This is a genomic window from Pseudomonas sp. DD1 (genome assembly GCF_044510355.1).
GTDB classification, from domain to species: Bacteria; Pseudomonadota; Gammaproteobacteria; order Pseudomonadales; family Pseudomonadaceae; genus Aquipseudomonas; species Aquipseudomonas shahriarae.
This window is the reverse complement of sequence record NZ_MSAJ01000007.1, coordinates 1-115,343: the sequence shown is the minus strand read 5'-3', so window position 1 is coordinate 115,343 and position 115,343 is coordinate 1. Positions and strand designations below refer to the sequence as shown.

95 protein-coding genes, 2 tRNA genes, 1 rRNA gene, 1 other RNA gene and 1 pseudogene (1 of these 100 running past the window's edge) are annotated in these 115,343 nt (G+C 60.4%); 35 read left to right on the top strand and 65 right to left on the bottom strand.

Going from position 1 to position 115,343, the window contains the following annotated elements:
* From pnp to rlmE, 15 genes are all read right to left on the bottom strand, one after another.
* A protein-coding gene (gene pnp, locus PSFL_RS06130) for a polyribonucleotide nucleotidyltransferase (protein ID WP_057960656.1) crosses the window boundary here: on the bottom strand, positions 1 to 1,395 show its 5' portion. The gene continues 711 nt to the left of window position 1, outside the view; only the first 1,395 of its 2,106 coding nucleotides appear in the window; the start codon lies at positions 1,393 to 1,395; its stop codon lies beyond the left edge, outside the window.
* Positions 1,396 to 1,589: 194 nt separating this feature from the next.
* Positions 1,590 to 1,859, bottom strand: coding sequence for a 30S ribosomal protein S15 (gene rpsO, locus PSFL_RS06125; protein WP_003176135.1), 270 nt, complete (start codon positions 1,857 to 1,859; stop codon positions 1,590 to 1,592).
* A gap of 115 nt (positions 1,860 to 1,974) precedes the next feature.
* On the bottom strand, positions 1,975 to 2,892 hold the full coding sequence (gene truB / locus PSFL_RS06120) for a tRNA pseudouridine(55) synthase TruB (protein WP_003176136.1): 918 nt from the start codon (positions 2,890 to 2,892) through the stop codon (positions 1,975 to 1,977).
* 3 nt (positions 2,893 to 2,895) lie between these two features.
* On the bottom strand, positions 2,896 to 3,291 hold the full coding sequence (gene rbfA / locus PSFL_RS06115) for a 30S ribosome-binding factor RbfA (RefSeq protein ID WP_029298974.1): 396 nt from the start codon (positions 3,289 to 3,291) through the stop codon (positions 2,896 to 2,898).
* 159 nt (positions 3,292 to 3,450) lie between these two features.
* Positions 3,451 to 5,976 (bottom strand): translation initiation factor IF-2, encoded by a 2,526-nt coding sequence (gene infB / locus PSFL_RS06110; protein WP_057440169.1) that lies wholly within the window; start codon positions 5,974 to 5,976, stop codon positions 3,451 to 3,453.
* Positions 5,977 to 6,003: 27 nt separating this feature from the next.
* Positions 6,004 to 7,485, bottom strand: a complete 1,482-nt coding sequence (gene nusA / locus PSFL_RS06105) for a transcription termination factor NusA (protein ID WP_038445977.1) — start codon at positions 7,483 to 7,485, stop codon at positions 6,004 to 6,006.
* Positions 7,486 to 7,544: 59 nt separating this feature from the next.
* On the bottom strand, positions 7,545 to 8,003 hold the full coding sequence (gene rimP, locus PSFL_RS06100; RefSeq protein ID WP_032862957.1) for a ribosome maturation factor RimP: 459 nt from the start codon (positions 8,001 to 8,003) through the stop codon (positions 7,545 to 7,547).
* A gap of 140 nt (positions 8,004 to 8,143) precedes the next feature.
* A tRNA-Met gene (locus PSFL_RS06095) sits at positions 8,144 to 8,220 on the bottom strand.
* Between the two features lie 96 nt (positions 8,221 to 8,316).
* A tRNA-Leu gene (locus PSFL_RS06090) sits at positions 8,317 to 8,402 on the bottom strand.
* Positions 8,403 to 8,423: 21 nt separating this feature from the next.
* Positions 8,424 to 8,807: a preprotein translocase subunit SecG gene (secG, locus tag PSFL_RS06085; RefSeq protein WP_029298979.1), complete on the bottom strand. Its 384-nt coding sequence runs from the start codon at positions 8,805 to 8,807 to the stop codon at positions 8,424 to 8,426.
* Between the two features lie 4 nt (positions 8,808 to 8,811).
* Positions 8,812 to 9,567 carry a triose-phosphate isomerase gene (gene tpiA / locus PSFL_RS06080; RefSeq protein ID WP_057960657.1) on the bottom strand — a complete coding sequence of 252 codons (756 nt, stop codon included), beginning with the start codon at positions 9,565 to 9,567 and terminating at the stop codon, positions 8,812 to 8,814.
* 66 nt (positions 9,568 to 9,633) lie between these two features.
* Positions 9,634 to 10,971, bottom strand: a complete 1,338-nt coding sequence (gene glmM, locus PSFL_RS06075) for a phosphoglucosamine mutase (RefSeq protein ID WP_057440170.1) — start codon at positions 10,969 to 10,971, stop codon at positions 9,634 to 9,636.
* Positions 10,972 to 10,987: 16 nt separating this feature from the next.
* Positions 10,988 to 11,839: a dihydropteroate synthase gene (gene folP / locus PSFL_RS06070; protein WP_397469814.1), complete on the bottom strand. Its 852-nt coding sequence runs from the start codon at positions 11,837 to 11,839 to the stop codon at positions 10,988 to 10,990.
* Positions 11,840 to 11,847: 8 nt separating this feature from the next.
* Positions 11,848 to 13,758, bottom strand: coding sequence for an ATP-dependent zinc metalloprotease FtsH (gene ftsH / locus PSFL_RS06065; protein WP_029298988.1), 1,911 nt, complete (start codon positions 13,756 to 13,758; stop codon positions 11,848 to 11,850).
* A gap of 200 nt (positions 13,759 to 13,958) precedes the next feature.
* Positions 13,959 to 14,609, bottom strand: a complete 651-nt coding sequence (rlmE, locus tag PSFL_RS06060) for a 23S rRNA (uridine(2552)-2'-O)-methyltransferase RlmE (RefSeq protein WP_038445965.1) — start codon at positions 14,607 to 14,609, stop codon at positions 13,959 to 13,961.
* 105 nt (positions 14,610 to 14,714) lie between these two features.
* On the opposite strand from rlmE, the gene PSFL_RS06055 reads away from it, so the two are divergent.
* A complete protein-coding gene (locus PSFL_RS06055; protein WP_029298992.1) occupies positions 14,715 to 15,023 on the top strand; it encodes a YhbY family RNA-binding protein in 309 nt (102 codons plus the stop codon).
* Positions 15,024 to 15,031: 8 nt separating this feature from the next.
* On the opposite strand, the gene PSFL_RS06050 is transcribed toward PSFL_RS06055, so the two are convergent.
* The 8 genes from PSFL_RS06050 to grpE all read right to left on the bottom strand — a co-directional run bounded on the left by PSFL_RS06050 (position 15,032) and on the right by grpE (position 25,514).
* Positions 15,032 to 15,436, bottom strand: a complete 405-nt coding sequence (locus PSFL_RS06050) for a hypothetical protein (RefSeq protein WP_057444151.1) — start codon at positions 15,434 to 15,436, stop codon at positions 15,032 to 15,034.
* 28 nt (positions 15,437 to 15,464) lie between these two features.
* On the bottom strand, positions 15,465 to 15,941 hold the full coding sequence (gene greA, locus PSFL_RS06045) for a transcription elongation factor GreA (protein WP_032862903.1): 477 nt from the start codon (positions 15,939 to 15,941) through the stop codon (positions 15,465 to 15,467).
* Positions 15,938 to 19,159, bottom strand: coding sequence for a carbamoyl-phosphate synthase large subunit (gene carB, locus PSFL_RS06040; RefSeq protein ID WP_057960660.1), 3,222 nt, complete (start codon positions 19,157 to 19,159; stop codon positions 15,938 to 15,940). The genes greA and carB overlap by 4 nt, the downstream gene beginning before the upstream one ends.
* Before the next feature lie 105 nt (positions 19,160 to 19,264).
* The gene (gene carA / locus PSFL_RS06035) at positions 19,265 to 20,401 is read right to left on the bottom strand and encodes a glutamine-hydrolyzing carbamoyl-phosphate synthase small subunit (protein ID WP_057440173.1); all 1,137 of its coding nucleotides are present in this window, start codon (positions 20,399 to 20,401) and stop codon (positions 19,265 to 19,267) included.
* A 259-nt stretch (positions 20,402 to 20,660) separates the two neighbouring features.
* Positions 20,661 to 21,467 carry a 4-hydroxy-tetrahydrodipicolinate reductase gene (gene dapB, locus PSFL_RS06030; protein WP_057440174.1) on the bottom strand — a complete coding sequence of 269 codons (807 nt, stop codon included), beginning with the start codon at positions 21,465 to 21,467 and terminating at the stop codon, positions 20,661 to 20,663.
* A 10-nt stretch (positions 21,468 to 21,477) separates the two neighbouring features.
* Complete coding sequence (dnaJ, locus tag PSFL_RS06025; RefSeq protein ID WP_057440175.1) at positions 21,478 to 22,602, bottom strand: molecular chaperone DnaJ; 1,125 nt, start codon at positions 22,600 to 22,602, stop codon at positions 21,478 to 21,480.
* A 316-nt stretch (positions 22,603 to 22,918) separates the two neighbouring features.
* Complete coding sequence (dnaK, locus tag PSFL_RS06020; RefSeq protein WP_057960662.1) at positions 22,919 to 24,841, bottom strand: molecular chaperone DnaK; 1,923 nt, start codon at positions 24,839 to 24,841, stop codon at positions 22,919 to 22,921.
* 103 nt (positions 24,842 to 24,944) lie between these two features.
* Positions 24,945 to 25,514 (bottom strand): nucleotide exchange factor GrpE, encoded by a 570-nt coding sequence (gene grpE, locus PSFL_RS06015; protein WP_038445951.1) that lies wholly within the window; start codon positions 25,512 to 25,514, stop codon positions 24,945 to 24,947.
* A gap of 232 nt (positions 25,515 to 25,746) precedes the next feature.
* On the opposite strand from grpE, the gene recN reads away from it, so the two are divergent.
* Positions 25,747 to 27,420 carry a DNA repair protein RecN gene (recN, locus tag PSFL_RS06010; RefSeq protein WP_057440176.1) on the top strand — a complete coding sequence of 558 codons (1,674 nt, stop codon included), beginning with the start codon at positions 25,747 to 25,749 and terminating at the stop codon, positions 27,418 to 27,420.
* 96 nt (positions 27,421 to 27,516) lie between these two features.
* On the opposite strand, the gene fur is transcribed toward recN, so the two are convergent.
* The gene (gene fur / locus PSFL_RS06005; RefSeq protein ID WP_010562662.1) at positions 27,517 to 27,921 is read right to left on the bottom strand and encodes a ferric iron uptake transcriptional regulator; all 405 of its coding nucleotides are present in this window, start codon (positions 27,919 to 27,921) and stop codon (positions 27,517 to 27,519) included.
* 98 nt (positions 27,922 to 28,019) lie between these two features.
* Between fur and PSFL_RS06000 the strand changes: the two genes are divergently transcribed.
* A complete protein-coding gene (locus PSFL_RS06000; protein WP_057960664.1) occupies positions 28,020 to 28,547 on the top strand; it encodes an outer membrane protein assembly factor BamE in 528 nt (175 codons plus the stop codon).
* A 61-nt stretch (positions 28,548 to 28,608) separates the two neighbouring features.
* Here the strand turns inward: PSFL_RS06000 and PSFL_RS05995 are convergent, their stop codons facing one another.
* On the bottom strand, positions 28,609 to 28,923 hold the full coding sequence (locus PSFL_RS05995) for an RnfH family protein (protein ID WP_057440178.1): 315 nt from the start codon (positions 28,921 to 28,923) through the stop codon (positions 28,609 to 28,611).
* On the bottom strand, positions 28,916 to 29,350 hold the full coding sequence (locus PSFL_RS05990; protein ID WP_057440179.1) for a type II toxin-antitoxin system RatA family toxin: 435 nt from the start codon (positions 29,348 to 29,350) through the stop codon (positions 28,916 to 28,918). Before PSFL_RS05990 ends, PSFL_RS05995 begins: the two co-directional genes overlap by 8 nt.
* Positions 29,351 to 29,518: 168 nt before the next feature.
* Here PSFL_RS05990 and smpB point away from each other — a divergent pair, with 168 nt between their 5' ends.
* The gene (gene smpB, locus PSFL_RS05985) at positions 29,519 to 30,001 is read left to right on the top strand and encodes an SsrA-binding protein SmpB (protein WP_029299012.1); all 483 of its coding nucleotides are present in this window, start codon (positions 29,519 to 29,521) and stop codon (positions 29,999 to 30,001) included.
* Positions 30,002 to 30,067: 66 nt separating this feature from the next.
* Here the strand turns inward: smpB and PSFL_RS05980 are convergent, their stop codons facing one another.
* Entirely contained in the window at positions 30,068 to 30,835 is a 768-nt protein-coding gene (locus PSFL_RS05980) for an FCD domain-containing protein (protein ID WP_057440180.1), read from the bottom strand.
* Between the two features lie 259 nt (positions 30,836 to 31,094).
* Here PSFL_RS05980 and PSFL_RS05975 point away from each other — a divergent pair, with 259 nt between their 5' ends.
* The 4 genes from PSFL_RS05975 (at position 31,095) to ssrA (ending at position 36,632) form a co-directional block, all read left to right on the top strand.
* Positions 31,095 to 32,789, top strand: a complete 1,695-nt coding sequence (locus PSFL_RS05975; protein WP_057440181.1) for a lactate permease LctP family transporter — start codon at positions 31,095 to 31,097, stop codon at positions 32,787 to 32,789.
* Between the two features lie 126 nt (positions 32,790 to 32,915).
* The gene (locus PSFL_RS05970) at positions 32,916 to 35,750 is read left to right on the top strand and encodes an FAD-binding and (Fe-S)-binding domain-containing protein (protein ID WP_057440182.1); all 2,835 of its coding nucleotides are present in this window, start codon (positions 32,916 to 32,918) and stop codon (positions 35,748 to 35,750) included.
* A gap of 101 nt (positions 35,751 to 35,851) precedes the next feature.
* The gene (locus PSFL_RS05965; protein WP_057440183.1) at positions 35,852 to 36,136 is read left to right on the top strand and encodes a hypothetical protein; all 285 of its coding nucleotides are present in this window, start codon (positions 35,852 to 35,854) and stop codon (positions 36,134 to 36,136) included.
* 102 nt (positions 36,137 to 36,238) lie between these two features.
* Positions 36,239 to 36,632: a transfer-messenger RNA gene (ssrA, locus tag PSFL_RS05960) on the top strand.
* A 127-nt stretch (positions 36,633 to 36,759) separates the two neighbouring features.
* On the opposite strand, the gene PSFL_RS05955 is transcribed toward ssrA, so the two are convergent.
* The 4 genes from PSFL_RS05955 to PSFL_RS05940 are packed head-to-tail and all read right to left on the bottom strand — an operon-like array spanning position 36,760 to position 44,234.
* Positions 36,760 to 37,671, bottom strand: coding sequence for a restriction endonuclease (locus PSFL_RS05955; RefSeq protein WP_397469813.1), 912 nt, complete (start codon positions 37,669 to 37,671; stop codon positions 36,760 to 36,762).
* A gap of 27 nt (positions 37,672 to 37,698) precedes the next feature.
* Entirely contained in the window at positions 37,699 to 40,899 is a 3,201-nt protein-coding gene (locus PSFL_RS05950; protein WP_397469812.1) for a type I restriction endonuclease subunit R, read from the bottom strand.
* Positions 40,900 to 42,261, bottom strand: coding sequence for a restriction endonuclease subunit S (locus PSFL_RS05945; RefSeq protein WP_397469811.1), 1,362 nt, complete (start codon positions 42,259 to 42,261; stop codon positions 40,900 to 40,902).
* Positions 42,258 to 44,234, bottom strand: coding sequence for an N-6 DNA methylase (locus PSFL_RS05940; protein WP_397469810.1), 1,977 nt, complete (start codon positions 44,232 to 44,234; stop codon positions 42,258 to 42,260). The genes PSFL_RS05945 and PSFL_RS05940 overlap by 4 nt, the downstream gene beginning before the upstream one ends.
* 472 nt (positions 44,235 to 44,706) lie before the next feature.
* On the opposite strand from PSFL_RS05940, the gene PSFL_RS05935 reads away from it, so the two are divergent.
* A protein-coding gene (locus PSFL_RS05935) for an IS3 family transposase (RefSeq protein WP_397469809.1) occupies positions 44,707 to 45,842 on the top strand; the annotation gives its coding sequence in 2 pieces (ribosomal slippage) (positions 44,707 to 44,959 and positions 44,959 to 45,842; 1,137 coding nt in all).
* A gap of 133 nt (positions 45,843 to 45,975) precedes the next feature.
* Here the strand turns inward: PSFL_RS05935 and PSFL_RS05930 are convergent.
* Positions 45,976 to 46,830 (bottom strand): AraC family transcriptional regulator, encoded by an 855-nt coding sequence (locus PSFL_RS05930; protein WP_198800004.1) that lies wholly within the window; start codon positions 46,828 to 46,830, stop codon positions 45,976 to 45,978.
* 157 nt (positions 46,831 to 46,987) lie between these two features.
* Here PSFL_RS05930 and PSFL_RS05925 point away from each other — a divergent pair, with 157 nt between their 5' ends.
* The 9 genes from PSFL_RS05925 (at position 46,988) to dapF (ending at position 56,579) form a co-directional block, all read left to right on the top strand.
* Positions 46,988 to 47,599 (top strand): GNAT family N-acetyltransferase, encoded by a 612-nt coding sequence (locus PSFL_RS05925; RefSeq protein WP_397469808.1) that lies wholly within the window; start codon positions 46,988 to 46,990, stop codon positions 47,597 to 47,599.
* A 148-nt stretch (positions 47,600 to 47,747) separates the two neighbouring features.
* Positions 47,748 to 48,797, top strand: a complete 1,050-nt coding sequence (selD, locus tag PSFL_RS05920; RefSeq protein ID WP_170045348.1) for a selenide, water dikinase SelD — start codon at positions 47,748 to 47,750, stop codon at positions 48,795 to 48,797.
* A 1-nt stretch (position 48,798) separates the two neighbouring features.
* Positions 48,799 to 49,569: a sulfite exporter TauE/SafE family protein gene (locus tag PSFL_RS05915; protein WP_057440193.1), complete on the top strand. Its 771-nt coding sequence runs from the start codon at positions 48,799 to 48,801 to the stop codon at positions 49,567 to 49,569.
* 73 nt (positions 49,570 to 49,642) lie between these two features.
* Positions 49,643 to 50,839, top strand: coding sequence for a cysteine desulfurase family protein (locus PSFL_RS05910; protein ID WP_057960600.1), 1,197 nt, complete (start codon positions 49,643 to 49,645; stop codon positions 50,837 to 50,839).
* Entirely contained in the window at positions 50,836 to 51,777 is a 942-nt protein-coding gene (locus PSFL_RS05905) for a bifunctional oligoribonuclease/PAP phosphatase NrnA (protein WP_057440195.1), read from the top strand. Before PSFL_RS05910 ends, PSFL_RS05905 begins: the two co-directional genes overlap by 4 nt.
* Before the next feature lie 262 nt (positions 51,778 to 52,039).
* Positions 52,040 to 53,383 carry a gluconate:H+ symporter gene (locus tag PSFL_RS05900; protein WP_397469807.1) on the top strand — a complete coding sequence of 448 codons (1,344 nt, stop codon included), beginning with the start codon at positions 52,040 to 52,042 and terminating at the stop codon, positions 53,381 to 53,383.
* Positions 53,384 to 53,409: 26 nt separating this feature from the next.
* Positions 53,410 to 54,765: a D-serine ammonia-lyase gene (locus PSFL_RS05895; RefSeq protein WP_397469806.1), complete on the top strand. Its 1,356-nt coding sequence runs from the start codon at positions 53,410 to 53,412 to the stop codon at positions 54,763 to 54,765.
* A gap of 33 nt (positions 54,766 to 54,798) precedes the next feature.
* Positions 54,799 to 55,734: a DNA-binding transcriptional regulator DsdC gene (dsdC, locus tag PSFL_RS05890; protein WP_120731537.1), complete on the top strand. Its 936-nt coding sequence runs from the start codon at positions 54,799 to 54,801 to the stop codon at positions 55,732 to 55,734.
* 44 nt (positions 55,735 to 55,778) lie between these two features.
* Positions 55,779 to 56,579 carry a diaminopimelate epimerase gene (dapF, locus tag PSFL_RS05885; RefSeq protein ID WP_397469805.1) on the top strand — a complete coding sequence of 267 codons (801 nt, stop codon included), beginning with the start codon at positions 55,779 to 55,781 and terminating at the stop codon, positions 56,577 to 56,579.
* On the opposite strand, the gene PSFL_RS05880 is transcribed toward dapF, so the two are convergent.
* From PSFL_RS05880 to PSFL_RS05870, 3 genes are all read right to left on the bottom strand, one after another.
* The gene (locus PSFL_RS05880; protein ID WP_397469804.1) at positions 56,576 to 58,984 is read right to left on the bottom strand and encodes a TonB-dependent siderophore receptor; all 2,409 of its coding nucleotides are present in this window, start codon (positions 58,982 to 58,984) and stop codon (positions 56,576 to 56,578) included. The genes dapF and PSFL_RS05880 overlap by 4 nt on opposite strands.
* A 104-nt stretch (positions 58,985 to 59,088) precedes the next feature.
* A complete protein-coding gene (locus tag PSFL_RS05875; protein WP_397469803.1) occupies positions 59,089 to 60,057 on the bottom strand; it encodes a DUF4880 domain-containing protein in 969 nt (322 codons plus the stop codon).
* A complete protein-coding gene (locus PSFL_RS05870; RefSeq protein WP_057440199.1) occupies positions 60,054 to 60,563 on the bottom strand; it encodes a sigma-70 family RNA polymerase sigma factor in 510 nt (169 codons plus the stop codon). The genes PSFL_RS05875 and PSFL_RS05870 overlap by 4 nt, the downstream gene beginning before the upstream one ends.
* A gap of 157 nt (positions 60,564 to 60,720) precedes the next feature.
* Between PSFL_RS05870 and PSFL_RS05865 the strand changes: the two genes are divergently transcribed.
* Positions 60,721 to 61,224, top strand: a complete 504-nt coding sequence (locus PSFL_RS05865; RefSeq protein WP_057440200.1) for a hypothetical protein — start codon at positions 60,721 to 60,723, stop codon at positions 61,222 to 61,224.
* Here PSFL_RS05865 and PSFL_RS05860 read toward each other — a convergent pair.
* From PSFL_RS05860 to PSFL_RS05850, 3 genes are all read right to left on the bottom strand, one after another.
* Positions 61,221 to 62,423 (bottom strand): benzoate/H(+) symporter BenE family transporter, encoded by a 1,203-nt coding sequence (locus tag PSFL_RS05860; RefSeq protein ID WP_397469802.1) that lies wholly within the window; start codon positions 62,421 to 62,423, stop codon positions 61,221 to 61,223. The genes PSFL_RS05865 and PSFL_RS05860 overlap by 4 nt on opposite strands.
* 53 nt (positions 62,424 to 62,476) lie before the next feature.
* Positions 62,477 to 63,979 carry a PLP-dependent aminotransferase family protein gene (locus PSFL_RS05855; RefSeq protein WP_169989856.1) on the bottom strand — a complete coding sequence of 501 codons (1,503 nt, stop codon included), beginning with the start codon at positions 63,977 to 63,979 and terminating at the stop codon, positions 62,477 to 62,479.
* A gap of 90 nt (positions 63,980 to 64,069) precedes the next feature.
* Entirely contained in the window at positions 64,070 to 64,528 is a 459-nt protein-coding gene (locus tag PSFL_RS05850) for a GNAT family N-acetyltransferase (protein ID WP_057440203.1), read from the bottom strand.
* 193 nt (positions 64,529 to 64,721) lie between these two features.
* On the opposite strand from PSFL_RS05850, the gene PSFL_RS05845 reads away from it, so the two are divergent.
* Positions 64,722 to 66,137 (top strand): glycosyltransferase family 39 protein, encoded by a 1,416-nt coding sequence (locus PSFL_RS05845; protein WP_273879864.1) that lies wholly within the window; start codon positions 64,722 to 64,724, stop codon positions 66,135 to 66,137.
* Between the two features lie 3 nt (positions 66,138 to 66,140).
* Here the strand turns inward: PSFL_RS05845 and PSFL_RS05840 are convergent, their stop codons facing one another.
* Positions 66,141 to 67,364 (bottom strand): OprD family porin, encoded by a 1,224-nt coding sequence (locus tag PSFL_RS05840; RefSeq protein ID WP_198849270.1) that lies wholly within the window; start codon positions 67,362 to 67,364, stop codon positions 66,141 to 66,143.
* Between the two features lie 172 nt (positions 67,365 to 67,536).
* On the opposite strand from PSFL_RS05840, the gene PSFL_RS05835 reads away from it, so the two are divergent.
* From PSFL_RS05835 to PSFL_RS05815, 5 genes and pseudogenes are all read left to right on the top strand, one after another.
* Positions 67,537 to 68,439: a LysR family transcriptional regulator gene (locus PSFL_RS05835; protein ID WP_128593727.1), complete on the top strand. Its 903-nt coding sequence runs from the start codon at positions 67,537 to 67,539 to the stop codon at positions 68,437 to 68,439.
* A gap of 197 nt (positions 68,440 to 68,636) precedes the next feature.
* Positions 68,637 to 70,076: a YfcC family protein gene (locus tag PSFL_RS05830; protein ID WP_397469801.1), complete on the top strand. Its 1,440-nt coding sequence runs from the start codon at positions 68,637 to 68,639 to the stop codon at positions 70,074 to 70,076.
* 19 nt (positions 70,077 to 70,095) lie between these two features.
* On the top strand, positions 70,096 to 71,916 hold the full coding sequence (locus tag PSFL_RS05825; RefSeq protein ID WP_397469817.1) for a CocE/NonD family hydrolase: 1,821 nt from the start codon (positions 70,096 to 70,098) through the stop codon (positions 71,914 to 71,916).
* A gap of 307 nt (positions 71,917 to 72,223) precedes the next feature.
* Positions 72,224 to 73,240: pseudogene (locus PSFL_RS05820) on the top strand (methyl-accepting chemotaxis protein); the annotation flags it as partial.
* A 39-nt stretch (positions 73,241 to 73,279) separates the two neighbouring features.
* Complete coding sequence (locus tag PSFL_RS05815) at positions 73,280 to 74,143, top strand: methyl-accepting chemotaxis protein (RefSeq protein ID WP_370694600.1); 864 nt, start codon at positions 73,280 to 73,282, stop codon at positions 74,141 to 74,143.
* 155 nt (positions 74,144 to 74,298) lie between these two features.
* Here PSFL_RS05815 and PSFL_RS05810 read toward each other — a convergent pair whose 3' ends face one another.
* The 5 genes from PSFL_RS05810 to PSFL_RS05790 form a co-directional block, all read right to left on the bottom strand.
* Positions 74,299 to 74,667: a glyoxalase superfamily protein gene (locus PSFL_RS05810; RefSeq protein WP_057960612.1), complete on the bottom strand. Its 369-nt coding sequence runs from the start codon at positions 74,665 to 74,667 to the stop codon at positions 74,299 to 74,301.
* Positions 74,668 to 74,756: 89 nt separating this feature from the next.
* Entirely contained in the window at positions 74,757 to 75,035 is a 279-nt protein-coding gene (locus PSFL_RS05805; RefSeq protein WP_397469800.1) for a dermonecrotic toxin domain-containing protein, read from the bottom strand.
* A 199-nt stretch (positions 75,036 to 75,234) separates the two neighbouring features.
* Positions 75,235 to 76,698 (bottom strand): amidohydrolase family protein, encoded by a 1,464-nt coding sequence (locus tag PSFL_RS05800; protein ID WP_397469799.1) that lies wholly within the window; start codon positions 76,696 to 76,698, stop codon positions 75,235 to 75,237.
* Between the two features lies 1 nt (position 76,699).
* Positions 76,700 to 77,560 carry a MurR/RpiR family transcriptional regulator gene (locus PSFL_RS05795; protein WP_057960615.1) on the bottom strand — a complete coding sequence of 287 codons (861 nt, stop codon included), beginning with the start codon at positions 77,558 to 77,560 and terminating at the stop codon, positions 76,700 to 76,702.
* Positions 77,561 to 77,586: 26 nt separating this feature from the next.
* Entirely contained in the window at positions 77,587 to 78,990 is a 1,404-nt protein-coding gene (locus tag PSFL_RS05790; RefSeq protein WP_057440211.1) for a gluconate:H+ symporter, read from the bottom strand.
* 195 nt (positions 78,991 to 79,185) lie between these two features.
* On the opposite strand from PSFL_RS05790, the gene PSFL_RS05785 reads away from it, so the two are divergent.
* Positions 79,186 to 79,569 (top strand): lysozyme inhibitor LprI family protein, encoded by a 384-nt coding sequence (locus tag PSFL_RS05785; RefSeq protein ID WP_273865170.1) that lies wholly within the window; start codon positions 79,186 to 79,188, stop codon positions 79,567 to 79,569.
* Between the two features lie 23 nt (positions 79,570 to 79,592).
* On the opposite strand, the gene PSFL_RS05780 is transcribed toward PSFL_RS05785, so the two are convergent.
* The 4 genes from PSFL_RS05780 to PSFL_RS05765 form a co-directional block, all read right to left on the bottom strand.
* Positions 79,593 to 81,038, bottom strand: a complete 1,446-nt coding sequence (locus tag PSFL_RS05780) for a SulP family inorganic anion transporter (RefSeq protein ID WP_057960617.1) — start codon at positions 81,036 to 81,038, stop codon at positions 79,593 to 79,595.
* Positions 81,039 to 81,114: 76 nt separating this feature from the next.
* Positions 81,115 to 82,011, bottom strand: coding sequence for a LysR family transcriptional regulator (locus tag PSFL_RS05775; protein ID WP_169960991.1), 897 nt, complete (start codon positions 82,009 to 82,011; stop codon positions 81,115 to 81,117).
* 41 nt (positions 82,012 to 82,052) lie between these two features.
* A complete protein-coding gene (locus PSFL_RS05770) occupies positions 82,053 to 82,643 on the bottom strand; it encodes an NAD(P)H-dependent oxidoreductase (RefSeq protein ID WP_115127335.1) in 591 nt (196 codons plus the stop codon).
* Positions 82,644 to 82,766: 123 nt separating this feature from the next.
* On the bottom strand, positions 82,767 to 83,531 hold the full coding sequence (locus PSFL_RS05765) for a sulfite exporter TauE/SafE family protein (RefSeq protein ID WP_397469798.1): 765 nt from the start codon (positions 83,529 to 83,531) through the stop codon (positions 82,767 to 82,769).
* Between the two features lie 191 nt (positions 83,532 to 83,722).
* Between PSFL_RS05765 and PSFL_RS05760 the strand changes: the two genes are divergently transcribed.
* Entirely contained in the window at positions 83,723 to 84,619 is an 897-nt protein-coding gene (locus PSFL_RS05760) for a LysR substrate-binding domain-containing protein (protein WP_057960621.1), read from the top strand.
* Here the strand turns inward: PSFL_RS05760 and PSFL_RS05755 are convergent.
* Positions 84,565 to 85,971, bottom strand: a complete 1,407-nt coding sequence (locus tag PSFL_RS05755; protein ID WP_057439312.1) for an amino acid permease — start codon at positions 85,969 to 85,971, stop codon at positions 84,565 to 84,567. The two genes, PSFL_RS05760 and PSFL_RS05755, sit on opposite strands and share 55 nt — an antisense overlap.
* Before the next feature lie 178 nt (positions 85,972 to 86,149).
* Positions 86,150 to 87,400, bottom strand: a complete 1,251-nt coding sequence (kynU, locus tag PSFL_RS05750) for a kynureninase (protein ID WP_397469797.1) — start codon at positions 87,398 to 87,400, stop codon at positions 86,150 to 86,152.
* Positions 87,401 to 87,543: 143 nt separating this feature from the next.
* Here kynU and PSFL_RS05745 point away from each other — a divergent pair, with 143 nt between their 5' ends.
* Positions 87,544 to 88,017, top strand: a complete 474-nt coding sequence (locus PSFL_RS05745; protein ID WP_029299899.1) for an Lrp/AsnC family transcriptional regulator — start codon at positions 87,544 to 87,546, stop codon at positions 88,015 to 88,017.
* A gap of 153 nt (positions 88,018 to 88,170) precedes the next feature.
* Here the strand turns inward: PSFL_RS05745 and catA are convergent, their stop codons facing one another.
* From catA to PSFL_RS05730, 3 genes are read right to left on the bottom strand one after another with little or no spacing between them, the layout of a single operon-like run.
* Positions 88,171 to 89,100: a catechol 1,2-dioxygenase gene (gene catA / locus PSFL_RS05740; protein ID WP_057439314.1), complete on the bottom strand. Its 930-nt coding sequence runs from the start codon at positions 89,098 to 89,100 to the stop codon at positions 88,171 to 88,173.
* A gap of 42 nt (positions 89,101 to 89,142) precedes the next feature.
* On the bottom strand, positions 89,143 to 89,433 hold the full coding sequence (gene catC / locus PSFL_RS05735; protein WP_029299901.1) for a muconolactone Delta-isomerase: 291 nt from the start codon (positions 89,431 to 89,433) through the stop codon (positions 89,143 to 89,145).
* A gap of 13 nt (positions 89,434 to 89,446) precedes the next feature.
* Positions 89,447 to 90,574 (bottom strand): muconate cycloisomerase family protein, encoded by a 1,128-nt coding sequence (locus tag PSFL_RS05730; protein ID WP_397469796.1) that lies wholly within the window; start codon positions 90,572 to 90,574, stop codon positions 89,447 to 89,449.
* Positions 90,575 to 90,688: 114 nt separating this feature from the next.
* Between PSFL_RS05730 and PSFL_RS05725 the strand changes: the two genes are divergently transcribed.
* Positions 90,689 to 91,564 (top strand): LysR family transcriptional regulator, encoded by an 876-nt coding sequence (locus PSFL_RS05725; RefSeq protein ID WP_057960624.1) that lies wholly within the window; start codon positions 90,689 to 90,691, stop codon positions 91,562 to 91,564.
* Positions 91,565 to 91,608: 44 nt separating this feature from the next.
* Here the strand turns inward: PSFL_RS05725 and PSFL_RS05720 are convergent, their stop codons facing one another.
* Positions 91,609 to 92,610, bottom strand: coding sequence for a helix-turn-helix domain-containing protein (locus PSFL_RS05720; protein ID WP_057439316.1), 1,002 nt, complete (start codon positions 92,608 to 92,610; stop codon positions 91,609 to 91,611).
* A gap of 309 nt (positions 92,611 to 92,919) precedes the next feature.
* Between PSFL_RS05720 and antA the strand changes: the two genes are divergently transcribed.
* From antA to PSFL_RS05700, 4 genes are all read left to right on the top strand, one after another.
* A complete protein-coding gene (antA, locus tag PSFL_RS05715; protein ID WP_057960625.1) occupies positions 92,920 to 94,311 on the top strand; it encodes an anthranilate 1,2-dioxygenase large subunit in 1,392 nt (463 codons plus the stop codon).
* A complete protein-coding gene (gene antB / locus PSFL_RS05710) occupies positions 94,311 to 94,802 on the top strand; it encodes an anthranilate 1,2-dioxygenase small subunit (RefSeq protein ID WP_057439317.1) in 492 nt (163 codons plus the stop codon). The genes antA and antB overlap by 1 nt, the downstream gene beginning before the upstream one ends.
* Before the next feature lie 63 nt (positions 94,803 to 94,865).
* Entirely contained in the window at positions 94,866 to 95,873 is a 1,008-nt protein-coding gene (gene antC / locus PSFL_RS05705; RefSeq protein WP_169989845.1) for an anthranilate 1,2-dioxygenase electron transfer component AntC, read from the top strand.
* A gap of 71 nt (positions 95,874 to 95,944) precedes the next feature.
* The gene (locus tag PSFL_RS05700) at positions 95,945 to 97,348 is read left to right on the top strand and encodes an amino acid permease (RefSeq protein WP_057439319.1); all 1,404 of its coding nucleotides are present in this window, start codon (positions 95,945 to 95,947) and stop codon (positions 97,346 to 97,348) included.
* A 206-nt stretch (positions 97,349 to 97,554) separates the two neighbouring features.
* Here PSFL_RS05700 and kynA read toward each other — a convergent pair whose 3' ends face one another.
* Both kynA and kynB read right to left on the bottom strand, forming a co-directional pair.
* Positions 97,555 to 98,412, bottom strand: a complete 858-nt coding sequence (gene kynA / locus PSFL_RS05695) for a tryptophan 2,3-dioxygenase (protein WP_057960627.1) — start codon at positions 98,410 to 98,412, stop codon at positions 97,555 to 97,557.
* On the bottom strand, positions 98,409 to 99,059 hold the full coding sequence (gene kynB, locus PSFL_RS05690) for an arylformamidase (protein ID WP_057439320.1): 651 nt from the start codon (positions 99,057 to 99,059) through the stop codon (positions 98,409 to 98,411). The genes kynA and kynB overlap by 4 nt, the downstream gene beginning before the upstream one ends.
* A 362-nt stretch (positions 99,060 to 99,421) precedes the next feature.
* On the opposite strand from kynB, the gene PSFL_RS05685 reads away from it, so the two are divergent.
* Entirely contained in the window at positions 99,422 to 99,766 is a 345-nt protein-coding gene (locus tag PSFL_RS05685) for a cupin domain-containing protein (RefSeq protein WP_057439321.1), read from the top strand.
* Between the two features lie 48 nt (positions 99,767 to 99,814).
* On the opposite strand, the gene mmsB is transcribed toward PSFL_RS05685, so the two are convergent.
* Both mmsB and PSFL_RS05675 read right to left on the bottom strand, forming a co-directional pair.
* Positions 99,815 to 100,702 carry a 3-hydroxyisobutyrate dehydrogenase gene (mmsB, locus tag PSFL_RS05680; RefSeq protein ID WP_198830972.1) on the bottom strand — a complete coding sequence of 296 codons (888 nt, stop codon included), beginning with the start codon at positions 100,700 to 100,702 and terminating at the stop codon, positions 99,815 to 99,817.
* 14 nt (positions 100,703 to 100,716) lie between these two features.
* Positions 100,717 to 102,243, bottom strand: coding sequence for a CoA-acylating methylmalonate-semialdehyde dehydrogenase (locus PSFL_RS05675; RefSeq protein WP_057439323.1), 1,527 nt, complete (start codon positions 102,241 to 102,243; stop codon positions 100,717 to 100,719).
* Between the two features lie 131 nt (positions 102,244 to 102,374).
* Here PSFL_RS05675 and PSFL_RS05670 point away from each other — a divergent pair, with 131 nt between their 5' ends.
* Entirely contained in the window at positions 102,375 to 103,322 is a 948-nt protein-coding gene (locus tag PSFL_RS05670) for a LysR family transcriptional regulator (protein WP_057439324.1), read from the top strand.
* 106 nt (positions 103,323 to 103,428) lie between these two features.
* Here PSFL_RS05670 and PSFL_RS05665 read toward each other — a convergent pair whose 3' ends face one another.
* The 7 genes from PSFL_RS05665 to rrf form a co-directional block, all read right to left on the bottom strand.
* Entirely contained in the window at positions 103,429 to 103,944 is a 516-nt protein-coding gene (locus tag PSFL_RS05665) for an OmpA family protein (RefSeq protein ID WP_397469795.1), read from the bottom strand.
* Positions 103,925 to 105,193 (bottom strand): diguanylate cyclase domain-containing protein, encoded by a 1,269-nt coding sequence (locus tag PSFL_RS05660; protein ID WP_057439326.1) that lies wholly within the window; start codon positions 105,191 to 105,193, stop codon positions 103,925 to 103,927. The genes PSFL_RS05665 and PSFL_RS05660 overlap by 20 nt, the downstream gene beginning before the upstream one ends.
* A complete protein-coding gene (locus PSFL_RS05655; RefSeq protein ID WP_057439327.1) occupies positions 105,190 to 105,762 on the bottom strand; it encodes a YfiR family protein in 573 nt (190 codons plus the stop codon). The genes PSFL_RS05660 and PSFL_RS05655 overlap by 4 nt, the downstream gene beginning before the upstream one ends.
* A 139-nt stretch (positions 105,763 to 105,901) precedes the next feature.
* Entirely contained in the window at positions 105,902 to 107,950 is a 2,049-nt protein-coding gene (gene recD, locus PSFL_RS05650) for an exodeoxyribonuclease V subunit alpha (protein ID WP_397469794.1), read from the bottom strand.
* Positions 107,947 to 111,624 carry an exodeoxyribonuclease V subunit beta gene (gene recB, locus PSFL_RS05645; RefSeq protein ID WP_397469793.1) on the bottom strand — a complete coding sequence of 1,226 codons (3,678 nt, stop codon included), beginning with the start codon at positions 111,622 to 111,624 and terminating at the stop codon, positions 107,947 to 107,949. The genes recD and recB overlap by 4 nt, the downstream gene beginning before the upstream one ends.
* Entirely contained in the window at positions 111,621 to 115,070 is a 3,450-nt protein-coding gene (gene recC, locus PSFL_RS05640; RefSeq protein WP_397469792.1) for an exodeoxyribonuclease V subunit gamma, read from the bottom strand. The genes recB and recC overlap by 4 nt, the downstream gene beginning before the upstream one ends.
* 155 nt (positions 115,071 to 115,225) lie before the next feature.
* Positions 115,226 to 115,341: ribosomal RNA gene (gene rrf / locus PSFL_RS05635) — 5S ribosomal RNA — on the bottom strand.
* Between the last annotated feature and the right edge of the window lie 2 nt (positions 115,342 to 115,343).

Genomic DNA, 115,343 nt, shown 5'->3' with positions numbered 1-115,343 from the left:
GATACCGGCAACTGGCGCCTTCATCGGCACACCAGCGTCCATCAATGCCAGGGAAGCACCGCAAACGGAAGCCATGGAGCTGGAACCGTTGGACTCGGTGATTTCCGACACAACACGAATGGTGTACGGGAACACGTCGGCGGCAGGCAGCATGGCTGCAATCGAACGACGGGCCAGGCGGCCGTGACCGATTTCGCGGCGACCAGCACCACCCATGCGACCACACTCACCTACCGAGAACGGAGGGAAGTTGTAGTGAAGCATGAACGGGTCTTTTTTCTCGCCTTCCAGGGTGTCCAGCAGTTGTGCGTCACGGGCAGTACCCAGAGTCGCGACTACCAGGGCCTGGGTTTCACCACGGGTGAACAGGGCCGAACCGTGGGTCTTCGGCAGAACGCCAACTTCAATATTCAGCGGACGTACGGTGCGGGTGTCGCGACCGTCAATACGTGGCTTGCCGTTAACGATATTTTCGCGAACGGTGCGGTATTCGATTTCGCCGAAGGCTGCTTTGACTTCGCTGGAAGAAGGCTGGCCTTCTTCACCGGACAGCTTGGCAACAACCTGGTCCTTCAGTTCACCCAGGCGAGCGTAACGGTCGGCCTTGATGGTGATGGTGTAGGCGTCGGAGATCGCAGCACCGAACTCGGAGCGGATAGCGCCCAGCAGCTCAGTGGCTTCTGGCTGAGGAGCCCAGGTCCAGGTCGGCTTGGCGGCTTCGGCAGCCAGTTCTTTAACAGCGTTGATCACAACCTGGAACTCGTCGTGAGCAAACAGTACAGCGCCCAGCATCTGGTCTTCGGTCAGCTCTTTGGCTTCCGATTCAACCATCAACACGGCTTCCGAAGTACCGGCAACGACCATGTCCAGGCTCGAAGCTTTCTGTTGTTCGTAAGTTGGGTTCAGCAGGTAGCCGGTGCTTTCGTGGAAAGCAACGCGAGCTGCGCCGATCGGGCCATCGAAAGGAATACCGGAGATGGCCAGGGCAGCCGAGGTGCCGATCATCGCAGCGATGTCCGGATCGGTCTTCTTGCTGGTGGAAACGACGGTGCAGACAACCTGCACTTCGTTCATGAAGCCTTCTGGGAACAGCGGACGGATCGGACGGTCGATCAGTCGGGAAGTCAGGGTTTCTTTCTCGGAAGGACGGCCTTCGCGCTTGAAGAAACCACCAGGGATCTTACCGGCAGCGTAAGTCTTTTCCTGGTAGTGAACGGAAAGAGGGAAGAAGCCTTTGCTTGGGTCAGCGGTCTTGGCGCCCACAACGGTTACCAATACGGTAACGTCGTCGTCAACGGTGACCAGCACTGCGCCGGAGGCTTGACGGGCAATACGGCCTGTCTCGAGGGTAACGGTCGACTGACCGAACTGGAATTTTTTGATTACCGGGTTCACGGTGTCCTACCTTCTTTGTGGCTCTTGGGGAACTTGTCTTCTTGCGAAATTCTTGGGCAATGTCGGGAATCGGCCCAACCCTTGTCCAGGGTAAAACGTGTATCCAGATAAAACTTGAGGCTGGGAGCCTGCCATGGGCCAGCGGGAAACCCACTGACACACGGCAAACAACCAACCTCTAGCGCAATCGCTGATTAGCGACGCAGACCCAGGCGACCGATCAGAGCCTGGTAACGGCCCAGATCCTTGCCTTTCAGGTAGTCCAGCAGCTTACGGCGCTGGTTTACCATGCGGATCAGACCACGACGGGAGTGGTGATCTTTACCGTTGGCCTTGAAGTGACCCTGCAGCTTGTTGATGTTGTGGGTCAGCAGTGCAACTTGCACTTCTGGCGAACCAGTGTCACCAACAGCTTGCTGATAGTCAGCTACGATTTGTGCTTTTTCTTGAACGTCGAGAGCCATGAGGCAATCCTTTTTTCAGGAAACCACCCAAAGGGCAGTTTCAACAGGCCAGGGACAAATCCCTGTATCTAAAAATGAGTGTTGACCGTGCCTGTTAACAGCCACACTCGTTCGGTCATTCTGACCGAATCAGCCGACGCGGCGCGATGCGCCCGTCTTCGCTCACTTCACCGATACCGATAAAGCGACCGTTATGATCTTGTACCCGCACCATGCCGAACTTCGGAGCATCCGGTGCGCGGACCGGCTGGCCGTTGAGCCAGTAGAACGCGCTGTGTTCCGAGAAGTGCAGCAATGGCCAATCCAGCAAACCGCTGTCCGATGGCATCAGGAAGCGATCAACTGCTTCATTGCCGCCTTCGGCATGTACAGCTTCCAACTCTTCCAGCGTGACCGTCTGGGCCAGGGTGAAAGGGCCAGCCTGGGTGCGTCGCAGTTCTGCAACGTACGCGCCGCAACCGAGCTGTTCACCAATATCTTCCACCAGGGTACGGATATAGGTGCCTTTGCTGCAGTCCACGGCCAAGCGGGCGGTGTCGCCTTCACAGGCGAGCAATTCCAAGCGCGCAATAGTAACAGAACGCGGTTCACGCTCCACTACTTCGCCCGCACGTGCCAGCTTGTAAAGAGGCTGGCCATCACGCTTGAGAGCCGAGTACATCGGCGGTATCTGACTGATTTGCCCACGAAAAGCGGGTAAGGCAGCCTCGATATCTGCACGACCAACGGTCACGTCGCGAACCTGCAGAACATCACCTTCGGCGTCTGCCGTGGTGGTGGTCTTGCCCAGTTGCATAAGGGTTTCGTAACCCTTGTCCGAATCGAGCAGGTATTGCGAGAACTTGGTGGCCTCGCCAAAGCACAATGGCAACACGCCAGTAGCCAGGGGGTCGAGGCTACCAGTGTGCCCGGCCTTTTCGGCATTGAGCAGCCAGCGGACCTTCTGCAACGCCGCATTGGAGGTAAAACCAATGGGCTTGTCGAGCAGGATGATGCCGCTGACGTTACGACGGATACGTTTGACCTGAGCCACCGCTTACTCCTTGGCGTCTTCAGGTGTGGACGGATGCTGATTGTCTTCAGCCACGGCGCGCTCGATCAGGGCCGACAGGTGCGCACCACGCACGACGCTTTCGTCGTAGTGGAAGTGCAACTGGGGCACGCTGCGCAGCTTCATCTCACGGGCCAACTGCATACGCAGGAAACCTGCAGCGGAGTTGAGCACCTTGATGCTTTGCGCGATTTCTTCGCTGTTGTCCTGACCCATCACGGTGATGAAGATCTTGGCGTGACCGACGTCACGGCTCACTTCAACAGCGGTGATGGTGACCAGGCCAACGCGCGGGTCTTTGACTTCGCGACGGATCAGTTGGGCCAGCTCGCGCTGCATCTGATCGCCGATACGTTGGGTACGGCTGTATTCTTTTGCCATGTCTTGTTACCTGTTACTGCCACACGGTGAAACCCGTGGGGTCTGAAAGCGGCAAACGCCCGGCCTGACAAAAGCCAGACCGGGCGTTGCGTTTAGAGTCCGGACACTGCGCGGGGCATTTGCATGCCCACACGCGGCGTGGCTCCTGAAGTGCGCGAGTTAGAGGCTGCGAGCAACCTGAACCTTCTCGTAGACTTCGATCTTGTCGCCAGGCTTGACGTCGTTGTAGCTCTTGACGCCAATACCGCATTCCATGCCGGCACGCACTTCGGAAGCGTCATCCTTGAAGCGGCGCAGGGATTCCAGCTCGCCTTCGAAGATAACGATGTCTTCACGCAGTACACGGATTGGACGGTTACGGTGCACAGTACCTTCGATAACCATGCAACCGGCGATCGCGCCAAACTTCGGCGAACGGAACACGTCACGGACTTCGGCGACACCCAGGATATTTTCCCGAACGTCACTGCCAAGCATGCCGGTGAGGGCTTTCTTGACGTCTTCGATGATGTCGTAGATGACGTTGTAGTAACGCATGTCCAGGCCTTCCTGCTCGACGATCTTCCGTGCGCCAGCATCGGCACGCACGTTGAAGCCGAACAGTACAGCGTTGGAAGCCAGTGCCAGGTTGGCGTCGGATTCGGTGATACCACCGACACCGCCACCGACAACACGCACTTGCACTTCGTCGTTACCCAGGCCGTTCAAGGCGCCGTTCAACGCTTCGAGGGAACCACGGACGTCAGATTTGAGGACGATGTTAAGCGTCTTCTTCTCTTCCTGGCCCATGTTCTCGAAGATGTTTTCCAGCTTGCCGGCGTGAGCACGGGCCAGCTTGACTTCGCGGAACTTGCCTTGACGGAACAGAGCCACTTCACGGGCTTTCTTCTCGTCGGCAACTACGCTCATCTCGTCGCCAGCGTCCGGGGTACCGTCCAGGCCGAGAATCTCGACAGGGATGGCTGGACCGGCTTCCTTGATTGGCTTGCCGTTCTCGTCGAGCATGGCACGTACACGGCCGTAGTTCGAACCGACCAGCACCATGTCGCCTTGGCGCAGGGTACCGTCTTGAACCAGAACGGTCGCAACCGGGCCACGGCCCTTGTCGAGGCGGGATTCAACCACAACACCACGGCCAGGAGCCGATGGGGTAGCGGTCAGTTCCAGGACCTCGGCTTGCAACAGGACTGCTTCGAGCAGTTCGTCAACGCCGGTACCCATCTTCGCCGAGACCGGTACGAATGGAGTATCGCCACCCCACTCTTCGGAAGTCACGCCATGAACCGACAGTTCGCTACGGATGCGATCGAGATCAGCGCCCGGCTTGTCGATTTTGTTCACGGCAACCACCAGCGGCACGCCAGCTGCTTTAGCATGCTGAACGGCTTCGATGGTTTGCGGCATCACGCCGTCGTCCGCTGCAACCACCAGGATCACGATGTCGGTCGCCTTGGCACCACGGGCACGCATGGCGGTAAACGCGGCGTGACCAGGGGTGTCGAGGAACGTCACCATGCCACGGTCGGTTTCAACGTGGTAGGCACCGATGTGCTGGGTAATGCCGCCGGCTTCGCCCGCTGCAACCTTGGCACGACGGATGTAGTCGAGCAGGGAAGTCTTACCGTGGTCAACGTGGCCCATGACGGTCACGACTGGAGCACGGGAAACCGCTTCACCTTCAAACTTCAGGGACTCGGCCAGGGAATCTTCCAGGGCGGTGTCGCTGACCAGGGTCACTTTGTGGCCCAGCTCTTCAGCAACCAGTTGGGCAGTTTCCTGGTCCAGTACCTGGTTGATGGTGGCTGGAGTACCCAGCTTGAACATGAACTTGATGATTTCAGCAGCCTTGACCGACATCTGCTGAGCGAGATCGCCAACAGTGATGGTCTCGCCGATCTTCACTTCACGCACGACAGGGCCGGTTGGGCTCTGGAAACCGTGGGCGTTGCGTTTCTTCAGCTTGGCCTTGCCGCGACCACCACGACGGAAGCCATCGCTTTCTTCGTCGGTAGTACGTGGGGCAACGCGCGGAGCAGGCGCTTTCTCTTTGACCGAAGCACGATGTGGAGCGTTTTTACGCTCGCCATCGCCACCGCCGCTACGACGATTGTTATCGTCGGCACGTGGTTTGTCCGGACGACGAGGTTCGTCGCGCTTGCGAGCGTCAGCAGCAGGCGCTGGTGCAGCGGCAACCGGAGCGGCCTCACGCACAGCTTCTACAGGCGCGCTAGGCGCAGCGACTGCGTCAGTACCAGCAGGTTGCGCAGCAGCAGGCTGGCGACGCGCTTCTTCTTCGGCGCGACGCTTGGCTTCTTCTTCAGCCTTCTGACGTGCAGCATTTTCTACTGCGCGACGTTCGTCCATCTCGCGTTTGCGCTCGGCTTCGATTTCTTCCGGGCTGCGCTGTACGAAGACTTTCTTCTTACGCACTTCAACGCTGATGCTCTTGCTACCAGCCACCCGCAGGGTGCTGGTTGTTTTGCGCTGCAATGTAATCTTGCGCGGTTCTTCCACTTTCGCCTTGTGGCTGCTTTTCAAGTGAGTCAGCAACGATTGCTTCTCACTGTCGCTCACATGTTCCTCGGCGGCGGTGTGCGGCAGACCTGCCTCACGCATCTGCTGCAACAGGCGCTCTACCGGTGTTTTGACCTCATCGGCCAGTTGTTTCACCGTGACTTGCGTCATGCACTTCTCTCCTCAGGCCGCGCCTAATTACTCGAACCAATGGGCTCGGGCGGCCATGATCAACTTGCCGGCACGATCATCGTCAATGCCGTCGATGTCGAGCAGGTCGTCAATAGACTGCTCGGCCAGGTCTTCGCGGGTAATTACGCCGCGCACCGCCAGTTCCATCGCCAAATCCTTGTCCATACCCTCAAGCGAGAGCAGGTCTTCGGCCGGATGGGCGTCTGCCAGCTTTTCCTCAGTAGCGATGGCTTTAGTCAACAAGCGATCCTTGGCCCGAGCGCGAAGCTCGTTGACGGTGTCTTCGTCAAAGCCGTCGATGTTGAGCATTTCCTCCACCGGTACGTAGGCAATCTCTTCCAGGCTGGTAAAGCCTTCATCTACCAGCACCTGTGCCAGATCTTCGTCGACTTCCAGCTCGTCGATGAAGTTGCGCAGGATGTCGCCGGTTTCTGCTTGCTGCTTAGCCTGGATGTCCGATTCGGTCATGACGTTCAGGGTCCAGCCAGTCAACTGGCTGGCCAGACGCACGTTCTGACCACCACGACCGATGGCCTGGGCCAGATTGTCTGCGCCAACGGCGATGTCCATTGCATGGGCATCCTCGTCAACAATAATTGCCGCGACTTCAGCCGGGGACATGGCGTTGATCACGAACTGCGCCGGGTTATCGTCCCACAGCACGATATCCACACGCTCACCGCCCAATTCGCCCGACACTGCCTGGACGCGCGAACCGCGCATACCAATGCAAGCACCCTGCGGGTCGATGCGTTTGTCCTTGGAGCGGACCGCGATCTTGGCGCGCGAACCCGGGTCGCGGGACGCAGCCATGACTTCGATCAGGCCTTCGGCAATTTCCGGCACTTCGATACGGAACAGCTCGATCAACATTTCCGGCGCGGTACGCGACAGGATCAGTTGAGGGCCACGGTTCTCAGTGCGGATTTCCTTGAGCAGCGCACGCAAACGCACGCCGACACGGAAGGTTTCGCGGGAAATGATGTCTTCACGGGCCAGCAACGCTTCAGCATTGTTACCCAGATCGACGATCACGTTGTCGCGGGTCACTTTCTTCACGGTGCCGGAGATGATTTCCCCCAGGCGCTCGCGATAGGCGTCAACGACTTGAGCGCGCTCGGCTTCACGGACCTTTTGCACAATGACTTGCTTGGCAGTCTGTGCAGCGATGCGGCCGAACTCGATGGACTCGATCTTTTCCTCGACGACGTCACCCACCTGGGCGCCCGGATGCGTTTGCGCAACCTTGCTTGGCCAGGTTTCGATGGCCGGATCATCAAGATCGGCTTCTTCAACGACTGTCCAGCGACGGAAAGTCTCATAAGCTCCGGTGTGGCGATTGATTTCCACACGCAGATCAACTTCGTCTTCAAAACGCTTTTTGGTAGCAGTGGCCAGGGCCAACTCCAGCGCTTCAAAAATCACGTTAGCCGGTACGCCCTTTTCATTGGATACCGACTCAACAACCAGCAGTACTTCTTTGCTCATCGTACGCCTCGCCTTTCGCAAGCCATTGGATCCGCGGGATCCGCAGTTTCTGGCACGTCTCAGTCAAAACTGGGAATAATGTTGGCCTTGTCGATCATATCGATCGGCAACAGGAACTCGTGGTCTTCTACCTGCACCACTACATCCTGTTCTTCTACACCGCGCAGAAGGCCCTGAAAGTTGCGTCGCCCTTCGAAAGGGGATCGCAGCTTGATCTTCACTTGTTCACCGACATATTTAGCAAACTGCTCAATAGTGAACAGTGGGCGTTCCATGCCTGGCGAGGAAACTTCGAGGGTGTATTCAACGGCGATCGGATCTTCAACATCCAGGACACCGCTGATCTGACGGCTGACGATGGCACAATCGTCCACCAGCACACCGCCCTCTTTATCGATATAAACGCGCAACATTGAGTGGCGACCTTGAGCCGAAAACTCAATACCCCAGCATTCATAGCCTAGGGCCACGACCACCGGGGCCAGCAAGGCCTGCAACTCTTCTAGCTTGCTCGACACCTGAACCCCCTCGTGCATGTATGTGCATGCTGTGCAAAATAAAAAAATGGGCGAAACGCCCATCCTTGAAACGCCGTCGAACAGCGGCGTTGAAAGTGTCCAGCTAACAAAAAGCCCCTTAAAAGGGGCTCCGCTAAAACTGGTTGCGGGGGCCGGATTTGAACCGACGACCTTCGGGTTATGAGCCCGACGAGCTACCAGACTGCTCCACCCCGCGACAAAGCTGGGGCGGAAGTATACGACCGATCCCTTACAGGGTCAATGTAACCTTCCACCTACAAGAAAGCCCGCAACAGCGGGCTCTCCTGATAATTGGTACCGAGAAGGGGACTCGAACCCCTACACCCTATGGGCACAACCACCTCAAGGTTGCGTGTCTACCAATTCCACCACCTCGGCAATACAGCGTTTACAACCTTCTTACTTCTGCTCTTGAGCTGGAGGCACGTCAGTCGCTGGAGTAGCCGACTTTTGCTCTTGAAGCACCGGGACATCATCAGAAGCCGGTTTTGCTTTTGGAACTTCCAACACTGCTGGATCTGGCAAACCTGCTTGAGTCAGCACATGAGCTTTCTCTTTAGCAAAGTAACCTAACCCCAGGCTGGTTATGAAGAAACCGGCGGCAAGTATAGCAGTAAACTTACTAAGAAAGGTAGAGGAACCTTGGCTTCCGAACACAGTATTTGAAGCACCTGCCCCGAAAGACGCACCAGCGTCCGCACCTTTACCCTGTTGCAGCAATACCAGGGCAACAACGCCCAGTGCACCCAACAGATGAAAAACGACTACGACTGTTTCCAGCATTTTCTCAGTTTCCCGCGGCGCGACAAATCGCACCGAACTCATCTGCATTCAGGGAAGCTCCACCAATGAGCCCCCCATCGATATCCGGCATGCCGAACAGTTCGACCGCATTGGCCGCCTTCACGCTGCCGCCGTATAGAAGCCGCACACCTTGTGCGACCTCAGAATTCTCTGCCGCCAACTGCGCGCGGATGGCTGCGTGCACATCCTGCGCCTGTTGCGGTGTAGCAGTCAGCCCGGTGCCAATGGCCCAGACCGGCTCGTAAGCAATCACTGCCTTTGCAAACGCACCAACACCCAGTTCCTCGATGATGCTGCCCAGCTGACGCGAGACAACTTCAAGAGTCTTGCCCGATTCACGCTGCTCAAGGGTCTCCCCTATGCACAACACCGGAATCAAGCCACAAGCCTGTGCTGCTGCGAACTTGCGATTGAGTATCCCATCACGTTCGCCCATCATCTGACGGCGCTCGGAGTGCCCAACAAGCACATAGGAACAACCCGCATCCACCAGCTGACTCGGTGCAATCTCACCGGTCAACGCACCCTGCATGGCTTCCACCGCAGAATTCTGCGCGCCGACCTGGATCGACTTGCCTTTCAAGCCATCAACCACTTGGTTGATATGCAAGCAAGGCGGGAATACCGCGATATCAACACCGCTCGGCAGGGCCAGGTGACGAAGGCCATTGACCAGCTCAGCGACACTGGCGCGGGTACCGTGCATCTTCCAGTTACCAGCTACCATAGTGCGACGCATGCTGTACCTCGTCGGTCAAAGTGGGCGCAGATGTTACCCAACCACATCAACACTGGCAAGCCGAATTCAGGCGCAAACTTCAGTTACCAGTTTTGCCAGCTCTTCGGCGTAGCCGCGAACCTGTGTTTCATCATCGCCTTCGACCATCACACGCACCAAAGGCTCGGTCCCCGACTTGCGCAACAAGACCCGACCACGCCCCGCCATAGCGACGGTTACGCGCTCACAGGCTTCCTTGATCGCCGGGTGCTCGATAGGGTTTTCGCCGCCCGAAAAGCGCACATTGAGCAGCACCTGCGGGCACTTGCGCAGTGCCTGGCGCGCCAGGGCCAGGCTTTCGTCACGCCGACGCAGAGCCAACAGCACCTGCAGCGCCGCAATGATCGCATCCCCGGTCGTGGTGTGCTGGAAGCACACGACATGCCCCGAATTCTCGCCACCTACCAGCCAGTTGCGTTCCAGCAGCTCGGCAATCACGTAGCGGTCGCCCACATTGGCCCGCACGAACGGGATCCCCAGGTCTGCCAGGGCCAGCTCCAGCCCCAGATTACTCATCAGGGTACCGACCACACCACCTTGCAGCTTGTTACGCTCATGCAGGTCGCGGGCAATGATGAACAGCAGGTCGTCACCGTCGACGATGGCGCCGGTATGATCGACCATCAACACGCGGTCACCGTCGCCATCGAAGGCAATACCCAGGTCCGCGTGCTCGGCCAATACCGCTGCCTGCAATTGACCCATATGGGTCGAACCACAGTTATCGTTGATGTTCAGGCCGTTGGGCTGGGCCGACAGCACTGTAACCTCGGCACCCAACTCCTTGAATACACTGGGAGCAACCTTGTAGGTTGCACCATGGGCACAGTCGATGACCACCTTGAGCCCGGCAAAATTGGTGCTGGTAGGCACGCTGCTTTTGCAAAACTCGATATAACGGCCAGACGCATCGTTAATCCGTGAAACCTTGCCCAGCTTGCTCGATTCGACGACGGTCATCGGCGCATCCAGCAACTCTTCAATCATGTGCTCGATCGCGTCCGGCAGCTTGGTGCCCTGGCCCGAGAAGAATTTGATGCCATTGTCATCATGGGGATTGTGCGAGGCACTGATCACAATACCGGCTTCAGCGTGAAAGGTACGCGTCAGGTAAGCGATCGCCGGCGTAGGCATCGGCCCCAGCAACATCACATCTGCCCCGGCGGCAGACAGGCCCGCCTCCAGCGCAGACTCGAACATATAGCCAGAAATCCGCGTGTCCTTACCCACCAGGATGCGGCATGCCCCCATGCTGCGGAAGGCCATCCCGGCCGCCCAGCCCAGCTTGAGCATAAAGTCCGGAGTGATCGGGAATTCGCCGACCCGACCACGAATACCGTCGGTGCCAAAATATTTCTTTGTCATAAGTGCTCCATCATTCTTATTCGGCTGATTCTACTGCTTCGATCATCCGTACAACGTCAACTGTCTCGGCCACATCGTGCACCCGCAGAATACGCGCGCCCTTGGCCACGGCAAGCGCCGCCAGGGCCAGGCCGCCATACAGACGCTCACCCACAGGGCGATTCAAGGCCATGCCTATCATGCTCTTGCGCGACACCCCAACCAACAGGGGACGACCAAGGGCATGCAGCGATTCCATATGTTTGAACAGGCTCAGGTTGTGCTGCAGGGTTTTGGCAAAACCAAACCCGGGATCGAGAATGATCCGCTCAGGGGCAATTCCCACAGCGGCGCATTGGGCAATGCGATCGCCAAGAAATTCCGTCACTTCTTCGACCAGGTGATCATAATGCGGCGCGTCCTGCATCGTCCCGGGCTCGCCGAGCATATGCATCAGACAGACAGGCAACCCGGTGGCCGCCGCCGCATCCAGCGCGCCGTCGCGCTGCAGCGAGCGCACGTCATTGATCAGTCCGGCCCCAAGCCGCGCGGTTTCGCGCATGACCGCCGGGGTCGAGGTATCTACCGAAATAATGACATCCAGTTCGCGGTGAATACGCTCGACAATCGGCGCAACACGCTCCATTTCCTCCACAGGGGAAACAGCACGCGCGCCAGGCCGGGTTGATTCGCCCCCCACATCAATAATGGTCGCACCCGCAGCTACCATTGCCGCTGCATGGCGCAAAGCCGCGTCCAGCTGGCTGAAGCGACCACCATCGGAAAAGGAATCAGGGGTTACATTAAGAATGCCCATTACATGCGTATGGGCCAAATCAAGAACCCGGTTGCCGCAAGGCAACCGGGTGGAGGACAACACAGAAGTCATTTCAAGCCTTAAAGGTCGGCAGCCGGGCCGCCGATTGGGTTTTCCGGGCGTTCGTTCTGTACCACTGGCGGCGTGCCTGAAGTACCCGAACCACCTTCCCAATCACGAGGCTCGCGAGGCGTGCGACCAGCCATGATGTCGTCGATCTGCTCGGCATCAATGGTCTCGTACTTCATCAGGGCATCTGCCATGGCGTCGAGCTTGTCACGGTTATCGGTGAGGATCTGCTTGGCCGTGCCGTAGCACTGGTCAATGATGCTGCGCACTTCAGAGTCGATCAGCTTGGCAGTCTCGCCGGAGAAGCTGGCACTTTGACCGCCACCACCACGGCCCAGGAACACTTCGCCTTCTTCCTCGGCATACATCAGCGGGCCGAGTTTTTCGGACAGGCCCCACTTGGTAACCATATTCCGGGCAATCTGGCTGGCACGCATGATGTCGTTGGAAGCGCCGGTGGTCACACCGTCAAAGCCCAAGGTCATCTCTTCAGCGATACGACCGCCGTACAGCGAGCAGATCTGACTGATCAGAGCGCGCTTGGAGAGGCTGTAACGATCCTCTTCCGGCAGGAACATGGTGACACCCAGTGCCCGGCCGCGAGGAATGATCGACACTTTGTAGACCGGGTCGTGCTCAGGCACAACGCGACCGACAATGGCGTGACCAGCCTCGTGATAAGCGGTGTTCTGCTTCTCTTTCTCGGACATGACCATGGATTTGCGCTCGGCACCCATCATGATCTTATCTTTGGCCAGCTCGAATTCTTTCATCTCGACAATGCGCTTGCCGGTACGGGCAGCGAACAGCGAGGCCTCGTTCACCAGGTTGGCCAGGTCGGCACCGGAGAAACCAGGGGTACCGCGGGCAATCACGCCTGGAGCGACGTCGTCGCCCATTGGCACTTTGCGCATGTGGACCTTGAGAATCTGCTCGCGGCCACGGATATCCGGCAAGCCAACCACAACCTGACGGTCGAAACGGCCCGGACGCAGCAGCGCCGGGTCAAGTACGTCAGGACGGTTGGTGGCGGCAATCACGATGATGCCGTCATTCATTTCAAAGCCGTCCATCTCGACCAGCAACTGGTTGAGGGTCTGCTCACGCTCGTCATGACCACCGCCCATGCCAGCACCACGATGGCGACCGACAGCGTCGATTTCGTCGATGAAGATGATGCATGGCGCGTGCTTCTTGGCCTGCTCGAACATGTCACGCACACGGCTCGCGCCCACACCGACGAACATCTCGACGAAGTCGGAACCGGAAATGGTGAAGAACGGCACCTTGGCTTCGCCGGCAATCGCCTTGGCGAGCAGGGTTTTACCGGTACCCGGAGGACCGACCATCAGTACACCGCGAGGAATACGGCCACCCAGGCGCTGGAATTTGCCCGGATCGCGCAGGAACTCGACCAACTCGCCAACTTCTTCCTTGGCTTCGTCGCAACCGGCAACGTCAGCCAGGGTGGTTTTTACCTGGTCTTCGGAAAGCAGGCGGGCCTTGCTCTTGCCGAAGCTCATCGGTCCGCCCTTGCCCCCTGCGCCGCCTTGCATCTGGCGCATGAAGAACATGAAGACGGCGATAATCACCAGGATCGGGAAGCTGGCCACCAGGAGCTGGGTCCAGATGCTCTGCTGCTCAGGCTGCTTGCCCTCAACGACCACCTTGTTGTCCACCAGGTCGCCGATCAGACCATTGTCCTGGATCGCCGGACGGATGGTCTTGAAGCTGTCGCCATCGTTGCGCTTGCCAGTGATCACGTAGCCATCAACCGCTACGCGCTCGACCTTGCCATCCTTAACTTGCTGGATGAAGTCGGAATAGTTGAGGGTCTGCGGCTCGTTAGGGCTGGAGAAGTTGTTCATCACCGTCACCAGGACAGCCGCGATGATCAACCACAGGATCAGATTCTTTGCCATATCGTTCAATTAACTACCCTCTGAAGCAAGCTCCGCTACTGGCGCGCGCTTCGCATGATATTCACCGGCCTAACTTACTACATTACCTACAACTCTGGCAGGCGCCGTCTGTAACCCTTTGTGAAACTTTGACTACACAATATTCGTAAAGCTTCGTGACGAAAGCGATATAAAAAAACCTATCGACTCCCTTAAAACCTTTAAAGACGCTCATCACTGGCAGCGCCTTCGACACCGCGATAGCCGCGGCCCAGCAAATACTGCTCGCGAGACCTGTCCCTCGAGGAGTCAGGCTTGCGGGTCTGCACCTTGTCGAACAGCTTGCGCATGTTCTTGTGGTACTCGTCAAAACCTTCCCCAAGGAAGACCTTGACCAGAAAATCACCACCCGGACGCAGAACCCTTCCTGCCAGATCCAGTGCCAATTCGCACAGGAACATGGCGCGTGGCATATCCACGGCTGGTAATCCACTCATATTGGGGGCCATATCCGAAATCACAAGGTCTACCTGCGAATTTCCGACAGCCTCGAGGATCTGTGCCAGTACATCATCACGGGTAAAGTCGCCATGCACGAAGGTCACATCAGGGATGCTATCCATTTCCAGGATATCGGAAGCGATCAAACGGCCTTGCCCACCAATCAGACGACTGGTCACCTGGGACCAGCCACCGGGGGCTGCGCCGAGATCAATTACGCTCATGCCGGGACGGATCAACCGGTCCTTTTCCTGGATCTCCAGCAGCTTGTAGCTGGCCCGGGAACGGTAGCCATCCTTTTGCGCCTTTTTGACGTAAGGATCGTTGAAATGCTCTTTAAGCCAGTTAAGGCTAGTTTTGGAACGGGCCACGGGCCACCTCGAAAATAAAACGGGTCGTGATTAACTGGGCGGTCCCGGACTCGCTCGGGTAAACTGGCCGCCGCTTTTTACAAGATCAGACGCAGGGGTCAGATTATGCCGCTCACTCAAGAGCAGAAGAAACAGTACAAATCCATTGGCCACCATCTGAAACCAGTTTTGATTGTGGCCGACAACGGTTTGACTGAAGGTGTGTTAGCCGAACTTGAACGCGCATTAGGCGATCACGAGCTGATCAAGATCAAGGTCAACATCCTTGATCGCGAAGCGCGCCTGGCCGCCATTGCAGAACTGTGCAAGGTGGGCAAAGCGGACCTGGTTCAGGTCATCGGCAAGATGGCGCTGCTGTATCGCAAGAATTTCAGCGCCAACAAGCAACTGTCGAACGTTCATCGCTTCAAATGATGCAAGGGTCACGGGCGCGCTTCGCGCGCCCTGCCACTCCATCCCGGCGCAGGCTGCACCACCAGCACCAAGCCAGAAAACCCTAGCACAAGATAGCTGAACAGCTGCCAGCGCAACGCTTCCGGCAGCAATATGCGCACCACGCAATACATTGCGCACGCATACAGCGCCATCAACAGCAGTTGCCCGCGCATATCCCGCCACAAACTCCCCAAGCCCTCGGCCTTGACCAGCACCAATGCCTGGAGAATCACGCACGCCGCCGCAAATCCCACCAGCAGCGCACTCAATAATCCGCCGATCTCATCGATCAGCAACGGCGCCAGGCCAATCATGCCCAGCACCGGCAATACACCAAGATGCAACAGCCATAGCCCGCCAACCCAAAGCATCTGGGCCAACTGCCAAAGCATGGCGCCCGCTCGAAGCGGGCGCCGTTTTTCAGATGTGACGAACTTCGACAATCTCGTACTCGATCACGCCACCGGGCGTCTTGACGGCCACCACATCACCCTCTTCCTTGGCAATCAAGGCGCGGGCCAGGGGCGAACCGACGGAGATCTTGCCGAGCTTGAAGTCAGCCTCGTCCTCACCCACGATGTGGTAAGTCACGCTTTCATCCGTCTCGACGTTGGCGATTTCTACAGTCGTGCCGAAAATCACCTTGCCGGTCTTGGGAATAGTCGTGACATCAATGATGACCGCATTCTGCATGCGCCCTTCGATATCACGGATCCGCGCCTCGACCATCCCCTGCTGCTCACGGGCAGCATGGTATTCGGCGTTTTCCTTCAAGTCGCCCAGCTCACGGGCCGTACCGATGTCCTGGCTCAGCTTTGGACGTACGACCTTGGTCAGATGGGCGTGCTCCTCTTCCAGGGCCTTGGCGCCCTGGACAGTCATTGGGTATTTGATCATGCCTTCAATCCTGCGTGTAAATCCTGCAAGCGACGCACGGTCTTTTCCGGACCGAACTTGAGCGCTTCACAGATGGCTTCGCCAGCAGCAATGGTGGTGGTGCAGTAGATCTTGTGCTGCAAGGCGTTACGACGAATGGAGTAGGAATCCGCGATCGACTGGCGACCTTCGGTGGTGTTGATGATCAGGGTGACTTCGTCATTCTTGATCATATCGACCACGTGCGGACGACCTTCCGTTACCTTGTTCACGCGACGCACTTTCAGGCCAGCGGCTTCAATCAGCTTGGCGGTCCCGGCGGTGGCCACGACTTCGAAGCCCAAGTTGATCAGATCACGGGCCACGCCTGCAACCAGCGGCTTGTCATCATCACGCACGCTGATAAACGCAGTACCGCCGGTCGGCAGCACTTCGCTGGCGCCCATCTGGGCCTTGGCGAATGCTTCGCCGAAGGTATCGCCCACGCCCATCACTTCACCGGTGGACTTCATCTCTGGGCCCAGGATCGGGTCCACACCAGGGAATTTGGCGAATGGGAATACCGCCTCTTTCACGCTGTAGAAGTTCGGAATGATTTCCTTGGTGAAGCCGATTTCCTTCAAGGTCTTACCGGCCATGACACGGGCGGCAATCATCGCCAGGGACACACCGATGCACTTGGAAACAAACGGCACGGTACGCGAAGCACGCGGGTTGACTTCGATGACGTAGATGTCTTCGCCTTGCAGCGCCAACTGTACGTTCATCAGGCCGACCACGCCCAGTTCCAGGGCCATTTTCTTGACCTGCTCGCGCATCTCGTCCTGGATGTGCAGCGGCAGCGAGTACGGCGGCAGGGAGCACGCGGAGTCACCGGAGTGAACACCCGCCTGCTCGATGTGCTGCATGATCGCGCCGATCACCACGTCGGTACCGTCGCAGACCGCATCCACGTCCATCTCGATGGCGCAGTTGAGGAAGTGGTCCAGCAGCACCGGGCTGTCGTTGGACACTTTCACCGCATCACGCAGGTAACGCTTGAGTTCTTCTTCTTCGTAGACGATTTCCATCGCCCGGCCGCCCAGCACGTAGGACGGACGCACCACCAACGGGTAGCCGATCTTACTGGCTGCACGGATGGCTTCGTCTTCGCTGCGCACGGTCGCGTTTGGCGGCTGGCGCAGGTTCAGGCGCTCGACCATTTGCTGGAAGCGCTCACGGTCTTCGGCACGGTCGATGGCGTCAGGGCTGGTACCGATGATCGGCACGCCAGCCGCTTCCAGGGCACGCGCCAGTTTCAGCGGGGTTTGCCCGCCGTACTGCACGATCACGCCTTTTGGCTTCTCGACGCGACAGATTTCCAGCACGTCTTCCAGCGTTACCGGCTCGAAGTACAGGCGGTCGGAAGTGTCGTAGTCAGTGGAAACAGTTTCCGGGTTGCAGTTGACCATGATGGTCTCGTACCCGTCTTCGCGCAGGGCGAGGGCGGCGTGTACGCAGCAGTAGTCGAACTCGATGCCCTGACCGATACGGTTTGGACCGCCGCCCAGGATGATGATCTTGTCGCGGCCCGACGGCGCGGCTTCGCACTCTTCCTCGTAGGTGGAGTACAGGTACGCGGTGTCGGTGGCGAACTCTGCGGCGCACGTGTCAACACGCTTGTAGACCGGGAAGATGTCCAGTTTGTGGCGGTGGGTGCGCAGGTTTTTCTCGGTCACGCCCAGCAGTTTGGCCAGACGCTGGTCGGAGAAGCCTTTGCGCTTGAGACGGAACATCAGGTCGCGGTCGATAGAGGAAAGACCCAGGGTCTTGACCTTCTCTTCTTCCTTGATCAGATCTTCGATCTGCACCAGGAACCACGGATCAATCATGTTCATGCCGAAGATGTCTTCGACGGTCATGCCCGCGCGGAAGGCGTCAGCCACGTACCAGATACGCTCGGCGCCCGGCACGGTCAGCTCGCGCTTGAGGATGCTCATGCTTTCCGGGTTGCTCAGGTCGAGCTTCTCGTCCAGACCGCAAACGCCCACTTCCAGGCCACGCAGGGCTTTCTGCAGGGACTCCTGGAATGTCCGGCCAATGGCCATGACTTCACCGACCGACTTCATCTGAGTGGTCAGGCGGGCGTCGGCTTTCGGGAACTTCTCGAAAGCGAAGCGTGGCAGCTTAGTGACTACGTAGTCGATCGACGGCTCGAAGGACGCCGGCGTAGCGCCGCCAGTGATTTCGTTTTGCAGCTCGTCCAAGGTGTAACCGATCGCCAGCTTGGCAGCGATGCGCGCAATCGGGAAGCCGGTAGCTTTTGATGCCAGCGCCGAAGAGCGCGACACACGTGGGTTCATCTCGATCACGACCATACGGCCTGTGTTCGGGCAAATACCGAACTGAACGTTGGAACCGCCGGTTTCAACGCCGATCTCACGCAGTACCGCCAACGAGGCGTTACGCATGATCTGGTATTCCTTGTCCGTCAGGGTTTGCGCAGGAGCAACGGTGATCGAGTCACCGGTGTGCACACCCATCGGGTCGAAGTTTTCGATCGAGCAGACGATGATGCAGTTGTCCTTTTTATCGCGGACAACTTCCATCTCGTACTCTTTCCAGCCGATCAGGGATTCGTCGATCAGCAGCTCTTTGGTCGGTGACAGATCCAGGCCGCGGGCGCAGATTTCTTCGAACTCTTCACGGTTGTAAGCGATACCGCCGCCGGTGCCGCCCATGGTGAAGGACGGCCGGATAATGCACGGGAAGCCGAGCTTTTCGAGAACCGCGTTGGCCTCTTCCATGCTGTGGGCGATACCCGAGCGCGGGCAATCAAGACCGATAGACTTCATGGCCTTGTCGAAACGCGAACGGTCTTCAGCCTTGTCGATGGTGTCGGCATTGGCGCCGATCATCTCTACGCCGAACTTTTCCAGGACGCCTTCGCGCTCCAGGTCCAGGGCGCAGTTCAGTGCAGTCTGGCCACCCATGGTCGGCAGCAGTGCGTCCGGACGCTCTTTCTCGATGATCTTGGCAACGGTCTGCCACTTGATCGGCTCGATGTAGGTGGCGTCGGCCATGTCCGGGTCGGTCATGATGGTGGCCGGGTTGGAGTTCACCAGGATGACGCGGTAACCCTCTTCGCGCAGGGCCTTGCAGGCCTGGGCGCCGGAGTAGTCGAATTCGCAGGCCTGGCCGATCACGATCGGGCCAGCGCCGAGAATCAGGATGCTTTTTATGTCTGTACGTTTTGGCATGGGTTTGTCACTCAAATCCGCAGGTCAGTCGGCAAGCCGTCTTGAACAATCTTTGAAGAGCCTGCGGGGGCCACCGAGAGTCGGGGCCGCCCGCAAGCCACTCAGTCAGCGTCGCTTGGCCATCTCATTGATGAAACGGTCGAACAGCGGCGCTACGTCGTTCGGGCCCGGGCTCGCTTCAGGGTGGCCCTGGAAGCTGAACGCGCTCTTGTCGGTGCGCTCGATACCCTGCAGGGAACCGTCGAACAGCGACTTGTGAATGGCACGCACGTTGGCCGGCAAGGTGGCTTCATCCACCGCAAAACCGTGGTTCTGGCTGGTGATCATCACGACACCGGTGTCCAGGTCTTGTACCGGGTGGTTGGCACCGTGATGGCCATGGCCCATTTTCAGGGTCTTGGCGCCGGAGGCCAGGGCCAGCAACTGGTGGCCGAGGCAGATACCGAATACCGGGATCTCGGTGTCCAGCACTTCCTTGATGGCCTTGATCGCGTAGTCGCATGGCTCAGGGTCACCCGGGCCGTTGGACAGGAACACGCCATCCGGTTGCAGGGCCAACACATCGCTGGCCGGGGTCTGGGCCGGGACCACGGTCACACGGCAACCGCGCTCGACCAGCATGCGCAGAATGTTGTACTTGATGCCGTAGTCGTAGGCCACGACGTGATACGGCAGCTCAGCCGCTTCGATGGTCGCGTGGCTGTCGGTCTTCAAGTCCCAGACAGTGGAGCGCCACTCGTACTTCTCTTTGGTGCTGACGACTTTCGCCAGGTCCATGCCTTTGAGGCCAGGGAAGCCCTGCGCTGCAGCGATTGCCGCCTCTTCGGAAATATTGTCACCGGCCATGATGCAGCCGTTCTGCGAGCCTTTTTCACGCAGGATGCGTGTCAGGCGGCGCGTATCGATACCGGCGATCGCCACAACATTGTTGGCTTTCAGGTAATCGGACAGCGACATCGTGTTACGCCAGTTGCTCGCAACCAGTGGCAGGTCACGAATCACCAGACCGGCCGACCAGACACGATCAGACTCGACGTCTTCCGGTGTAGTACCGGTGTTGCCGATATGTGGATAAGTCAGGGTAACGATCTGTTGGGCGTAGGAAGGATCGGTAAGGATTTCCTGATAGCCGGTCATGGCGGTGTTGAACACCACCTCTCCAACGGTCTGACCGTCGGCTCCAATGGCTTCGCCGCGAAAAATGCTGCCATCAGCAAGGGCGAGTATGGCTGGCTTAGTCAAGAAGACCTCCCGTAAATAAAGCCTGAAAGGGCGATCGCAGGTTGCAAAAAAGCGGAGTGACGTATGGACACGTCACCCCGCTTCTTCACTGAATTATTCTGCGCGCTTTTAGTGGACACACTAAAGCTGTAGCTTACAGAAAAAGGCTTTTTGGGTCCACCGCTAATGAGCCGAAAAGGCAGGAGAATGCGACAGGACGTCGCTTAGCGGGTAAAAACGGGCCCCTAGAGTAATCCTCCGGGCCCGTTTTTGCTACTGATTAACGCAGATCCAGCACGTCTTGCATGTCGTAGAGACCCGCTTCGCGACCCTCCAGCCACAATGCGGCACGCACCGCGCCCTTGGCGAAGGTCATGCGACTGGAAGCCTTATGGGTAATCTCCAGGCGTTCACCTTCGGCAGCAAACAGCACCGTATGGTCACCCACCACATCACCACCGCGCACGGTGGCAAAGCCAATGGTTTCACGCTCGCGCGCCCCGGTATGACCTTCGCGACCATATACCGCGACCTTCGACAGATCACGCCCCAAGGCATCGGCAATCACTTCGCCCATGCGCATGGCAGTGCCCGATGGCGCATCGACCTTGTGCCGGTGATGCGCCTCGATGATCTCGATATCCGCGTCATCACCCAACACCCTTGCCGCCATGTCGAGCAACTTCAGCGACAGGTTGACGCCCACACTGAAGTTGGCGGCAAACACAATAGGAATGTCCTTGCCTGCCGCGACGAGCAATTGCTTTTGCTCGGCATTCAGGCCCGTGGTACCGATAACCATGGCTTTGCCCGCCTTGCGGCAGAACGCCAGGTTTTTCAGCATCACTTCGGGCAGGGTGAAGTCGATCAATACATCGAACTCATCAGCCACCTGCTCCAGGCTGCCGGACAATGACACACCGATCCGCCCCAGGGAGGCCAGCTCGCCAACATCGGCGCCGATCAGCGTACTGCCCGGGCGCACGATCGCCGCAGTCAGCCCCGACAGAGGCGAGCGCTGCTGCACCGCCTCCACCAGGTTCTTGCCCATGCGCCCGGCGGCGCCCATCACTGCTATACGTCGCATATCCACGTCCTTACAGGTCGCCGAAGAAGCGCTTCACGCCTTCGAACCAGCCAGCGGTCTTGGGCGAATGGGAGCCATCACCGGCCAGCGAACCGCGCAGCTCTTCGAGCAACTCACGCTGACGACGATCCAGGTTGACCGGCGTCTCGACAGCCACACGGCACATCAAGTCGCCCGCACCACCACCGCGCACCGGCGCTACACCTTTGCCACGGATCCGGAACTGCTTGCCGGTCTGAGTCCCCTCGGGGATCTTCAGCTTGACCCGCCCTTCGAGGGTCGGAATCTCCAGCTCGCCACCCAGGGCCGCGTCGACAAAACTGATCGGCACTTCGCAGAACAGGTGCTTGCCGTCACGCTGGAAGATCGCGTGCTCGCGCACATTGATCACCACGTACAGATCGCCCGTCGGACCACCCTGCGCACCCGCCTCGCCCTCGCCCGACAACCGGATACGGTCGCCAGTATCAACACCGGCCGGCACTTTCACCGACAGGGTCTTGTACTCTTCGACGCGCCCTTCGCCGTGGCAAGAATCGCACGGATCGGAAATGATCTTGCCCTGGCCATGGCAGCGCGGGCAGGTTTGCTGCACCGAGAAGAAACCCTGCTGCATGCGCACCTGGCCAATACCGCCACAGGTCGGGCAGGTGATCGGCGAGGAGCCTTTCTTGGCGCCCGAACCGTCACACGGCTTGCAATTGACCAGCGTCGGCACGCGGATATTGACGCTGGTGCCGCGTACGGCCTCTTCCAGATTCAGTTCCAGGGTGTAGCGCAAGTCGCTGCCACGCTGGGCACCGCCACGCTGACCACCACGACCGCCGCCGAAGAAGTCGCTGAATACATCGCCGAAGATATCGGAGAAGTTCTGCCCGCCAAAGCCAGCCCCGCCGCCGCCCATGCTTGGATCGACACCGGCATGGCCATACTGGTCGTAGGCTGCACGCTTGTTCGGATCACACAGGCATTCGTAGGCCTCATTGGCCTCTTTAAACAATTCTTCGGATTCTTTGTTATCCGGATTACGGTCCGGGTGGTGCTTCATCGCCAGGCGACGGTAAGCCTTCTTCAGGTCCGCCTCGCTGGAACCGCGCTCCACACCCAATACTTCGTAATAGTCACGCTTTGCCATAAGTCTTTGCACTCTTAAGGACGTCCGGCAAAACCCTCCTGAGCCTGCCAAACTCGTTGAGCCCCAATACAGGCCCGGACCCAACTCACGTCAAATTCAACGATCCTGGTCTTTACTGCTTTCAGCCGAGACCCAGCCAAAAACGCGGTGCCTGTCGATCGCAAAGCAGGAGCATTCCCGATCACACCGCCAACATCCGAACCTTGTCGCATGCTGTAAAAATTCGCGTACCCCAGACACGCCAACGCGGGAGCAAGCTCCCGCGCGGCGACATCCTACCAGTCACCGCTTGATAGCGGTCAACCGGGCGACCAAGTTACTTCTTCTGGTCTTCTTTTACTTCTTCGAACTCGGCATCGACAACGTCGTCGTGCTTGGCTTCAGGTTCTGCCTGTTGCGCAGCACCGTCACCTTGCGGAGCCTGCTCGGCGTACATCTTCTGAGCGACCGGCGCGGAGACTTTCGACAGTTCCTCAACCTTGGCTTCGATGGTGGCCTTGTCGTCGCCTTTAACAGCGGCTTCCAGGGCAACCACGGCGGCTTCGATTGCGGTCTTCTCTTCAGCAGTCACTTTGTCGCCAGCATCCGCGATCATTTTGCGAGTCGAGTGAACCAGTGCATCACCCTGGTTGCGGGCAGCGGCCAGCTCTTCGAACTTGCGATCTTCCTCGGCGTTCTTTTCAGCATCGTTGATCATCTGCTGAATTTCTTCCTCGGACAGACCGGAGTTGGCCTTGATCACGATCGACTGAGTCTTGCCAGTAGCCTTGTCCTTGGCGCCTACGTGCAGAATGCCGTTGGCGTCGATGTCGAAGGTCACTTCAATTTGTGGCACGCCACGTGGAGCGGGTGGAATCTCGGCCAGGTCGAACTTGCCCAGGGACTTGTTCTGTGCAGCCTGCTTACGCTCACCTTGCAGCACGTGAATGGTCACGGCGCCCTGGTTGTCATCGGCAGTCGAGAACACTTGAGATTTCTTGGTAGGAATCGTGGTGTTTTTCTCGATCAGCGCGGTCATCACGCCACCCATGGTTTCGATACCCAGAGTCAGCGGGCTGACGTCCAGCAGCAGCACGTCTTTCACGTCGCCGGCCAGTACCGCACCCTGGATGGCAGCACCCATGGCAACGGCTTCGTCCGGGTTCACGTCTTTACGTGCTTCTTTACCGAAGAACTCGGTGACCTTCTGCTGTACCAGCGGCATACGGGTCTGACCGCCAACCAGGATCACGTCGTTGATCGAGCCAACGTCGATACCCGAATCTTTCAGGGCGATGCGGCAAGGCTCGATAGTGCGCTGAACCAGGTCTTCAACCAGCGATTCCAGCTTGGCGCGCGAGATCTTCACGTTCAAGTGCTTAGGACCGGTGGCGTCTGCAGTGATGTACGGCAGGTTCACGTCGGTCGAATTGCTCGAAGACAGTTCGATCTTGGCTTTTTCAGCAGCTTCTTTCAGGCGCTGCATCGCCAGCGGGTCACCTTTGAGGTTCATGCCGCTTTCTTTCTTGAATTCGTCAACGAGGTAGTCGATCAGACGAATGTCAAAGTCTTCACCACCCAGGAACGTGTCACCGTTGGTCGCCAACACTTCGAACTGGTGCTCGCCATCGACTTCAGCGATTTCGATCACGGAAACGTCGAAAGTACCGCCACCCAGGTCATAAACGATCACGGTGTGGTCGCCCTTGGCCTTGTCCATGCCGTAGGCCAGAGCGGCCGCGGTAGGTTCGTTGATGATACGTTTTACGTCCAGGCCCGCGATGCGGCCGGCGTCTTTGGTCGCCTGGCGCTGGCTGTCGTTGAAGTAGGCCGGAACGGTGATCACCGCTTCAGTCACTGCTTCACCGAGGTAGTCTTCGGCAGTCTTCTTCATCTTTTTCAAGATTTCAGCCGAGATTTGCGGTGGCGACATTTTCTGGCCGTTCACTTCAACCCAGGCGTCACCGTTGTCAGCCTTGGCGATTTTGTACGGCACCATCTTGATGTCTTTCTGTACGACTTCTTCGTCGAACTTACGACCGATCAAACGCTTCACCGCGTACAGGGTGTTATGCGGATTGGTCACAGCCTGACGCTTGGCGGACTGGCCTACCAGGATCTCGCCGTCGTTGGCGTAAGCCACGATGGACGGAGTGGTACGCGCGCCTTCTGCGTTTTCAATAACCTTGGATACGCCGTTTTCCAGCACGGAGACGCAGGAGTTGGTAGTCCCCAGGTCGATACCGATAATTTTGCCCATGATTCACTCTCCCGAAACTTTGGATTTGGTTGCCGCAGCAGTGGTGGCTAACTGCGGTAGCACTTAAACGCTTGACTTATAAATGGGGTCGTTACGAACGATTTCAAGCCTGCTCGTCAATCGACGGCGAAACCGGTGCGGGAGCCTTGCTCACCACCACCATCGCCGGGCGCAACAGGCGACCATTGAGCTGGTAGCCCTTCTGGAACACCTTCAACACGCTATTAGGCTCAAGGTCAGCATTTTCCTGCATGGCCATGGCCTGGTGATGCTCCGCGTTGAACGGCTCGCCGCCTTGCGGATCGATTGCTTCCAGCTGATAACGCTTCAGGGTGTCCTGGAACATTTTCAGGGTCAGTTCGATCCCTTCGCGCATGGCACGGATGTTTTCGTCGTCCGGACTGGACAGCTCCAGGCCACGCTCCAGGCTGTCGATGATCGGCAACAGATCACCGGCAAACTTCTCCAGCGCAAACTTGTGGGCTTTCTCTACATCCTGCTCGGCGCGGCGGCGGACGTTCTGCAGATCGGCAGCAACACGCAAAGCCTGATCCTGAGCGCCTGCCAGTTGCTCTTCGAGCACTTGCACACGAGCCGCCAGGTCTTCACCCGCTGCCTGCGAGGCCTGGTTGGCGTCTGGGTTTTGCGTATCCAGCGTCTGTTCGTCAGCCATAGTTTTCTCCTTTCGAAATCCTGCGCGAACTCAACTCGCGCTTCTGTTCCGGTATATGGGGCCACAATTTCCAGGTTCAAGGGCGGACATACCCCGACTCACACTTTCCCGCACATTCCACATAGAGCTAAAAAAACCCTTTATCCAAGCAAATTGAGCTAAGTCGCAGGATTGTCAGCGCCAAACAAAACACTGTATAAATAACCAGACCTAAAGCCTGGGAGCGGCCACTATGCTGGTTCACCTGTCCGTACATAACTACGCCATCGTTGAGCATCTGGATCTTGAACTGGATCGCGGGATGAGCGTAATCACAGGCGAAACCGGCGCCGGCAAGTCGATCATGCTCGACGCCCTGGGCCTGACCCTGGGTGATCGCGCCGACAGCGGCGTGGTTCGCCCCGGTGCAGACAAGGCCGATATTCTGGCGACCTTTGACCTGGCAGATATTCCGGAAGCCAGCGCCTGGCTCGCCGAGCGCGACCTTGACAGCGATAGCCCGTGCATTCTGCGCCGGGTGATTACCGCCGAAGGCCGCTCGCGGGGCTACATCAATGGCACGCCCTGCCCCCTCGGCGACCTGAAGGCCCTCGGCGAGTTGCTGATCGACATCCACAGCCAGCACGAACATCAATCCCTGCTGAAAACCGATACCCATCGCCGACTGCTGGATGAATACGCCGGCGCCACCGATCTCGCCCGCCAGGTGCAATTGGCCGCACAACGCTGGCGCCAGACCCGCCTGGAACTGGAGCGCCTGTCCAATTCCGGCGACGAGCAACGCGCCCGCCACCAACTCCTCAGCTATCAGCTGGAAGAACTGGAAAGCCTGGGCCTGGGCGAAACCGAGCTGGAGCAGCTGGAGCAGGAGCACAAGAACCTGACCAATGCCGAAACCCTGCTGGGCATCTGCCGCCAGGTTGTCGAGCAATGCAGCGAAAGTGACTCCGGCAATGTACTGAACGCACTGACGGCAAGCCTTAACCGCCTGTCGAGCGTAAACAGTGGCTCTGGCTCCCTGAATGAAGCCACCACCCTGCTGACCAGTGCGCAGATCCAGGTCGAAGAGGCCGTTGGTGAACTGAACCGCTTCCTTGACCACTTCGATGCTGACCCGGCACGCCTGCAAGAGATCGAAGAGCGCCTCGACACTATTTATACCCTGGCGCGCAAACATCGGATCCAGCCGACCGAGGTGGCGGCCATGCAGCAAAAGCTGCTGGACGAGATCGAAACCCTGAATGCAAATGATGAATCCATCGAGCGCCTGGGCGATGAACTGGCTTCCTTTGCCCGTCATTATCAGGAAAAGGCTCGGGAACTGAGCGACCTGCGGCACCAGGCCGCAACCGGACTGGCCTGTGCCGTTGAGCAGGAGATCCAACGCCTGGGCATGCCGGGTGGACGCTTCACCATCGAGTTGCACGCCAACAGTGGCAACGAACTACAGCCCAATGGCCTGGAACAGGTCGAATTGCTGGTAAGTGCCAACCCGGGCCAACCCCTGAAGGCTCTGGCCAAAGTCGCCTCCGGCGGTGAACTGTCACGGATCAGCCTGGCAATCCAAGTTATTACCGCCCAGACCTCGCGCGTACCGACCCTGGTCTTCGACGAAGTGGATGTGGGGATTGGCGGGCCGACCGCTGAAATTGTCGGCCAATTGTTGCGCCGCCTGGGTGAGCGCGGACAAGTGCTGACCGTTACCCACTTGCCACAAGTTGCAGCCCAAGGGCATCAGCATCTATTTGTGCACAAGGTAAGGGGCAGCGACGCGACACATACCGCCGTGTCCAAGCTGAACAAGACCGAACGGGTGGAAGAAGTCGCGCGCATGCTTGGCGGCATCGACCTGACCAAGGAGTCCCTGGCCCACGCGAAGAAAATGGTGGTAACGGCGAAGGCTTGAATCCTTTTTTGTCGGATTTTCTCTGGCGGCAGATAGCATGAAGGCGACCCTAGGGTCGCCTTCGATCGTTGCGCAGAGCGAATCTGCAGCGCTTTTTTACTTTTTCTTACGGATGTACAACACAAGATTGTGGTCAACCAAATCGAATCCATGCTCCTCAGCGATTTCGTGCTGAAGCTTTTCGATTGCCGGGCTGGTGAACTCAATAACCTCATTGGTATCCAGGTCAACCATGTGGTCGTGATGACCACCGTCAGCCAATTCAAACACCGCATGACCGCCGTCGAAATTATGACGAACCACCAGCCCTGCGGCTTCGAACTGGGTCAGTACACGGTAAACCGTGGCCAGGCCGACGTCCTCGTTAGACTCCATCAGCGCCTTGTAAACATCCTCGGCACTCATGTGGCGCTGCTCGGCGGAATCGAGCATTTGTAGAATCTTGACTCGTGGCAGAGTCACTTTAAGACCGGCTTTGCGTAGTTCGCTATTTTCAACCATGGTTAGCTTTCTCGCGGATGCTGCTTCGCAGCTTCTCTTAATACGGGTATGATCGGCGTTTACGTTGTCCCAGCCAAGATAGTGGAAGTCGCCCACCGATGCAAAACACCAAGCTCTTGCTAACCAGTTTCACCCTTGTGGGACTGCTCGCACTCGCCGGTTGTTCATTCCCCGGGGTTTACAAAATCGACATCCAGCAGGGCAATGTCGTCACGCAGGACATGATAGACCAGTTACGCCCGGGAATGACCCGACGGCAAGTACGGTTTATTATGGGCAATCCCCTGCTGACCGACACATTCCATGCCGATCGCTGGGATTATCTCTATAGCCTGCAGCCTGGAGGCGGAGAGCGCCAACAGGAGCGCGTCAGTGTCATCTTTAATGGCAACGACCAACTGGTCAGCCTTTCCGGTGACTTCATGCCCGGCGTAAGCCGTGATGAAGCCCTGTTGGGCAAGGACAGCGGGACCAGCGTCACTGCGCCAGCGCAGAATGCTGAAAAACCCAAGTCCGAGGTGCCGGCCAAGCCTGGCTCCTTGCTGGATACCATCCAGAAAGACATCGACAGCGTGGAAACTGTTCCGGTGCCAACGCCAGAACCTCTGGATACAGCCCCGCAATAATTTGTATCGCTCAACAAAAAGCCCGGCATGCCGGGCTTTTTGTTGCCTGCTGTTTCACAGACTATGGATTTTGCCGCCGGGCTTCAGCCGCTTTAGCTGCTCGCAAGCGCCTGACCTCTTTGGGATCCGCCAGCAAGGGGCGATAAATCTCGATGCGATCGCCGACCTGGACATTACGGGTTTCAGCGTCCGCCACAACCTTGCCGAAAATCCCCAAGGGGCAAGCGGCGATATCCAGCTCGGGAAACTGTGCCGCAATGCCCGACGCCAGCACCGCAGCCCTCAGGCTCGTACCCGGCGCAACCGCCAGGCTCAACAACCGTTGCCGGTCTACCGCAGCGTAGACCACCTCAATTTCGATCAACGACTCAGCCATGCAGTTGCTTGGCCCGCTGGCAAAACGCATCCACCAGGGTATTCGCCGCCTGATTGAACAGCGGCCCCAAGGTCGCGCGCACAATGGAGCCTGCGTAATCAAACGTCAGGTCCAGGCTGATCTTGCAGGCCTTCTCCCCCAGCGGCTTGAACACCCAGACGCCGTGCAGTTGAGTGAACGGCCCTTCTTCCAGATTCATCTCAATCGACTGACCGGGAACCAGCACATTACTCGTCACAAACTTCTGACCAAGCCCGCCCTTGGATACCTCCAGGCTCGCGCGCATATGCTCATCGCTGCTCTCCAGCACCGTGGATGAGGAGCACCAGGGCAGGAAATCCGGGTAGCTCGCCACGTCATTGACCAGGTCATAGAGCGCTTGCGCCGGGTAAGGCAGCAGGGCCGAGCGTTGAATATGCGTCGTCATGGGAGCGTTATTTCCGAAGCTGAGCGGCAAACATCGCGAAAAGACTGCCCGATTCGCGAGAGAAAAAAACCAGAAAACTGGCGGTATTGTCCGGGATTCATCCAACACGCTCAAGCACGCAGGTTGACCGTAGCCGACACGCTCGCAACTGCCTATAATGCCGCCCCTATGGCTAAACAAAAGAAACACCCAACAGGGACCATCGCGCAGAACAAAAAGGCGCGACACGATTACTTCATCGAACATCGGTTCGAGGCTGGTCTGGTCCTGGCCGGCTGGGAAGTAAAAAGTCTGCGCGCCAGCAAGTTGCAACTGGTCGACAGTTACGTGCTGCTCAAGGATGGCGAGGCCTGGCTGCTCGGCAGTCATATCACGCCGTTGATGACCGCCAGTACCCACGTTATTGCCGACCCGGTGCGCACACGCAAGCTGCTGCTCAATGCCCGCGAACTGGAAAAGCTCGCTGCTGCTGTCCAGCAGAAGGGTTATGCCTGCGTCTGCCTGTCGTGGTACTGGAGCAAGCACCTGGTCAAGTGCGAGATCGCACTGGGCAAGGGCAAGAAGGAATACGACAAGCGTGATACCGAGCGCGAACGCGACTCCAATCGGGAATTGCAGCGCGCCGTACGCAACAAGGGCAAGGAAGACTGATCTTCCCCGCCTCTTGAAGCGAGCCGATGTGGCCAGGGAGCCTGCTCCCTGCGCCGCAATTGCAGGCTATATCCCCTTGCGCCGCTCTGCCCGAGCCATGCGCTGCACTTCCTGACGCACCTCTTCCAACACTTCCTGCACATACAGCAGGTGACGTGTTGAGACCTCGCGCGCCTGTTCCGCCCGCCCCTCGATAATCGCCAGATACAAATCCCGATGCTGGTTGATCAGCATATCCCGGGTTTCGGTGCGTTGCTGGTACATGCCGCCGATATTGGTCACCACGTTACGCTTGAGCAAATCAAACAAGCCCCGGATGGTGTGCAGCAATACCGCGTTATGGCTGGCTTCGGCGATAGCCAAGTGAAACCTGGCGTCGGCCGCGCCTTCTTCAATGCGACTCACCTCATCATCCCGCGCATAGCAATCCTGCAAGGCGTCAAAGGCGGCAGTCAGCCGTTCGCGATCCACTTCCGTGGCACGCAAGGCGGCGTAATAAGCGCAAGACGCTTCAAGCGTCTGACGAAATTCCAACAGATCACGCTGGGCTTCGGGGTTACTTTCCAGCAGATGCAACAATGGATCGCTGAAGGTTGAACCCAGCGTCTCCACCACATAATTGCCGCCGCCCTGGCGACTGACCAGCAGCCCCTTGGCCGCCAGCTTCTGGATCGCCTCGCGCAATGACGGACGCGACACACCGAACTGTTCAGCCAGTGCGCGCTCGGCTGGCAATCGCTCACCCGACTTCAACGTGCCCTCAAGGATCATCCCCTCAAGCTGCTCGACAATATCGTCGGACAAACGGCGCTGACGCACCTGATCAAACGCCATAACTGACTCTCCACGATCCCGGCCACTCGCCGGGCCCTCTATTCTGGCCTATTGCGCCGGCGTCGGCACCTATCAGAACCCCTTTGATTGCACCGATCAGACCCCGCCCCGCTGACATACGACCAAAGTTTCTCAAGCGGCAAATTGACACGCCACCCCGAAGGCTCTTAACCTAGCCCACAGCGATTGTAAATTGGTCTTACCAATTATCCAAATCAGCTGAGCATGCATGACCAACAACAATTAGGGGCCACCCCATATGCAAACCTGGCAACAGCTCTACAGCCCACTCGGCAGCCTTGGCCTGTCCGCACTGGCCGCCGTTATCCCGATCATATTTTTCTTCCTGGCCCTGGCGGTGTTTCGCCTTAAAGGCCATGTTGCCGGGAGCATCACCCTGGCGCTGTCGATCCTGGTGGCGATATTTGCCTTCCAGATGCCGGTCGATATGGCATTCGCCGCTGCCGGCTATGGCTTTGCCTACGGCCTGTGGCCAATCGCCTGGATCATCGTCGCCGCGGTATTCCTCTACAAACTGACGGTCAAGAGTGGCCAGTTCGAAGTGATCCGCAGCTCGGTGCTGTCGATTACCGATGACCAGCGCCTGCAAGTACTGCTGATCGGCTTCTGCTTCGGCGCATTCCTGGAAGGTGCCGCCGGTTTCGGCGCACCCGTGGCGATTACTGCCGCGCTGCTGGTCGGCCTGGGGTTCAACCCACTGTACGCCGCCGGCCTGTGCCTGATTGCCAACACCGCGCCAGTGGCGTTCGGCGCCCTGGGGATCCCGATCATCGTGGCCGGCCAGGTCACCGGCATCGACGCCTTCAAGATCGGCGCCATGACCGGCCGCCAGCTGCCGCTGCTGTCGCTGTTCGTGCCGTTCTGGCTGGTGTTCATGATGGACGGCCTGCGCGGCGTCAAGGAAACCTGGCCTGCGGCACTGGTGGCCGGCTTGAGCTTTGCCATCACCCAGTACTTCACCTCCAACTTCATCGGCCCGGAACTGCCGGATATCACCTCGGCCCTGGCCAGCCTGATCTCCCTGACCCTGTTCCTGAAAGTCTGGCAGCCCAAGCGTACAGCGGGCGCACAGATTGCTGGCGCCACCTCCAGCGTTTCGGTTACCGGCAGCGTCGGCGGTTTCGGCCAGCCGCGCACTTCCGTGGCTTCGCCTTACAGCCTGATGGAGATTTTCAAAGCCTGGTCGCCGTTCCTGATCCTGACCGTGCTGGTGACCATCTGGACCCTCAAGCCGTTCAAGGCGATGTTCGCCGCCGGCGGCTCGATGTACAGCTGGGTGTTCAACTTTGCGATTCCGCACCTGGACCAGATGGTGATCAAGGTTGCACCCATCGTCACCAACGCGACGGCTATTCCAGCAGTGTTCAAGCTGGACCCGATTTCCGCCACCGGCACGGCGATTTTCTTCTCCGCACTGATCTCCATGCTGGTGCTGAAGATCAATTTCAAAACTGGTCTGACCACTTTGAAAGAGACCTTCTACGAGTTGCGCTGGCCGATCCTGTCCATCGGCATGGTGCTGGCGTTCGCATTCGTGACCAACTACTCCGGCATGTCTTCGACCATGGCTCTGGTACTGGCCGGCACCGGCGCGGCATTCCCGTTCTTCTCGCCGTTCCTCGGCTGGCTGGGTGTGTTCCTCACGGGTTCCGATACCTCGTCCAACGCCCTGTTCAGCTCCCTGCAAGCCACCACCGCACACCAGATCGGCGTCAGCGACACCCTGCTGGTAGCGGCAAACACCAGTGGCGGCGTAACCGGCAAGATGATCTCGCCACAGTCGATCGCCGTGGCCTGCGCCGCGACCGGCCTGGTCGGCAAGGAATCCGACCTGTTCCGCTTTACCCTCAAGCACAGCCTGTTTTTCGCCACGATTGTCGGCCTGATCACCTACGCCCAGGCGTACTGGTTCACCGGCATGCTGGTGCATTAAGACCACAGGCAATACCGTAAGAACCGACGCCGCAACCGCTTTGCGGCGTCAGCTATTCACAACCCAGTCTGCAGGACCGTGGCGCCAAGGCTCCCCAGACTGGGTGCTGCTGATTCTGGAGGCCCCATGAGTCTGCCCATCGCGTTCCTGGATGCTGTCGCACGACTGATCCCGAAAGATCGACGCTTCGACGATCCTCTTTCCACCCTGGCTTTCGGCACCGACGCCAGTTTTTACCGACTGATCCCACAACTGGTGGTGCGCGTCGAATCGGAAGATGAAGTGGTCGAGTTGCTGCAACTGGCGCAACGTGACCGCGTGCCAGTGACCTTTCGCGCAGCCGGCACCAGCCTCTCCGGCCAGGCCATCAGCGATTCGGTGCTGATCGTGCTCGGCGATAACTGGAACGGGCGTGAGATTCGTGGCCAAGGTACGCAAATCCGCCTGCAGCCCGGCGTCATTGGGGCCCAGGCCAACGCTTGGCTTGCGCCGTTCGGGCGTAAGATCGGTCCGGATCCGGCGTCAATCAACGCCTGCAAGATCGGTGGGATTGTCGCCAACAATGCCAGCGGCATGTGCTGCGGCACCGCCCAGAACACCTACCACACCCTGGCCGGGATTCGCCTGGTGCTGGCCGACGGCAGCCGCCTCGATACCGAGGACGCCACCAGCGTCGCGGCGTTCCGCCAACAACACAGCCAGTTGCTTGAGCGCCTGGCCACCCTGGGCCGCGAGACCCGGGCCAACCCTGAATTGGCGGCAAAAATTCGCCATAAATACCGTCTGAAAAACACCACCGGGCTGTCACTCAATGCCCTGGTGGATTTCGACGAGCCACTGGATATTCTCAGCCACCTGCTGGTGGGTTCCGAAGGCACTCTGGGCTTTATCAGCGCAGTGACCTACGACACCGTCATTGATCACCCGAACAAAGCTTCGGCGCTGATCGTATTCCCGGATGTAGAAACCTGCTGCAATGCCGTAACCGTGCTGAAAACCCAGCCGGTGTCAGCGGTTGAGCTGCTGGACCGACGCAGCATGCGCTCGGTGCAGGACAAACCCGGCATGCCCGCTTTCGTACAACAACTATCGGAAAGTGCCTGCGCGCTATTGATCGAATCCCGCGCCGCCTCGTCCACATTGCTCCATGAGCAACTGGCGCTGATCATGGCCTCGCTGGCCGACTTCCCGGTCGAGAAGCAAGTCGACTTCACCGAAGACCCGCTGGAAAACGCGCGCCTGTGGGCGATCCGCAAGGACACCTTCCCCGCCGTCGGCGCCGTACGCAAGACCGGCACCACGGTAATCATCGAAGACGTGACCTTCCCGGTGGAGCAACTGGCCATTGGTGTGAACCGCTTGATCGAGCTGTTCGACAAACATCACTACGACGAAGCCATCCTTTTCGGACACGCCCTGGAAGGCAATCTGCACTTTGTGTTCACCCAAGGCTTCAACAGCGCCGAAGAAGTCACACGCTATCAAGCGTTCATGGATGATGTGGCACAACTGGTGGCCGTGGAGTTCGGCGGCTCGCTGAAAGCCGAGCACGGCACCGGTCGTAACATGGCGCCCTTCGTCGAACTGGAATGGGGCAGCGATGCCTATCAGTTGATGTGGCAACTCAAGCGCCTGCTCGACCCCAACGGCATTCTCAACCCGGACGTGGTGCTCAGCGAAGATCCGCAAATCCACCTTAAAAACCTCAAGCCCCTGCCCGCCGCCGACGAGATTGTGGATAAGTGCATCGAGTGCGGTTTCTGCGAGCCGGTATGCCCCTCCAAGGGCCTGACCCTGAGCCCGCGCCAACGCATCGTGATCTGGCGTGATATCCAGGCGCGTAAACGCGCCGGCATCGACACCACCGAGCTGGAAGCGGCGTATCACTATCAGGGCATCGACACCTGTGCCGCCACCGGGCTGTGTGCCCAGCGCTGCCCGGTAGGCATCAATACCGGCGACCTGGTGAAAAAACTGCGCAGCCGTGAAGCAGGCAGTACGAAAACCGCCGAGTGGCTGGCCAGCCACTTCTCTACCGCACTGCAAGGCGCACGCTTCACCCTGCATGTGGCCAACGGCGCCCGCATGCTACTGGGCGCGCCACGCCTGGCGAAACTTTCGGCCTCCATGACCAAGCTGTCCAAGGGGCAAATCCCGCAGTGGACCAGCGCCATGCCACAGCCGGAAAAAGCCATCCGCTTCAGCCCCGCCGTCAACGATGAACGCCCACGGGTGGTCTACCTCGCGGCCTGTGTATCGCGGGCAATGGGTCCGGCGGCCGGGGACAAAGAGCAAATGTCGCTGTACGACAAAACCCGTGGCCTGCTGGAAAAAGCCGGTTACCAGGTGGTCATCCCAGACAACCCGGACAGCCTCTGCTGCGGCCAGCCCTTCGCCTCCAAAGGCTACGCCGAACAGGCCGAACACAAACGCCAGGAGCTGATCGGCGCCCTGCTCCACGCCAGCCGTGGCGGTCTCGACCCGATCTACTGCGACACCAGCCCCTGCACCCTGCGCCTGGTCCAGGACCTGGGGCAAACGCGCCTGGACCTCTACGACCCGGTCCGGTTTATCCGCACCCACCTGATGGACCGCCTGGACTTCACCCCCCAGGATGCACCGATTGCCGTGCATGTGACCTGCAGCACCCAGCACCTGGGCGAAAGCCAGGCCCTGATCGACCTGGCGCGGCGTTGCAGCAACAACGTGGTAATCCCCGAAGGCATCCACTGCTGCGGGTTTGCCGGCGATAAAGGCTTCACCACGCCGGAACTCAACGCCCACTCCCTGCGCTCCCTCAAGGACGCCGTGCAGTACTGCAGCGAAGGCATCTCCACCAGCCGCACCTGTGAGATCGGTCTGACCCAGCACGGTGGGATTGATTACCACGGCCTGGTCTACCTGGTTGACCGGGTGACCCAGGCCCGCGCAATAAAAACGAACCCCTGCGAACTGGCGTAGTCACTTGCTTAAGCCCCGGGCAACCGGGGCTGCCCCATGACCTCGCCGGCTGCCCGCACGTACCGCGCAGCATCGAGACCTCTTTGCACAAGAAGATACCCATGAAGCGTTCCGTACTGGCTGGTGTATTCGTTACAGCTGCGATGCTGGCCTCCCCCGTGTTTGCCGCAGGCAACGAAGCAGATCTTTGTCAGATCAACCTGGATAAAATCAACAACGGCAAAGCACTGCTCGCCACGGACACCAGTGGCAAAAGCGGCGAGATCGACACGGCCGTCTCCCAAGCCAAAGCAGCCCACGCGGCCGGTGATGAGAAGAAGTGTATCGAGATCACCTCCAAAGCCCTGCAAGACCTGCAGAACCTGGACAAAGGCGGCAACCCATAACCCGCCAACCGCTCAAGGCCAACCTTTCGGGTTGGCCTTCTGTGACCGTTTGACGTACACTGCGCAGGCTTGTCGCTCACGATCACATCGAGCAACAAGCACGGGGCCGTTTAGGATTCGACGCCGGTTGCGAACCTTTAGGTGCATGCCGAGTTGGTAACAGAACTCGTAAATCCACTGTTGCAACTTTCTATAGTTGCCAATGACGAAACCTACGGGGAATACGCTCTCGCTGCGTAAGCAGCCTTAGCCCTTCCCTCCTGGTACCTTCGGGTCCAGCAATCACCAGGGGATGTCTGTAAACCCAAAGTGATTGTCATATAGAACAGAATCGCCGTGCAGTACGTTGTGGACGAAGCGGCTAAAACTTACACAACTCGCCCAAAGCACCCTGCCCTTCGGGTCGCTGAGGGTTAACTTAATAGAAACGGCTACGCATGTAGTACCGACAGCAGAGTACTGGCGGACGGGGGTTCAAATCCCCCCGGCTCCACCAAATAAGCCATACAAATCAGGCACTTAGCGCTTATCGCAAGTGCCTTTTTTGTGCCCGTCAGATTTTTTATTAGCTGGCTAAAACCCGTTTATGACAGCCCCTTCTCCGCGGCTAGCAACATTGCTGATTACTCGCCCGCAAAGTAATCACTGTCCAACTGCTTCACCTCATACACCTGCTTAACGCTCACGCCCAGGTTGTTTTCCACCATCAGTCGCGCCAGCTCGACACCATCAATCAGCACTACTTTGATATCCAGCCCCAACGCGGCAGTGCGGGCACCATCGGAGAACTCTGAAGTGGTGATAAACACACCCTTGCGCGCACGCTGGCGGGTAAGTGCACCGATAAATTTGTCAATTTCCGGACGATGTACCGTGTTACTCCAGCGCTTAGCCTGCAGATAAATGACATCCAGGCCGAGTTTGTCCTCTTTGATGATGCCGTCGATACCATCATCATTGGTCGCCTGGGTCGCTTTACCGGCCTCCTTGCGCGAGCCGCCATAACCCATGGCGATCATCAGATCGACCACCAACTGTTCAAAAAAGCTGGGAGAGGCTGCCAAAACTTGTGTCAGCAGCTCGTCTGCTAGGGATTGCACCAGTGCCTGATGCGCCTCCGACAACTGTTCGTCAGGCGTGGTTTCGGCAATATCAACGTTCGGCACGGCAGGCGCATCAACAGATTGCGGCTTGGCCGTATGAAAGTCCGCAAACTCAGGAAACTGCTTCAACCAGCTCACCGTGATGCGCTGCGGACCATCGGCCAAGGCATCGAGTCCGCGCGGAGTAATCTGCACCAGTCCCTTGGCAGGAATGCATAACAGCCCCGCCTTATTCAGATAGGTGCGAGCCCAGCCCACACGGTTGTTGATCACCGTCTGGTGGCCGGAGGGCAAACGCTCTTTACGTTCGTCCTCGGTCAGTCGGAACTGATCAGCCACTCGCTCGCGCAACTCATTAAGAGGCAGCGGCGCACCGCTCTGCACAGTAGCCAGCACCGGCCGCATAACACTTTGAAAGTCCGGAATTGCCATCTTCACTCCTATCCCTGCTAGCTACTTTCAGGCACCGTGTACGCCGCCATCATCGAGGGCAGCCGCAGTTTTGAGCATCTTCAAAATCACCAGCGCAAATGCCCGGCTCTTCGTCTCGTTATCCAGCACTTCCAACGACAGCTTTTCGTGATCGGTCATGGCGTCAAGCACCGTGTCGAGCACACGCTTGGGGAACAAACCGTGCATCACTTGATCGACCGAGTGGTTGTTTACCTGAGCCATCACATCCTCCTGGCGGCTAATGCGCTGGGCAATGCCCGTGAGGAACTGCAATTGGTCATCATCGCTCACTTCGGCACCGAAGATATCATTCAGCGCCTCGATGATTTCTGACAGGCGCTTCTTCTCCGGATCATGAGGCTTACCACTACCTACGTCGCTACCAGGCTTGAGGTTGTATTCGCCGGTTTCGTCGCTGAGGCGTAACTGGTGTGCGGCACGCTTGCTCAGACGATAGTGGCTCAGTTGCAGCTCGCCGACGTCCACATCGTCTTGTAGTAGACGATCTACCCGTAGTAGCGGGTGCAGGTGCTTGGCGTACACGCACAGTTGCTCTAGTTCGCGATCTTCGTAAGGCACGATCTGCGACAGAAACTCGTACAGACGCACAAAGCTTTGCAGGTTCTTGCAGAACAGGTCGAGCTGATCGACCTGCTCGCCAGCTTCTTTCAATGCGTGCTCGGCTTTTTTCAGTCCGGCGCTGTCGCCATTGGCCTCAGCAGTGCGCTTGTAATCCAGTGCCTGCTGACGCGATTCCAGCGAGAAGGCGTAACGCTTGGCAAAACGCTCTTTGGCCGGCGCACAGTAATAACTAAGTTTGCTGGCTTGCGCCTTGGGGTCGAAGAAGGCCAAGGCAAACGCTTCAACCTCCTGCCAGTGGTAGATGCCCTCGGCATCCAGTTTTTTCTGCAGGTCATAGATGATCTGCGGGTCGGTCACGTCGGTCAGCTCGGCTTTGGTGTAGTACGGCAAGAAGGCATCGAGAATATCCTGCGGCTCGTTGAAGAAGTCGAGGATGAAGGTTTCCTTGCTGTCACCAAAAGTGCGGTTCAATCGCGACAAGGTCTGCACGCAGTCCACGCCTTGCAGCTTCTTATCCACGTACATGGCGCACAGCTTGGGCTGATCGAAGCCAGTCTGATACTTGTTGGCCGCGATCATCACGTTGAAGTCTTGGGTGTCGAAGGCGTCCGCCAGATCGCGGCCATTGAGGCCAGCGTTGAGAAGATTGCTGTTTTCCGTCACCTCTTCGGGAATCACGTCATCCGGCAACACGCTGCCGGAAAATGCCACCAGCGGGTGTACATCGCTGTAACCCATCTGCTGCACATACGCCTTCACCGCCACCTGGTAGCGCACCGCTTCCTGGCGGCTGCTGGTCACCACCATGGCCTTGGCCTGGCCATTCAGCAGGCCACGGATATTGGCGCGGAAATGCTCGACGATCACCTCGACCTTCTGGCTGATGTTGTACGGGTGCAGACGCACCCAACGGGCCAGCTTGATGCGCGCTTTCTTGCTGTCCACCTCGTCGTCTTCGCCATCCGGGTGGGCGATCTTCCAGGCGGTGCTGTAGGTGGTGTAGTTACGCAGAACGTCGAGGATAAAACCCTCCTCGATGGCCTGACGCATGGAATACAGGTGGAACGCCTCGGGCTTGTTGCTGGAGCTGGCTGGCAGCGTCGGGTCGGCCGGGCGCCCGAACAGCTCCAGGGTCTTGGCCTTGGGCGTAGCGGTAAAGGCGTAGTAGCTGATGCGCTCATTCGGTTGACGCGCCTGCACGGCGGCGTCAAGCAGCTCTTCGGCGCTCACCTCTTCGGCCTCCAGCGCATCACTGCCAAGTATCTGTTTCAGCTTGCTGGCCGATGAGCCGGTTTGCGAGGAATGCGCCTCGTCGGCGATTACCGCATATCGCCCGCTGGCCAGCTTGGGGTATTTGTCCAGGGCATCGAACAGCGCCGGGAAAGTCTGGATGGTGACGATGATGATGCGCGTCTGCTCGGCCAGCGCTTCGGCCAACTGTTCGGACTTGCTCTGGTTGCCGACATCACGGCTGATCGGTTTGACTACACCCTGAGCGTGCTCGAACTGGTAGATGGTGTTCTGCAGCTGGCTATCCAGAACCGTACGGTCGGTGACCACGATCACCGAGTTGAACAGGCGCTGACCGGCATCGTCGTACAGCGAAGCGAGCTGATGCGCGGTCCAGGCGATGGAATTGGACTTGCCTGAGCCGGCGCTGTGCTGGATCAAGTAACGCTTGCCCGGTCCTTCGGCCCGGGTGGTCTTGATTAGCTGGTTGACCACTTCCCACTGGTGATAACGCGGGAAGATCATCGTTTCCTTGGTTACCGGTGTGCCGTCGAAGCCTTCGCTGGTTTTCTTGTCCAGGTGCAGAAAGCGCCCCAGCACCTTGAGCCAGGCATCCGGCTGCATCAGGCGTTGCCACAGGTAGCTGGTGGCATACTGGCTGTCGTCCTCGGGCATCGGGTTGCCCGCACCGCCTTCCGCGCTGCCAAGGTTGAACGGCAAGAAGAAGGTGTCTTTACCCGCCAGCTTGGTGGTCATCGCCACCTCGTTTTGGCCCACGGCAAAGTGCACCAGCGCGCCGCGCTTGAAGGTCAGCAGCGGCTCGGGTTTGCGCGTCAGCGGGTCTTTTACCGGGCGGTCGTAACGGTACTGGCGCTTGGCGTTTTCCACCGACTGCTTGAACTCGCTTTTCAGCTCCAGCGTGGCGGTGGGGATGCCGTTGACGAACAGCACCAGATCCAGCCGTGGGTTGTAGCTCTGCTCGCTGCTGCCGGCCTCGCGCGCATGCGGCGAGTAGGACACCTCCGGCACCACACGCAGACGGTTGCACTGGTAACGTTTGAGGGTGTCCGGGTTCATGCCGTGGTCGGGCTGGAAGCTACACAGCTCCACCTTCACTGCCGGCAGCTTGAAGCCATGGCGCAGCACATCCAGGGTGCCGCTCTGCTCAAGCTCGCGGACCAGCTTTTGCACCAGCACATCATCCGGGTTATTGGGGTTGGCCTTGGCGAACTTGTCCCAACGCTCCGGCCAGGCCTCCTTGAAGTAGCCCAGCACATCTTCGGTATACAACGCCGTGCGCCGATCAAAACCGCTGGCCGTGCCGACTAGCCAGCCTTGGGCGGCCAGGGCGTCGATAATGTCGCGTTGAAACTGAGCTTCCTTGCTGTCCGCCATTTATACGGCCTCTACTTCTAGTGACTCAGGAGCTTGCGCGCGGGTCGGTGGCTGCCAGCCGCGCACGTCGATTTTGCCGGTGACAGCGACGGAGATTAGGGCGGAGCGGCGCTCCTGCAGAAGGTCTACTGCCGAAGTGGCTTGGCTCACTAACTCGTTAAAATTGGAATCGTAATTTTTAACAAAAGCGACTATCGAGTATTGGGTATCTAACGGTGGTGACACCAAAGGCAAGTCACCAAGGATGGCCATATTCAACCCTTCCATTGTAGAACCTTGCGACTCCTCCCTCAGCCTACTTTGATATCGCAAACTCATAAGCAATATCTTTACAAATTCCGGAACCACCTTGCTTGATGCAAATTTATAACGCACAAGCCTGGGATTAATTATTCCAACTTCAACCCCAACAGGTACTACAGACACCCTCCCGATTGTGCCCATCACGGAGACAAGCACATCTCCTGGGAACACAACGTAACGCTGCATCTCACTGAATTTTTCCTCGGAAATGTAATAGTCACCTATGGCGAAGTCATCCGATATGATTTGCTGCTGGCCGTAAACTCTATAGCCAGAGTCGGTGTACATGGATTTAGTTAGCGAAGCACCGTACGGCCCGGCAACCTTCTCCTCGACGAGAAATTTCAGAGGTGATACCGCCCAATGCGCCGGCACCTCGCCTAGCCACTCCACGCCGGAGTCTTTCATCGGCACCGTGGGGTCGAGGCCTTTGGTGACGGCGTGGGAGATAACGGCCTGACGCTTTTCCTTGAGCAGTTCGATCAGGCGCCGTTGCTCTTCGATCAGCGCGTCGATGCGAGCGGTTTCGTGGTCGAGGAAACTAACGATCTTCCTCTGCTCAGTCTCGGATGGAACTGGCAGAAAAATCTCACCAGCATCTGCCCAACGAAAATCAGTTGAGCGCTCTCGAATTCCCTTTGCCAAAGATGACACAAAGCCTGCAACCGCCATGTTTCGTAGGAGTCGTGCGTAATAATTTGAAGAAACACTCGGCGATACCGGAGTGCAAACTGAGTAAACAGGTGTGGATTTTCCGTCAGAGTCAGAAACGCCGATTGCTCCAGCAAAAGCGTCCATTGCGTGAATGACTAAGTCTCCGACGCGAATACCTTGATAGCCAATTTCTTTGACAGCATTTGTAAATCCATCAGTCCGCCGATTATCTCGAAGAGTTACCGCGCCATCGCGAAAGCAAGTGACGATCCTGTCTTCCTCTCGAATCTCGCGTTTAACAAGATCAAAAAGAAATTTCAGGCGCTTGCTATCCCAGTGTTCGGGAACAGTTCCCAGCCAATCAACACCAGAATCCTTGTATCCCGGATAAGTTGGCAAGCTCATGCCGACAGCCCCTCAATCATCTGCTTGATGCGGTCGGTACAGGCTTTTAGGTCGCGGTCGATCTCGGCAAGCGGGCGCGGCGGCTGGAACACATAGAAGTGGCGGTTAAAGGGAATCTCGAAGCCGACAATGCCGACTTCGCCGTCCAGCGCATCGGTTTTGCTTTCGTCGATCCAGGCATCTGGCACATGGGGGATGACTTCGCGCGCAAAGTACTCGTGCACCGATTCGCCCAACGGCACGTTCTCGTTATCGCGCAGGCCGGCGTCGGCTTCCGGCTGGCCTTTGGTCATGCAGATATCCGCCTCGGGGTCGCGCTCGCTCAGGGCGCTCATCAGGGCTTTGAGTTCCGGCGTACTTAGGCTGACGCTGTGCGCGCTGAGGGCTTTTTTCAGCAGCTTGCTGAACTGCTCGCGGTTGCGATGCAACTGGCTTGCGTCCATCGCTTGCAGGGCGGCCAGTAGCTGCTGCTGAGCGGCGCTGTCGTGTTTCTGCAGGGCTTTTTCTTCCAGCACTTTAGCGATGCGTTCGGCGCTGGTTTGGAAGTTCAGGCGCAGCGGGCGTTCGACGGTGATACGCCGGTAGCCGAAGGCGTCGATGTGGAAGGTTTTGCTCTGTGCGGTTTGCTCGAAGCTGCCATACAGACGCACCAGTTCACTGATTTGATCCTCGGTGATGTACTGGCGCTTGCTGCCCAGCCCTCTGCGCATTTTGGCGTAGTGCTGGCTGCCGTCGATCAGTTGCACCTTGCCCTGACGCTCGGCGGCCTTGTGGTTGCTGAGTATCCACACATAGGTGGCGATGCCGGTGTTGTAGAACATGTCCGTCGGCAACGCGACGATGGCTTCGACAAGATCGTTCTGCAGCAGGTAGCGGCGAATCTCCGACTCACCCGAACCCGCGCCGCCGGTAAACAGCGGCGAGCCGTTGAGGATGATGCCGATGCGCGAGCCACCGTCGCGCGGGTCACGCATCTTGCTGACCAGGTGCAGGAGGAACAGCAGCGAACCGTCGGACACGCGCGGCAGGCCGGGGCCGAAGCGGCCGTCGAAGCCCTTGTGGCTGTGCTCATCGGTGATCTGCTTCTGCACCTTCTTCCATTCCACGCCGAACGGCGGGTTGCTGAGCATAAAGTCGAAGCGCTTGTCGGCCAACTGGTCGTTGGACAGGGTGTTGCCGAGCTTGATGCTGGCCACGTCCTGGCCCTTGATCAGCATGTCCGCCTTGCAGATGGCATAGGACTCGGGGTTGAGCTCCTGGCCGTGCAGCGACACGCTGACCTTCTCGCTGATGGACTGGATGTACTCATCACCCTCAGACAGAAAGCCGCCGGTGCCAGCGGTTGGGTCATAGATCGTGACGATGCTGTTGGGCGCGAGCTTGTGGTCCTGATCGGTGATCACCAGCGAGGTGGTGAGGTGCACGATATCGCGCGGGGTGAAGTGCTCCCCGGCGGTTTCGTTGGAGCTTTCCGCAAACTTGCGGATCAGCTCTTCGAATATAATGCCCATGCCGAAGTTGCTGATGAACTCGGGGCTCAGATCGGTGGCGGCGAAGCGCTGCACCAGCTGATACAGCAGGTTGGCGGTTTCCAGCTGCTGAACGAAATCTTCAAAGTGAAAGTGCTCGAAGATCTCGCGGGCATCCTTGCTGAACGCCTGCACGTAGCTCATCAGGTCGGCGGCGGTTTGGGTGTCTGACAGCGTGCCAAGGGTCAGTGGCGAGCCGTTGAAGAACTGCTGGCCGGCAGCGCGCAGCAGAATCATCTCACGCACTTGGTCCGGACGGCCTTCCTGAGCGAAGGTTTGTTTGATCACCTCACCCTTGGTCGGTGCGAGCACGCACTCCATGCGCCGTAACAGGGTGAATGGCAGGATGATGCGACCGTATTGCGATTGTTTGAAGTCACCGCGCAGCAGATCGGCAATGGACCATAGAAACGCGGCCGTCTGGGAATGATTTTCCGTGTTCACGCAATAACTCCTTGGAGTACGGGCAAAAACGCAAGTTTACCCCTTAGAGCTGGCGCCCTGTCACAGAACCGACGGCCTATTTTCACTCCGCTCCGAATACTCAACGGTGCTAAGGCCGCACTCGAACGTTAGCCAGCAACGATATGTCTGCTGCAATGTGTTCTCGAAACGGGGTTTTAGCAGTCTATGCAGTGGTTCCCCGGCAAAAACCGATCAGCCAGCCTAACCATTTAAGTAGCGGGATTTCTAAAGCAACTCATCGTCGTCATCTGTTGCACATTCATTGCTCGCGCCCTTTCGCTGGCCCGGAGAGTCGTCATTTGAGCACAATGTGTTGTCGCTGTGCGCGCCTGGCGGATACCTTCTGATGCTCAGTTGTCATCTACTGTCGTTCTCCCGCTCCGTCATGGACTGGACTGCCCCCGGCATCGTAGACATCTCCAGCCTATGCTTTGAGCATAGGAGGAAGTTTATGAGCACCCAACGATTCACGCCGGAATTCAAGGCAGAAGCCGTGAGGCAGGTTATTGAACGCGGATACTCCGTTGCGGAAACAGCCGAGCGCCTCGGCGTTTCGACCCACAGCCTCTACAAATGGGTCAAAGCCGTGACGCCTGACAAAACCGAGAAACAGGCCAGCGAGTTGCTCGAAGCCAAAAGTGAGATTTTGCGGCTGCGAGCCCAAATGCGACGCTTGGAAGAAGAGCGCGACATATTAAAAAAAGCAGCGCGGTACTTCGCCAGGGAACCCGAGTGAAATACCGCTTTATGAACGAGCATCGGCATCAATACGCGATCACTACGCTGTGCCGGGTTTTGCAAGTTGCTCGTGCCGGGTTCTATCAATGGCTACACAAGCCTGTTTCTGACCGCGAAAAAGAGAATGATCGGCTGTTAGGGCTGATCCGCGACTCCTATGCGGCCAGTCGAGGTGTGTATGCCGCACGGCGGGTGTTTGCTGACTTGCGCGAGGCTGGAGAAAGTTGCGGCAAGCACCGTGTCGCGGCACTGATGCGCACCAATAAAATCAAGGCGCTCAGAGGATATAAAGCCCCGCGCGCAATCAAAGGCAGACCATCGATCATTGCCCCCAATCGACTTAACCGGGCCTTCACTGTCGATGCCCCTAATAAGGCTTGGGTGACCGATATCACTTACATCCGAACGTGGCAGGGATGGCTATATCTGGCTGTAGTACTGGATCTCTACGCTCGCAAGGTGGTCGGCTGGTCAATGAAGCCAACGCTAGGCAAGGAGCTGGCGCTGGACGCGCTGCTCATGGCGGTATGGCGCCGTAAACCCAAAACCAGAGTCATCGTGCATTCGGACCAGGGTAGCCAATATGGTAGCGATGACTGGAAACGTTTTTGTCTGGCCAACCACCTCGAGCCGAGTATGAGCCGCCGTGGAAACTGCTGGGACAATGCCGTGGCTGAGTCTTTTTTCAGTAGCCTGAAAAAAGAACGCATCCGCAAGAGGATCTACAAAACCCGGGACATGGCCCGTGCCGACGTATTCGATTACATTGAGGCGTTTTACAACCGAACGCGTCGTCACAGTCACCTGGGCGGCGTCAGTCCTGAGGCCTTTGAAAGTGCCTCACTTTGAGGCTGGAAAATGTCTACGGAAACGGGGGTAGTCCACGTCAGCAAACACCATGCCGGCGCGGGTAGGCGATAGCACGCAGGTTCTGCTGCCGCGCATTGTTCGTGCGCCTTCCCTCCCCTATTTCGACCGCAGGTCAGTCCTGCCCGCCCTCCTCCCTCTTGTGCTTACGGTAACGGGAGAGCGAAATCCCCGTTTGGCGCTTGAAGTAGCGACACAAGTAAGATGCGTCGGCGAAGTTCAGTTCGTCGGCCACACGGCCAATAGCCAAGTCACTGTATGAAAGGAGAGCCTTGATTTCCAACGTTACCTGCCGATCAATCAGGCCCTTGGGGGTGTCATTGAAAAACGCTTTGGTCAACTGCGACAGGTAGAACGGCGTGATACTCAGTGCGTCGGCGTAGAACTTCACATCTCGGTGGCGGATGCAGTGTTTGCCTATCAATTCCCAGAAGCGCCAACTGAGCATTTCCTTCCTGCTGAATCCCCTGTTCTCTATTTGGTTGGCTGGAAGTTGCTCGGCTATTTTCAAAAAGAGGGTCTGCAGTTGATTGCGCAACATGATGCGTTGGTAGGTGGGGCAGGTCTGCGCAATGTTCCGCATCTGCGTCACCCACCCCTCTATCAGCGGCATGTCGTCCTTGGATGGGACGCAATGAGGATGGTCATGCAGAAATACGAACAAGGTATTTGGCAGTGGGTAGGCAACCTCCGCTGCAAAGTTTTTCGGCATAAGGCAGAAAAACACCTTGAAGCGGCGCGAGCGACGTTTGAGCAGGGCAATCGTGTCTTCAGCCAGCAGCATCACACCACCGCGCCTGACCGCATGCTCTTTGAAGTTGAGAGTGAAGTGGGCGCTACCGCAGAGGCATACCAGCAGCGTCAAGTAAGCATGACCGAAGGAAAGCGGTAAACCTAGCCCTTGCGCGAGCGTGGTTTCTCCCATCCGCATCGATTCGTCAGGAGCGGAAAGTTTCGGAATGTGATGCATAGTGCCCCAGCGCTACAACAAACAAGTGCCACAATCGTATCAGCGCCTGGTGAAACTGTTTTGAAAAGTACCGAAAAAGCCGAGGTACTAGCGTGTACCGATGGTCTGTCTCCCAATACTCTGTCCCGAACGCACCAATCCATTACGAGTACAGGCCATGACACTTAAAACAGAACGCCTCTTGCTGCGTCCCTGGCAGGACACGGACGCCGCCGATCTATACGAATATGCCAAAGACACCCGAGTCGGCCCCATCGCTGGCTGGCCTCCGCACACCAGTGTGGAGAACAGTGCCGACATCATCCGCACAGTCTTCAATCACCCAGAGGTGTACGCGGTCGAATTGAAAGAAAATCGCCGTGCTGTTGGTTGTGTGGGCATTCTCATAGGCAGCAACAGCAATTTTGAAATCAGTGAGCAGGAAGGGGAAATAGCCTACTGGATCGGCGTGCCTTACTGGGGCAAAGGCCTGATTCCGGAAGCAGTGCGTGAAGTGATGCGACACGCTTTTGAAAACCTGAACCTCAAAGCACTTTGGTGTGGTTACTTCGCCGACAACATCCAATCCCATGCTGCTCAATCGAAGTGTGGCTTTCGCTTTCATCACACCGAAGAAAACAAATATAACCAGTTCCTCCAAGACTATCGGACGGAACACATCAGCCGCATCACCTACCAAGAATGGCTGGAACAGAAAATGACTGGGTCTGAAGTAACAAGAGACTCTGCCTACCTTGACCCCGCAGCCAAGCACACCATTGCTCGCTGACATCCACATGACATCGAAACACCCCCATTTCGTCATATTTCTGCAATGAAACCATGCGAGTTTTGTCGGCGGAAATAGGACATAACAGTATGCTTTAGCACGCTAATACGCTGTTTTAATTATGGAAAATGGATTCTAAGGAAAGTCGATGTCGATGTTTTGTCAGATCATGGATAAATCTGAGAGTGGTGGGTGCGGGTGCAAGATCCCATCCAGTGTGTTAACGAAGATTCTGTCGCAAACTGCAGCAGCCAATACGGTTTCGGATGACAAGGTGGTGTTGGGCTTTGAGTCTTCTGACGATTGCGCCGTCTATGACGCAGGTGAAAAATATCTGTTATTCACCACCGACTTTTTCTCTCCGATAGTCAACGATCCTTATATCTTCGGCCAATTGGCAGCCAGCAATGCTGTAAGCGATATCTTTGCTTCAGGCGGGAGTCCGCTTATTGCCAACTCGATCATGGCGTTCGACCCGGAACAGGTTTCGGTCGAGCAAGTTACGCAGATGATCCTTGGCGCCCAGTCGGTGATGAACAGGTTCAATGTCAGCATCGTCGGTGGTCATACGATCAAGAACAGCCAGCCCTTGTATGGCTTCTCGATCATTGGCGAGGTGGAAAAACACCGGTTGAAGAAAAACAACACGGCCAGGGCCGGTGATTTGCTGGTCATGACGCGTCCGATCGGTGTCGGCATCCTCGCCAATGCCCTGAAGAGCGGAGTGATTGAACAAAAGGATATTGCTGCGTCGACGCTTGCCCAGATTACCGGCAACAACGCGTTTGGCCGCACGCTGAGCGAAAGCCCTGAGGTGAGCAGTTTGACTGATATCACGGGGTTCGGTTTGATCGGCCATATCAGTGAGATGGTCGGGCTGGGGCAACTGGATGTTGACCTGGATACAAGCGGTCTGGTTTTTTATGACGGCACAGAGTCATTGGCAGTGGCGGTGACTTCAGCTGACAGCGGTATTTTCTCTAACATTAAAAAGTACGCGCAGAACGTGGAGTACCTGACTGATCCTCCATTAGCTAGAAAGTTTCTGTTGCATGATCCGCAAACGAATGGCGGTTTGCTGTTCACGGTGAGTGCCGAAGGGTTTGAAAAGAACCGTCAGAAGTGGCAGGCGCTTTGCCCTGATCTGATTGTTATCGGTCAGATGACGGAAGGGACCGGCAAGATCAAGGTCTGCTGAGATGGTAGCCGTGACAATCTACCCGGTTATGGTCGGTGTGGGCATGGTGGCTGGTTTCATGTCAGGTCTGTTCGGTATCGGTGGGGGCATCATCGTGACGCCCCTGTTGGTGCTGATTTACCCGATATTGTCCGGTCAGAAACTGCCGATTGAAGTCGTGACGGGTCTTTCTTCCGCACAAGGCTTCTTTTCGTCCCTCGTGTCGTTCGCGCTGCACCGCATCAAGTTTCAGCCGGATTGGCGAGTGATCAGAAGCTTTGCTGTACCGATGGCTGTCGCCAACTTTTTTGCCTCGCTCCATGCTGATGCATTCAGCGAAAACTTCATCCTGTTCGTCTTCGGGCTGCTGGGGTTGATGTCGCTGTTGGTGACGCATCTGTTCCATAGACCGGTGGCCCTGTTGTGCAACCATCAATCGCTGTCGTTGCCACTGATAGGGCTGGTGCTTGGCGTATTGTGCGGGCTGGTCGGCCAGGGCGGCGGGTTCATCTACCTGCCTGTACTGATCAGCTTGTTTGGTCTGCAGATAAAGCAGGCCATTTCGACCTCGGCGCTGATCGGAATCATCGGAGCAAGTGGGGCTTTACTCGGCAGAGTGGGCTCCACCATGGACTTTCTCGGCTACACCGGTGAATTGGTACTGGGGATAGTGGTGGGTGGTTTCCTCGGAGCCATGCTTTCTCATCGGCTGGACTCAAGGCATCTGAAACAGGCACTGAATGCTTTCGTTTTGCTGTGCTCGATCCAGCTCATGCTGCGCCTTATTGTTTGACCCGTGAGTCTCTGTTCGCATTATGCGAGCAGCATCCTGAATGACATAAAACAGAAAACTGGAAGTGTTTGATATGGATATTGCTGTGGATGCAGTTTATGCCGACGTCTGTGGTTCGGCACCGGTTTCAATGGCTGTCAGCAACATGCTTCAGGCGTTGTTCTCGACCCGCCAATGCGCCAACCCCAACGCCAATCACGCCCTCGGCGTTCAATTGCTCGAACGAGTCGAACGGGCGCGTGGCCGCATCGCCAGCCTTTTGAAAGTGGACGCCGACTGCCTGATTTTCAACAGCGGCTCCAGTGAGGGCTGTAGCCAGGTGTTTCATGATTTTTTCGAACGCTACAAACATGAGCAACCCTTGGTGCTGTACTCAGCGATCGAACACTCCTGCACCCTGCAGAACATAAACCGCTACGGTCTGGAAGGTCTGCAATCCATAGCGATCGGGCATCAAATGAACGGACTGCTCGACACTGCACAATTGGAACAGCTGCTCCGCACCCATGCAGGTCGCCCGACATTGGTTTGCGTTATGGCGGTGCATAACGAAACCGGCGTGATTCAACCGATCGAAGCAATCGCCCGACAAGTGAAGGCTGGGGGTGGTTTGCTATTTTCGGACATGACCCAGGCCATCGGCAAAATCCCTGTGGATCTGCACGCATCCGGCGTTGATTTCGCTATTGCGTCAGGACACAAGTTCGGGGCGTTGCCCGGTGCCGGTTTTCTATACGCCAGAAACCGCTACGGTTTGTCGCCATTAATTGTTGGCGGTGGCCAGGAAGGCGGGTTGCGCGGTGGTACTCAGAACTATCCGGGCATTCTTTCGATTGAAACTGCGTTGCAGGAGAAACAGCACAAATACGGCAACGGTAAAGTCGCGGTACAACAGAGCCGGGAAACATTTGAATCTAAGCTGCAAGCGATGCTGGGCGAAGTGGTCGTGATCGGTCAGCAAGCACCGCGTGTACCGTGTGTGAGCTTTATTGCATTGCCGGGCGTCAATACAAAAAAACTGCAGCTTGCCTTGAACAGGCAGTCGATCTACATAACCGGTGGGTCGGCATGCTCGGACAAGACACTCAGCCTGTCCAACACGGTTACACAACTGGGATATTCCGAGCAGATCGCCGGGGCCACGGTGCGCATTTCCATCGACGAAGAACATTGTCAATTCGCGTATGAGCGGATTCTGGAGGGGATCGCTCAAGCGCTGAAGCTGTCTTCGACTGTCTCGGCAGCTCACGCTGTGGCCCACGTGTTATGAGGGTGGTGACCTCAGGCTCGGCGTACCTGGACATCGATGCGTATGCCTGCTGCATTGCGTACGCCGAGCTGTTGAATCGCCAAGGCATTGAGGCTCGGGCCGTCAGTAGCGCCCCGCTCAATGCCAGCATCTCCAGGACTGTGCTCGGATGGCAGTCATCTCTGGATGACTATCTGCCGAGAGCGGGTGATGAGTTCGTGTTGGTGGATGTCTCCGACTACCACTATTTCGACCCCGTGGTGGTTCCTGAACAGGTGGTGGAAGTCATTGACCATCACCCAGGCTTTGAAAACTATTGGGCGCAGAAGCTCGGTTCTGCGGCAGACATCCTGCCAATCGGCGCAGCGGCGACCCTGATTTTTCAGCGTTGGGAAGCGTTGGAGCTGTTGCCGCTAATAAGCGAAAAAAGTGCTGCGTTGCTGGCCACAGCTATTCTGGACAATACCCTGAATTTCACCGGGCAGTTGACCACCCAATCGGATATCCGGGCTTATGAAGTCCTCGCACGGCGGGCGAAACTGGAAGCGGGCTGGCCCGAGCGGTACTTGCGCGAGTGTCAAGCCACTATCGAGTCAGACTTGATTGGCGCGTTGGCGGTTGATATGAAGCGGCTGAAAGCCGATAGCAACCTGCCGCAGGTTTTCGCGCAGATGGCGGTGTGGGATGCCAGTGCGCTGATCCAAACGCATCGGTCAACGCTCGCCCACTGGATGGCCGCGCAGGGTGAAGACTGGCTGTTGAACGTCATCAGTATCAGCGAGTGCAAAAGCTACTTTCTGGCTGAGCCCTTGGCCAGCCAACAAAAGTTGAGCCATTTGCTGTCGATCCAATGGCAGGCCGGAATGGCTGTCCTTGAGCGCCCGCTACTGCGTAAGGAACTGTTGAAGTTGGGGTTGGCGCGCACCTGCGTTGTTCCAACAAGCCTTCGCGGCAGTTAAAGAGGCTGCCGTGGCTGGGGATCATGCGCAATTTCATTGACGCCGCTGACGGTGCACCCCGTCAGGGCCAGGGCAATACATCCTCCTGTAATGACCTGACAATTACGCAGGCGCCGCGCATTGTCATGCAATCGGCCGCCCCTGGCCATAAGTGAACAGGCGTCAGCTAGCGCCTGACGAATCATCGTTTGTCCCCGCCATAGGCCTGAAATCTAATCCATCGCAAACAACTAACAATAACTGCGATGGAGCAGACCCACCCATGTCCCCTACCTTTTCTCTATTGATCCTTGGCGCGTCCATTCTGTTGATTGTCGTGCTGATCGGTAAATGCCGTGTGCATCCGTTCCTGGCCCTGATCGCCGCCAGTCTGCTGGTGGGGGTCGGCACGGGCATGACTCCCACCGCGATTGTCTCGGCATTTGAGAAGGGCATGGGCAGCACGCTCGGGTTTCTCGCCGGCATCATTGGGTTGGGCAGTATCCTCGGCAAGTTGCTGGAGGAGTCTGGCGGCGCCAAGCGCATTGCGACCACGCTGCTGCGGCTGCTGGGTGAGCAGAACGCCGCGTGGGCGATGATGCTGGTGGGCTTTATCGCCGGGATTCCGGTGTTCTTCGAGGTGGGATTTGTGCTGCTGATCCCGCTGATTTATGTGGTTGCCCGTCAGACTCGGATTAACCTGTTGTACCTGGGTGTGCCGCTGGCGACTTCGCTGATGGTGGTGCATTGCATCCTGCCGCCGCACCCCGCCGCCACGGCCATTACCGGCATGCTCAATGCCGATATCGGCAAGGTGATTTTGTACGGGCTGATCGTCGGCTTGCCCACTGCCGTGATCGCCGGTCCGATCTGGGTCAAGCTGACCTGTGCGCGGCAGGCCCCGGCCAACCAGGCGCAGTTTTTGGCTGAGCGTGGTGAGGGGAGCATCGACGACAGTCAGGCCCCCGGTTTCGCCATGGCGATGGTCACGGTGCTGCTGCCCTTGGCGCTGATGGTCGGCAAAACCCTGGCCACCCCTTTGCTGGCCAAAGGCTCGATGGCGTTTGAGTGGGTGTCTTTCATAGGTAACCCGCTGATTGCCCTGGCGCTGTCGATTTGCTTTGCCTACTGGTCCCTGGGCCTGCGCCGTGGGCTGGGCATGGGCGATTTGCTCGACCTGACCCACCGCTGCTTCCCGCCGCTGGCCGGTATTCTGCTGGTGATCGGCGCCGGCGGGGCGTTCAACGACATGCTGGTCGGCAGCGGCATCGGAAAAGTCCTGGCGGACGTGCTGGGCCAGTCCAACATCAACCCGATCATCCTGGCGTGGTTGATCGCCGGGCTGATGCACTTCGCCGTGGGCTCGGCCACCGTGGCCATGATCAGCACCGCCGGCATGGTGCTGCCGATCCTCGGACAGAACCCGCAATACAGCCCCGAGATCCTGGTAATCGCCATCGGTGCCGGCGCCATCGGCTGGACCCACGTGACCGACTCGGCGTTCTGGGTCGTAAAAGAGTACCTGGGGATTTCCCTCTCCGAAGCCCTCAAGAAATTCACCGGCGCCACCGTGCTCGCCTCGGTGGCAGCCCTGGTCTTTACCCTCATCCTTTCCCGGTTTGTGTGATGAACCCCACTCCAAAGGCAGTTCCCATGATTCAAGGCAAAACCCTAGACGCCTGGTATGCAAGCCATCCCGTCATCCAGCAATTGGTCGCACTTGAGCCGATCAGTTGGTTCAACCCCGCGATCGCCCCGGCCGCTGTAGCGCTTGAGGATGTCGGCCTGACCCTGAAGGATGTACAAGACGCCAGCGCGCGCCTGCTTCGCTTCGCGCCCTACCTCGCCAAGGTGTTCCCGGAGACGGCGGCGACGGGCGGTATCATCGAGTCCGCGATCCAACCGCTGAAGGCCATGCAGCACGCGCTGTTGAGCGAAGCCGCACTCCCCGACTGCGGCGCGCTGTGGCTGAAAAAAGACTGCGACTTGCCGATCTCCGGCTCGATCAAGGCCCGGGGCGGTATTCATGAAGTGCTCAAGCACGCTGAAGACCTGGCCCTGCAGGCAGGCCTGATCACCCTCGACGACAATTACGCAGCCTTGGCCGGCGAGCGCGCACTGAGGTTTTTTAGCCAGTACAAAATCGCCGTGGGCTCCACCGGCAACCTTGGCCTGTCCATCGGTATCATCAGCGCCAAGCTGGGTTTCCAGGCGACGGTGCACATGTCCTCGGATGCGCGCCAATGGAAGAAGGACAAACTGCGCGCCAGCGGCGTGACGGTGGTGGAATACGCTTCCGACTACAGCGTTGCCGTGGAAAACGGCCGCCAACAGGCGCAAAACGATCCGGCCTGCTATTTCATCGACGATGAAAACTCGCCCCACCTGTTCCTCGGCTATGCCGTGGCCGCCGAGCGCCTGGCCCGGCAATTTGAAGTGGCCGGGGTGCGGGTGGACGCCGAGCATCCGCTGTTCGTGTATCTGCCCTGTGGTGTCGGCGGCGGCCCTGGTGGCGTGGCGTTTGGCTTGAAGCTGGCGTTTGGCGATGCCGTGCACTGTGTGTTTGCCGAACCGACCCACTCGCCATGCATGCTGCTCGGTGTGTATACCGGGCTGCATGACCAGGTGAGCGTGCAGGACTTCGGCATCGACAATGTCACCGCGGCTGACGGCCTGGCAGTGGGCCGCCCCTCCGGCTTCGTCGGCAAGGCGATGCAGCGCCTGGTCGATGGCTACTACACCGTCACCGACGAAGAACTCTATCGCCTGATGTTCCTCGCCCACGACCTTGAAGGGGTAAAACTCGAACCTTCGGCCCTGGCCGGCGCGCCAGGCATTGTGCGGGTGCTCAAGGACGCGCAGTATTTGCAGCGCATTGGCGTCTCGGCGGCACAGTTGGCCAGCGCCACGCACTTGATCTGGGGCACCGGCGGCAGCATGGTTCCCGCCGAAGAGTTCGCCAACTACCTGGATAAGGGGCGCGCACTGCAAACCACAATCCATCGTTGATCGCCGGCGGTTGACGCGAAGAGGGACACCCACATGGCAGCACTTGGCCTGGGCAAAGCGCCGAAGCTCACCGGCGCCCACCTGTCCAACCTGCATACCTTCCTGGTCGCCGCCCGCCACCTCAGCTTTGCCCGCGCCGCTGACGAGCTGTGCCTGACCGCCAGTGCGGTCAGTCACCGCATAGCGCGCCTGGAAGAGGAACTGTCGCTCAAGCTGTTCCATCGCTTGCCGCGCAAGGTCGACCTGACCGATGACGGCGAGCGGATTTTCAAGGTCATGCAGCACACCATGGACACCCTGTCCGAGGCCGTGCAAGAACGCTCCGACAGCCAGATCGAAGGCCAGCTGTGCTTTTACGCACGGCCCTCCGTCGCGCAATGCTGGCTAGTCCCCAGGCTGGCCGATTTCACCGCACGCTATCCCGGGATTCAACTGGATGTGCGGGTCGGCAACGAACCGATCGACTACCGCACCCGGCGCATCGACCTGGTGCTGTGCTACTCCAACGGCGAGCATCCGGGCCTGGAAAGCCTGCGCCTGATGCCCGAGCGGATTGCCCCGGTGTGCAGCCCGCAATATGCCCAGGCCCATGGCTTGATCGGGCATCCGGAACGCCTGGCACAGTGCACGGTGCTGCACGATGTGGCGGCATGGGACAACATTTCATTCGATGCAGAATGGCGTTTATGGCTGGATGCGGTGGGCGACAGCAGCGAACTGCCAAGCCGCTTCATGACCTTTGACCGCTCCGACTTGAGCACCCTCGCGGCGATCAACCATGCGGGCGTGGCCATTGGCCGCGAGCAACTGGTGCGCAAGCGTGTGCAAGATGGCGAACTGGTGCTGCCGTTCGGCGGGTTCAGGGAGGCGTTCAACTATGGCTACTATCTGGTCCACCCCGCCCACGAAACCCTGCCCAGACGGCTCAAGGCGCTGATCGACTGGCTGGTCGAGCAAGCCGACAATTGACGCCTCTACCCGCGCGCAAATCACGATGACCTCAGGACTCCGCCATGCCGCTGAACTTTCACAAGATGCACGCCAATGGCGATGATTTTGTCGTTGTCGACGCACGCAACGCCACCCACCCTATCACCAGCGCCCTGGCCAAGCGCATGGGGGATCGCCACCGTGGGGTTGGCTTCAACCAACTGGCGGTGATGCTCGATTGCGACGATGCACAGGCGCGGGTGGTGTTCTGGAATGCCGATGGTTCTGCGCTGGATACCTGTGGCAGCGCCACGCGAGGGGTTGCCGAGCGCTTGATGCGCGAATCCAACAGCACCTCGGTGATACTGCGAACCAACCGTGGCCTGCTGACCTGCGAACAAACCACCAGCGGCGCGATTACCGTGAGCATGGGCGAACCGCTGCTCGGCTGGTCGCAGATCCCCTTGGCCACGGCCTTGGATAGCCTACGGCTGCCACTGGCCGGAGAGCCCACCGCATGCAGCATGGGTAATCCGCACTGCACCTATTTTGTCGATGATCTGGCGAACATTGACATCGCGGCCGTCGGCTCGTTGATTGAAACCAACCCGCTGTTTCCCGCGCGCACGAATGTGCATTTCGTCAAAGTCATCAACCGCAGACATATCCGGCTGCGCATTTGGGAGCGCGGTGGTGGCGTGCCGTTGGGGTCTGGCTCGTGCTCGTGTGGTGCGGCGATCAATGGGATACGTCGGGGGCTGCTGGACGATTGCGTTGAGGTTGAATGTGATGGGGGCAGCGTCACGGTGCAATGGCGTGGCACCGGCCCGGTGCTGCTTACCGGGCCGGTTGAATGGGTGTTTTCAGGGACGTTTGCGGCCTAGAAATCCCAGCGCGTAGTCACCATCACATTGCGCGGGTCGCCGTAATACGCCGAGTCGTAGAAGCCGATGTTGGTGTAGTACGCCTTGTCGAACAGGTTGTTGACGTTGAGCGTGGCCGACAGGTTTTCCGTCAATTGATAACGGGCCATCAGGTCCACCAGCCAGTACGGGTCCTGGGTGAATTTTTCGCTCTGGCGCGTGCCGGGGTTGTTGACGTTTTGCCAACCGGCAGCCTGCCAACGCGCGCCACCGCCCAGGGTGAGCTTGTCCAGGCGGCCCTGGAGTTTGTAGCTGGTGTAGAAACTCAGTTGATCTTCCGGCTCCCAGGTGGCGACCTTATTCTTGTCGGCATCGCGGGCGATCTTGTGGGTGTAGCCGGCCTGTAGCTGCCAGCCGGGGCTCAGTTCGCCGGAGATTTCCGCTTCGTAGCCCTTGGTCTCGGTTTTAGTGCCGATGTAGGAGTAGTCCACGCCCGGCTGGGAGTTGTAGGCCGTATCAGCAACCGGGCGGTTTTTTTCGTGGACCTCGAAGTAAGCCAGGCTGGCGTTCAGGCGCCCGTCGAAGAACTCACTCTTGAGGCCCAGTTCGTAGTTCTTGCCTTCGTTGGGATCAAGCATGGTGCGCGTACGGTCGCGATACTGGGTTTGTGGCTGGAAGATTTCGGTGTAGCTGGCGTAGGCCGTGAAGTTGTCGTTGAGGTCGTAGGTCAGGCCGGCATAGGGCACGACCTTGCCGCTTTCCCGGGTGTCGCTGGTGCCCGTGACCTGGTAGTTGGCGATGCGCGTGCCCAGCAGCAAGTGCAGGTCATCCATCAGGCTGAAGCGCCCGGTGATGTAGCTGCCGGTCTGGCGCGTGGTTTCGTCGTTGATCCTGGTCGGTTGGTTCCACAGCGGCTCGATGGCTTCGCCGTGCCACTTGTAGAAGTCGTAGGAGTTGTCGAAATAGGTCGCGCTGCCGTAGTCCTTGCCCTTCCATTTGGAGATGGACAACGACTGGCCCACCACCAGTTGATGCTCACGGCCAAGCAACTCAAACGGCCCGGACGCGTACACATCGACGCTGTCACTGGTGGTCTCGCCGGTGTATTTACGCGCAAAGATCGAGCTGGCGCTCAGGGAGTCCTGGGAGATGTAGCCCAGGGGCGCGTTGTAGCCGTTGATCTGATGGTTGTACTGGCCCTTGGTCACCCAGCCATTGTCGAAGGTGTGTTCCAGGGTGGCGAACAGGGTGCGGGTGTACTGCTCCCAACTGCTCCACTTTGGCCCATTGTTGAACGAGCGCGGCAGGTCCAGTTTGTTGCCGGCCGGGTCGAAGATGGTCCGCGTACCGGTCCAGCTGGAGCCTTTCGGATCGCTGTCCTGATAGTCGGCGCCCAGGGTCAGCAGGGTGTCGGGATCAAGGTCGAATTCAAGGATGCCGTAGTAAACGCCGGTTTTGCGCGAATAGTGGTCGAGGAACGATTTTTTATCCTGGTACGCCGCCACGGCCCGGCCGCGCACGTTGCCGGTTTCGGTCAACGGGCCGCTGACGTCGATCTGCGAACGGTAGTTGTCCCAGGAGCCGGCGCCCAGTTCGATGCTGCTCTTGAACTCCGAGGTCGGCTTCTTGCGAATCAGGTTGATGGTACCGCCCGGGCCGCCCGCGCCGGTGAGCAGGCCGGTGGCGCCCTTGAGCACTTCGACGCGGTCATACAGGGCCATGTCGGTCAGGGTCTGCCCCGCCGAGTACTGGGCGTCGCGCAGGGTGGGAATGCCGTCGTACTGGAAGTTGACGATGGAAAAACCACGGGAATAGTAGTTGGTGCGCTCGGTGTCGTAGGTCGACACGGTGATGCCGGGCGTGTGGCGCATCACGTCGTCGATGGCATTGAGGCCGAAGTCATCCATCACCTGGCGCGTGACCACCGAGATCGATTGCGGCGTTTCCCGTGGGGTGAGCACCATCCGCGTGGCGGTGGCAATGGTGCCCGGGGTGTAGGAGCCAGTGCCTTCGGTGATCGAGCCCAACTGGTTGGCGCTGATCTGCGTGGCCTGCAATTGCACTTGCCCGTCTACGGCGGCCCGCGCCACCACGCGATAGCTGCCCTGCTCATACTCGGCCTGCAGACCCAGCGGTGCCAGCAGGCGCTCAAGCCCCTCGGCCAGGGCAAAACTGCCGTGCAAGCCCTGGCTGTGCACACCCTTGGCCAGCGCCGAATCGATGGCGATCATCACGCCCGCCTGATTGCCGAAAGCACCCAGCACGCGATCCAGGCTGCCGGCAGCAATGTCGTAGGACTGGCGCGAGGCCTGTTCGGTCGCCGGTTGCGCAGTGGCGGCCATGGCGCCGTGGCTGGCCGTTGCCACGGTTAAACCAACGATTATGGCGCGCAGGGCGCTGGCAAGCGGAGTGACGCGGCTGTGCATAAAGACTGTCCTGTGGTGAAAGGTTGGGGGCGCTCTTATTCAGCGTCTTCCCTGTCTTGATGCACGAGATGGCAAATACTGCCGGCCCCATGGAAATTTTTTACCTAGGCCGCCACCACCGTCGCCAGGTAGCCGAAGACCCGCTGCACGCGCACCGGCAGCACCTTGGCCAGCAGATCGAGGCTGGCATCCGGGCGGTCGAGGGAGAACGAACCCGAGACTTGCAGACCGGCAACCGCCGGGTCACAGCGCAACACCCCGCGCCGGTAACGGTTGAGCTGATCGACCACCTGGGCCAGCGGCATGCGCTCGGCAATCAGCAAGCCACGGCTCCAGGCATCGGCGGCGGGCGCGAGGGGTTGTGCCGGGCCGCTTTGGCGGCTGTCGAAGGCCAACTGCTGGCCGGCGCCGATCGACACCCGGCCACCTTGCTGCGGTTCGATCGAGACATGGCCTGCGAGCACTTGCACCAGGGTCCCGTGCTGGCCTGGCAGATCCTGGCTGATGATAAGCCGCGACAGCGCCACCGGCCGCACCCAGCCATGGGCGGTCTTGACGCCGACGAAGGTGTCCGCCGCCGTCGCCAATAGCAAGCGCCCCTGGTTCAGGGCCAATTGCGGGCCGCGCACATCCACCGCCGTCTGGGTGTCCAGTTGCACCGCGCCAGCGCCGGCCAACTGCAAGGGCCGCCGCTCGCCGGTGGTGGTGCGGTAGTCACTGAACAACTCCGGCAATACCACGCGCTCGCGCACACCCAGGCCCATGGCCGCCGCAATCCCCAGGCCGGCGAAACCCTTGAGCAGCGTGCGCCGCGAGGTCAGGCTGCGCGCCCGCAACAACTGGCGGGCGGCGGGCGCCGGCAGGGCAACGGTGCTGCTACGCAGGTCGCGGCTCAAGCCGGTCAAGCGCTGCCAGGCCAGTTCATGCTGGGGATTTGCATTGCGCCAGGCTGCACAAGCGCGTTGCTCGGCGGCGCCGCTGACGCCCGATTGCAGGGTGACCATCCACATCAGCGCCTGGTCCAGCACGTATTCATCCAACAATTGATCGTCGGTTGGCTGGAACATCGTCATGCCTGGTACACCGCCAGGTAACAATGCCGATAGGCCTTGAGCATGGCCTTTTGCACAACATTCACGGTCAGGCCCAGTTGCTCGGCGATCTGTGGATAAGTCAGGCCGTCCAACTGCGACAACAGGAAAATCTCCCGCACCTTGCTCCCCAGCCCGTCCAGCACCTGCCCGACCGCATCCAGTGCTTCAAGTACCAACAAGCGGGTCTCCGGCGACGGCGCGTGTTCCGGCTCGAGGATCAACAGGGATTGTTCGTACGCACGCTCCAGGGCCTGGCGGCGAAAATACTGGCCGCACAGGCGGCTGGCGACCGTGGTGAGATAAGCCCGCGGCTCACGCAACAGCGGCAAGGGCCCACTGCTGAGGATGCGCACGAAGGTATCCTGAGCCAGGTCCAGTGCCTGCTCCTGCCCACCCAGCTTGCGCCGCAGCAACTGCACCACCCAGCCGTGATGCTGGGCGTAGAGCTCACCCACAGCGCGGTGGGAGGAAGAGGATGAGGCCATCGAGGTGATTTCCGGACTGGCAGCTGACGGGAAGTGCGTATGATAATACTTCTCATTAGAGACAAATAGAAGTTTATACTCCCTGCTGTTTTATCCGACCCAAACACAGTGCCTGTCGCGTTTACCCCTTTCCTTCAATGCATGGAAGCCATTTGAATTGAGAAGACCGCTGACCTCTACACGCCTGCTCGTCGGCCTGGGCGTACTACTTTTCGTGGCAACAATCGGGTTATGGGTGTTCTGGCTCGACCGCATCGTGTACTTCAATACGTTGAGCGTGATGATCTGCCTGGTGACATCGCCCCTTTTGGCTGCGGTGGCATTTGTGATGGGGGTGCGGCGCAGGAATCCGCGCCTCAAATTTACAATAATGGACTCGCTGGAAGAGGCGATCTCGGCGCTCGCCGTTATCGCCGTGGCAGAATTTTTCGTGTTGTCATTGCTTGTGTTTTTTTCCAGCACAAGACCGGGTGACTACATCGCCCGCTACGAATACACCTCCGGCGGCAAGCGGTGCAGCGGGTTACAGGTCTACGATCGAGAACTCGAAAAACATATAAAAATCTGCCACCCGGATGCGCTTGGGGCGGGTGGCAAGGTCAGGGTCGAAAAGCTCAGTGGCCCGTTGGGTATCACGGTGAAGCGCGCCGAACTCCTTTAGCCCGCCGCACGCGTCTCAACCCGGCGCCCACCGTGAATCACCCCATGCACCAGCAACCCCGCCACCAGCCCCCAGAACGCGCCGCCAATGCCCAGCAACGTGACATTGGCCGCCGTCGCCAAAAAGGTGATCAACGCGGTTTCCCGGGTGCGTGTATCGGCCATCGCATTGGCCAGGCTTGAACCGATGGCGCCGAGCAGCGCCAGGCCCGCCAAGGTGGTGATAAACGCGCGGGGCAGGACCATAAACAAGGTTGCCAACGTCACGCCAAACACCCCGACCAGGATGTACAGCGCCCCACACACCAACCCGGCGATGTAGCGTTTGGACGGGTCCTGATGGGTATCGCGCCCGGTGCAGATCGCCGCCGTAATCGCTGCGACATTGAACCCGTGGGCGCCGAACGGTGCCATCAACAAAGACCCCAGGCCGGTGACGGTGATGATCGGGTTGGCGCTGGTCTTGAACCCATCGTTACGCAGCACCAGCATGCCGGGGATGTATTGCCCGGTCAGGGTAATCACGAACAGCGGCAAGGCCACGCCAAAAAACGCCGCGATGGAAAAGTGCGGCATTTCAAACACCGGGGCGGCCAGTTGCAGCTCCAGGCTGTGCAGGTCAAGGCGCTGTTGGGCGAGCAGCAGCCCCAGGCCAATCAACAGAATCCCGACCATCGCATACCGTGAAGTGAAGCGGCGCAGCACCGCGTAGGACACCACCAGAACAATCACCAGCAGCGGGTCCGCACTGGCCCCACCAAACGCCGCCACACCAAATTGCAGGAGAATCCCCGCCAGCAAACCCGCCGCAATGCCACCGGGGATCAGCCGCACCAAGCGCTCAAACGCACCACTCAGGCCCAGCACGATAAAACCGATGGCACACATCACATAGGCACCGATCACTTCGGCATACGGTGTAAACGGCATGACCGTCGCCAGAAAGGCCACCCCCGGCGTCGACCACGCGGTGATGATCGGCTCGCGGTAGCGGTAGCTCAACCACGCGCCGGTCACGCCCACGCCAATACTCACCGACCAGACCCAGGAAGCGGTTTGCGCCGCGCTCAACTGCGCCAGGTGGGCAGCCTGGAACACCAGGACAAAGGTGCCCGCGTAATTGACGATGACCGAAATCAGCGCACTGATGCTGGGTGACAGGTAGTCGGCAAGGCGTAGGCGTGGGGCGGGTCGGTTCATGGCGCGTTCCTTGTGTTGAGGCCGCACAGGCTAACAAGCACCGGCCCGGCCTTTCAGTCCACTTCGCCGCCTTGCGCCAGACCACTCTTGAGCACCTTGGCCAACTGCCGGCTGGCACTCTCGATTTCACTGGGTGTCAGCGCCGAGAACCCCAGCAACCAGCCGCCCCGTGCCGGTGGCCGGGCATAGAGCCGCGTCAGGCCCGGCAACTGGATACCCACCCGCGCCGCCTGGCGAATCGTCTCCAGCTCCGACCATCCCTCATGCAGCACACAAGGCAACTGCAAGCCCCCGGGCGGCAAGCTGGCGGTGACCACATGGCTCAAGTGGCGCTCCACCGCCTCGGCCATGGCATCACGTCGCTCGCCGTAGATCTTGCGCATTGCGCGGATATGGCTGCCGAAATGCCCATCGTTCATAAACCGCGCGAGGGTCAGTTGGGCGATTTGCGGGGTATGGCCGTCGAGGATGCTGCGGGCGTAGGTCATGGGTTTGACCAACTCCCGGGGCAGCACCATAAAGCCCATGCGCAAGCCGGGGTACAGGGATTTGCTGAAGGTGCCGAGGTAGATCGTGCGCTGGGAGCTGTCCAGGCCCTGCACACAGGCGGTCGGCAAGCCTTCATAGTGAAACTGGCTGTCGTAGTCGTCCTCGATAATCCAGCCTTGGCGCTGTTCGGCCCAGGCGATCAGGTCCAGGCGCCGCTCCAGCGCCAGGGTGGCGCCTGTGGGGTATTGATGGGACGGCGTGACATACACGGCGTTGGCGCCGCTGCGGTCGGCGCGCAGGGCGTCGATACACAGGCCTTTGGCGTCCACCGCAACCGGTACCACCTTGAGCTGGGACATTTCAAACGCCTTGCGGGCGCCGAAGTAACCGGGGTCTTCCATCAGGATCGGCTGGCCTTCATCCACCAGCACCTGTGCGCACAAATACAGGGCCTGACGCGTACTCGACAGCACCAGCACCTGATCCGGCGTGACCCGCGCCCCGCGCTCCAGGTTCAGGTAGTCGGCGATGGCCTGGCGCAGGGGTTCGGCGCCTTGCGGGTCGCCATGCAATAGCAGGTTCGGGCGGTAATCCTTCAATGCCTGGCGGTGCAGGCGCTCCCAGATGCCCACGGGGAAGGTCCGCGTTTCCGGCAGCCCTGTGGCAAACGCCTTGACCACCTGTTGGTCGGTCACCCCGCCGCTGGCAAGGATCTGCGCGCCCCTGGCACTCAGCGCCGCGACCTGGTTCGCCACCACTGGCTGGCGCTTGCGCGCGCCCAGCAGGCTCGGCCCGATCTTCTCGGAAACGTAGCTACCCGAACCTTCACGCCGGCACAGGTAACCGTCCAGTTGCAGTTGGACGTAGGCCATTTCTACGGTATCCCGGGAAATGCCCAGTGACTTGCCCAACGTACGCGTGGCGGGCAACCGACTGCCGGGCGCAAGAATGCCCTCCAGGATCAGCTGACGCAGCACGCGCTGCACCCGCACACGCAAATCCAGGGAGGCCAGCTTGGGGTCCGTCAGGCGGATCTTCAGCGTGTCCAGTTCAAGGTTGTGGGTCATTGACTTGGCCAAGGGGTAAAAAAGCATGCATCTTTGTGCGATGCCGCCGATATGTCCACGAGCAATATCGGCGAGCTTTGCCGTCGGGTGTTACAGAGCCATCCGATACTCAATGCAGCCCGAGTCCTCGGCGATCCAGTTGTAGAGTTTCTGCGCACGCTTGTTGGTCTGCTGGGTATGCCAGTACAACCGGGCGCAGCCGTGGTGTTGCGCATAGCGCTGGACCCATTCGATCAACAGTTTGCCGGTACCGCCGCCGCGCACCGTGGGAGCCACGTACAGGTCTTCGAGGTAGCAGAAGTCGGCGACCGCCCAGGTCGAACGATGCAACAGCGCATGCACCAGCCCCACCAACTCATCGCCCTGCACTGCCACGGCACAGGCCATGGCTTCATCGGTATCGAGCAAGCGGCTGAAGGCAGTGCGGGTGGTGGTCTCATCCAGGCTGACTTGATAAAAGTCCTGGTACGCCAGCCACAGTTGCAGCCATTGCTCATAGTCTTCAGGTTGCACTGCCCTGACCACGATTGCCTGTGGATCGTTACTCATCGCGTTCTCCTATCGGAAAGCCCGTTCCGGGATGGATCGGGACCCGGCAATGGTAGGTTTCCAAGGCGGCGGCGAACCGACCACTTCCAGACCACCTGGCAGGCCAATCCGCAACGGGCACTCCGTTCACAATTCGTTAAGGATTGCCTTCGTATACTCCAACGCTGCCCCCTAGCATCCGGTAACTCACCCCATGACACGCCCTGCCCCGCTGTTGCTGCTGCTTGCCGGTCTGCTGTTCTTCGTGGCCCTGGGCAATCACGAGTTGCAAGGCTCCACCGAAGCCCGAGTGGCCGGGATTGCCATGGCCATGCACCTGGATAACGACTGGGTGGTGCCGCGCCTGTTCGGTGAGCCCTTCCTGGAAAAACCACCCCTGAGCCTATGGCTGGATGCCGGGGCGATCCGCCTGTTTGGCGCCAGCACCGGCGCGGTACGACTGGCCTCGGCGTTTGCCGGGTTGTTCAGTGTGATGCTGCTGTACGGCATGCTGCGCCGCTTCGGCCGGCCTACGTCCCTGGCGTTTGGCGCCGCGCTGGTGCTGGCGACCATGGCCAGTTACTGGAGCAACGTGCGCGGCGTGGGTGAGGATGCGTTGCTCAGCCTCGGCGTGACCCTGGCGCTGCTGGCGTTCTACCAGGCCACCCGCCCGGAATCCCAGCCCGGCGCCAATATCGGCACATGGCTGCTGTTTACCTTGGGGATGGCCATCGCCACCTTGAGCAAAGGCGTGCTGGGCCTGGCGATGCCGGGCATTGTGATTTTTGCCTACCTGGCCTGCACCAGCCTGTTGGACAAGCGCGTGCGGCCCGGCCAATGGCTGCGCCCGGGCATGTTCACTCTACTGGCGCTGGTGCCGCTGTTTATCTGGCTGGGGTTTCTGTATCAACGGGGTGGGATGCAGGCGGTCAGTGAGGTGTTGTGGACCAACAGCGTCGGACGTTTCAGCGGCTCCTTCGTCGAAGCCGGGCATTACGAGCCGATCTACTACTACCTGGCCAAACTGCCCGAGGCCTTTTTGCCGTGGAATATCCTGGTGTACCTGGGCCTGTGGCACTTTCGCAAAAGCCTGGCGAGCAATCGGTACCTGCTGTTTTTCAGCCTGTGGCTGGTGGCGCAATTTACCCTGCTGACCTTCGCCTCGAGCAAACGCATCGTGTATCTGATGGCCCTGACCCCGGCGGCGGCGGTCCTCGCGGCCGAATATGGCGCGGTTCTGCTCAGCCGCCTGCCCGCCTATCGCCGTGGCTTGATCAGCGGCGTGTTTGCCGTGGTGATCGCCTGCTACCTGGGCGCGGCTATCTGGTATGCGCCCAAGGCCGACCGGCGTGAGTCCTTTGTACCGCTGACCCGCCAAATCCAGGCATTTCAGGCCCAAGGCCACAGGGTGGTGCTGTACCAGCCCAACGAGCGAGTGGCCGGCGCCACTGTGTTTTACACCCAGAACAACTTGCCGATCCTGCAGACCGAGGCACAACTGCGTGCCTATCTCGATGCCAGGCCGGGCAACCTGGCGTTGCTGGACCGTATCGAGCAACTGACCACCCCGGTCACCGCTCTCAAGCAGATCACCGTGGGCAGCCGGCCCTACTCCTTTGTCGAACAGTAAGGCCTACCAGAGCGCCAAGTCGTAAGTCAGGTAGACCCGGTAGTTATCGCGGTCACTGGCATAGGTGGAACGGTAGGTGGCCTTGCGCAACTCCACGCCCAGGCCTTTGAGGGTACTGTTCTGGATCACGTAGCGCAGGTGGGTGTCGGACTCCCACTCGCGGGCTTCGCGGCCCTTGAAGTCGCCGTTCTGGCCCTTGTAGTAACGGGTCATAAAGCTCAGGCCCGGCAGCACGGCGGCAAAGTCGTAGTCATAGCGCAGCATCCAGGTTTGCTCACCGGCCTGGATGAACTTGCCGACCCCGGCGTTGCTGAACGAGTACACCGTGGACACGCTGGCATAGGGCAGCGCGGTGTCGCCACTGACTTTCTGGTAACCCACACCCAACGCCTGCGGCCCCAGCCGATAGGTGAACAGACCACTGAACATGTCGCTGTCGACCTTGCCGTTACGCGCCTCGCCGGCCTCATTGCTGATGAAGTAGCGCAAGTCACTGGTCAGGCTCCCCGCGCCCAACGGCTGCTTATGCACCAGGCCGAGGAATTGCTGGCGATAGAACTCGCGCATTTCCCCGTAGTACCAGGTGCCACTGAGCGTAGGCGTGAAGGCATAGGTGGCGCCGGCGAAATCGAAGTCGCTGCCCTTTTTGCCGCTGTAGCCCTGTGGATAAATATCCACGCTGTCGCTGGAGTTACGCAGTTTGAATTGATCCAGGTGCCCGCTGTGCAGGTACAGGTTGCGGATGCCCGTGTATTCGACCTGGGTGCCGCGAAATGTCTGGGGTAGCAGGCGCCCGTCGTTATGCACCAGTACCGGGATCTTGGGCAGCAAGGTGCCGGTTTTCACCACGGCCGCGCCGATGCGCATTTTTGCGGTCACGCCGAGGCTGGAGAATTCATTGGCGGCGCGCCCATCATCGTGGACCGGCAACAAACCGGTGCCGGCGTGGGTGCGGCTGGAGTCGAGCTTGATCCCCGACAGCCCCTGGGCATCCAGGCCAAAGCCGACGGTGCCCTCGGTGTAGCCCGACTGCAGGTTGAGCAAAAAGCCTTGCGCCCATTCCTTGCGGTCCTCGCCACCGTCGCGATAACCGTCGTTGAAATAGTAATTGCGCAGGGTCAGCTTGCCATGGGAATCCTCCCAGAACCCCTGGGCCATCAGCGACGGCGACAGACTCGCCAGCACGCCGACGGTGACCACGCCACCCCTGGTGAAAAGCTCACGCATAACTGTTTCCTCAATGCCGTATTGTCGATTTTTATGGGCAGTTGCTCCGTGTGCCAGGCTGGACGCCAGGTCACATTGGGGCGGACACTAACGGCTTGCCGAACGCCCCACAACGTTATGCGAGAAGCGCATGACGCTATGCGCAAAGCCGCCCTTCGACAGGAAATCCACGGTGAATCTCAAACAACTCGAAGCCTTCAAGGCGATCATGTCCACCGGCTCGACCATCGGCGCAGCCACCCGTATGGGCTTGTCGCAGTCTGCGGTCAGCCGCCTGTTGAGCCAGTTGGAAGACGCCCTGGGGTTTGCCCTGTTCCTGCGCAAAAAGGGCCGGTTGATGGCCACGCCAGAGGCCGAGGAACTGCTCACCGAAGTCGCCGGACTAGTGGACGGCATGCAGCGGATCCAGCGTCTGGCGGACGAAATGCGCGTCGGCCGCTCGCGCAAAAGCCTGCTTAAAGTCGGCGTGCCCACCAGCATGACCCAGGAATTGTTGCCGCGTATTGTTGCGGACTTTCTCAAGGACCATGACGACACTGTGGTCGAGCTGCTGACCGGTTCCTACGACATGATCGAGCGCGCCGTGCTGGACCGCTCCGCCGACCTGGGTTTTGTGCGCCTGCCCACCGAGATCCCCGACTTTGATATCGAGCCGGTGCTGCACACCGAAGGCGTGTGCGTGATGCCGGCCGACCATCCACTGAGCCGCCACGCGTTCATCGAGGTGCAACATCTGCGCAATGTGCCGTTGGTGATGCTGGGCCGGCAACGGGCAGTGCGTACCGAGTTGAACCAGATGTTCCGCGCCGCCAACCTGACGCCCCAGGTACGGGTCGAAGTGCACTCGGTGGGCGCCGCCTGCAGCTTTGTCGCCGAAGGCCTGGGGGTGTCGATCGTCAATGGCCTGCTGGCCAGCCACTTCATGCACCTGCCGATTGTCAGCCGGCCGTTTCGCCCGGCATTGCCCTATGAATTTGGCCTGGCATTTCGTGCCGACGAGCCGCGCTCACAGTTGGTAACGGCATTTGCCGAGCACCTTAAACTGCGCCTGAATCCCATTGCAAAAATCCCGTAGCCCTCTGCGCGGCCGGAGACCAGCATCCCCTCTCGGCATCCCGAGCGCTGCGTAAAACGCATACCCCAACCCGCCCCACGCATAACGTTGTGGGCCTGCGCGCGATGCCCTAGTGTCCGCCCAACCAAGCGTCACTACCCACAACAATAACAGCGCACGCACCCCGCTCAGACGGGGGCCGCGCCGGGGCCGCCAGCATGACCGAACCGCAGATCCTCCGTACCCCGTCGCCCACCGAGGCGGCCGCAGACAAACCCGTGCAACGCAAGCAAATCAACCCGGCGATCATTCTGCTGAGTATCGTCCTGCTCGCCGTCGCCTTCACCTACGCGGTGAATGCCGGCAAGTTCCAGCGCCAGAATGGCCTGGTGGTGCCGGGCTCGTATCAGGTGCTGGAAAAGCAGGACTCCTTCAGCCAACTGTTCTCCCTGGAACCCCGCAAGGCCGGCGACACAACGGCCCGCCCGGTATCGTTGGTGGAAGGTTTCATGGCCATTCCCCAAGGCATCGAAAAGCGTGCGGCGTTGATTTTCATGGTGCTGTTCATCGGCGGCATGTTCGGCGTGCTGAACAAGGCCGGGGTGATCGACGCCGGGCTGGAGCGCCTGCTAGGCATGACACGAGGCAATATCTACGTGCTGGTGCCGAGCCTGATGCTGGTGTTTTCCGCTGGCAGTACCTTTATGGGGTTGGCCAAGGAATTCATCCTGATCGTGCCGTTGATGGTGGCCATGGCCAACCGCCTGGGGCTGTCGAACCTGATTGGCCTGGCCATCGTCACCATCTCGGTGAAGATCGGTTACCTGGCGTCCATCTCCAACCCGGTGGCCTTGTCCGTGGCCCAGCCGATGGTCGGCCTGCCGATCTTCAGCGGCTTGAGCATGCGCGTCGCGGCCTATTGCACCTTCCTGCTGGTGGGTATCGCGTTTGTGCTGTGGAGCATTCGCAAGCACGGCTTTGATGCCCGCGCGCAGATCACCTTTGAAAGCAAACCCCTGCCGATTCGCCACCTGCTGAACCTGCTGGTGCTGGGCGGCGGTATCGGCTTCCTGGTGTATGCCTCGAACCGCTGGGGCTGGAAATACCATGAGCTGTCGGCGTTCTACCTGCTGCTGACCGTGGCCTTCGCTGTGATCGCCGGCCTGGCCGCGAGCACTGCCGCCAGCGCGTTTGTCGATGGCATGAAGAAGGTGCTGATCGCCGGCGTCCTGATCGGCCTGGCGACCGCCGTGGAAATCATCCTCAGCACCGGCCAGGTGCTGGATACCATCGTCAACAGCTTGGCCAACCTGGTGGGCGACCACGGGCCAGTGGTCTCGGCCTACGGTATGTTCTTCGCGCAACTGGGGCTGGACGTGCTGATCCCCTCCACCTCCGGCCAGGCCGCAGTGACCATGCCGATCTTCGGGCCACTGGGCCAGTTGTCCGGCGTCAGCCCGCAAACCACGGTGTTTGCCTTTTTGATGGGCAACGGCCTGACCAACATGATCACCCCGACCTCCAGCGGCCTGCTGGTGCTGCTGGCCACGGCCAACGTCGGCTGGGGCCAATGGGCGCGCTACATCCTGCCGCTGTTCCTGATCTATGCGGTACTGGCGATGGTGCTGCTGGCCATTGCCGTGCAAACCGGATACTGAGTCGATGAGTGTTTTACCTATGCAAACCCTGCACAACCAGATGATCGCCATGCGCGACGGCATCCACCTGGCCACCGATATCTACCTGCCGGCGGGCGGCGAAGGGCCGTATCCGGTGGTGATCGAACGTACGCCCTATGACAAGTGCAAACCGTCGCGCTCGGAAAAACAGCTCGACGGCCAGCACATCTCCCGCGAGCAAATGGCAGCGCGTTTTACCGCCCAGGGGTTTGTCGCGATCTTCCAGGATTGTCGCGGGCGCTACGCCTCCGAAGGGGTGTTCACCAAGTACACCGCCGAGGGCGAAGACGGTTTCGACACCCTGGCCTGGATCGTTCGCCAGCCATGGTGCAACGGCAAGATCGGCAGCATGGGCCTGTCTTACGCGGCCCACACCCAACTGGCGATGGCCTGCCTGCATCCGCCGGGCCTGAGCAGCATGGTGCTCGACAGTGGCGGCTTCGCCAACGCCTACCAATGCGGGATTCGCCAGGGCGGTGCGTTTGAACTCAAGCAGGCCACCTGGGCGTTTCGCCAGGCCAAAGAAAGCCCGCTCGCCCTGGCCGACCCGCAGGTGCGCCAGGCGCTGGAAGACGAAGACATCCATGAATGGTTCCGCCGCATGCCCTGGCAGGCGGGCCAATCGCCGTTGCGTCATGTGCCCGAGTACGAAGCCTATCTGCTGGAGCAGTGGGCCCAGGGCACCTTCGGCCCCTACTGGCAGAAGTCGGGAATTTATGCCGAAGGTCACTACGGGCGCTTGCCGGATATTCCGGTGCTGTTCATGTCCAGTTGGTACGACGCTTATGTCAGCTCGACCCTGACCAACTACACCGCCTTCAACCGCGCCAGCAGCGCGCCGCAACAGTTGATCATGGGGCCGTGGTTGCACGGTGACCGCAATATCAGCCATAGCGGCGATGTGGAGTTCGGTGCCCAGGCCGCGTTTGACGGCCAGGTGGCGCAGGATTGGTTGAGTTGTCGCCTGCAATGGTTCGAGCAATCACTCAAGCCCGGGACGCAGCCACCGCCGGCCCAGGTGCAGGTGTTCTTGATGGGCGGTGGCAGCGGTTTGCCGGATGAGCAGGGCCGCCTGCAACATGGCGGTCGCTGGCTGCAGGGCGAGCAATGGCCACTGCCTGGCACCCAGTCGCTGACCTTGTACCTGGATGCGCAACGGCAACTGACCGAGGTTGCGCCCAGCGCTGACGAAGCTGTGTTGGGTTACTACGCCGACCCGGCCAACCCGGTGCCGACCGTGGGCGGTGCGTTGACATCCGGCGCGCCGATTTTTGTCGGCGGCGCCTTCGACCAGCGTGAACGCCCGGACTTTTTTGGCACCCGGGGTGACAATCGCCCCCTGTGCGAGCGCGACGATGTGCTGAGTTTTCAGACCGCGCCCCTGAGCGAAGACCTGATCGTCGCCGGGACGGTGCAGATCGAGCTGTGGATCGACAGCGACGCGCCGGACACCGACTTCACCGCCAAGCTGGTGGATGTCTACCCGCCGAGCGCCGCTTACCCGGAAGGCTTTGCGATGAACATCACCGACGGCATCCGCCGCTGCCGCTATCGTGACGATTGGGAGCAGCCCAGACCGCTGACACCCGGTGAGCGGGTGAAGGTGAACATCGAGCCATTTGCCACCTGCAATCTGTTCAAACAGGGCCATCGCCTGCGCTTGGACATTTCCAGTAGCAATTTCCCGCGCTTCGACGTCAACCCCAACAGCGGCGAGAAAGAGGGCCAGGCCAGCCATCCGCGCATTGCGCACAATCGCCTGCACCTGAGCCGGGATGCGGCGTCGTGCCTGGTCCTGAGCATCCTGCCCACAAGCTGATCCCCCTATCCCCCTGACCAGCGGCCGTGTTGTGCCGAGCGGGCTTGTTGTGGCGAGCGGGCCTGCCCGCGTTGGACTGCGCAGCAGTCCCCTCTCCTGGGGGGCGCTACTCCTCCCCCAACGCGGGCAAGCCCGCTCGCCACAAAGGGAAGTCAGCTTTTTAAAAGTGACCACTCATCCACGAATCCCACATTGATTAAAAAACCGTTTCAGCTCTCGCCCTGCCTGCCGATATCCCCAGACTATCCATCGGCTGGGCGACCTTCCAGCAACTGATGTACACGCAATCTGTTCCTGGAGGAATTCGATGAATACATGGTTTGGCAACATCAGCGTCAACTTGAAACTGGGCCTGGGCTTTGGCCTGGTGCTCGTGCTCACCTCGATCCTCGCACTCACTGGCTGGACCAGCCTGGGCAGCCTGATCGACCGCAGCAACTGGATGAGCGACATCACCCAGCTCAATTCATCGCTGACCAAACTGCGCATCGTGCGCCTGCAGTACATGCTCGCCAACGGCGACGAAGCCGTGGCGCAGAATGTGCAGACCACCCTCGACAGTTTTGCCGCGCAGCAGCAACAGTTGGTCAACAGCTTCAAGAGCCCGGAAAACCTCAAGCTGCTCAACGAGCAGAAAGACACCATCACCGCCTACCGGCAGTCGCTGAACAAAATGCGCGAGGCCTACCGCAACGGTAACGCCGCACGCCAGACCATGGGCGAACGCGCCGACGCCGCCGGCCTGGTGATTGCAGCCCTGGACCGCAGCGTGCGGCAGATGCCTGAAAGCAGTGAGCGCTTCGCCCAGTACGAAGCCGTCAACCACGCCAAGGAAGAGTTCCAGGTGGCGCGCTACGAAGTGCGCGGCTACACCGGCAACGTCAACCCAGACACCGAAGCCCGTGCAGAAGCGCAAATCGAATCGGCAATCAATGGCCTCAAAGGCTTGAAGAACGTGTTCGGTGAAGCCCAGCAAGCCGAGCTGACCGCCCTGGAAAACGCCCTGGGCGCCTACCGCACTGCGCTGCAGGCCTATAAAGCCGCCAACGCCAATATCGTTCTCGCCCGCCAGGAAATGACTGTGCAGGGCGCCGATATCGTGTCGCGCAGCGAAGCGCTGTATGACATCCAACTGCAACGCCGCGACGCCGAAAGCGTCCAGGCCCGCAGCCTGCAACTGATCAGCACCGTGCTCGCGCTGTTGGTGGGGATTATCGCCGCGCTGGTCATCACCCGGCAGATCACCCGCCCGCTGCAGGAAACCCTGGCAGTGGTCGAGCGCATCGCTTCCGGCGACCTGAGCCACAACATCCAGGTGACCCGTCGCGATGAGCTGGGCGTGCTGCAACAAGGCATCCAGCGCATGGGCAGCACCTTGCGCGAGCTGATTTCCGGTATCCGCGACGGCGTCACGCAGATCGCCAGCGCTGCCGAAGAGCTGTCGGCCGTGACCGAGCAGACCAGCGCCGGGGTCAACAGCCAGAAGATCGAGACCGATCAGGTGGCCACCGCGATGCATGAGATGACCGCCACCGTGCAGGAAGTGGCGCGCAACGCCGAACAGGCTTCCCAGGCCGCATCAACCGCCGATGGCCAGGCCCGCGAAGGCGACAAGGTGGTGGCCGAAGCCATCGCCCAGATCGAACGCCTGGCCGACGAAGTGGCGCGTTCCACCGACGCCATGGCGCACCTGCAACAAGAGAGCAACAAGATCGGCAGTGTGATGGACGTGATCAAGGCCGTGGCCGAACAGACCAACCTGCTGGCGCTCAACGCCGCCATCGAAGCCGCACGTGCCGGTGAAGCCGGCCGTGGGTTTGCCGTGGTCGCCGACGAGGTCCGCGGCCTGGCCCAGCGCACGCAGAAGTCCACCGAAGAAATCGAAGGCCTGGTCGCCGGTTTGCAGAACGGCACCCAGCAAGTGGCCACGGTGATGAACAACAGCCGCAGCCTGACCGACAGCAGCGTCGAACTGACCCGCAAGGCCGGCGTCTCCCTGGAGAACATCACCCGTACGGTGTCGAACATCCAGTCGATGAACCAACAGATCGCCGCCGCCGCCGAACAGCAAAGCGCCGTGGCCGAAGAAATCAGCCGCAGCATCGTCAATGTGCGTGATGTGTCGGAGCAGACCGCAACGGCCAGCGACGAGACCGCCAAGTCCAGCGTCGAACTGGCACGACTGGGCAGCCAGTTGCAGCAGATGGTCAGCCATTTCCGGGTGTAAACAAAAAGCCGCCCCGGCCGAAACCGGGGCGGCTCCACTTCTCAGGCCTTGACGGTCATCGAAGCTGTCTCGCAGGAATCGCCAGACGTGCTAAACACGCAGGCCATTCACCACGAGGTGTGACAAACAGCGGCTGATGCCCTGCCATTTGTCGATCAGGCCTGGCCTTCCTCGACAAACACCAGCCGATTACCAAACGGGTCCTTGATGCTCATCTCCCGCGAGCCCCAGGGTGTTTCCTCGACGCCCGGCTTGGCAAAGCGATAATTCTTGGCCTGCAATTGCTGCTGGAACCCATCCACCCCTGGGGCCTGGATCCGCACCGCCGCGCCCGGCGAGGCGTCGCCATGGTGCTCGGATAGATGCAGCACGCACTCGCCCAGCGACACTTGCAGGTACAACGGAAAATTCGCTTCGAACCGATGCTGCCAATCCACCTTGAACCCCAGGAAGTCGACGTAGAACTCCAGCGCCTTGGCCTCGTCGAAAATCCGCAGGATGGGGGTGACTTTTCCTAACTGCATAAGGCTCTCCAAATCCACAAAACGTCCTGTTGTCAGGCCACCACCCTACCCCAAGGCGAGCGTGCTGTGAACGCCAGTCGAGGCTGGATTCAACCGTGGGCCTTGCCGGCGGTGCCATAGCGCTGTGCCGAAAAGAAATCGCTGGCGACCGCCTCGGTGAGGGTCATGGAGGACTCGGGCGTGCCGCTGTGCGCCCAGCCGGTCACCGCGCCACTGCTGTGCGTGCTGTTGGCGGACGAGAATTTATGCAGGTAGACCTTGTCAGGGTCGATCCATTGATGGGTCAGGTTCCAGACTTTTTCCTGGATCCAGCCTTTGATCATATCCCGGGGAAAAGGAAAGGTGGCCAGCGTGTTGGCGGCTGGCACATTAGCTTCGCCCGTATGGTCACCGACGCGCACCGAGGCAGTGAAGATGGATGGGTTACCGAAATGACTGACGCTTCATATTGATTGTGCATACAGGCTCTCCGTAAGAAGTCCCATCCATCTTAGATAGCGCTCCCACAGCCACAACCTGCGTTTTGTAAGCCCTCATTGAGCACAATCTGACACACCTCATGGCCTGTCACACCTGGGCAAAACCCCGCCGCAAATCACCACTGCGCGCCAGGAAGCGCCCCGCCCGCTGGCCGTTCGCCTGCCCGTCGCAGTAGCTCAACACACCATTGACCCACACCCCATCAATGCCCTCGGCGGCACGTTGCGGGTCCTTGAAGTCCGCCACATCCCTTACCCGCAACGGGTCGAACAGCACCAGGTCGGCCCAATGCCCCTCGCGGATTTCACCGCGCTCGGCCAGGCCAAAGCGCGCGGCCGACAAGCCGGTCATTTTGTGTACCGCTGTGTGCAGCGGGAAAAGTCCCAGGTCACGACTGAAATGTCCAAGCACCCGCGGGAATGCGCCCCACAAGCGCGGATGGGGGAACGGGTCTTCCGGCAAGCCGTCGGAGCCCACCATCGACAGCGGATGGGCAAGGATGCGTTGCACATCGGCCTCATCCATTCCGTAGTACACCGCCCCCGCCGGTTGCAGGCGACGGGCAGCGTCCAGCAGGGATACACCCCACTCGGCGGCGATGTCCTGCAAGTCACGCCCGCCCACTTCCGGGTGCGGCGTGGACCAGGTGATGGTGATGCGGAAGGCATCGGTGACTTGCTTGAGGTCCAGGGTCGAGGAGCTGGCGGCATAGGGATAACAATCGCAGCCCACCGGATGGGTCTTCGCCGCCTGCTCCAGGGATGCCAGCAATTGCGGGCTGCGTCCCCAGTTGCCGGCGCCGGCACATTTGAGGTGGGAAATAATCACCGGTGCCTGGGCATGACGGCCGATCAGAAACGCCTCGTCCATGGCCTCCAGCACCGGTTCGAATTCACTGCGCAGATGGGTGGTGTACACCGCGCCAAACGCCGTCAGTTCTTCACTCAATTGCAGCACTTCGTCGGTGTCGGCGTTGAACGCGCTGGCGTAGGCCAGGCCGGTGGACAAGCCGAGGGCGCCCGCTTCGAGGCTTTCCTGCAGTTGCTCGCGCATCGCCGCGATTTCGGTGGCGGTAGCGGTGCGGTGCAGGTCGTCCAGATGGTTACTGCGCAAAGCGGTATGGCCAATCAATGCCGCGACGTTGAGGGCCGGGTGAGCGTTTTCCACCGCCGCGCGGTAATCGAGGAAACGCGGATAGGCAAACGCCTCGGCATTGCCCAGCAGGTTCATCGGGTCTGGCGGATCGCCACGCAGGCTGACCGGCGAGGCGCTGATGCCGCAGTTGCCGACGATCACCGTGGTCACGCCCTGGCTGAGCTTGGGCAGCATCTGCGGCTGGCGGATCACCACCGTGTCATCGTGGGTGTGGACGTCGATAAAACCCGGCGCCAGTACACGGCCATCGGCTTGGATCTCATGCTCGCCCTGGGCCGCCGACAAGTCGCCGATCTTCTCGATACGCCCCGCGCGCAGCCCCACGTCAGCGAGATACCCCAGCGTGTTGCTGCCATCAATGATCAGCGCCTGGCGAATCAGCGTGTGGTACTTCATCTCAATCTCCCAGCGGCAGGCTGTCAGGGCCGCCGCGATAGTCGTCCAGGGCCAGCTTGATCCGGCGCAGGCGTTCCTGGTTGTCGTCCGGCATGGCCAGGGCCAGTTCAGTGGCGAGCAAATCAATGGCCAGCAGCATGCCGTAGCGCGCCGCCGTGGGTTTGTAGATAAAACTGGTTTCGGCCGGTTGCAGCGGCAGCAGCACGTCGGCCAACTGCGCCAGCGGCGAGTCGGCCAGGGTGATGGCGACAATCCGTGCGCCGTAGTTGCGGGCCAGTTCCACCACGCCCAGCAGCTCGGGCGTGAGGCCGGTCAGGGAGCAGACAATCAGGGCGTGCTCGGCACTCAATGTGGCGGCCGTTACCCGCATCATCACCGGATCGCGGCAGGCAGCAATCGAATAGCCCAGACGTACCAGCCGCACTTGCAACTCTTCACTGCACAGGCTCGACGGGCCGCCCATGCCAAAGGCGTGGATCATCCGTGCCTTGCCCAGCAGGTTCACCGCATCGACAAAACCGGCCTGGTTGAAGCCGGACAGGTGCTGGCGCAGCGTCCCTTCGATATCGCCGAGGATCTGCCGATGAAACGCCGACTGCTCGGGCAACCCCGCCGGGTCGAGGAAGCGACTGCCCACACCGCTGGCCTGGGCCAGTTGCAGGCGCAGGTCGCGCAAATCACGGCAGCCGACGCTGCGGGCAAAGCGCGACAAGGTCGCGGTGCTGACCTCGGCCCGCTGGGACAACTCTTCCAGGCTGGCGGATGCGGCAAAACCCACATCATCGAGCATCAGCCGGGCGATACGCCCTTCGCCAGCGCTGAAGGAATCCTGGCGGGCGCGGATCTGGTAGAGGATGTCCATGGGGTCTCCGGGTTACAGGATGAGGCTCATAAAACAAGAGACAGGCCGTAGGTCAGACCGAAGGCGACCAGCGAAATCAAAGTCTCCAGTACGGTCCAGGTCTTGAAGGTCTGGATCACCGTCATATTGAAGTATTCCTTGATCAGCCAGAAGCCGCCGTCGTTGACGTGGGAAAAGATCACCGAACCGGCACCGGTCGCCAGCACCAGCAATTCCGGGTGTGGATAACCCAGACCCAGGGCCACCGGGGCGACAACGCCCGACGCGGTGGTCATGGCCACGGTAGCCGAGCCGGTGGCGATGCGCATCAGCGCGGCAAACAACCAGCCCATCACCAGCGGCGACAGGTTGAAGGCGTTGGCCATGCCGAGGATTTCATGGGTCACGCCGGCGTCCACCAGGATCCGGTTCAAGCCGCCGCCCGCGCCCACCAGCAGGGTGATGCTGGCGGTGGGCGCCAGGCACTCGTTGGTGAACTTGAGGATCGACTCGCGGTTGAAGCCCTGGGCCAGGCCCAGGGTCCAGAAGCTGACCAGGGTCGCCAACAGCAAGGCGATCACCGAGTTCCCGATAAACAACAGGAACTGGTTGAAGCCGCTGCCGGGCGTGGAGATCAGGTTGGCCCAACCGCCGATCATCATCAGCACCACTGGCAACAGGATGGTGCCCATGGTCAGGCCGAAGCTCGGCAGGCGGGTGCGCGGTTCACGCTCGATAAACTGGCGTTCCAGCGGGTTTTCGGCGGGCAGGTGGATGCGCGGCACGATGAACTTGGCGTACACCGGGCCGGCGATGATCGCGGTAGGGATGCCGATCAAAATCGCATACAACACGGTTTGCCCGACCGAGGCGTTATACGCCAGCACCGCCATCATTGCCGCCGGGTGCGGCGGCACCAGGGCATGCACCACCGACAGACCGGCGACCATCGGCAAACCGACCATCAGGATCGACACGCCCACGCGCCGGGCCACGGTAAAGGCAATCGGCACCAGCAATACAAAACCGACCTCGAAAAACAGCGGCAGCCCCACCAGGAAGGCAATGCACACCATGGCCCAGTGGGCATTGCGCTCGCCGAAACGGTTGATCAGGGTGCGCGCCACCTGCTCGGCGCCGCCGGACTCGGCCATCATCTTGCCGAGCATGGTGCCCAGGGCCACCACCAGCGCGATATGCCCCAGGGTCTTGCCGACCCCCGCCTCGTAGGAACCCATGATCGTATCCGCCGGCATCCCGGCCAGCAGCGCCAGGCCGATGGACACCAGGGTGATGACGATAAACGGGTTGAGCCGGTAACGTGCAATCAGCACGATCAATGCAATGATGGCGATGGCAGCGTATGCCAACAGCCAGACGCCCGGTGATGCGGCCATGCGGTACTCCTCGGAAAGGGTCACGTCGAATTGGTTGTGAAACTCATAAATCATTACCGAGGAGCATTTTCAAATTTTATGAAAGTAATTTTCGCCCACAGATAAGCGCTGTCGCTTTGGGACATGCCCGCAGACTCAGGATGAAAATCAGGGGATCGTTCTTACATGCAGGCCGGGCCCAATGCGGGAAACTCAACGGCCACTGTCCGGTCTCAGATTGCACACCGAATCATCTTCAGGAAGCCCGTCATGAACCGTAGAACCCTTGCCCTCAGCGCGTTACTGCTGGCCTTGTCCGGCACCGCTACGGCCGCCGACAGCAGCCCGGCCTTGCAAAAGTGCCTGGACGCCGCCAACACCACGGCCGCGATGGTCGGCTGCAACGCCCAGGAAACCAAGGTGCAGGACAAGCGCCTGAACAGCGCCTACCAAACCGCACTGCAGGCCCAGCAAGGCCCACGCAGGCAGCAACTGCAAGATGTACAGCGCCTGTGGATCAAATACCGGGATGCCAATTGCGCCTTCGCCGGCTCCGCGACCGGCGGCAGTATTGACCAGGTCAACGGCTCGGGTTGTGTGCTGGACATGACCCAGACCCGCGCCGAGGAACTGGAAAACCTCGTCGGCCCATAACCCCCTCGCCTACACCTGCAGGATCAGTCGTGCTGCACCCGCGCGCGCTTGAGCAGCTTCTTGCAGCGCTCCGACAAATGCAGCACCCGCAGGTGCTTGCCGGCCTTGCTGTAGCGTTCGCGCAGGGTCATCAACGCGGCAATCGCTGAGTAGTCGACAAAACTCAGGTGACGGCAATCCAGCGTTACCTGGGCCGGATCGTTGGCCGGGTCGAACTGGTTCAGAAAGGGTGTGGTCGAGGCAAAGAACAGGGTGCCGTGCAGCCGGTAGAGCTTGCTGCCATCGGCCTCCAGATGTTCATCGGCGTACAACTCCCGCGCCTGCTGCCAGGCAAAGTTGAGCGCGGCAATCACAATCCCGCACAGCACCGCCGTGGCCAGGTCGGTGAACACCGTGATCACCGTCACCGCGATGATCACCAACACGTCATTGAGCGGCACTTTGTTGATCACCCGCAGCGACGCCCAGGCAAAGGTCTGCTGGGATACCACAAACATCACCCCCACCAGCGCCGCCAGGGGAATGCGCTCGATCAGCGGCGACAGGAACAAAATAAACAGCAGGATCATCACCCCGGCAAACACCCCGGAGAAACGCCCGCGTCCGCCCGAGCTGAGGTTGATCACCGTCTGCCCGATCATCGCGCAGCCACCCATGCCGCCAAACACCCCACTGACCATATTCGCCGCACCCAGGGCCACGCTTTCGCGGTCGGGGTAACCACGGGTCTCGGTGATTTCGTCGGTGAGGTTGAGGGTCAACAGGGTTTCCAGCAGCCCGACCATGGCCATCAGGAAAGCGTAAGGCGCGATGATGCCCAGGGTTTCCAGGGTCCAGGGGATCTGCGGCAGGGCAAAAGTCGGCAGGCCGCCGGCGATATGGGCCATATCGCCCAGCGTGCGGGTGGGCAAGCCCAGCAGGTACACCGCCAGCCCCACACCAAGGATCGCCACCAGCGCCGGCGGCACCGCGCGGGTCAGGCGGGGCAGCAGGTAGACGATGGCCATGGTCGCCACCACCAACCCCGTCATCACATACAACGGCGTGCCGCTGAGCCAGGTCTCACCGCTCTTGAAATGCTCCAGTTGCGCCAGGGCGATGATGATCGCCAGGCCGTTGACGAAACCGAGCATCACCGGGTGCGGCACCATGCGCACCAACTTGCCCAGGCGCAGCAGGCCGAAGGCAATCATGATCAGACCGCCGAGCAACACCGTCGCCAGCAGGTACTCCACGCCGTGTTGCACCACCAGCGCGACGATCACCACCGCCATCGACCCCGCCGCCCCCGAGACCATCCCCGGCCGGCCGCCGAACAACGCGGTCAGGGTGCAGATGATAAAAGCGCCATACAGGCCCATCAGCGGGTTGAGGTGGGCCACCAGGGCAAAGGCGATGCATTCGGGCAACAAGGCAAAAGACGTGGTGAGTCCGGCCAGGGCGTCGGCGCGCAGACGAGAGAGCTTCATGGGTTTACCGGGGGCGTTGCGGGAAATGAGGGGGCGATGGTACGGAAAACCACCACACCGGACCAGTAGGAGCCGGTCAACAGGCGTAGCGCGCGAGCTTTTCCTGGATAAAGTCCAAAAAGCACTGGATACGCAGGGCCAGTTGCGAGTTGCGGTAGTACACCGCGTTGATCGGTTGGCGATAGCCACTGTTGAACGGTGTCAGGATCGACTGCAGGCGGCCGGCGTTGATGTCTTCGATGGTCATGAAGTGCGACAGGCAGGCAATCCCCTGCCCCTCCAACGCCAGTTGGCGCAGGGTTTCCCCGCTGGACGCAGCAATGCCCGGCTCGATCTGCCAGCGGTCGCCCTGCACATGGCGCAGCGGCCAGTGGTTGAGGGTTTCGGTCTGGGTAAAGCCAAGCAAGGTGTGATTGGCCAGGTCCGCCACTGTGGTTGGCGTGCCGTGCTGCTCAAGGTACGCCGGGCTGGCGAGGATATGCAGCGGGCTGCAGCCCAGGGAGCGGGCATGCAGGGTCGAATCCGCCAGGGCACCGATGCGGATAGCAATGTCGGTGCTCTGTTCCAGCAGGTCGATGATCAGGTCGTTGCTGTTGAGCTCCAGCTGGATATCCGGGTACAGACGGCGGAACTCGGCGACGTACGGCACGATGGCATGCAGCATGAACGGCGAGGCGGCGTTGATCCGCAAGCGCCCGGACGGGGTTTTCTGCCGTGACGACAGGCGCTCTTCCAGCTCGTCCATCTGCTCCAGGATCAGCTTGGCCTGCTCGAAAAAGTACTTGCCCTCTTCGGTCAGGTCCATGCGCCGCGTGGTGCGGTTGATCAGGGTGGTGTCGAGCTTGGCTTCGAGCCGCGACAAAGTGCGGCTGACCGCCGAAGGCGTCTGCCCGACTTGTTCGGCGGCAGCGGAAATCGAACCGCATTCAATCACGCAGACGAAGATCTGTAGCTCATCGGATCGGGCTTTCAACGTGAATCCTCGTGAATACGGCTGCGTGGATACTAGCCGTATTACAGCGTCAGGTTAAACACCTGGGCCAGATGCTGCTCGTAGCGCAGCACATCAGCCTCGATGGAGGGGCGCTTCATCACGTCCACACACAGGAACGTCGGCAGGCCACTCATACCGAGGAACTGGTTGGCCTTGTGGAACGGGAAGTACACCGCATCCACGCCCTTGGCTTCGAAGAAGTCGCTCGGGTCATCGAATGCTGCCTGTGGTGCATTCCAGGTCAGCGACAACATGTACTGCTTGCCCTGGATCAGGCCGCCGCTGCCGTACTTCTGCGACGCGTCGGAACGGGTGCGGCCATCGCTGGCGTACAGGCTGCCGTGGCCTTCGGTGAAGACTTCGTCGATGTACTTCTTGACGATCCATGGGGCGCCCATCCACCAGCCGGGCATCTGGTAGATGATCACATCGGCCCAGAGGAACTTGGCGACTTCTTCGGCCACGTCGTAGCCGGCGTCGATATGGGTGACTTTCACGTCAAGCCCACCCCGGTCCAGCACGGCCAGCGCCGCATCATGCAGGGTGTTGTTGTAGCGGCCATCGGAGTGGGCGAATTTCTTGCCGCCGTTGAGCAACAGAACTTTTTTCATGGGGTTGTACCTGAAGGTTGAAAATGGATGAGCGCAGGCTACGGGCAACCCCTCGGGTGAGTAAGCCACGGACCGGCAAAACACTTTTGACCTTCAGGCACGAGTAACCATCTGATTATTGCGTCAACCACCCATCAGCAGGTGCCCGCCCAGGGCCGCCATGCCCATAAAAAACACGCGCTTGAACAGCACAGCACTGATGCACTGGCGCAGCTTTTGCCCCAGCCACATGCCCAGCAGCGCCGGCACCAACGCCAGCAGCGAGGCATTCAGTTCGCCGGCCCCGAGGTTGCCGTGCCAGAACAACCCGGCGGCCAGGGCCAGGGTAGACACGCTGAAGGACAGGCCCAGCGCCTGCACCAGTTGGTCACGGTGCAAGCCCAGTGCTTGCAAGTAGGGTACGGCCGGGATCACGAAGACGCCGGTGGCCGAAGTGACGATCCCCGTCAGCAGACCACACAGCGGGCCCAGCCAGCGCTCGCTGCCGACGGGCACGCGCAACGTCGGCAGCAACAGTCCGCACAGCGCATACACCAGCAACGCCCCGCCCAAGGCCCGCACCACCCAGGGACCGCCGTCCATGCCCAGCCACAGCGAACCGAGCCCGGTCCCCAGAAAAATCAGCAACAGCATGGGCCACAGGCGTTTGCTCAGTGCGCCCAAATGCCCACCGAAGCTCAGTTGCCAGAGGTTGGTGATGGTCGAAGGAATGATCAGCAGGGCCGCAGCCTGCGCCGGCAACATAGCCAGACCGAGCAGGCCCATGGCGACGGTGGGCAGGCCCAGGCCAATCACGCCCTTGACGGTGCCGGCCAGCAGGAAGGTGCCGATCACCAGCAGGGTCAGGGCTGGGCCGAGGTCTTGGTAGAACGCGAGGAAGGTTGTCATGGGGGGGAGTTTGCGGGTTTGGCGTGGGGTTGGAAATTCGCCATATACTGAGGCTGCCTCTTGTTTTGCGTGAGGCTGAGACCGCTATCGCAGGCAAGCCAGCTCCCACATTCTGAATGTGTTCACCCTTCCAAATGTGGGAACTGGCTTGCCTGCGATAAGGCCCGTCCAGGCACCCGAGAACCCCAGCCATGCACTTTGACCTGATCGACCTGCGCCTCTACCTGCACATCCTCGACACCGGCAACATCACCGCCGGCGCCGCCCGCAGCCACCTATCCCTGGCCGCCGCCAGTGCGCGCATTCGCGCAATGGAGGCTTCACTGGGCGTCGAGTTCCTGCAGCGCGGCCGCCGAGGCGTGACCCCGACGGCCGCCGGCAACGCCCTGGCCCGCCACGCACGCCTGCTGTTGCAACAGGCCGAACGCCTGCAACAGGAGCTGGCGGAGTACGCCAACGGCGTCAAAGGCCAGGTGCGCCTGCTGTGCAACACCACCGCCCTTAGCGAATACCTGCCGGAGCTGCTGGCGGATTTTCTCTGCACCCACCCCAACCTCGATATCGACCTGCAGGAACTGCCCAGCCTGCGCATCACCCACGCCTTGCGCCAGGGCGCGGCGGACCTGGGGATTATTTCCGATGCAGTGGACAGCCACGGCTTGCAGACCCGGCCGTTTCGCGACGACCCGTTGGTGCTGATCCTACCGACAGGCCACCCACTGACGGCCGGCGCAGTGAGTTTTATCGACAGCCTGCCCTACGACTATGTAGGCCTGGCCGCCGACAGCGCGTTGGCGGTGTACCTGGAGGAACAGGCGCTGCACGCGGGTTTTCGCTTGCAGACCCGGGTGCGGGCCGATGGCTTTGATGGGGTGATGCGCATGGTCGCCCGTGGCGCGGGCCTGGGAATCGTGCCGCTGGCCGCGTTACAACGCTGGCCCCACGCGCAGCCATTCCAGGCCCAGCCGCTGACGGAAGACTGGGCCTGTCGCAGACTGCTGTTGTGCGCGCGTTCGTTCGAGCAATTGCCGGCTTACGCCAAGGCCTTGCTCGATGCCTTGTCCGTGCCTTTGCGGAAAAACACGTAATACACCACCGAGAGAATCAGCAGGAACGGCACGCCAAACACCAGGGTCATCTTGAACGCCTCGGTGAAGTACGTGGTGATCATCACCGCGCCCATCAGCACCAGCCCCAGCAGCGTGCTGTAGGGAAACAGCCGCAGTTGGAAGGACAACTTCGGCCCGCCGTGGCGCTTGCGGTAGCGGCGGAAGAACAGGTGCGTGAGGAAGATCATGAACCAGGTGAAGATCGCGCCAAACATCGAGATGGCCATCATCAAGGTGAAGGAGCTTTCCGGGTACACCACGTTGAGCAGGGTCGCCAGGGCGATGCCCGAACTGGACAGCAGCAGGGCATTGAGCGGGATCCCGCTCTTGCTCAGGGCACCCATGGATTTTGGCGCAAAGCCGGCGCGGGACAGGCTGAACATCATGCGCGTGGTGATGTAGAGCTGGCTGTTCATGGCCGACAGCGCGGCAATCAGGATCACGAAGTTCATCACCCCGGTGGCGCCGGGAATGCCGATGGTCTGCATCACCGTGACAAACGGGCTCTGGCTCTGCCCGGACTGGTTCCACGGCACGATGGCCAGCATCAGCGCCAGGGTCAGCAGGTAGAACACCACCAGCCGCACAATCGTCGCGCGGAAGGCTTTTTTCACCGCCTGCTCCGGGTCGGCCGCTTCACCCGCCGCCACCGCGATCATCTCCACGCTCAGGTAGCTGAAGATCGACACAATCACCGCGATCCACATGCCACTCAGGCCATTGGGGAAAAACCCGCCGTGGGCCGTGTAGTTCTGCACACCGTAATCCGGGTTGCCAGAGCCGAACACCACATACACCGCAAGGATGATAAAGCCGACAATCGCGCTGATCTTGATCGTCGAAAACCAGTATTCGAAGTTGCCGAAGGTCTTGACGCTGATGGCGTTAAGCACGATCAGCACGCTGGAGAACGAGACGATCCACACCCACTCCGGCACGTTGGCGAACCAGTACTTCATGTACATCGCCACCGCCGTGACCTCGGCGCCCACCGCCAGCACAATCGCCGCCCAGTAGGCATAGCGCACCAGGAACCCGGCCAGGGGGCTGATATAGAACTCGGCGTAGGCGCCAAAGGAGCCGGAGGTGGAATGGGCCACCGTCATTTCCGCCAGGCAGCCCATCAACAGCAGGGTGATCAACGCGCCGATGGCGTAGCTGACCAGCACGCTGGGCCCGGCATAGCCGATGGCATAGGCGCTGCCCATAAACAGCCCGGTGCCAATGGCGCCACCGATGGCGATCATGCTCATCTGCCCGGAAGTGAGCTGGCGCCGCAGGCCCAGTTCGCGGTTGGTGATTGCTGCAAAGCCGTTGTCTGGCGTGGTCACGTGCGTGCCCCTTTATTATTGTGATTGCACTTTTTTGGCCGATATCCATCTCGATGGGAACACTGTCCCCCTGTGGGAGCGGGCTTGCTCGCGATAGCGGTGGGTCAGTCACCAGATTCTTTGACTGCCCCACCGCTATCGCGAGCAAGCCCGCTCCCACATTGGGTTCGGTGTTTACTCAGGTGACACTGTGGCGCACCTTGAATTGTGGCTGGTCCCAGGTTTTGTCATCGAGGATTTCGCCAAGGATTTCTACTGCATCCCACACCTCGGTGAAGCTGGTGTACAGCGGGGTGAAGCCAAAGCGCATGATCTTCGGCTCACGGTAATCACCAATCACGCCACGGGCGATCAGGGCCTGGACGATGGCGTAGCCTTCGGGGTGTTCAAAGCTCACATGACTGCCGCGCTTGGCATGCTCGAGCGGGGTGATCAACGTCAGGTCATGGGCGGCGCAGCGGCTTTGTACCAGCTCGATAAACAGGTCGGTGAGCGCCAGGGATTTGCGGCGCAGGCTGGCCATGTCGGTCTGGGCGAAGATATCCAGCCCGCACTCGACCATCGCCAGCGAGGTGATCGGCTGGGTGCCGCACAGGTAGCGGGTGATGCCCTTGCCGGCCACGTAGTTGGACTCCATGGCGAACTGGCGGCTATGGCCGAACCAGCCCGACAACGGCTGCGTCACCAACTCCACCAGCGCCGGGTTGACCCAGACAAACGCCTGGGAACCCGGGCCGCCGTTGAGGTATTTATAGGTGCAGCCAATGGCGTAGTCGGCGCCGGCCTGGTGCAGGTCAATCGGCACCGCGCCCGCCGAGTGCGCCAGGTCCCAGATCGCCAGCGCGCCGCATTCATGGCTCAGGGCGGTCAGCGCTTGCATGTCGTGCATGTAGCCGGTCTTGTAGTTGACGTGGGTGATCATCACCACGGCGGTGTCCTGGTCGATGGCCGCCGGCAGTTCGTCGGGGCTGTTCACCAGGCGCAGGCTGTAGCCCTGTTGCAGCAGCGCCGCCAGGCCTTCGGCGATGTACAGGTCGGTGGGGAAGTTGCTTGCTTCGCTGACAATCACCTTGCGCTGCGGCTGGCGCTGGCGTTGCACGCTCAAGGCGGCGCTGAGCACCTTGAACAGGTTGATCGAGGTGGTATCGGTAATCACCACTTCAGCCTCGCCCGCACCGATCAGCGGCGCCAGGCAGTTGCCCAGGCGCTGGGACAGGTCGGCCCAGCCGGCGCTGTTCCAGCTGCGGATCAACCCATTGCCCCACTCCTCGGCAATCACCGCTTGTGCCCGTTCCAGTGCCGCCACCGGACGTGCGCCGAGGGAGTTGCCATCGAGGTAGATCACCCCTTCCGGCAGGGCGAATTGATCGCGCAGGGGCGCCAGCGGGTCTTGGGCGTCGAGGGTCTGGCAATGAGTTCGGCTGGTCATGGAAAGTCCTGTTTTTATAGATGACGATGGACCAAATAATGAACGAAGATTTGCAGAATTTTCGTGCAAAGTGCGCTACAACTGGCTTAATAAGCTGTAGGAAATTCGAATTTAACCTCTAAATACGCGGATTAATTCTAAGCATGATTCTCGACGCCACCGACCTGCGCCTCCTGCATTTCCTGCAACAGGATGGCCGTATCAGCAACCAGGAACTGGCGGAGAAAGTCGCCCTGTCGCCGTCCGCCTGCCTGCGCCGCTTACGCCTGCTGGAGAGTGAGGGGGTGATCAGCGGGTATCGCGCGGTGCTCAATGCCGAGCAATTGGGGATCGAGCTGGAAGCCATCGTCCACCTGTCGTTGCGCCAGGATATGGAGGACTGGCACGAGACCTTTATCAAGAAGGTCCAGGGCTGGCCGGAAGTGGCCAGTGCCTATGTGATCACCGGCGCCAGCAACTACGTGCTGCGGGTGCAGGCGCGCAACCTCAAGCACTTTTCCGACTTTATCGTGAACCACCTCAACCGCACGGCGGGGGTGATGGATATCCGTTCGGAGATCGTGTTGCAGAAGATCAAGGACCGAGATGAGGTGCTGGACCTGGTCGTACGCAAATAGGCAAAGCACTGCTGAACACCTGTGGGCGCTGGCTTTTGTGGGAGCCGGGCTTGCCCGCGATACAGACACCTCGGTTTATCTGCAATACCGAGGCGATACCATCGCAGGCAAGCCAGCTCCCACAAAAGCCCGCGCCCACATTGTTTACTGCGTTCAGTCTTCGAGGGCGCGCACGCGTTGCATGCGTTTTTGCTCGACCGGTGCCACCGCTGGCTGCAACTCGAAGTCAAAGTCGATCTGCGCAAACTTGCCCTCCACGCCAAACTCCCGCGCCAGTTGCGGGTCTTCGCTGAAGCGAATTTCGGCAATCAGCTCATCCCGAGTGGCGTAGGCAAAGTCATCATGCAGGTACGGATCATCCGACAGGTTGATCTGCGTGGTCAGGTGCCGATGCCCCGGCGCCGAGATAAAGAAGTGGATATGCGCCGGCCGCTGGCCGTGACGCCCCAGTTGATCGAGCAACTGCTGGGTCGGGCCGGTCGGTGGGCAGCCGTAGCCAGACGGCACGATGCTACGGAAACGATAATTGCCCTGGGCGTCGGTCTCGATCCGGCGACGCAGGTTGAACTCCGATTGCGATGGGTCGAACCAGGAGTAAGTGCCGCCGGTATTGGCCTGCCACACATCCACAATCGCCCCCGCCAGCGGCTTGCCGTTGATGTCGCGCACTTGCCCGCGCATAAACAGCGGCACGGCCGCATCCAGGCCATCGTCCAGGCGTGCTTCGTATTTGGACAGCGGCGCACCCGCCACGTACAGCGGCCCTTCGATGGTGCGCGGGGTGCCGCCGGACTTGCCGGCTTCCTCGTCGGCGGCGTCCATCAACAGGTCCAGGTAATGCTCCAGGCCCAGGCCTGCGGCCAGCAGCCCGGCTTCCTGGTTTTTGCCCAGTTCGTTGAGGTAGTTGACCGCCTTCCAGAACTCTTCCGGGGTCACTTCCAGGTCTTCGATAATATTCACCGTATCGCGCAGGATCCGGTAGATCAGCGCCTTGGCCCGGGGGTTGCCGGCATCATTGAGGTTGCCGCTGGCTTCTTCGAGGAAGCGCTGGGCGTGGGCAGTCTGGGACAGTCGAATGGACATGGTGCAATCCTCATCTTGTAATTATTAGGGGGCTAGACAGGCTCAGCGATCATCCTCATGGATCGACGACGGATGCCGGCACAGGGCATTCACTTCAATGGCCATGTAGGGATAGAGCGGCAGTTGCATCAGCAGGTCATGCAGTTCCTGCACGCTGTCGACATCGAACACGCTGTAGTTGGCGTACAGCCCGGCGATGCGCCACAGGTGGCGCCACTTACCTTGCGCCTGCAGGCGTTGGGCCAGGGCTTTTTCGTCGGCCTTGAGGGCCGCTGCGCGCTCGGGGTTCATATCGACAGGCAGGTTTACGGTCATCTTTACGTGGAACAACATCGCAGGCGTCCTCTTAATGTTTGTCGCGACGGAAGAACGCCAGGCGCTCCTCATCAATGGCCAGGCCCAGGCCCGGGGCGGTCGAGACATGCAGGTGGAAATCGCGATACAGCAGCGGCTCGGTAAGAATGTCTTCGGTGAGCAGCAGCGGCCCGAACAGCTCGGTGTCCCACGCCAGTTTATTGAGGGTGAGAAACGCGTGGGCCGAGGCCAGGGTGCCGATACCGCCTTCAAGCATGGTGCCGCCATACAGGCCAATACCCGCCGCCTCGGCAATCGCCGCCGTGCGCAGTACGGCGCGCGGGCCGCCGTTTTTCGCGATCTTCAAGGCGAACACCGAGGCCGCGCCTTCGCGGGCCAGGTTGAAGGCATCTTCGACACACTCGATGGACTCGTCGGCCATGATCGGCGCCGGGCTCGAGAGGTTGAGCCGGGCCATGCCGCCACGGTTATTGCGCGAGATCGGCTGTTCAATCAGGTCGATAGCGTTATCGCCCAGCACCTTGCAAGCGCGCAGGGCCACGGCTTCGTCCCAGGCCTGGTTGACGTCGACGCGCACGCTGGCGCGCTCGCCCAGGGCTTTTTTGATCGCAATCACATGGGCCAGGTCCTGGCTGACTTCACCGGCGCCGATCTTCAACTTGAAGATGCGGTGGCGGCGCAGGTCGAGCATCTTCTCGGCTTCGTCGATGTCCTTTTGCGTATTGCCGCTGGCCAACGTCCAGGCCACCGGCAGGGTATCGCGCACTCGGCCGCCGAGCAGCTCGCTGACCGGCAGGTTCAGGCGCTTGCCGAGGGCATCGAGCAAGGCGCTTTCGATGCCGGACTTGGCAAAGGTGTTGCCACGGATGCTGCGTTCCAGGCGCAACATGGCGGCGTTGATGTTGCTGGCATCCTGGCCAATCAACAGTGGCGCAAAGTGTTGGTCGATATTGATCTTGATGCTGTCGGGGCTTTCGTTGCCGTAGCTCAGGCCACCGATGGTGGTGGACTCGCCGATCCCTTCGATACCGTCGGCGCACCGCACGCGGATGATCACCAGGGTCTGGTTTTGCATGGTGTGCATCGCCAGCTTGTGCGGGCGGATGGTGGGGAGATCGACGATGATGGTCTCGATCGACTCGATGGCGCAAATCGGCATGGCAATACCCGTTGGGTTCTTTATAGGTCTTGCCCGATTCTGTCGCCCATTGTTGCTGGCTTCCAATATAGAATTGGTCTTGAACAATACCCTCAAGGTATGAGAGGAATCCGTATGGAACTGCGCCACCTGCGTTATTTCCAGGTGCTGGGGGAAACCCTGAACTTCACCCGCGCCGCCGAACGCCTGCACATCGCGCAGCCGCCGTTGAGCCGGCAGATCCAGCAATTGGAAGATGAGTTGGGCGTGGTGCTGCTGGAGCGGGGCCGGCCGTTGCGGCTGACCGAGGCCGGGCGGTACTTCTATGAACACGCCAATGTGCTGCTGGAGCAGTTGGCCAAGACCTGCGACAACACCCGGCGCATCGGCCTGGGGCAGAAGACCTGGCTGGGCATCGGCTTTGCCCCCTCGACCCTGTATGGCGTGCTGCCGGAACTGATCCGCCGCCTGCGCAGCCATGACGCGCTGGAGCTGGAGCTGGGGCTGTCGGAGATGACCACCCTGCAACAGGTCGAAGCGCTCAAGGCCGGGCGCATTGATGTGGGCTTCGGGCGGATTCGCATTGATGACCCGGCCATTGTCCAGCGGGTGTTGGTCGAAGATCGGCTGGTGGCGGTGTTGCCGGCCGGGCACCCGCTGCTGGGCGCACCGGTGACCCTTGCGCAGTTGGCCGCCGAACCGCTGGTGCTGTACCCCGGCAACCCGCGCCCCAGCTATGCCGACCATGTGATCGCACTGTTCGACACCCATGGCCTGGCGATCAAGGTCGCGCAATGGACCAATGAGTTGCAGACCGCCATCGGCCTGGTCGGGGCCGGCATGGGGGTGACGCTGGTGCCGGCGTCGGTGCAGATACTGCATCGGGCGGATATCGGCTATACGCCGATTGTCGAGGTTACGGCGACCTCGCCGATCATTCTCAGCCGGCGGATCAATGATCAGTCGCCGGGGCTGGGTCATTGCCTGCAACTGGTAGAAGAACTGATCTGAAATCTCCCAGTCACCTCCAATACCCTGTGGGAGCTGCATTGTGTTCAGGCACCCCGCATGCGCCGCGCATCGTTGCGCTGCAGCGTCTGGCTGGGGGATTCGTCGAACAGCTTGCGGTACTCCGCCGAAAACCTTCCCAGGTGGGTAAAGCCCCAGCCCAGGGCAATCTCGGAGATGGTGCGGGTAGCACCATGCTCGAGAATTTCCTGGCGCACCGCGCTCAAGCGGTACTTCTTCAAGTAGGCCATGGGCGACAGCGCGAAGTATTTGCGAAACGCATCGAACAGCTTGAACCGCGACACCCCGGTGGCCGCCTCGAGGTCTTCCAGGTGCAGCGCTTCGCGGGCGTTGGCGTGGATGTACTGGCGGGCGCGGATCAGGTAGTGGGGCAGCTTGACCCCCAGCACGTCGCGCAGTTCTTCGGAATAGTTGTTCGGCTGGGCCAGGATCAGGCCCTTGATCAGCGAGCTTTCCAGGTCGCGGGTAAACGCGGCCTGGTCATACAGTTCGCTGCTGTGCTCCAGCTCCGCAATGAAGTGCCGTGCCATGCGCCACCACGCCGCCGGCGCGCCCTGCACCGCATCCATCACCGATTCAAAGCGCAACGGCGCATCAATCGGCCGCTGCAACAAGCCCTCCAGGGTTTCGCTCATCGCCGCACGGGTGATCACCACTTGCAGCTTGCGGCAGTCGCCGGAGATCGCCAGCACCTGGTGTTCATTGGGCGAAATGATCACGCCCTGGTCGCGGTTGGAACTCAGGCGCTGGCCACCCTTGCTCAGCTCCTGCTCGCCCACCAGCGGCAGGCTCAGGCTGTAGCTGCTGAAGTGCTCGGCGTCTTCGATGTCGATGGTCACGTCGGTGCCGTATTCGATCACCCCCAGGGTGGTGGCGCGGGACTTGAACACATTGGCACTGTGGTGGAAGCGCAGGCGCTCCGGGGTGGCGGTTTCCAGCCGGTGGGGCCCGCAGATGCCGGACATCCAGCTGCGGGCGCCTTCAAGGTCGAAACGTTCAATACGGATATCGCGTGTATGGCTACTCATCAGGGTGCACTCACGGCGGTTGTGGCCAGCGCGCTCTGACGGCGCGTCCGGTGGATCAAGGCAAGTTCTGCGCCACGTCGCGCACTTGGCCACTGGGTGGATAGTGAGCGTCGACTATGTGGATAAGAAGCCGGCTTTTTCGACAATTGCCTGGCCTGACAGTAGCGCATTCCCCGGCGTCGTTGCACGGATGTGGGTATTTGCGCCCCAACTATGCGGCCCATCTTCCCCCATTAAGCGGATAGCTGGCCGCCCCCCTGCCCGCCTCTAATGAACCACCGATTAGCTACCCAATAAAAGGTGCCTCCCATGAGTGGTGCAAGAAGCGTCGAGCAATGGAAAACGTTTATCGAAAGCTGCCTGGATTTCCGTCCGGCCGAGGGTGTGTTCCGCATCGCCCGGGACATGTTCACCGAACCTGAGCTGTTCGACCTGGAGATGGAACTGATCTTCGAAAAGAACTGGATCTACGCCTGCCACGAAAGCGAACTGGCCAATAACCACGACTTCGTAACCATGCGCGCCGGGCGTCAGCCGATGATCATCACCCGCGACGGTGAAGGCCAGCTCAACGCCCTGATCAACGCCTGCCAGCATCGCGGCACCACCCTGACCCGGGTCGGCAAGGGCAACCAGTCGACCTTTACCTGCCCGTTCCACGCCTGGTGCTACAAGAGCGACGGCCGCCTGGTGAAGGTCAAGGCGCCGGGGGAATACCCGGAAGGTTTCGACAAGGCCACCCGCGGCCTGAAGAAGGCGCGCATCGAAAGCTACAAGGGCTTTGTGTTTATCAGCCTCGACGTGCACGGCAGCAACAGCCTGCAAGACTTCCTCGGCGACTCCAAAGTGTTCTTCGACATGATGGTCGCGCAGTCCGCCACCGGCGAGCTGGAAGTGCTGCCCGGCAAGTCGGCCTACACCTACGACGGCAACTGGAAGCTGCAGAACGAAAACGGCCTGGACGGTTACCACGTCAGCACCGTGCACTATAACTACGTGGCCACGGTGCAGCATCGCCAGCAGGTCAATACGGAAAACGGCAGCGCCTCCGGCAGCACCCTGGACTACAGCAAACTCGGCGCCGGCGATGCCAATACCGATGACGGCTGGTTTGCCTTCAACAACGGCCACAGCGTGTTGTTCAGCGACATGCCCAACCCCAGCGTACGCTCCGGCTACGCCACCATCATGCCGCGCCTGGTGGCAGAACACGGCCAGCAAAAGGCCGAGTGGATGATGCACCGCCTGCGCAACCTCAACGTGTACCCCAGCCTGTTCTTTCTCGACCAGATCAGCTCGCAACTGCGCATCATCCGCCCGGTGGCGTGGAACAAGACCGAGATCATCAGCCAGTGCCTGGGGGTCAAGCACGAGTCCGATGCCGACCGCGAAAACCGCATCCGCCAGTTTGAAGACTTTTTCAACGTGTCCGGCATGGGCACCCCGGATGACCTGGTGGAATTTCGCGAAGCCCAGCGCGGCTTCCAGGGCCGCCTGGAACGCTGGAGCGATATCTCCCGGGGCAGCCATCGTTGGGAAACCGGGCCGACGCCCAACAGCGAGGCCATCGGCATCCAACCGGCCATGACCGGTACCGAATTCACCCACGAAGGGTTGTACGTCAACCAGCACCGCAACTGGCAGACATTCCTGCTGGACGGGCTTGAGGCGCAATCGTTGAAACTGCACGAGGTGAAATGATGAACGCGCAATTGCAGTATCAGATCGAGCAGTTTTTCTACCGCAAGTCCGAGCTGTGCGACGCCCAGGACTGGGACGCCTACGTGCAGTTGTTCGACCCGCAGAGTGAGTTCCACCTGCCGCAATGGGACTCCGAGCACGTCTACACCCGCGACCCCAAGCGCGAGATGTCGCTGATCTACTACGCCAACCGCTCGGGCCTGGAAGACCGGGTGTTCCGCCTGCGCACCGGCAAGGCCGCGTCCGCCACGCCGATGCCGCGCACCTTGCACCTGATCAATAACGTACGGATTGCCGAGCAGGCTGATGGCTGCCTGGAAGTGCGGCTGAACTGGCACACGCTGTTCTATCGGCTGGCGATGTCGGAGCAGTTCTATGGCCACGCCACCTACAGCCTCAAGCCCCATGGCGACAGTTGGCTGATCACGCGCAAGCATGCGCTGCTGCTCAACGACACCATCAACTCGGTGCTGGACTTCTATCACCTCTGACCGTGCCCCTGTGGCGAGGGGCAACCTCGCCAGTCATCAATCTATCTACGCGGAGTGCGGTGGATGAATCACAAAGTGGCCTTCAGTTTTGCCGACGGCAAGACCTTGTTCTTTCCGGTGGCCAGCAACGAAATCCTGCTGGACGCGGCGTTGCGCAACGGCATCAAGATCCCCCTGGATTGCCGCGAAGGCGTGTGCGGCACCTGCCAGGGACGCTGCGAGTCCGGCGACTACAGCCAGGACTATGTGGATGACGAGGCCCTGTCCAGCCTCGACCTGCAACAACGCAAGATGCTCAGTTGCCAGACCCGGGTCCAATCCGACGCGGCGTTTTACTTCGATTTCGACTCAAGCCTGTGCAACGCACCGGGCCCGGAACAACTCAGCGCCACGGTGTGCGAGGTGCAGCAGGTGTCGGCCAGCACCGCGATCCTGTCGGTGCAACTGGAGCGCGCCCTAGACTTTCTGCCGGGGCAATATGCGCGGCTGTCGATTCCCGGTACCGAGCATCAGCGCTCCTACTCCTTCGCCAACCGCCCGGGCAACCGCTTGCAGTTCCTGATCCGCTTGCTGCCGGATGGGGTAATGAGCAATTACGTGCGCGAGCGCTGCCAGGTCGGCGATGAAATCAAGCTGCAGGCACCGCTGGGCGCGTTTTATCTGCGGCACGTCACCCAGCCCCTGGTGCTGGTGGCCGGCGGCACCGGGTTGTCGGCACTGTTGGGGATGCTCGATGAATTGGCCGAACGCGGCTGCGAGCAACCGGTGCATCTGTATTACGGGGTGCGCGGGGCCGAGGATTTGTGCGAGGCCGAGCGCATCAAGGCGTATGCCGAGTCCATCCGTGGTTTTCGCTACACCGAAGTGCTCAGCGACCCATCGCCGCAGTGGTCCGGCAAGCGCGGTTATCTGACCGAGCATTTCGACGTGGCCGAATTGCGGGATAGATCGGCCGATATGTACGTGTGCGGCCCCCCTCCAATGGTCGAATCCATTAAGAACTGGCTGCAAGATCAGGCACTTGATGGCGTTCAGCTGTATTACGAAAAGTTTACCGAGAGTAATATCTGACCCCTCAGCAGTGAGGGGCGGATCTGGCGTGCAGGATCAACCCTGAAAAAAACAAGTAGAAGGGAATGTTAATGGCGGATGACATGGTTAACCCGGTTGGCCTCAAGCGTGGCCTGAAAAACCGGCATATTCAGCTGATTGCCCTGGGCGGGGCGATTGGTACGGGTTTGTTCCTCGGTTCGGCCGGGGTGCTGAAATCGGCGGGGCCGTCGATGATCCTGGGCTATGCGATAGCCGGGTTTATCGCGTTCCTGATCATGCGCCAGTTGGGCGAGATGATCGTCGAGGAACCGGTCGCCGGTTCCTTCAGCCACTTCGCCCACAAGTACTGGGGCGGCTATGCCGGCTTTCTCGCCGGCTGGAACTACTGGGTGCTGTATGTACTGGTGGGCATGGCCGAGCTGACAGCGGTGGGCAAGTACATCCAGTTCTGGTGGCCTGAAGTGCCGACCTGGGTCAGCGCGGTGGTGTTCTTCGTTGCGGTGAACCTGATCAACACCCTGAACGTGAAGTTCTTCGGTGAGACCGAGTTCTGGTTCGCGATCATCAAGGTGGTGGCGATCATCGGCATGATCGTGCTCGGCTGCTACCTGCTGTTCAGCGGTACCGGTGGCCCGCAAGCCTCGATCAGCAACCTGTGGGACCACGGCGGTTTCTTCCCTAACGGCGGCATGGGCCTGCTGATGGCAATGGCGTTCATCATGTTCTCGTTCGGCGGCCTGGAGCTGGTGGGTATTACGGCTGCCGAAGCCAGCGAGCCGCGCAAGGTGATCCCCAAGGCGATCAACCAGGTGGTGTACCGGATCCTGATTTTCTACGTCGGCGCCCTGACCGTGCTGCTGTCGTTGTACCCATGGGATCAACTGCTGCAAACCCTCGGCGCATCCGGCGATGCCTACAGTGCCAGCCCGTTCGTGCAGATCTTCTCGTTGATCGGTAACGACACCGCCGCGCACATCCTCAACTTCGTGGTGCTGACCGCGGCACTGTCCGTGTACAACAGCGGCGTGTACTGCAACAGCCGCATGCTGTTCGGCCTGGCCGAGCAAGGCGACGCGCCCAAGGCGCTGATGAAGCTCAACAAGCAAGGCGTTCCGTTGCGCGCCCTGGGCATTTCGGCCCTGGTGACGTTGCTGTGCGTGGTGATCAACTACGTGGCACCCAAGGATGCACTGGTGCTGTTGTTTGCCCTGGTGGTTGCTTCGCTGATGATCAACTGGGCGCTGATCAGCCTGACGCACATCAAGTTCCGCAAGGCCATGGGCGAGCAAGGCGTGGTGCCGTCGTTCAAGACCTTCTGGTTCCCGTTCAGCAACTACCTGTGCCTGGCGTTCATGCTGGTGATCGTTGGCGTGATGCTGGCAATCCCGGACATGCGCCCATCGGTGTATGCGATGCCGGTGTGGGTGGGGATTCTCTTCCTGGCGTACTGGTTGCGCTCCAGGAAGAACAAGGCCTTGGCTGTCGCGCAATAACCTGTGTAGAAGCCGGCTTGTGCAGGAGCTGGCTTATGTGGGATCTGGCTTGCCTGCGATGGCATCGACTCGGTCTAACTGAATGACCGAGCCGCCTGCATCGCGGGCAAGCCCGGCTCCCACATGAACAGGGTCACAATAGGAATGCATTGCCAACAAAAAGCCCCGGTACTCAATGAGTGCCGGGGCTTTTTGTTGGGTTTCAATCAGAGCGTCGAACGCACCCGCCACAGCTCGGGGAACAGCACGGTGTCGAGCATCTTGCGCAAGTACCCCACGCCCTCAGTGCCACCGGTGCCCGGCTGGAAGCCGATGATCCGCTCCACCGTGGTCACATGGCGGAAGCGCCATTGGCGGAACGAGTCTTCCAGGTCGATAAACTTCTCGGCCAACTGATACAGGTCCCAGTAACGGGTCGGGTCGCGGTACACCTCGCGCCACGCCGCCTCCACGGATTCGTCATGAACCGTAGGCGCCGTCGGGTCGCGTTGCGCACGCTGCGGGTCAATCGCCAGGCCCGCCTTGATCATCAGGTTGATCGCTTCGTCATACAGCGACGGCGTGGCGATCGCCACTTGCAGCTCCTTGAGCAACTCCGGGCGATGGGCGTGGGGCCGCAACAGCGCCGCGCTTTTATTGCCGAGGATGAACTCGATTTCCCGGTACTGGAACGACTGGAAGCCCGACGACTGCCCCAGGTACGGGCGGATCGCCTTGTATTCCGACGGTGTCATGGTCGCCAGGACCGCCCAGGCGTGCACCAGTTGATCGAAAATCCGCGAGACCCGCGCCAGCATCTTGAACGCCGGCGCCAGCTCACCCAGGCGCACATGTTCGCGGGCAGCCTTGAGTTCGTGGAGCATCAGCTTCATCCACAGCTCGGAGGTCTGGTGCTGGATGATAAACAGCATTTCGTTGTGGTCCGGCGACAGCGGGTGCTGGGCCGTGAGCACTTTGCCCAGGTCCAGGTAGTCGCCATAGCTCATGGACTCGGAAAAATTCAGCTCGGCGTTATGCCATTCTTCCGGCGGCTGGTAATCAGGGGAGAAAGGACACTGGCTCATCGCGTGGGCTCCTTGAGCGGGCGCAGGATTGCTCGTACCGGGCTGGCATCGAGGTTGGCAAAACGCAGCGGCAGCGCGATCAACTCGTAATCGCCCTGCGGGACGTCGTCGAGCACGATGCCCTCGAGAATCGCCATGCCATGACGGGCGACGGCGTTGTGGGCATCCATGGTCTTGGACTGCTGCGGGTCCAGGGACGGCGTGTCGATGCCGATCAGGCGCACGCCGAGGCTGGCCAGCAGCTCGATTGTTTCCTTGGCGACGGCGGTGAAATTCGCGTCCCAGGTGGTCAACGGCGCCTGTTGATAAGTGCGCAGCAGCACGCGCTCCGGCAGGTTATCCAGGCGACCTTGCAACTGCTCGGGCTGCACCAGCGCGCCGCTGTCCAGGCAATACAGCACCCGGCACGGCCCCAGGTACACATCCAGCGAAACTTCGCCGATGGGCGCACCGTCGGCGCTGTAGTGCAACGGCGCATCGACATGGGCGCCGGTGTGGGGCGACAGCGTAATGCGGCCGACGTTTACCGGGCATTCGGGGCCGAACTGCCAGACGCGCTCTTCCTGGAAGGGCGTATCGCCCGGCCAGGTCGGGGTGGCGGTGCTCAAGGGTGGGCTGATATCCCACCACGTTTTTATTGGGTTCATACGAGGCTCTCGGTCGTTTCTAAGGTGAATGATACGAGGGCCAGCGGTAAATATTCTTGCGAATTCCAGCGCGAAGGCTGATTTCTTTCGTAGTTACTGCGAAGAAACGTCTGATTATTGAATGGATCCATCAGCCACCCCAGATCAAATGTGGGAGCGGGCTTGCCCGCGATAGCAGTGGACCAGTAAAAATGTGTCACCTGACACACCGCCATCGCGGGCAAGCCCGCTCCCACAGGGACGGTGTAGGTTTTAAGATCGTATTCCAATGCGCTTCTGGGCATCCCAGTGTCGAGTTCAGACCACTGGCATCTGGCCTGGGGCTATAGGGTGGGGCTTCATTTCCCTGCCTTGGAGCCATCATGTCCCAGCCGATCACCGTACTGCGCGATACCCATCCCCTGCCGGTCCTGGATGCCTGCAAGTGGGAGAAACTCGAAGGTGACCCGCACACCGTCAACCTCAACGCCTACACCAGCGAAGACGGCAGCAAGATCATGGGCACCTGGATCTGCACTCCGGGCAAGTGGTACGTGGAGTACGTGAAGTGGGAATACTGCCATTTCCAGGAAGGCTACTGCGTGATCACCCCGGACGGCCTGGAGCCGATCCATTTGCGCGCTGGGGATATCTTTGTGGTGGAGCCCGGCATGAAGGGCACGTGGGAAGTGGTCGAGACGGTGCGTAAGTACTTCGTGTTTGCCTGAGCACGAAAAACCCGGGAGCCCACCCGACGCGGGCTCCCGGAAAATCCCCTATTGGAGCTTGCGATAGCTGTTGATGATCGCCGAGAAGTCCTTGCCCCCTTCCCCACGCTGGCTCATCGCTTGATACAACTGCTGCGCCACCGCCCCCAGGATCACCGGCTGGTGCGCCTGGCGTGCCGCTTCGGTCGCCAGGCCCAGGTCCTTGAGCATCAGGTCAGCGCCAAACCCCCCGGTATAACCCCGGGATGACGGCGCGGTCTCGATCACGCCCGGCCATGGGTTGTAGGTGTCGGAGCTCCAGCAGCGCCCGGTGGAGCTGTTGATGATGCCGGCCAGCACCTGGGTGTCGATGCCCAGCGCATCGCCCAGGGCCATGGCCTCGCTGACGCCGACCATGCTGATGCCCAGCAGCAGGTTGTTGCAGATCTTGGCGATTTGCCCGGTGCCGACTTCACCGCAATGCACGATGTTGCGGCCCATCTGCGCCAGCACCGGATGCAGGGTGGCGAACAGTTCCGGGGTGGCGCCGACCATAAAGGTCAGCGTCCCCGCCTGCGCCCCGCCCGTGCCGCCGGAGACCGGCGCATCGGCCATCGCCACGCCGTGCTTGGCTGCCGCAGCCGCCACATCGCGGGCGGTCTGAGGGTCAATGGTGCTGCAATCCACGGCCGGCACGCCTTTGCCGATACCGGCGAGCACGCCGTCTTCACTCAGCCAGACGCTGCGCACATGGGCGGCAGCGGGCAGCATGGTCAACACCAGTTCGGCGCCTTCTGATGCTGCGCGCGGTGAGGCACTGATGGTGCCGCCCAATTCGGCCAGTTCCTTGAGCACGGTCTGGTTCAGGTCAAACAGGTTCAGCGCGTGGCCAGCCTTGATCAGGTTGCGGGCCATGGGTGCGCCCATGTTGCCCAGGCCGATAAATGCAATCTTCATGGTCGTCTCCTTGATCAACGCAGGTTGATGGTGGTGTTGACGCCATCATTGACGCTGTCGTCGTCAAACCAGCGGCTGGTGACGGTTTTGGTCTGGGTGTAGAACTGCACCACTTGCTTGCCGTACGGGCCCAGGTCGCCGAGTTTCGAACCACGGGAACCGGTGAAGCTGAAGATCGGCACTGGCACCGGGATCGGGATGTTGATGCCGACCTGGCCGACGTCGATTTCGCTCTGGAACTTGCGCGCCGCCGCACCGCTCTGGGTGAACAGGCCGGTGCCGTTGCCGAACGGGTTGGCGTTGACCAGGGCGATGGCTTCGTCGAGGGTATCGACTTCCAGCACCACCAGCACCGGGCCGAAGATTTCCTGGGTGTAGATCTGCATATCGGTGGTCACGCCCGAGAACAGGGTCGGACCGACGAAGTTGCCTTGCTCGAAGCCCGGCACCTGGATGTCGCGGCCGTCCAGTTCCAGCTTGGCGCCTTCTTTCACACCGCTTTCGATCAAGTCGAGGATACGCGCCTTGGCGCGCTTGGAAATCACTGGGCCCACGTCGGTCCCGGCTTCGCTGCCGGCGTTGACTTTAAGCTTCAGCGCCAGGGCCTTGAGGTCCGGCAGCCACTGCTTGGCCGCGCCCACCAGCACCACCACCGAGGTGGCCATGCAGCGCTGGCCGGCCGCGCCGAAACCAGCGCCGACCAGTGCGTTGAGCGTCTGTTCACGGTTGGCATCGGGCAGCACCACCGCATGGTTCTTCGCGCCCATCATCGACTGCACGCGCTTGCCGTGCTTGCCCGCCAGGTCGTAGACGTGGGTGCCGACGGCGGTCGAGCCGACAAAGGACACGGCCTTGATATCTTTGTGGGTGCACAGGGCATCCACCACATCCTTGCCACCGTGGACCACGTTCAACACACCGGCCGGCACCCCGGCTTCCAACGCCAGTTCCACCAGCATCAGGGTCGACAGCGGATCCTGCTCCGAAGGCTTGAGCACGAAGGTGTTGCCGCAGGCGATGGCCATCGGGAACATCCACAGCGGGATCATCGCCGGGAAGTTGAACGGGGTGATGCCGGCGCAGACGCCGATGGGTTGGCGCAGGGTGTAGGTGTCGACGCCACCGGCGACGTTCTCGGCGAACTCGCCCATTTGCAGGGTGCCGATGGAGCACGCGTGCTCGACCACTTCCAGGCCACGGAAAATATCGCCCTCGGCATCGGCAATGGTCTTGCCCTGCTCGGCACTGAGGACTACGGCAATACGTTTGGAGTGTTCACGAATCAGCGCCTGCAGCTTGAGCATGATGCGCATGCGCGCGCCGATCGGCGTCAGCTTCCAGGTCTGGAAGGCGCGATGGGCAGCGTCGATGGCCGCGTTGACTTCATCGGCCGTGGCAAAGGGCACACGGGCCAGGACTTGTTGGGTCGCCGGGTTGACGATGTCTTGCCATTCGGTGGTCTTGGACTCGACCCATTCACCGTTGATCAACAGTTTGGCCTGTTTGACGGTGGTATCGGCAGACGTAAGCGATGCGTTCATTGTGGTCTCCAGATCTTGTAGTTATGCAGAGAGCCAAGGCGTGAAGCGCCTTGAGGATGAGGCGTTCGGACGATTTTTGGAGTATAGATGTGCAAACTTCCAATAAGAACCCACATAAAAGCCGGTCCAACATGCAAAAAAACATCACGTCTTTAGGCTCGCTGAACTGGGATGACCTGAAGTTTTTCCTCGAAGTGGCGCGTACCCGCAAGGCCAGCGTCGCTGCCAAGCGCCTGGCGGTGGACTACACCACCGTGTCACGGCGCATCAGCTCGCTGGAAGGCTCGCTGGGCACCCTGCTGTTCGAGAAATCCCGGACCAGCGGGTTTGTGCTGACCAATGAAGGCCAGCGTTTACTGGGTTACGCCGAGTCCATCGAAAGCACCCTGCATATGGCCTGCGAACAAGTATCGGGCTCCGGCGTGGCGCTGTCGGGGCATGTGCGCATGGGCTGTACCGAAGGGTTCGGTAGTTTTTTCGTCACCCCGCAACTGAGCCACTTCGTCGACACCTACCCGGCGATCTCGGTCGACATCCTGCCCCTGCCCCACTTCATCAGCCTGTCCAAGCGCGAAGCCGACATCGTCATCGCCCTGGAACGCCCGGAACACGGGCCCTACGTGTGCTGCAAACTGTGCGACTACAAGTTGCAGCTGTACGCGACCCAGGAATACCTCGACCAGCACCCGCCCATCCGCCGCCCGGCCGATTTGGCCGACCATCCGTTTATCAGCTACGTGGATGACCTGGCGTTCAGCTCAGAGCTGCTGTACCTGGCCAATGTCGTCCCAGGTGCCAGCGCCAGCCTGCGCAGCACCAGCGTGATTGCGCAGTACGTGGCGGCGCAGCAGGGGCGTTCGCTGGCGATCTTGCCGTGCTTCCTGGCCGCGCAGGACTCGCGGTTGCTGCCGGTGTTGGGGGAGGAGATCAATATTACGCGGCAGTTCTGGATGTATTGCCGGGAGGATTTGCGCAAGTTGAAGCGGATTACGTTGTTGTGGGATTACATCCGTGAGGTGACGGAGCAGAACCAGGGGTTGTTGATGGGGGAAACGCGGGAGATGGTGTTTGCCGACTGAATGGCTGCTGCGGGCACAGAACGTTGGGTCGGCACTACTAAGTGTAGGAGCGGGCTTACCCGCTCCTACAGTTGAGCGTGTTTGAAATTCAGAACGGCCTGTCGGCTCAGTCGGCGATCACTACAATCGACACCCGGCGGTTTTCGGTACGGCCCGCGGAGGTGCTGTTGGAGGCCACCGGCTCGCTGCTGCCCAGGCCGCGCAGTTGTACGTTCTCTTCCTTCATACCCACGCCCACCAAGACCTTGCCCACGCTTTTCGCCCGGCGCAGGGATAGTTGCTGGTTGTAGGCTTCCTTGCCCGAGGCATCGGTGTGGCCGTCTACGCGCACGCGTTCGATGCCCACGCCGGTGAGGGCCTTGCCGATGCGTTCGACGATCTCGGTGCTGGGCGTGTTGAGTTTTTCGACGTCGCTGCCAAACAGCACTTTGCCCGACAGGCCAAACGCCCAGCCTTCGTCGGTCAGTTCGAAGCCTTGTTGTTTGAGCACCGCCACTTGCACCGGGGTCAGGCCTTTTGGGGGGGGAGTCTGGCAGCCACTCAGGGCCAGTAGTGCAATAAACAAGGTGACAAACAGAACGCGTGTGTTAGCAAACAAGGGATCAACTCCTGTGTTGAACATTGGCGGCCGAGTGCTCCGACTCCGCCGTGTGCTGGCCGCCCTGGGAAAGGCGTTTGGCCTGGTACATCGCCACATCGGCGGCATTGAGCAAGGCGCCGGGAGTGGCACCATGATCGGGATATACCGCGATACCGATACTGAGTGAGGTCAACACTTCAGTGTTGCCCGGCAGCGGGATGGGCTGGTCCATGCTGGCGATGATTTTGTCGGCGATGCGCTGGGCATCTTCGAGCTTGTGCAGGGGCGAGAGCAGGATGGCGAACTCGTCACCGCCCAGGCGGGCCACCAGGTCGCTCTCGCGCAGTTGCGCCCGCACGCGCGCGGCGACCGCAACCAGTACGGCGTCACCGGCGGCATGCCCGAAATTGTCGTTGATGTCTTTGAAGCGGTCACTGTCGAGGAACAGCACCGCCACTCGCTCGTTGAGCTTGGCCGCGCTGCGCAAGGCGCGAATCAGGCGGCCCTCAAAGAAGGCGCGGTTGGGCAGCCCGGTCAGGCTGTCATGGCTGGCCTGGTGGGCAAGGGTTTCGTTTTCGCTTTGCAGGTGGGTTTGCCAGGCTTCCAACTCGTCGAGCAGGGCATTGAAGTCGTTGCCCAGGCTGTCGAGCTCGGCGATCTGCGCCGGTGGCACACGGCGGTCGAAGGCCCGCTCGCTGCGCGCGGCGTGGGCCACGTCGGCCAGGCTGTGCAGCGGGCCGGTGATGCCGCGCAACATGCGCCGCGCCAGGTAAATCGCTACCCAGCCACTGATGGCAGTACAGATGATGATCCCCGCCAGGCCACTGAGCAAAAAGCGCAACAGACTACCGCCGTGGCCACTCAACTCGACGGTGCCAATTTTCTGGCCTTGATGCAGGATCGGCTGGCGGATGGGCTCTTCCAGCAGTGTGTGGGCCAACTCCAGCTCGATCCTGGACAGCACCCCCGTTTCCGGACGCACCCAATGGGCCAGGGTGCTGCCGTTGAGGTCCAGCACCCGGGCTTCAGCGACTTCTTCAGTGGAGGCAATCAGCGCCAGGGCTTCGGTGGCCGCCACGCGGTCCTTGAACACCACTGCGGCTTCCACGGTGTAGTTGATCGAACGGGCGATCAGGTGCAGGTTGTGGTCGGCATACACCCGCAGGGCCAGCACCCCCAGCAGGGTCAGGGAGACGCTGGCCATGGCTACGGCCACCAGCGCCACACTCAGGTGCCCGCGACCAAGGACCGAACGTAATGTAGGGCGGGTTTTGGCGTTACGCAGTTTCATGGCTCCGGCGCCCGACGACGGGATAACTGCAGGACGCTGGGGTGGATGCGCACACCGCTGCGGGCGACGGAGTCGAGGTTGACCTCGAACGAGACTTGCTCATCACTGACCCGCAGGCAAAACAGGCTGCCCACAGTGCATTGATCGCCGCCTTCGCTGATGCTCAGCACCGGATGGCCAGTCAACGCGGTGAACAGGCGGCCACGCTCGTCAGGAGTGAGCTTGCCGATGTACAGCGCGTCGCACGCATTGACGATATTGGGGTTGTCCGCCAGCAAGCGCTGGACCACCACCGGCCGGCCGGTGGCCTGGGTGGTGCCCTTGACCAGGTCGTCGGTGTATTGGGTCGGGCCAACGATGCACAACCGCAGTTGCGCGGGCTCCACCGGCCAACGGGCGTAGCTGAGAATCCCCAGTATCACCTGGGTGACGGCCTGGGCCCGCTGGTCGGCTGCACTGGCTGTGGGCGCCTGGGCAAAAGCCAGAGGCGTGACGAGACACAAAACGGCCGATAGCAGCAATCGTCTCCAGCTCCAACTACGCTCTGCGGGCGAGACAGCCACGTTCATGCAGCGATTCTCTATGATCTTCTCGGGATAATGCCGCAACGATAGCATATTGGCGGAAACCCCATCGAGACGGGCTCTAGGTAGATTCTGCCATTCATCACGAAAAACCCGACATATCGGTCAGGTTTTTCCCACATTCTCACGCACCCAACTCCAACATCAGCCCGCTCAACCGTTTTACCTTGCGCCGCACCGCCTCTTCGAAAACCCCGCCACGGGTCTCGATCAAGCTGAAGCGATCCTTGGCGCGGGTGATGCCGGTGTAGATCAGCTCCTTGGTCAGTACCGGGTTCAGTGCATCCGGCAAGATCAAGGCCGTGTGGGCAAACTCCGAGCCCTGGGACTTGTGCACGGTCATGGCATAGACGGTTTCCACATCATTGAGGCGGCTGGGCAGCACAAAGCGCACCCCGCCCTGGCCATCGTTACGCGGGAAGGCCACACGCAGCACCTGCGGCCCACCGTCGCTTTCGGGCAGCTTCAAGGCGATACCAATGTCACCGTTCATCAAGCCCAGGCCGTAGTCGTTGCGGGTCATCAGTACCGGGCGGCCTTCGTACCATTGCTGGTCGCTGTCGATCAGCCGGGCCTTGAGCAGCGCCGCGGTGATGCGCTGGTTGAGGCCTTCCACGCCCCAGGGGCCCTTGCGTACCGCGCACAGCAACTGGAAGGCATCGAAGGCTTGCAACAACTGGCGCGCCCAGTCGGTCCAGCGCAAGTCGTCGCGGGGTGTCTCGGCTGCCGGGCGCGTGGTGCGCAACAGGTTCAGGTAGTAGCGATAGCCCTGAGCATCGCTGCCCTGCCCGTCCAGCACCAGGCGCTCCAGGGCGCGGTCATGCTCGCCCTTGAGGTGCAGGCAAAACAGGTCGTGGCTGCCGGCGTCCAGCAGTTGCCGAGCCTGCTCGGGGTTTTGCTGGTTGACCCAGCGTGCCAGTTGGCCGATGCCGCTGCCTTCGCCAAAACGCCGGGAATAACGCAGCATGACCACTTGTTGCGCCAGCGGATGACTGGTGTCGAGATCTTCCTGCAGGCCGCTGCCCGCCAGGGTCTCGCTGCTGACGTTTTCCAGCCATTGCCGGGTGTCGGGGCTGTACCAACCCGCTTCGGCATCGCGGCACAAATCGCCGAGCACCGCGCCGGCTTCCACCGAGGCCAATTGGTCCTTGTCCCCCAGCAGTACCAGGCGTGCATGGGGCGGCAAGGCATCCAGCAGGTTGGCCATCATTTCCAGGTCGATCATCGAGGCTTCATCCACCACCAGCACATCCAGCGGCAACAGGTTGCCCGCGTGATGGCGGAAATGCCGGGTGCCGGGACGGCTACCCAACAGGCGGTGCACGGTGGTGACCTCGGTGGGGATTTTTTCGCGTACAGCGTCGGGCACTTGCAGCGAGCGTACTTGCTGGCTGATGGATTCGGTCAAGCGTGCCGCCGCCTTGCCGGTGGGCGCCGCCAGGCGGATGCGCAAGGCCGTGCCCTGCTCCACAGCGGGTGCCTGCAGCAAGGCCAACAGGCGCACCACCGTGGTGGTCTTGCCGGTGCCGGGGCCGCCGGTGACGATGCTGAACGCGCCGCGCGTGGCCAGGGCACAGGCGAGTTTCTGCCAATCGACCACGCCGTCCGGGGGCGGTTGGTCGAACAGGCCATTCAAGCGCTGGGGCAAGTCGGCCGAGACCGCTTCCTGCACGGCAAGACGCTGACGCAAGGCGCTGTCGATGCGTCGCTCATAGGTCCAGTAACGCCGCAGATACAGGCGCTTGCCCGACAATACCAATGGCCGGCTTTGCGCCGCAGCACTGCCATCGACGGCCAGCGCCACCAGCGGGCTTGCGGCCAGGGCATGGCACCAATGGGTGCCGTCCAGGCCCTCAAGCAATTGCGAGGGCAGCAGCATCACGCCACTTGAAAGATCCCCTTCTGGGGGCAGCGACAGAGCGAAATCCGGGGCCTTCAGGGTTTCGAACAGGTCCAGGCACACATGGCCGTGGCCCAGTTGGTGACTGGTCAGGGCGGCGGCCAGAAGCACCAGGGGATCGGCCTGTGGATCCAGTTCGTGGAGAAAGCCGACGAACGCCTTGTCCAGCGCCCGCAGCCAGCCGCGCTCGACCCAGCGCTCCAGCAGGTGCATCAGGTCGTCAGCGCGATCCAGCGGTGCCAGTGCCTCCAGCGGCATTGTCGAGAGGCTCATAGCAGGACTCCTTGTTCCCAGGCCGGTTCGACCTTGGGCGGTTGCGGCTTGCCCTGGAACAGCAGGTCCAGGCGTTCGATCAGCTCCCGTGGCGGCCGGGTGAAATACGCGCCCTGGCTCACGGCTTGGCTACCGCGCAGGAATAGATAGAGCGCGCCGCCCACATGCCGGTCGTAATCGTAATCCGGCAGGCGCGCCTTGAGTTGGCGATGCAGGGCCAGCAGGTAGAGGACATATTGCAGGTCGTAGCGATGGTCGAGAATCGACTGTTCCATGGCCTCACGGGTGTAGGCCGCGTCGTCGGCGCCGAGCCAGTTGGATTTGTAGTCAGCCACGTAGTAGCGGCCGTCATGTTCGAAGGTCAGGTCGATAAAGCCCTTGAACATGCCATTGAGCAACACCGGCTCGGCGGCGACCCGCGACACGCCGTCATGGGTGTATTGGCAGACCAGTTGGTCGAGGGCGAGCACATCGACTTTGTGGCTGGCGAACCAGAACTCCATTTCAATCTGATACTGCTGCAGGTCGCTCAGGGTCACTGAGGCCTGCCCATGGCCCAGGCCCAACGGCAGTTGCAACAGGTGCCCGAGCCAGCCGCTGAGGGTGCCGATCCAGCCTTCCCAGCCACGTCGGTTGCAGCGCCGGGCAACGGCATCTTCGATGGCTTCGGCCGTTACGTTGAAGCCTTCGTTACCGGCCCACTCCAGCAGCCCGTGGAGAAAGGTCCCGGGGTTGGGCCCCCGTGGGAAACGGTGAATATCCCCGCCAGACGCGGCGACTTCGCGCGGTGCATCCGGGTCCAGGCGTTCGTCGTCGAACAGCTTCTGTGCCTGGGGGCTTTCCGGGGCCTCCAGGCTGGCGGCGCTCATGCTTTCGCCGATGCGCAGGGCGCTGTAGGACGCGATCCACCAGTTTTCCGCGGCCTTGCGCTTGGGCAGCAGCGGCGCGAGCAAGGTCGCGTCATTGCGCGGAGGTTGGTAGGTACTGGTGTCAGCTTCCGGCATTTGCCCGTAGGCAATCGCCGCGCAGCCGTCCTGCAAATCCATCAGCCAACGGGCCAGGGCTGCGGACTCACCCAGGGCCGCGCCGCCGCCCAGCAGATAACCCAGGGCTGACAGGTGCAACACCGAACTGTTGTTATTGCCGCGCTTGAGGTCGGCCACGCCAAGCCAACAGGCGTGTTTGGCCCGGGTCAGCGCCACATAGAACAGACGCAGGTCTTCGGCCAGGCGCTCGTCATCGGCCTGGGCGATCAGTTCGACGGTGGGTTTCAGGCTGACCTGGGACTTGCCGTTGGCATCGTGGTAATGCAGCGGCAGGCGGCTGCCGTCGACCGGCTTGGCCGAGCAGATAAACGGCAGGAAGACCAGGTCGTACTCCAGGCCCTTGGACTTGTGGATAGTCACCACTTTGACCAGTTGCTCATCGCTTTCCAGGCGCAGGATCTGCTCTTCGCCGGCCTGGCCCGAGAGCGCCAGGTGCTCCGCAAGATGGCGGATCAGCGCTTGTTCGCCGTCCAGCTCTGCGGCGGCCTGTTGCAGCAACTCGCACAGGTGCAGCAGGTTGGTCAGCACCCGTTCGCCATCGCTGCGGGCAATCAGGGTTTGCGGCAACTTGAAGTCATGCAGCAGGCGCCGCAGCATCGGCAGCACGCCCTGGGTGCGCCAGATCACGCGGTAATCGCGGAACTGCATGACTCGCTGCTCCCAGACCAGTTCGTCCTGGTTCAGTTGCTCCAGCTCGGGCAGCGACAGGTTGAGGGTGACGCAGGCCAGGGCCGCGCGCAGCGGGCGCTCGACATCCGGTTCGGCACAGGCTTTGAGCCAGGCGAGCAGGTCATGGGCTTCCTGGGAGGCGAATACCGAGTCCTTATCGGACAGGTACACGCTGCGCACACCGCGCGCGGCCAGCTCACCGCGTACGGCCTGGGCTTCCTTGCCGTCACGCACAAGGATGGCGATGTTCGACGGTTGCACGGGAGTGAAGCCTGCCCCCTTGATAAACCCTGCCGTGCCCTGCTGACCGCCATTGAGCAACGCGACAATCTGGCTGGCGCACGCGCCGGCCAATTGCTGGCGATACCGCACATTGGAGATCGGCTGGTCGGTGGGCAGGTGCCAGATATTCAGGGCTGGCAGTGTGTGGCCATCGACCTGCAACTGCTCCTTGCGACCCTGGGACGACACCGGCTGGAAAGGCACCGGGTTGTCGCCGTCGGGCGTACGAAACAGAAACGCCCCACGCCCGGATTCCGCACGCTCGAACACGTGGTTGACCGCCTCGACCATCGCATGGCTGGAGCGAAAGTTGGTGCCCAGGGTATGCAAACGCCCGGCGGTGGCCTGGCGGGCGCGCAGGTAGGTGTAGATATCGGCGCCGCGAAACGCATAGATCGCCTGCTTGGGGTCGCCGATCAGGAACAGGCCGCTGTGCGGGCTGTTGTCTTCGATGCGGTAGATGCTTTCGAAGATCCGGTACTGCACCGGGTCGGTGTCCTGGAATTCGTCGATCAGGGCCACCGGGAATTGCTCGCGGATTACGCTGGCCAGGCGTTCGCCACCCTCGGTTTGCAGGGCGGCGTCGAGGCGGATGAGCATGTCGTCGAAACCCATCTCGGCACGCCGGCGTTTCTCTTCTTCAAAGCGTTTGCCGACCCAGGCCGCCGCGTGTTGCAACACTGCAGCATCGGGCGTGGGCAAGGCGTCGAGGCTGGCTTTGAGGCCCGCCATGGCATCCAGGCCGGGGTGATGGGGGGCGTCGCCCTTCCAGGCTTCGGCCATACCCTCGGGGGTCAGGCGGGTGAAGCCGGTGCCGATGTCCAGTTGCTCCAGGGTTTCGTCAGCGGCCCAGGCGCTGATTTTCTCGAACCAGGGCTCGAAATAACGGGCCTGCATCTTGCGACCATCCACAGCCTTGGCGGCGACAGCTTGCAGGCAGATCTCGCGCAGCTCGGCGGCCCATTGCTGCCAGGGGGCCTTGAGCGCCACCAGAGCCTCGCGGCGCTCGTGCAAGCAGGCCTCGATCAGCTCGGCGGGCTCACGGGGTTCATCACCGGGGCGCTCGCTACCGAACAACGCGCGCACTCGGGGCATCAGCGCCGCAGGGCCCCCCCAGTTGCTGCGGACCCAGTTCAGGGCATCGCCGTGCATCGGGTAGCAGAACAGCCGCCAGTAGTCGCGCAACACTTCGCCAAGCAAGTCGCTGTGGTCGGTTTCCAGGGTCTGGGTAAACAGGCTGCCACTGTCGAAAGCGTGCTCGCGCAGCATGCGCTGGCACCAACTGTGGATGGTCGAGACGGCGGCCTCGTCCATCCATTGCGCGGCGATGTCGAGGCGGTTGGCGCAACCCTGCCACTGCTCGGCGCTGTACTGATCACGCAGCTCGGCGATCAGGGCATCGGGCTGTTCGATTTCGTCACGAAAGAAACGCGCCGCTTGTGCCAGGCGGGTGCGGATGCGTTCACGCAGCTCTTTGGTGGCGGCATCGGTGAAGGTCACCACGAGGATTTGCGGCGGCAGCAATTCGCGGCCAAAACCCGCCTCATCGCCACCGTGGCCCAGAACCAGGCGCAGGTATAACGCGGAGATGGTGAAGGTCTTGCCGGTACCGGCGCTGGCTTCGATCAGTTGGCTGCCACGCAGGGGGAAGGCCAGGGCCAGGGGTTTGGTGCTCATGAGCGGGCCTCCTCGCTGGTCAGTGATCGCCAGGGGGCGGTGATGAGTGGGCGGTACAGGGTTTCGCACCAGCCTTCGAAATCTTCACTGGCGACCAGGGCCGCGTAGTCGGGGAATTGCCGGGTGAGGGCCGGGCTTTCGCGGCGCTCGCCATCGCTGGTGATGCCATCGCCTTCGTAGGCTTTAAGGGCAGCGGCCTGGGCTTTGTCCGGGTCAGTCTGGCCGAGCCAGGCGAAGGCGGTCTTCACCGCGATCGGTAGTGGTTCGCTCATGCCGGCCCGCCAGGCCAGGAGCAGGTTGCCAAGCACATCCTGGGCAAGGTTTTGCTCCAGTGGCGCCAGTAGGAGCGTGTCATCACTCGCCACCAGGCCGGTGCTCAAGGGCAGGCCACAGGCGCAGGCCACCAGGTGGTTGACCCATGGGCGGATCAGGCGATGCCACTTGCGGGTCTTGATCGAGCCGATGCTGTTGGGGATGGTGGTCACGCTGAGCAAGCCGCCATCGCTGCGCCGGTGCAAGCCGCTGACCCAGCCGTCGAGTTGAATACCCTGGTGCGCGAAGCTGACGGGCTCCGCCGTATTGTGTGGCGTGGGCCAGAGTGCCAGGAGTTGCTGGTAGCGTTGCAGCAAGTCAGGCAAGGGTTCGATCAGCTCGTTGCGCAGGCATTCGCCGAAACCGACCATGGGCAGCAGGCCACTGCCTTGAAGACGTTGCGCTTGGGCCTGCAGGGCTTGTTCGAGATGATCCGGGTCGGTCAGCGCGGCGGCGAGCAGGCTGTCGCTCAAGGTGTAGCGCTGCAAGGCGTCGAGGACGAAGGGTTCTTCATCGGCCAGGGGCACTTCAGCGGCTTCGAAAAATACTTTGAGGCGCTGGCTGAAGAAATGCCTGACAGGGTTACGCAAAAAGTCCTGCAACTGACCCTGGCTCAGGGGTTCTTCCTGGATGTGGGGTGCCAGACCGGTCGTTTCGAGGGGCTGGTCTTGAACTTCGTGTAACAGCTGCCATTCGCGGGCGTAGCTGAACAGTGGATCGCCCTCGTGGAAGTAACGCGCACTGAAGGGTTGCAATGGGTGTTCCTGGGTCATCGCCTCCAGCAACGGTTGCTCCTGGGCATGCTGCCAGCCGCTGGCGAGGTGATCGCGCAGTTGGCCGATCAGCACGGACGCCGGGCGCTCGCTGTTATCGCGGATGCTGCGGCCGACCCAACTGATGTAGAGCTGGTCGCGCGCCGAGAGCAGGGCTTCGAGCAGCAGGTATCGGTCGTCTTCGCGCCGGGAGCGGTCGCCGGGGCGGTAGTCGCTGCCCATCAGGTCGAAATCCAGCGGCGGTTGCGCGCGGGGATAGTCGCCGTCGTTCATGCCCAGCAGGCACACCAGCTTGAAGGGGATGGCCCGCATCGGCATCAGGGTGCAGAAGTTCACGGCACCGGCGAGAAAACGCTGGGACAAGCGGCCCTGGTCGAGACCGGCAAGCCAGGCCTCACGCACGACAGTCAGCGGTAATTCGTCGTACAGGCCGACGGACTCGCAGGTCTCCAGCCAGTCTTCCCGCAGTTGCTCCAACTGACCCAGCAGATAGTCATCGTGTTCATTGCTGGGCAGGAAGAAGCGCTGCATCAGGTCTTGCAGGCGTGCGCCCCAGGCTCGCGGGGTCGCGGGCTGTGACAGGGCTTGGTGGGCATCGTGCAATGCGTCAAGCAGGGCGACCAAGGGCCCGATCAGCGCCGCGTCGAGGCCGCCGATTTCGTCATAGGGCTCAATGCCGGCGCAGGCTGCGCCACTGCCGACGGCGTAGCCCAGCAGCATGCGGCGCAGGCCGAATCTCCAGCTGTTCTGCTCCAGCGCACTGGGCAGGCCCAGGCCTGCGCGCTGTTCGGCATCGAGCCCCCAGCGGATGCCAGCGCCTTCTATCCAACGGTGCAGCGTGGGCAGGTCGCGCTCCTGGATGGCGAAGCGTTCGCGCAAGGCGGGAACGTCCAGCAAGTCGAGGATTTCGCTGACCGGGAAACGGCTGTCCGGGAGTTTCAGCAGGTGCTCGACGGCGATCAACAGCGGGTCGCGGCCCCGTTGGCCCTGGTCCGTCAGGGTGAAGGGGATGAAACGTGGGTCTTTCTTGTCCAACTGGCCGAACACCGCACGGATATGCGGTGCATAGCTGTCAACGTCCGGGACCATGACGATAACGTCGCGGGGGCGCAACGTCGGATCCGCGCTGAAGCGTTGGAGCAGTTGGTCGTGAAGAATTTCCACTTCGCGCTGGGCGCTGTGGGCGATGTGGAAGCGGATCGAGGTGTCGTGCTGCAGATCGACGGCCGGCCAGCGCTCGCGGGTTTCCGGGAGCGGGCGCAGTTCGAGGATATCGTCCTGTAGCTGGTTGAGAACGGTGGTCGGCTCGCTGTCGCTGAACAGGTCGATGCGCCCGTCACGGAAGGCCGACCGGTAGCTGTTGGGATCGTCGTAGCTGTCCAGCAGGTTGATGTAGTCGCGACCTTGCTTGCCCCAGGCGGCCAGCAAGGGGTGGGCGTGCTGGTGCAAAGTTTGCGGGTCGATGGTGACAGGCATCCCGGTCTTGCGCGCCTGGCGTTTGTATTCGTTTCGCAGAAGGTCTTTGTCGGCGACGATATCGGACCAATGGTGACGGCAAGGGTTGTGCACGCAGAGCAACACCTGGCTGAAACGGGCCAGGCCGGCCAGGGCTTCAAGGGCCTGGGCGGGCAAGGAAGAAATGCCAAACACGATGACGCGGGACGGCAGGCCTTGGGGGGCGGTGTCCAGGTTATTGATGCGTTCGATAAAACGCTGGTGGACCCCGGCACGGCTTTGCGCCATGCCTTCCTCACCAACGTCCAGCAGCAACGCCCGCCATAACTCGGCCTGCCAGCAGTTGGCCGGGCTCAAGGGCTTGGCTTCGCCTCGGCCATTGCGCAACTGGTGGCGGCCAGCGGCCCAGTCTTCCAGCCAGTCGGCACGATACACCTGATACTGGTCGAACAGGTCGGCCAGGCGCTCCGCCAGTTGGTAGCGTTTACGCAGGTCAGTGTCATGGGTGAGGAAGCGTTGCAGGGGCTCGAAGTGCGGCTGGTCGATCAGCTCGGGCAACAGGCGCATCAGGCGCCACGTCAGTGGGGCTTTATCCAGCAAGGATTTGGCCGGGATTTCATCGCGGCCCAGGACCATGCGATAGAGCTGCCACATAAAGCTGCCGGGCAGTTGCACGTCGATTGCCGCGGCTATGCCGCACCCTCCCAGATCGTCCTCTTCCGGGTCTTCAGCAAGGGCCAGCTTGAGCCATTGGGCGATGCCGTTGCTTTGCACCAGAGCGATTTCGTTTTCCAGGGGAGCCAATGGATAACGACGCATCCAACTGACGACCAGGCTGCGCAGTTCATCCAGGCGATTGCCGTGGACGACCATAAATCCAGCACTGAGGGACGTTGCATCCGGCATAACGGCTTCCTTGGGAAAAGCAAAATCGAAGGAGCGACTTTAGCATTGAAGGGCGTTACAGGCGGAGTTGGACTGCTCGCCAAATCGCCTCAGCGCTTTTCGACCGCCCAAAACAAAACCCCAACTGCTTTCGCAATTGGGGTTTCGGAATTTAATCTTGACGATGACCTACTCTCACATGGGGAAACCCCACACTACCATCGGCGATGCATCGTTTCACTACTGAGTTCGGGATGGGATCAGGTGGTTCCAATGCTCTATGGTCGTCAAGAA

Excerpts from the sequence above, each read along its gene's own strand:
- dnaJ (WP_057440175.1), bottom strand. The coding sequence starts at position 22,602 with ATGGCAAAGCGTGACTATTACGAAGTATTGGGTGTGGAGCGCGGTTCC.
- PSFL_RS05785 (WP_273865170.1), top strand. The coding sequence starts at position 79,186 with ATGAACCGTAGAACCCTTGCCCTCAGCGCGTTACTGCTGGCCTTGTCC.
- recD (WP_397469794.1), bottom strand. The coding sequence starts at position 107,950 with ATGAGCCTCTCGACAATGCCGCTGGAGGCACTGGCACCGCTGGATCGC.
- PSFL_RS05910 (WP_057960600.1), top strand. The coding sequence starts at position 49,643 with ATGGATATTGCTGTGGATGCAGTTTATGCCGACGTCTGTGGTTCGGCA.
- catA (WP_057439314.1), bottom strand. The coding sequence starts at position 89,100 with ATGTCCATTCGACTGTCCCAGACTGCCCACGCCCAGCGCTTCCTCGAA.
- dsdC (WP_120731537.1), top strand. The coding sequence starts at position 54,799 with ATGGCAGCACTTGGCCTGGGCAAAGCGCCGAAGCTCACCGGCGCCCAC.
- recN (WP_057440176.1), top strand. The coding sequence starts at position 25,747 with ATGCTGGTTCACCTGTCCGTACATAACTACGCCATCGTTGAGCATCTG.
- PSFL_RS05725 (WP_057960624.1), top strand. The coding sequence starts at position 90,689 with ATGGAACTGCGCCACCTGCGTTATTTCCAGGTGCTGGGGGAAACCCTG.
- PSFL_RS05815 (WP_370694600.1), top strand. The coding sequence starts at position 73,280 with ATGGGCAGCACCTTGCGCGAGCTGATTTCCGGTATCCGCGACGGCGTC.
- grpE (WP_038445951.1), bottom strand. The coding sequence starts at position 25,514 with ATGGCTGACGAACAGACGCTGGATACGCAAAACCCAGACGCCAACCAG.
- secG (WP_029298979.1), bottom strand. The coding sequence starts at position 8,807 with ATGCTGGAAACAGTCGTAGTCGTTTTTCATCTGTTGGGTGCACTGGGC.
- PSFL_RS05830 (WP_397469801.1), top strand. The coding sequence starts at position 68,637 with ATGACCGAACCGCAGATCCTCCGTACCCCGTCGCCCACCGAGGCGGCC.
- selD (WP_170045348.1), top strand. The coding sequence starts at position 47,748 with ATGTCGATGTTTTGTCAGATCATGGATAAATCTGAGAGTGGTGGGTGC.
- PSFL_RS05730 (WP_397469796.1), bottom strand. The coding sequence starts at position 90,574 with ATGCCGATTTGCGCCATCGAGTCGATCGAGACCATCATCGTCGATCTC.
- PSFL_RS05905 (WP_057440195.1), top strand. The coding sequence starts at position 50,836 with ATGAGGGTGGTGACCTCAGGCTCGGCGTACCTGGACATCGATGCGTAT.
- rbfA (WP_029298974.1), bottom strand. The coding sequence starts at position 3,291 with ATGGCAAAAGAATACAGCCGTACCCAACGTATCGGCGATCAGATGCAG.
- PSFL_RS05900 (WP_397469807.1), top strand. The coding sequence starts at position 52,040 with ATGTCCCCTACCTTTTCTCTATTGATCCTTGGCGCGTCCATTCTGTTG.
- PSFL_RS05930 (WP_198800004.1), bottom strand. The coding sequence starts at position 46,830 with ATGCATCACATTCCGAAACTTTCCGCTCCTGACGAATCGATGCGGATG.
- glmM (WP_057440170.1), bottom strand. The coding sequence starts at position 10,971 with ATGACAAAGAAATATTTTGGCACCGACGGTATTCGTGGTCGGGTCGGC.
- ftsH (WP_029298988.1), bottom strand. The coding sequence starts at position 13,758 with ATGGCAAAGAATCTGATCCTGTGGTTGATCATCGCGGCTGTCCTGGTG.
- PSFL_RS05860 (WP_397469802.1), bottom strand. The coding sequence starts at position 62,423 with ATGAACCGACCCGCCCCACGCCTACGCCTTGCCGACTACCTGTCACCC.
- PSFL_RS05800 (WP_397469799.1), bottom strand. The coding sequence starts at position 76,698 with ATGAAGTACCACACGCTGATTCGCCAGGCGCTGATCATTGATGGCAGC.
- greA (WP_032862903.1), bottom strand. The coding sequence starts at position 15,941 with ATGATCAAATACCCAATGACTGTCCAGGGCGCCAAGGCCCTGGAAGAG.
- PSFL_RS05895 (WP_397469806.1), top strand. The coding sequence starts at position 53,410 with ATGATTCAAGGCAAAACCCTAGACGCCTGGTATGCAAGCCATCCCGTC.
- PSFL_RS06000 (WP_057960664.1), top strand. The coding sequence starts at position 28,020 with ATGCAAAACACCAAGCTCTTGCTAACCAGTTTCACCCTTGTGGGACTG.
- fur (WP_010562662.1), bottom strand. The coding sequence starts at position 27,921 with ATGGTTGAAAATAGCGAACTACGCAAAGCCGGTCTTAAAGTGACTCTG.
- PSFL_RS05995 (WP_057440178.1), bottom strand. The coding sequence starts at position 28,923 with ATGGCTGAGTCGTTGATCGAAATTGAGGTGGTCTACGCTGCGGTAGAC.
- PSFL_RS05720 (WP_057439316.1), bottom strand. The coding sequence starts at position 92,610 with ATGAGTAGCCATACACGCGATATCCGTATTGAACGTTTCGACCTTGAA.
- rpsO (WP_003176135.1), bottom strand. The coding sequence starts at position 1,859 with ATGGCTCTCGACGTTCAAGAAAAAGCACAAATCGTAGCTGACTATCAG.
- dapB (WP_057440174.1), bottom strand. The coding sequence starts at position 21,467 with ATGCGACGTATAGCAGTGATGGGCGCCGCCGGGCGCATGGGCAAGAAC.
- kynA (WP_057960627.1), bottom strand. The coding sequence starts at position 98,412 with ATGAGCCAGTGTCCTTTCTCCCCTGATTACCAGCCGCCGGAAGAATGG.
- recC (WP_397469792.1), bottom strand. The coding sequence starts at position 115,070 with ATGCCGGATGCAACGTCCCTCAGTGCTGGATTTATGGTCGTCCACGGC.
- PSFL_RS05745 (WP_029299899.1), top strand. The coding sequence starts at position 87,544 with ATGATTCTCGACGCCACCGACCTGCGCCTCCTGCATTTCCTGCAACAG.
- PSFL_RS05880 (WP_397469804.1), bottom strand. The coding sequence starts at position 58,984 with ATGCACAGCCGCGTCACTCCGCTTGCCAGCGCCCTGCGCGCCATAATC.
- PSFL_RS05990 (WP_057440179.1), bottom strand. The coding sequence starts at position 29,350 with ATGACGACGCATATTCAACGCTCGGCCCTGCTGCCTTACCCGGCGCAA.
- dnaK (WP_057960662.1), bottom strand. The coding sequence starts at position 24,841 with ATGGGCAAAATTATCGGTATCGACCTGGGGACTACCAACTCCTGCGTC.
- PSFL_RS05970 (WP_057440182.1), top strand. The coding sequence starts at position 32,916 with ATGAGTCTGCCCATCGCGTTCCTGGATGCTGTCGCACGACTGATCCCG.
- PSFL_RS06050 (WP_057444151.1), bottom strand. The coding sequence starts at position 15,436 with ATGCTTTGGCAGTTGGCCCAGATGCTTTGGGTTGGCGGGCTATGGCTG.
- antA (WP_057960625.1), top strand. The coding sequence starts at position 92,920 with ATGAGTGGTGCAAGAAGCGTCGAGCAATGGAAAACGTTTATCGAAAGC.
- PSFL_RS05660 (WP_057439326.1), bottom strand. The coding sequence starts at position 105,193 with ATGAAACTGCGTAACGCCAAAACCCGCCCTACATTACGTTCGGTCCTT.
- tpiA (WP_057960657.1), bottom strand. The coding sequence starts at position 9,567 with ATGCGTCGCACTATGGTAGCTGGTAACTGGAAGATGCACGGTACCCGC.
- PSFL_RS05925 (WP_397469808.1), top strand. The coding sequence starts at position 46,988 with ATGACACTTAAAACAGAACGCCTCTTGCTGCGTCCCTGGCAGGACACG.
- PSFL_RS05770 (WP_115127335.1), bottom strand. The coding sequence starts at position 82,643 with ATGAAAAAAGTTCTGTTGCTCAACGGCGGCAAGAAATTCGCCCACTCC.
- PSFL_RS05795 (WP_057960615.1), bottom strand. The coding sequence starts at position 77,560 with ATGGACATCCTCTACCAGATCCGCGCCCGCCAGGATTCCTTCAGCGCT.
- PSFL_RS05780 (WP_057960617.1), bottom strand. The coding sequence starts at position 81,038 with ATGAAGCTCTCTCGTCTGCGCGCCGACGCCCTGGCCGGACTCACCACG.
- PSFL_RS05845 (WP_273879864.1), top strand. The coding sequence starts at position 64,722 with ATGACACGCCCTGCCCCGCTGTTGCTGCTGCTTGCCGGTCTGCTGTTC.
- antC (WP_169989845.1), top strand. The coding sequence starts at position 94,866 with ATGAATCACAAAGTGGCCTTCAGTTTTGCCGACGGCAAGACCTTGTTC.
- PSFL_RS05665 (WP_397469795.1), bottom strand. The coding sequence starts at position 103,944 with ATGTTCAACACAGGAGTTGATCCCTTGTTTGCTAACACACGCGTTCTG.
- PSFL_RS05980 (WP_057440180.1), bottom strand. The coding sequence starts at position 30,835 with ATGGCGTTTGATCAGGTGCGTCAGCGCCGTTTGTCCGACGATATTGTC.
- antB (WP_057439317.1), top strand. The coding sequence starts at position 94,311 with ATGAACGCGCAATTGCAGTATCAGATCGAGCAGTTTTTCTACCGCAAG.
- PSFL_RS05850 (WP_057440203.1), bottom strand. The coding sequence starts at position 64,528 with ATGAGTAACGATCCACAGGCAATCGTGGTCAGGGCAGTGCAACCTGAA.
- PSFL_RS05945 (WP_397469811.1), bottom strand. The coding sequence starts at position 42,261 with ATGAGCTTGCCAACTTATCCGGGATACAAGGATTCTGGTGTTGATTGG.
- kynU (WP_397469797.1), bottom strand. The coding sequence starts at position 87,400 with ATGACCAGCCGAACTCATTGCCAGACCCTCGACGCCCAAGACCCGCTG.
- PSFL_RS06055 (WP_029298992.1), top strand. The coding sequence starts at position 14,715 with ATGCCGCTCACTCAAGAGCAGAAGAAACAGTACAAATCCATTGGCCAC.
- PSFL_RS05955 (WP_397469813.1), bottom strand. The coding sequence starts at position 37,671 with ATGGCAATTCCGGACTTTCAAAGTGTTATGCGGCCGGTGCTGGCTACT.
- recB (WP_397469793.1), bottom strand. The coding sequence starts at position 111,624 with ATGAGCACCAAACCCCTGGCCCTGGCCTTCCCCCTGCGTGGCAGCCAA.
- smpB (WP_029299012.1), top strand. The coding sequence starts at position 29,519 with ATGGCTAAACAAAAGAAACACCCAACAGGGACCATCGCGCAGAACAAA.
- PSFL_RS05975 (WP_057440181.1), top strand. The coding sequence starts at position 31,095 with ATGCAAACCTGGCAACAGCTCTACAGCCCACTCGGCAGCCTTGGCCTG.
- PSFL_RS05685 (WP_057439321.1), top strand. The coding sequence starts at position 99,422 with ATGTCCCAGCCGATCACCGTACTGCGCGATACCCATCCCCTGCCGGTC.
- catC (WP_029299901.1), bottom strand. The coding sequence starts at position 89,433 with ATGTTGTTCCACGTAAAGATGACCGTAAACCTGCCTGTCGATATGAAC.
- PSFL_RS05915 (WP_057440193.1), top strand. The coding sequence starts at position 48,799 with ATGGTAGCCGTGACAATCTACCCGGTTATGGTCGGTGTGGGCATGGTG.
- PSFL_RS05870 (WP_057440199.1), bottom strand. The coding sequence starts at position 60,563 with ATGGCCTCATCCTCTTCCTCCCACCGCGCTGTGGGTGAGCTCTACGCC.
- infB (WP_057440169.1), bottom strand. The coding sequence starts at position 5,976 with ATGACGCAAGTCACGGTGAAACAACTGGCCGATGAGGTCAAAACACCG.
- PSFL_RS05840 (WP_198849270.1), bottom strand. The coding sequence starts at position 67,364 with ATGCGTGAGCTTTTCACCAGGGGTGGCGTGGTCACCGTCGGCGTGCTG.
- PSFL_RS05670 (WP_057439324.1), top strand. The coding sequence starts at position 102,375 with ATGCAAAAAAACATCACGTCTTTAGGCTCGCTGAACTGGGATGACCTG.
- PSFL_RS05760 (WP_057960621.1), top strand. The coding sequence starts at position 83,723 with ATGCACTTTGACCTGATCGACCTGCGCCTCTACCTGCACATCCTCGAC.
- PSFL_RS05675 (WP_057439323.1), bottom strand. The coding sequence starts at position 102,243 with ATGAACGCATCGCTTACGTCTGCCGATACCACCGTCAAACAGGCCAAA.
- mmsB (WP_198830972.1), bottom strand. The coding sequence starts at position 100,702 with ATGAAGATTGCATTTATCGGCCTGGGCAACATGGGCGCACCCATGGCC.
- PSFL_RS05875 (WP_397469803.1), bottom strand. The coding sequence starts at position 60,057 with ATGACGATGTTCCAGCCAACCGACGATCAATTGTTGGATGAATACGTG.
- PSFL_RS05855 (WP_169989856.1), bottom strand. The coding sequence starts at position 63,979 with ATGACCCACAACCTTGAACTGGACACGCTGAAGATCCGCCTGACGGAC.
- PSFL_RS05765 (WP_397469798.1), bottom strand. The coding sequence starts at position 83,531 with ATGACAACCTTCCTCGCGTTCTACCAAGACCTCGGCCCAGCCCTGACC.
- PSFL_RS05700 (WP_057439319.1), top strand. The coding sequence starts at position 95,945 with ATGGCGGATGACATGGTTAACCCGGTTGGCCTCAAGCGTGGCCTGAAA.
- PSFL_RS05790 (WP_057440211.1), bottom strand. The coding sequence starts at position 78,990 with ATGATTTATGAGTTTCACAACCAATTCGACGTGACCCTTTCCGAGGAG.
- PSFL_RS05965 (WP_057440183.1), top strand. The coding sequence starts at position 35,852 with ATGAAGCGTTCCGTACTGGCTGGTGTATTCGTTACAGCTGCGATGCTG.
- PSFL_RS05825 (WP_397469817.1), top strand. The coding sequence starts at position 70,096 with ATGCAAACCCTGCACAACCAGATGATCGCCATGCGCGACGGCATCCAC.
- kynB (WP_057439320.1), bottom strand. The coding sequence starts at position 99,059 with ATGAACCCAATAAAAACGTGGTGGGATATCAGCCCACCCTTGAGCACC.
- PSFL_RS05655 (WP_057439327.1), bottom strand. The coding sequence starts at position 105,762 with ATGAACGTGGCTGTCTCGCCCGCAGAGCGTAGTTGGAGCTGGAGACGA.
- PSFL_RS05810 (WP_057960612.1), bottom strand. The coding sequence starts at position 74,667 with ATGCAGTTAGGAAAAGTCACCCCCATCCTGCGGATTTTCGACGAGGCC.
- nusA (WP_038445977.1), bottom strand. The coding sequence starts at position 7,485 with ATGAGCAAAGAAGTACTGCTGGTTGTTGAGTCGGTATCCAATGAAAAG.
- PSFL_RS05950 (WP_397469812.1), bottom strand. The coding sequence starts at position 40,899 with ATGGCGGACAGCAAGGAAGCTCAGTTTCAACGCGACATTATCGACGCC.
- folP (WP_397469814.1), bottom strand. The coding sequence starts at position 11,839 with ATGACTTCTGTGTTGTCCTCCACCCGGTTGCCTTGCGGCAACCGGGTT.
- dapF (WP_397469805.1), top strand. The coding sequence starts at position 55,779 with ATGCCGCTGAACTTTCACAAGATGCACGCCAATGGCGATGATTTTGTC.
- carB (WP_057960660.1), bottom strand. The coding sequence starts at position 19,159 with ATGCCAAAACGTACAGACATAAAAAGCATCCTGATTCTCGGCGCTGGC.